This window comes from Collinsella sp. CLA-ER-H10, from assembly GCF_040092475.1.
In the GTDB taxonomy this organism is placed as follows: Bacteria; Actinomycetota; Coriobacteriia; order Coriobacteriales; family Coriobacteriaceae; genus Collinsella.
In genome coordinates this window covers 1-97,800 of the sequence record NZ_JBBNLM010000007.1, presented here as the reverse complement: position 1 = coordinate 97,800, position 97,800 = coordinate 1, and the positions used below count along the sequence as shown (strand labels likewise).

Sequence of the window (97,800 nt, the reverse complement as noted above, 5' to 3'; positions counted from 1 at the left end):
CGGCGTGACCGGCGACGAGGACTACGTCATCATCGACACCGCCGAGTACGCGATCCCGGGCCTGGACGACGACTTCCGCGTCATCGTGTCGCCGTGGATCCTGTCCGTGCTGACCACCGACCGCCTCTCGCGCAACTACGAGCTGGTCACCAAGCACAACCTCAAGTACCGCCGCTACTACCACCAGTTCGACTACTAAGAGCTGGCCGCAGGGCCGATATCTTGGCTGGTTGATATCTCGACCCTACACAAGGGCGTCCGCATTCGCGCGGGCGCCCTTTTTGCGTTGCCGTCGGCGCAGGGTGTCCTCGGCGGAAATCTCATCCCGGAATTTCGGCTCAGAGTGGGATGCGGTTTCCGGATGCGTCCCATTCTGAAGCCCCGAAACGGGACGCGCTTTCCGCTTGGGGTCCGATCCGGAAAGCTCATCCCGTTCCGAGCATCAAATCCGGGACATGCTTTCCGCGCTCCGCCCCTTGCAGAAAGCGCGTCTCCTTCCAAACACAAATCTTGCGGTACAGCTTCTGCAAAGACGCGAAGTGGCCGCTGACAGCAAAGAGGGGCTGCCGAGACAATGCCCGACGGCCCCTCCCCTCATAACTTGCTATCGATGCCAATCGCCACAAGGGCGCGGCTGCCTACTTGCTGATCGCGCCCGTCATATAGATAAACTGCACGCGATTTATATGTCCGCCCTGCTCGCCGTTGACAAAGTCCGTCGGCGTAAAGCCGGGGTTGAGCATTTCCTCGATCTTGTCCTTAACGGTGTCGATGACCTGAGTATCGAGATTGCTCGTTCGGTCGGTAAGCTCCTGCATGCCGTTGCCGAGCTCGGATGCGCCGCTGACAAGCGTACCTGCACCCGAGGAGAGAAGATTCATGCCGCTAGCAAGGCTAGCAGCACCTGTCTTGAGCTGCGCCGCACCGTTGTTGAGCTGTGATGCGCCGTTGGCAAGCGCGGGCGTGGCACCGTTGAGCTGCTGTGTGCCCGCAGCAAGCTGGTCGGTGCCCGCGGCAAGAGCCGCGGCGCCATCGCTCAGCTGACCCGCGCCCGTTGCTGCAGAGCCAACACCGGCGACAAGACCGGGGTTCACGGCCGTGGGGTTTGCCGGGTTGATCGCGCTGTTCATATAGGCGATGGCTCCGGCCAGACTCAGCTGTTGGCCATCCTGGACAGTGGTGTAGCCCTGAATGGCGCTATCGAGCGCGGTGACGGCACCCTGGGCGCCGCCCTGGGCGCCGGCCGCCTGGGCCAAAGTCGTAACCTGATCGGTAAGCGTGCCAAACATGGACTCGGCACCCTTAAGGCCCTGCGACACCTGCGTGTTAAGACCCTGCGCGCCCGCAACGGCATTGGATGCAGAATCGAGAAGCGCGGTAAGACCCGTCGCATCGGCGCTCGATGCCGCCGTGGCGGCGGCACCCGCGCTGGTAGCAGCACTGCCGGCACTTGCGGTGGCGGCATCCAGCTGTGCCGTAGCCTCGCTTAGCTTGGCTGCCGCAGCCTTGGCGGAGTCGAGATCGGCCGCGTTATCCAGCGCGTCCTGAGCATCGGCGACCGCCGCCTTGGCAGCGGCAATAGATGCAACGGTGCTCTCGGCGCCAGCCTTTGCGCTCTCGGCGTTAGCCTTTGCCGCATCGTTGCCCATGGCGCTCGCGGCCTGCTTTGCCCCGCCGAGCGCCTGCTGTGCACCGGCAAGGTACTGCCCCTCGCCGCTGAGCGCCGCCGTAAGACCCTGCGGCCCGTACAGCGCGCTGTAGGCGTTGCCCGACGTAGCGGTCACGGCGTCCTGGGCCGCCTTGGCCGCAGCCTGCGCCTTGGCAAGGTTTGCCTCCTGAGCCTGCTTGCCCAGCGTCAGCGCGTCGACGTACGTATCGGACCCAGCGGCAATTCCACTTATGCCGCCCGAGATCTGCTGTGCGCTCCCCTGCAGCTTGGAAAGGCCCGCCGAAAGATCGGACGCACCGCCCTTAAGCTGCACGGCACCGGCATTAACCCCCTCGGCACCGGCATTAAGGTTGCTCACGCCTTCGACCAGCGTGGGGACCTGCGCGTTGAGCTGACTCGTACCCGCCGCGAGCGCAGCGGCGCCACTGGACAGCGTGCCGGCACCGGTATTGGCCGTGGCAAGCGAGGCCGCGAGCGTCTTGACACCGTCGGCAACCTGGCCAGCACCGCTATTGGCCGTAGCAATACCGTTGGAGAGCTCCACGAGCTGGCTCGTATCCATGCTGCTCGAGTCCACATCGATGGCAAGATTCAGCGGCACGCCGACAATCTGCCAGCCATCAAACTCAAAATCCTCAACATCGGTCGTAATGGTGTAGTCTCCGGTGCTGCCGGGAATCACCATGTAGGTAAGCTGCGTGTTGGAGCCGTTGGCAGCAACCGTGGCGCCCTCAGCCTCAATATCGTGTGCCTCGGCATCCTTAAGCTGACCGGTAATCTGAACCAGGTAGTTATCGGCATAATCGCCACCGGTATAGTCGTCATTCTTTTCGACCTTGAGCTTCATGGTGAGCTTGCCGCTCTTGCCCGCCAAATCCTTGGCGTCGATATCGCGGCCATCGAGCTGGTATGCCACGGTGACGTTCCACGGCATCTGAGTGTTCTTGTCCAGATCGCCCTGGTAGACAAAGTCCTGCACTCCCTGGCCCGTAACGGCAACCGACCCGCTGTCGTCCGTTAGTTTTTGAGTCGTCGATAGGTTGGTCACTTTGTTATAGGTGCCGGCATCGTCGATCTTGACGCCCTTATTGGCCTCGAAGCTATTGACCACGTAAACACCCGTGCGATTGCCGTCGGCATCGGTTTTGACGTATACGACCTGGTTTTTCTTATATCCCGGCGTGCTGTTATCGGAGTCCGTCGCCATCTGTTCACTCGTAGCCGAGGCAGCGCTCGTCGACCCTACGCCGTCGGCGAACACAACGGCACCGGGAACGGTAAGGGCCACGGTCAGACCGGCGGCAAGAGCGAGCGCAGCGATGCGCTTATGGGGACGACGTACAAGATCGCGTTGGGCTTTGAGCTCTTTCGAAGCGGTATCAGTGGTATGGGTATGCATTGCGGTATTCCTTCCAACTGCTTTGTAAAACGTTACTGAGCGGAGCCGTCCGCAGCCGATGCCTCGGTGGTATCCGAAACCGGATCCTGGGCATCCTTGGGCAAAAAATGAGCTTTGAGCGTGGTCTTGCCGATGAGGCCATCGAGCACATACAGGAAACCCGGCAGCGCAAAGAGTACGGCGACTAGGGAGATGCTCACGCCGACGCCCAGGAACCAGCCGATCTGCTTGAGCACGCCGTGGCTCGAGATCGCATGGATCAGGAAGCCACTGATTAGCAGAACCGATCCAGAGGTCAAAACAGGAATCGTGCAAGCTTCCATGGTCTCGAGTAGCGCTTCGCGCTTATGCATGGTCACGCGGTCCTCACGATAGCGGTCAGCAATCAGGATGCCGTAGTCGACGGCAACGCCCAGCTGGATGGAGCTCACAATTAAGTAGGCGAGGAAGAACTCGTGCATACCGGTGTAGAGCGGTGCAGCAAAGTTGACCCAGATCGAGGTCTCAATCACGAGCACCAAGATGATCGGCAGGCTCAGCGACTTGGTGGCCAGCAGCAAGACCGCGAACACGGCCACGACGGCGATGAGGTCGACCTTGCCCTTATCGACGGTGATGGTGTCCTTAAGGTCGGTGGTGCTCACGCCCTCGCCGGCGAGCATTGCCTTACCCGGATAATGTTTGTCCGCGATACAACGAATCTTCTTGACCAGCTTAAATGTACTCGGACCCTCGTAGGGCGCGGTAACCGTGAGCACCAAACGGCTGTAGTGCTCTCCCTCCACCAGATCGAGCGTGTCCTTTTCGGCCATGCCCGTGGGGATATAGGGACTCGCAACGTCAACATAGCTCTGGATGGACTTGACCTCGGGGAGCGCCTTGAGCTCATTGGAGAGTGCCTGCTCCTCGCTCACCTCTCCACGGGGAACGAGCACAACGTAGGTATCGGAGTTGCCAAAGACCTCCTTGACCTTGTCCATATCCTGACCAAGCCGCGTATCCGAACCAAAAATGTGCGAAGTGCCGTAGTAGTACGTGATATCGCTGGAGGTCGATGCCACACGCGCAGGGTAAACCACGGCGAGGATCACGACGGCAGCGGGGATACAGACCTTGAGCACCAGACGGGCGAACTTACCCAGCGGCGGGACAAAGGGCCTGTGCTGCGATTTTTGCACAAAGCCATCGAACTGAACGAACATCGAAGGAACAAAGGTAAAGACCGATACCAGGCTGATGGCGATACCCTTTGCAAGGGCAAGACCAAGGTCGGGGCCGATCTTAAACTGCATGGCGGCAAGCGCGATAAAGCCGATGCAGACCGTGCAACCGCTCGAAAACACGGCGACCGAGGACAGGCAGCACGACTGCACCATGTCTTCGGCAACGCTGCCGTGGCGGCCACGCTCCTCGTTAAAGCGGTGCAGCAAAAAGACCGAGAAGTCCAGCGCGATGGCAACCTGCAAAATGGAGCCCGCAGAGTTGGTGACAAAGCTAATCTCGCCAAAGATGAGGTTGGTGCCCCAGTTGATAAACACCGAGACGCCCAGGCCCAGCAGCACCAGGATGGGTTCGGCCCAGCTGGTAGTCGTGATGACCAGAATCACGAAGATAATCGCTATGACAGCGACCGTGATAATGCTGATCTGCTGCTCGGTCGATGTGGTGGCGAGCGCGTTAGACATGGCCGAGCCCGTAATGGCGCCCTCGTCGCCCACGATATCTCGAATAGCGTCGGTTGCCTCGATCTCCTTTTCGGAATTAACCGTCACCGTAAACAGGGCGTTGTTCTTTTTGTAATAGGTCTCAACGGTGTCTTTGTCTTGCGTGGCAAGCGGCTGATCGATATCTGCCGCGTCGTCAAGCCATAGGACCTCCTCGACGCCGTCGACCTTTTTGATTTTGTCCTTGTATTTGAGCGCCTGAGCGATCGAGACATTGGGCACCATAACGCGACAGTTGGGAATGTCACCCTCAAACTCATCACCCATGGTATTCAGAGCGACGGTCGACGCCGCTTCGTCGGGCAGATAGCTCGTAATGTCGTAGTTAACGCCTACAAACTGGCGCAGGAACAGGCATACCAGTGCTGCCACCGCATAGAACGCGATGATGGGTTTGCGGTGCTTCACGACCCATCGAAATAGCTTCTCTTTCAACCTCAATCCTCCATAACGCTCAGCCTATGTTTTGCTCTTTGTTATATTCCACATTTGGTAGTTATACAACATGTGTAGGATAAAGGCGCCATAAAGATATGCGATTGACGCGGTCCCGGAGCCAAAACAGCCGCTGCAGAAGCAGTTCGGAAAAGGTCCTCAGCGGAAACTGCATCCCAGTTTTTAGACGAAAAACGGGATATGGTTTCTGGTTGGCCTAGATAATCGTCAGATTTAGCTGAGCGTCTGCCCCTATGTTTCCAAATGAATACGGTGTGAGCTGCGGACAAGGATTTTCCCCGCAAGCACTCTAGTATGCTAAAGTACCCAAAAGACCGGCGGAGCTATGCCGGTCGTTTGTTCTGTATGCAACACAGCATGAGGAGGCTCACCAGATGACGGCCACACCGTGGGGATTCCGGGACATATTGCCCGAGGAGGCTCAGGCGCGCGAGGAGATCGCGCTGACGGTGAAGGGCTGCTTTAGGGAGCATCATTATCTGCCGGTTGAGACGCCGCTGCTCGAGGACAAGGGCTCGCTCGAGGAGGGCGGCCGTATCGCGGACACGCCGTTTAAGCTTTTTGACGATGACGGCCGCTTGTTGGTGGTTCGTCCCGACAATACGTTGCCGATCGTGCGTTTGGTCTCGACCCGCATGCGCGCGGCCGACTTGCCGCTGCGCCTGCGCTATGAGGCGCCGGTGGTTCGCGAATGCCAGCGCAATGCCGGCGGTTCGCGTCAATTTACCCAGCTGGGTTTTGAGCTCATCGGCGCGGGCGATACCGCGGGCGATGTCGAGATCGTCTCGCTGGTGGCCGAGGCCGTTCGCAAGTTGGCGCTGCCCGATGCGCGCATTATCGCAGGTAGCGTGCGCCCGTTTAAGGAGCTGCTCGCGGCGTGCGAGGATCGCGAGCTGGCTGCCGAGGCTCTGCGCTGCGTGCACGCCAACGACTTTGTGGGCCTCGATGCCCGCGTGGCGGCAAGCGCCGAGACCGATGCCGTTAAGGCCGCCGTCAGCGAACTGCCGCGCCTGCATGGTGGGGCCGAAGTGCTCGATCGCGTGGATGCGCTGCTGGCGGCTGCCGGTATTGTCGCGCCGCTGACGCGCGAACTCCGTGCCCTGGTTGATGGTCTGGCTCCCGAGGACGCCCAGGTGCTGTCGTTCGACTTCTCCATCATGAACTCTTTCGATTACTACACGGGCCTGGTCTTTAAGGCCTATGCCGGTGGCCTGCCCGATCCGGTGGGCTCGGGCGGTCGCTACGACTCTATCTTTACCGGCGCGTTCGGCGACGGCATCGAGGTGCCGGCGGCGGGCTTCGCCTTTTCGCTCGAGCGTCTGGAGGCCGCGTGCACCTCTGCCGAGGACGCCGCCTCCGATGGTGACCACGCCGTGGGCCGCGGCGCCGAAGGCCCGCTACGCATCGCCGTGCCCAAGGGCTCGCTTAAGGCCGACACGCTCGACGTGCTCGAGGCCGCGGGCCTGGACGTCTCTGAGCTGCGCGACCCCGGCCGTCACCTGATTGTGCGCGGTCGCGACACGCGTGCCGGCGAGGGCACGGTCGGCGATATCGAGTTTGTCATCGTGCGTCCCAGCGACGCGCCCGCTTTTGTGGGCTGTGGTGGTGCCGATTGCGGCATCTGTGGCTGGGACTCGCTCATCGAGGCAGACCTCAACTTGCTGCAGCTGGTCGATCTGGGCTACGGCCTGTGCACGTTTATCGAGGCAGAGCCCGCGTGGCGCGCCGGCCAGGCCGAGCGCAACTATGCCCGCCGCGGGTCGCTTCGCGTGGCCACCAAGTATCCGCGCATCGCGAGTGCCTGGTATGCCGAGCGCGGCGTGAACGCCGATATCGTCTCACTGCACGGCAACATCGAGCTGGGCCCCATCGTCGGCATGACCGATCGCATCGTGGATATTGCCGCCACGGGCGCCACGCTGCGCGATAACGACCTGGTCATCACCGGCCGCATCATGGACTGCACGGCCCGCTTCTTTGTCAATCCGGGCGCCGCACGTCTGGATCCGCGCGTACGCAATCTGGCAGATCGCTTGGCGGCTGCCGTGAAGGACAAGCATTTTGAGCCCGTCGCGGGCTCGGCACAATAGCGCGAGCGCGCACGGGCGCCCCAACGTACGGGCTGCGGGCCGACTGGTGCCGCTGCCCAGTCGCTCGTTTTTCGAACACAACCTCGACCGATAGGGGATACCGATATGAAGACCATCAAGCTTGCTCCCGGTGAGCGCCTCGTTACCAACCAGCTCAACCGCAAGGGCGTGCTGCCGCAAAACATCGTCGACGCCGCCCGCGATATCGTGGCCAACGTGCGTGCCAACGGCGATGCCGCGGTGCGCGATTACTGCCAGCGTTTTGACGGTGTCGAGCTGCAGAGCTTCCGTCTGCCGCAAGAGCAGATCGATGCCGCGCTCGAAGGCCTCGATCCCGCTTTTGCCGCGGCGCTCGAAAAGGCTGCACGCCAGATTCGTGAGTTCCACCAGCGCGAGGTCGAGCAGAGCTGGTTTACCACGCGTGCGGACGGCACGATGCTCGGCGTTAAGGTGACCCCGCTCGCGGCGGCCGGCATCTACGTGCCGGGCGGTCGCGCGCAGTATCCCTCCACGGTGCTCATGAATGCCATTCCCGCCAAGGTTGCCGGCGTCAAGCGCGTGGTCATGGTGACCCCGCCGCAGAAAGATGGCCTGATCAGCCCGTATACGCTCGCCGCGGCAAAGCTCGGCGGCGTGGACGAGATCTATATGGTGGGTGGCGCTCAGGCCGTGGCCGCGCTGGCGTACGGCACCGAGACTATTCCGCGCGTCGACAAGATCACCGGCCCGGGCAACGCCTTTGTCGCTGCGGCCAAGCAGATTGTCTCGGGCGACGTGGGTATCGACATGGTCGCTGGCCCCTCCGAAGTCTGCGTGCTGGCCGATGCCACGGCCAAGCCCATGGTGGTCGCGGCCGACCTGATGGCCCAGGCCGAGCACGATCCGCTGGCAGCCTGCTATCTGGTGACCTGCGACGAGCAGTTTGCGCGCGAGGTCGAGGCAGGCATCGATATCCTGGTGGCGCAGTCGCCGCGTGCCGAGATCACGCGTGCTTCGCTCGACAATGAGGGCACCATCGTGGTGGCCGCCGACATGGCTGCCGCCGTCGAGGCGGTGAATACCGTGGCGCCCGAGCACTTGGAGCTGCACTGCAAGGACGCGATGGGCCTGCTCGGCGGCATTCGCAACGCCGGCGCCATCTTTGTGGGCGCTTGGAGCTCCGAGCCGCTCGGCGATTATGTTGCCGGTCCCAACCACACGCTGCCAACCGGCGGCACGGCCATGTTCTCCAACCCGCTTTCGGTCGAAGAGTTCGTTAAGCGCTCGAGCGTCATTTGCTATACGCCCGAGGGCCTGCTCTCTGACGCTCCCGCCACACAGCGTCTAGCCGAGGCCGAGGGCCTGTGGGCGCACGCGCTTTCTGCTGCCCTGCGTCGTCGCGTGCTGGAGCAGGGCGAGGATGCCGTGAGTGCCGAGTCACTGGCTGCGGCCGACCTGACCAAGGTCGCCTGGCCGGGCGACGCCGTGGCGACGGTTGCTGAGGGCGTGGACCTGGCGGCGGCTGCGGGCGGTGCCGCTGGCGCGACCGGCGAGGAGGCCTAATATGGCCGAGCTGACGCCCCGCATGAAGGAGCTCGTCCAGCCCTACTTGACCGGCATCGAGCCCTACGATCCCAACTTTACGCCCACGCGCATCAATCTTTCGGCCAACGAGAACACCTATCCCGTGCCGGCCGGCGTGCGCGAGGCGGTTGATGCGGCCTTGGCTGCCGCACCGCTCAACCGCTATCCCGATCCCATGTCTAACGACCTGCGCGACGAGCTTGCTGCCTGGCATGGCGTGACGCGCGAGAACATCTGCGTGGGCAACGGCGGCGACGAGCTGCTCTATAACTATCTGCTGGCGTTTGGCGGTGCGGGGCGGACCCTGCTCAACTGCCCGCCGTGCTTTAGCGAGTACGCGTTCTTTGCGTCGCTCTGCCAGACCGAGGTGCGCGACGTGTGGCGCGACCCCGCGACCTTTGAGCTCGATCAGACAGCCGTGCTTGCGGCGGCGCCCGAGTGCAACCTGGCAATCGTGACCTCGCCCAACAATCCCACGGGCGACGTGGCGCCGCTCGACTTTGTCGCGGCGCTTTGCGATGCGTGCCCCGGCATGGTAATGGTCGACGAGGCCTACGTTGAGTTCGCCGACGATTCGTTTGGCGCGGCCACCACGGCGCAAGGCCTTATCGCCGAGCATCCCAACCTGGTGATTCTGCATACGCTGTCCAAGGCGTTTGGCGCTGCCGGTACGCGTCTGGGTTACGTGATCGCGGCGCCGGAAGTCATCGACGTGTTCGCGGCGATTCGCCAGATCTATTCGGTCAATGTGCTGAGCCAGGCCGCCGCGCTTGCCTGCGTGCGTGCCCGCGATGCGTACGCGCCCGTGGTGGCGCAGGTCGCAACCGAGCGCGAGCGCGAGCTGTGCGCCCTGCGCTCGATGGCTGCCGAAGGCCTGCCCGTGGAGGTATGGCCGAGCGCGGCGAACTTTGTGCTCGTACGCACGCCGCATGCCACGCGCGTGCGTGAGCGCCTGCGCGACGAGTATTCGATTTTGGTGCGCGACTTTAGCTATGCACCGGGGCTCGCGGACTGCCTGCGCATCACCGTGGGTACCCCACAGGAAAACGACGAGGTGCTGGCTGCGTTTGCCGCGCTGGTGAAGGAGGAGATGTAGATGGGCCGTTATGCCGAGGTGACCCGCAAGACGGGGGAGACCGACATTGTCGTCAAGCTCGACCTGGACGGATGCGGCGTGTGCGATATCTCGACCGGCGTACCGTTTTTCGACCACATGCTCAATGCTTTTGGCCGCCATGGCCTGTTTGATCTGACGGTGCATGCGGTGGGCGATGTGGAGGTCGACGCACACCACACCGTCGAGGACACGGGCATTGTGCTGGGCGAGGCGTTTTGCCAGGCGCTGGGCGACAAGGCGGGCATCACGCGCTTTTCCGATGCGGCGATCGCCATGGACGAGACGCTCGTGATGGCTGCCGTGGACATCTCGGGCCGTGGCCAGGCTTATTGCGAGCTGCCCGTGCCGACCGAGCGCGTGGGCACGTTCGATACCGAGCTGGCCGTCGAGTTCTTTTATGCCTTTGCACGCGATGCCAAGCTCACACTGCACGTGCGCGAACTGGCGGGCGGCAACTCGCATCACATTATCGAGGCCGCCTTTAAGGCCGTGGGCCGCACGATGCGCCAAGCCTGTGAGCTGGACCCTCGCGTGCAGGGCATCCCCAGCACCAAGGGTTCACTGTAACCGCCACAAGGGTAAAAACCACCACGAAGGTGCCTGTCCCCTTTGTGGTGGTTTTGGATGATGGGAAAAGGGAGGGTCGCGTGGGCGAACCGAAGATCGTGGTGGTCGACTACCACAAGGGCAACTTGTCGAGCGTCGTGCGCGGGCTTGCGCGCGCCGGTGCCGCCGCCTGCACATCGGACGACCCGGAGCAGATTCGCAACGCCGACGGCCTGGTCATCCCGGGCGTGGGCGCGTTCTATGACGCGATCGCCTTTATGCGCCAGAGCGGCGAGGAGGCGGCCGTGCTCGACGCCGTTGCCGCTGGAACTCCGCTGCTCGGCATCTGCCTGGGCCTTCAATTATTTTTTGAGCGCGGCAACGAGGGCGTGCCTGCGGACGAGGGCGCAGTTGCCGACGGCAACACCCCCGAGCAGGCCGGTGGCCCCTGGGTCGATGGCCTGGGTATTATGCGCGGTTCGTGCGCGCGTCTGGAGTCGAGCCGCCTGAAGGTGCCGCACGTGGGGTGGGACCAGGTGCACATGACGCCTGCCGGTGCGGCCGATCCGCTGCTCGCCGGTTTTGCCGAGGGCGCCAATATGTACTTCACCCACAGCTATGCGGTGGCCGACGATGCCGATGCCGCCGATGTTCTGGCACGCACGCACTACACGCGGAGCTTCCCGTGCATCGTGCGCCACGGCAACGTGTGGGGCTGCCAGTTCCATCCCGAGAAATCCTCTGCGCTGGGTCAGCGCATTCTTAAGAACTTCGTGAGCATCGTCGAGGGGGCCGGCCGATGATTCTGTTTCCCGCAATCGATTTGATCGGCGGCAAGGTCGTGCGCCTGGAGCGCGGCGACCGGAGCCGCTGCAAGGTATATTCCGACGACCCCGTGGCCGTTGCCGGCTCCTTTGCCGAGCAGGGTGCGAGCTGGGTGCACGTCGTCGACCTGTCCGCTGCCTTTGGCGAGGACGAGGACGCGTGCGCTGCCAACTCGGCAGCGATTAAGGCCATCTGCAGCGTCGACGGTCTGTCCGTGGACGTGGGCGGCGGCGTCCGCTCGCTCGCGCGGATCGACGAGCTGGCCGGCTACGGCGCGCGTCGCATCGCACTCGGCACGGTGCTCGTGACCGAGCCGGGATTTGCCGAGGTGGTGGCTCGCGGCTTTAGCGAGCTGTTGGTGGCAGACATCGCCGCGCGCGACGGTCAGGTCAAGGTGAACGGCTGGCGTGACGGCGCGGGCGTGGCACTCGACGACGCCGTGGCGCAGCTCACCGAGCTGGGCTTTAAACACTTGGTCTATACCGATATCGCGCGCGATGGCATGCAGACGGGCATCGACGTGGCGGCATATCGCCATGTGGCCGAGGTCGCGGGCTTTCCCGTTGTGGCTTCGGGCGGTATCTCGACACTCGACGATATCCGCGCGCTTGCCGCGGTGGGCGAGGATGCCATCGAGGGCGCCATTACCGGTCGTGCGCTCTACGAGGGCAACTTTACGCTGGCCCAGGCGCTGGCCGCCGCCCGAGGGGAGGAGTAGCCCATGCTTACCAAACGCGTAATTCCCTGTCTGGATGTTAAGGACGGCCGCGTGGTCAAGGGCGTCAACTTTGTGAGCTTGCGCGATGCGGGCGACCCGGTGGAGCTAGCGCGTGCCTACGATCGCGAGGGTGCGGACGAGGTCGTCTTCCTGGATATTACCGCCACGAGTGACAACCGCGCGACGACTATCGAGATGGCGGCGCATGCGGCCGAGGAGCTGGCTATTCCCTATACCGTGGGCGGCGGCTTTCGCGATCTTGCGGGCATGCGCACCATGGTTGCCGCCGGTGCCGACAAGGTGTCGCTCAACTCGGCGGCCGTGCGCGACCCGTCGCTGATTAGCCAGGCTGCCGCGGCGTTTGGCAGCCAGGCCGTGGTCGTGGCGATCGATGCCAAGCGCGTGGGGCTGCCCGGGGAGCCGGGCGCCGATAAGTGGGAGGTCTTTACGGCGGGCGGCCGCAACGCTACGGGTATCGACGCGGTGGCGTGGGCCGAGGAAGCGGCTCGTCGCGGCGCCGGCGAGATCCTGCTGACCAGCATGGATCGCGACGGCACCAAGGCCGGCTTTGACCTGGCACTCACCCGTGCCGTGGCGCGCGCGGTGCCAATCCCCGTCATCGCGAGTGGTGGCGTGGGCACGCTCGAGCATTTTGCCGAGGGTGTGATCGAGGGCGAAGCCGACGCCGTGCTGGCGGCGAGCGTCTTTCACTTTGGAACCTTCAGCATTCGCCAGGTGAAGGAGTATATGGCCAGTCAAGGCATCCCCGTGAGATTGGATTTTTAAATGGAGCAAGTGACAACTGCGTCCGAGCTCAAATACGACGCCTGCGGGCTGATTCCTTGTGTGGTTCAGCAGTATGACACCAGCGAGGTGCTTATGGTTGCTTGGATGAACGAGGAGTCGGTGGGGCTGACGCTCAAGACCGGTACCACATGGTTTTGGAGTCGCAGCCGCCAGGAGCTCTGGAACAAGGGCGCGACGAGCGGCAATATGCAGGAGGTCAAGGAACTCTGGGCCGACTGCGATAGCGATACGCTGCTGGTCAAGGTTGACTCGCCGGGCCCGGCTTGCCACACCGGCAACCGTACCTGCTTCTTTAAGAAACTCGCCTAAGGCGGGCGTCCTGTTGGGCGCTCGGTAAAACGGAAAGGATTGAACTATGGGTGTGCGCACCGCAAATGTTCAGGATGGAAATATCGGCGAGACGCTGACGGGGCTGGCCGAGGTGATTCACGGTCGTCGCGATGCGTCGCCACAGGAGAGCTACACCGCTCGTCTGTTGACCGACGTCGAGGACGAGCTGCTCAAGAAGCTTGCCGAGGAGGCGAGCGAGGTGATCATGGCCTGCAAGGATAACGATCACGACCACATCCGCTACGAGGCCGGCGACCTGGTCTACCACCTGCTCGTAACGCTCGAACGCTACGGCATCACCCTCGACGAACTGGCCGGCGAACTCAACGCTCGCCGCCACTAGTTTTAGGCGAGGGGCGTGGACTCCCATTCTCCGGTAGCGTGGGGGATGTCGAAGGTTCGATAACCGCAGTCGTAGGCGTGGTCCTGGACCTCGCGGATATTCCAGCAGATATCGCAGGCGCGGTGCGCGTCCGAGCCAAAGGTGATGGGTACCTCGGCATGGGCAAAGCAGCGCAAGAGGCCGGTCGCGGGGTAGTAGTCGTCGAGTCCCTTGCGCGGCGCGGCAGTCGAGACCTCAACGCGCCGATTCGTGTCGTGTGCGCATTCTGCCATCTGCCCCCAGAACGGCGCGGGGTCAAAGTCGGGCGCAAACCCTTCCTTCGAAAAGCGCATGACCAGGTCGGGGTGGGCCATCACATCAAAGTTGAGTGAACTTTCGCAAGCACGGCACCAGTCGTCGACGTAGCGCTCCCACACGCCGCGCACGCCCAGGTTTTCCCAAACGTGCAGGTTGGTGTCATCGTCGATCCAACCGCAGCACGAATCGGGCGTATCGGGACGAGCGACGTCTTCTGTCCCCGTCGTGCCCGCAGCGCCTGCCGCAATATCGCCGGGGTCGCCAATCCAGTGCACGCTGCCCAAGCGTACCACGGCGCCCTGGGACCAGCGCTCTACCAAGGGCTCGCAGCCCTTGTACCAATCGCATTCAAAACCGTAGATAAAGGTGAGCTCCGGCGCGATCTGCGCGGCAAGCTTGCGGGCGTCCTCAAAAGCCAGACGATGTGCCGGCAGGTCGCCCTCGACAACCTGCACCTCGCAATTGGAATCCATGCTGGCAGGCAGGGTAAGGTGGTCGGTTGAGACCATGACACGGCAGCCTGCCGCAGCAGCGGCGCGGACGTTGTCCTCAAACGAGGCGTGCCCGTCCGAGAACGAGGTGTGGGTATGGCAATCGACCAGCGGGCATGCGGGCATGGCGACTCCTTTGCATTTGGCGAATCCGCTCCATTGTAATGGCGCAGCCTCGGCGCGTCGTGCGCGCGGGGTGCCGAAATCGACTGGAAAGGGTGCGCGGTGCGACCTCGCTTGCTCTCAAAACATGTACGTCAGCCTCCAAAACCGACAAAAAATGACATGTTTGGAGGCTGATGTACACGTTTGGTTAGGAGCGAGGGCGGCGACGGACGAAAGTCACGCCTGTGCCACGTCCGATGTGCTAGCGTTTGGATGAACAAAACGAGCCCGTGCGGAAAGGAGCCGGACCGTATGCCATGCGATAGCAAATCTCCGCTGTCCCGCGAGACCGATGCGCCCGAGACCATCGTCAAGCTGGAGTGCGACATCGACGACGCGTCGCCTGAGGTGCTCGCCTACGCCGCCGACCGCCTGCGCGAGGCCGGTGCGCGCGAGGTGCATTGGCTGCCCCTCTATTGCAAGAAAGGCCGCCCCGGCTGGCAGCTGCAGGTAATCTGTACCCACGAGGATATCGAGCGCCTGCAGACGATTATCTTTTTGGAAACCACGACCAATGGCATCCGCCGTCAAGTTATGGAGCGCGTTTGCCTGCCACGCCGCTTTGAGCGCGTAACAACGCCTTGGGGCGAGGTATCCGTTAAGGTGGCGACTCTGCCCGACGGCAGCGAGCGTGCAGCGCCCGAGTACGAGGACTGCGCCCGTCTCGCCCGCGAGCATAACGTACCGCTCCAGCGCGTGATGCATACGGCACAAGCCGCGGCGCTGCGATTTGAGTAACGCGGCCGGTGGCACGCCACGCCCAGCCCCATCAGCCCCACCCCGAAAGGATCCCTCATGAAATACCTCATCGCCTCCGACATCCACGGCTCGGCATACTGGGCCGAGCGCCTCTGCGCCGCCATCGAGTCCGAGCAGCCCGATCGCATTGTGCTGCTGGGCGACCTGCTCTACCACGGCCCGCGTAACGACCTGCCGCGCGACTACGCTCCCAAGCGCGTGATTCCGCTGCTCAACGCCCTGGCCGACCGCATCATCGCGGTGCGCGGCAACTGCGACGCCGAGGTCGACCAGATGGTGCTCGACTTCCCCGTCATGGCCGACTACGCCACGCTGTTCGACGAGACCGGCCGCGAGCTGTTCCTGACGCACGGCCATGTCTTTGGCGCCGGCATGCACAACAGCGTCGACCACGCGCCCGCGTTGCCCGGGGGCTCCGCGCTCGTCTACGGCCATACGCACATCAAGGTCAACGAGGAAAGCGCCGCGCACCCGGGCCTGTGGCTCTTCAACCCCGGTAGCGTGAGCATCCCCAAGGACGGCTCGCACAGCTACGGCATCTACGAGGGCGGCGCGTTCCGCCACGTGGTCATGGAGGAGGAGTAGCCATGGCGCAGCACATGGCTCAGCAAAATGCCGAGGGCTCGCGCGATCTGTCCACGCTGGTCGACGCGTCGGCCGAGCTGCAGCATCTGGTGCAGACCGTCTGGCGTCTGCGTCAGCCCGATGGCTGCCCGTGGGACCGTGAGCAGACGCACCGCAGCATTGGCAAGAACATGATCGAGGAGGCCTACGAAGCGCTCGACTGCATCGAGGCGGACGACGCGGTTCACCTACGCGAGGAGCTGGGCGACGTGCTCATGCAGGTCGTGCTGCATGCGCAGATTGCTGCCGACGCCGGCGAGTTTACGCTGGCCGACGTGGCGCGCGATATCGACGCCAAGCTCATTCGCCGTCATCCGCACGTGTTTGGCGATGTGGATGCCGATAACTCCGACGAGGTGCTCAAGATTTGGGACGAGGTCAAGCTTGCCGAGAAGGCTGCCAAGGACAAGGCCGTGGCGGCAGGCGAGGCTGCGCCCGAGGGCCTGCTTGACGGCGTGCCCACACATCTGCCGGCGCTGATGCAGGCCCAGAAGGTGTCGCGCAAGGCGGCTGCCGTGGGCTTTGAGTGGGAGACAGTCCAGGATGTGTGGGACGAGGTTGCCGAGGAGCGTGCCGAGTTTGAGGCCGAGGCTCCCGGCTCGCCCGAGCGCGAGATGGAGTTTGGCGACCTGCTCTTTGCCCTGGTCAACGTTGCGCGCAAGGAGGGAATCGACGCCGAGAGCGCTCTGCGCGCGAGTACGGCCAAGTTCCGCCGTCGCTGGGCCGCGATGGAGCAGATGGCGGCCAACGCCCATGTGGATCTGGCTGAGCTTTCGACCCACGGTCTCAATGACCTGTGGGATGCCGCAAAGGCGGAGGAGTAAGACTGCGGGGACGACGGGCTGACAGGCCTCATCGTTCCCGCTAAATTTTTCGAAAAACAAGTGTATCCCTCGGCTAACTTAGGGCATAATGCAAAAAGTGCGACATGGCTAACTTACGGAGGCACACCGACGGTGCACGGTCGGCCGGTCGCCAAGCATTCAACCCGTTTCCAAGTGAGAGGGAGACAACATGAGCGATATTTTGGACGTCTACGGTCGCGAGGTGCTCGACAGCCGCGGCAACCCCACCGTCGAGGTCGAGGTCGTGCTCGAGGACGGCAGCTTCGGTCGCGCGATGGTGCCTTCGGGCGCTTCGACCGGCGCCTTTGAGGCCTGCGAGCTGCGCGATGGCGACAAAGGCCGCTACCTGGGCAAGGGCGTCTCTCAGGCCGTCGAGCATGTCAACAACGAGTGCGCTAACGCCGTCGTGGGCCTCGATGCCTTCGATCAGCGTGCCATTGACGCCGCACTGATTGCCACCGATGGTACGCCCAATAAGACCAAGCTCGGCGCCAACGCTATTCTGGGCGTATCGCTGGCCGTTGCCCGCGCCGCTGCCGAGTCGGCGGGCCTGTCGCTGTACCAGTACCTGGGCGGCGTCAACGCCCACCTGCTGCCCACGCCCATGATGAACATCCTCAACGGCGGCGTGCATGCCGACAACAACGTCGACTTCCAGGAGTTCATGATTATGCCCGTGGGCGCCCCGAGCTTTGCCGAGGGCCTGCGCTGGTGCGCCGAGGTCTATCACACTCTCAAGGGCGTGCTGCACGAGGCCGGCCTGGGCGGCGGCGTGGGCGACGAGGGCGGCTTTGCGCCCAACCTCAAGACCAATGCCGAGCCGTTCGAGTACATTACCAAGGCCGTCGAGAAGGCTGGCTTTAAGCCCGGCGTCGACTTCATGTACGCCATGGACCCGGCGTCCACCGAGTTCTACAACGCCGAGACCGGTATGTACGAGCTCAAGGGCGAGGGCGTGGAGTACACGAGCGCCCAGATGGTTGATTACTGGGAGAAGCTCGTCGACGCCTATCCCATCATCTCCATCGAGGATGGCATGGCCGAGGAGGATTGGGACGGCTGGGTTGAGCTCACCCGTCGCATCGGCAACAAGGTGCAGCTGGTGGGCGACGACCTGTTCGTCACCAACACCGAGCGCCTCAAGAAGGGTATCGAGCTGGGCGCAGCCAACGCGATCCTGGTCAAGGTCAACCAGATTGGCACGCTCACCGAGTCGCTCGAGGCCATCGAAACCGCCAAGGAGGCCGGCTACGCTTGCATCGTGAGCCACCGTTCTGGCGAGACCGAGGACTCCACGATCGCCGACCTGGTCGTGGGCGTCAACGCCGGCCAGATTAAGTCGGGCGCCCCGTGCCGCAGCGACCGTATCGCCAAGTACAACCAGCTCATCCGTATCGAGGACGAGCTCGAGGGCAGCGCGCGCTACGCCGGCAAGGCCGCGTTCTACAACATTCGCTAAACAAGTGGTGCTCGGGGGGCGGGGTTGACTCGGATTTGCCTCGTCCCCGCCGGGTACTGTTGAGCACCATTGGGCGCTGGGCCATACGGCTCAGCGCCTTTTTTATGTCGAGTAAAGGCTGACGAAGGTGGTGCGGGCGCTCGTGCTATAACTAAAGGACTTAGCGCAAACAAACCTCAACCGCACAAGGCGCACATGGATCAGATTTACGACAACAGGTACTATTCCGCCGGTTCGCGCGAACCGTCACCTCGCCGTGCGCATTCGGTGCAGCTTGGCGGGTCTGGTTATGCTGGCGCTGATCGCTCCAGGTATAGTTCGCCGGCGACTTCGCATCCCAATGCTCAGCCAAATAGTTCCTCGGATAGTCCGGTGCGCCCATCGCGTTCCAAGCATGCGTCGTGCCCTTCGACCCAGGCGTCCGACAAGCCGCGCCGTCCCTCAAGTCGTCTTTCCGGCTCGGACTTTATGCACTACGCCAACGACAACGCAGCGGTCAAGGCGATTTACGACTTTACCCACGGTCCTCAGCGGGGGCTATTCATCGGCATTGTCGTTGCCCTGGTGCTCGTGAGCCTGTATTTCCCCGTGCGCGATCTGTACGTGGCAAAGCGCTCGAGCGATATCTTGGCCAAGCAGGTCGAGATTCGTCAGCAATACAATGATGAGCTGCAAAAAAGCGTCGACAAGCTGCTCTCGGAGGAGGGTATCAAGGACGCGGCATCCGAGGACTTGGGCCTGGTGATGCCCGGCGAGAAGAGAATTGAAGTGCAGGGCCTGGACGACGATTCGGATTCGTCTTCGAGCAAGAAGTCGTCGAACGCCAAGAAGGCCAGCGAAGTTGCCAAGGAAATCGAAGACGTCGGTAAGGACGCCCCGTGGTACATCCAGGCGCTCGACATGCTGTTTGGGTTTAACGGTGTCGAGGGCCAGACGGTCGTGTCCAACGGCAAATAGCGCCCGGAGGGGAACCCGCAATGGCAGATTGCAAACGATATAAGGTGGCAGCGATCGACCTGGGAACGGTGTCGTCGCGACTGGTGCTGGCGCAGGTCGAGGGCGGGGCGATCGTGGAATCGTCCAAGCATACCGAGATTACAGACCTGGGCGAGGGCGTGGACGCGACGGGCCGCTTTTGCGAGGCGGCGGTCGAGCGCGTGCTCGCTGCGTGTCGCATGTTTGTGGATGAGGCGCGTGCCTTTGGGGCCGCGTGCATCTGCACCACGTGCACGAGCGCCGCGCGCGATGCGTCCAATGCCGCGCTGCTGCTGGACGGCCTGCGCGATCTGGGGCTTGAGCCACAGGTGATTCCGGGCGAGGTCGAGGCACGCCTGACGTTTTTTGGCGTGGCGCACGACTTTGCCGGCGAGCGCATCATTGTTGCCGATTCGGGTGGCGGATCCACGGAGCTCGCGACGGGCGTCTATGCGCCGGAGCGCGGCGTCTTTGCACTGGAGGGAACGCGCTCGCTGGACATCGGTTGTCGCCGCGTGACCGAGCGGTTTTTCTCGGCGCTGCCGCCTGCGGACGGCGAGCTTGCTGCCGCTGCCAACTGGGCGGGCGAGCAGTTCGAGGCTTACTTTGAGAGCCTGCCGAGCGATTTTGAGCGCGCCGAGCGCTTGGTCGCGGTGGGCGGTACCGTCACCACACTCGTGGCGCTGGTCCACGAGCTGGAGCCGTACGACTCGAGCTTTGTGCACCTGCGCGAGCTTTCGATGGAACAGATTTCTGCCGCTATCGAGCGCATGTTCACGCTGGACGTGGAGAGCATTGCCGCGTTGCCAGGCGTGCAACCCAAGCGCGCGGGCGTGATCCTGGCAGGTGCCGTGGTGATTCGCGAGCTCATGCGCGCCGGTGGCTACGATGCGCTCACCGTAAGCGAGAACAGCCTACTCGCTGGCATGGTCGCCACCATCAACGAGGTTCTCGACGGCGCGACTCCCACCATCGCCTGGACCCCCAGCCTCAGCGCCCTCTAAATAAGTTGCGGTGAAATACGGACTACAATCGCCCTTTCGGGCACCAAACAGTCCCTATTCCACCGCAACTCAACAGCCGGCACCTGGGGACAGTCCTTGCGGGGCGTCCCCACAGCGCCTATGCCAGCTTGTCGATCTGCCCAATCTCCCAAAGCGGAATATTGATGAGCATGCCCTCGTCTCTATATGCCGCCAGGGAGCTCCTCACGCAACGCTCGAGTTTGAATTTTTCGCAGGCTATTTTCAGACTCTTCGCTTTAAGGTTCTCTGCCGCCTTGACCTCAAGCGGAAGCACGGTTCCCGCATGGTCGATGGCAAAGTCGGTTTCGGCATTGCCGGAGGTAGAGGACCAATACGCGGGAGTTTTGTCCTGGAGCAAAAGCTCCTGCGCGACGTATTGTTCGGTCAGCGAACCTTTGAACTCGGTAAAAACAGCGGATCCGTTAAGAACGATGGCCGGAGAGAGACCGGAGAGCGCTCCGAGGATGCCGGTGTCGATGCAGAACAGTTTGAAGCCCGAGAGGTCTTCATAGCTCGAGAGCGGCGCCTTTAGAGCGGAGACACGTGGCACCTTATGAACGATTCCGTAGTCCGTGAGCCACTGGAGGCTTTCCTCGAAATCGCGTGCGCGCGCTCCGGGACGAAGGGCGCCATAGACAAACTTCTTGTTCTCCTTTGCAAGCTGGCCGGGAAGGGATTTCCAAACCAACCTCATGCGCTCGACGATGCGGGCGGGTGCATGTTTGCCAAAATCGGATTCGTAAGCCTCGATGATTTGCTGTTGAAGCCTTCGGGCTTCGATGAAGTCGCGTGTCTCGGCGAAAGTGGAGGCAACTTCGGGCATACCGCCGACAACAAGGTATTCCTTGAGCAAGTGCTCGAGCTTTTCGGTAACGTTTGCTAGAAGGTTCATGTCTGCGGCAAGGATGGCGTCGGCGAGCGGGTTGCCGTCGACGGCACGAACGAACTCAGCAAACCCCATGGGACGCATGGTGAGCTGGTCGATTTTGCCGACGGGAAATGACTCGTTTTCGCGTCGGAGCGCGAGGCCCATATAGGAACCGGCTGCTACGATGTGGTATTCGGGCGCAAGCTCGTTGAAGTACTTGAGCGAGGTGATCCCGCGTGGCGCTTCTTGGATCTCGTCGAAGATGATGAGCGTGTCTTCCGGCGTTACGGTTTGGCCACGTAGGAGTTCTATCTGGGAGATGATGCGCTTGGGGTCGAGGTTCCCATCGAACAGCGAGCGTGTGCTCGGCTCGAGCATAAAGTCAAAACGAATGACGTTTCGATACTGCTGGCTTGCGAATTCGTTAAGAAGCCAAGTCTTTCCTGTCTGGCGGGCTCCCTTAAGCAAGAGAGGTTTGCGATTCGCCCTTGATTTCCAAGCGATAAGTTCACTCATAAGCTGTCGCTGCATATTGCCTCCCAACCCTCTCGGTTAGTATAAGGCCATTTGGGTGTTTCCATCGGAAAATGTGCGAGACAACCACGTTTTCCCATCGGAAAATGTGCGAGACAACCACGTTTTTCCATCGGAAAATGTGGTAGGAAACTCATTGGGTGGGCGGAAAAAGTAGTCAAAAAAGCCCCGTCCCAAATGAGCTGCTCTGCAGTTGACGGCGTCCAAAAGAAACGAGCCCGCATCCCTGGGGAACACGGGCTCGCAAGCAATCATATGGTAGGGGCGGTGGGACTCGAACCCACAATCCTTGCGGCGAGAGATTTTAAGTCTCCTGCGTATGCCAATTCCGCCACGCCCCCGTGAGACTAGAAGTCTAGCACAAGCCGTCCGTTACGCGTTGACGGCCATCGAGTGTTGGCCCGACTTCTCCAGGAACTCCTGGAACTTGGCTTCGTCGCCCTTGTTTTGGTACTGCAGGGCCAGCAGGTATTCCAGGCGGCAGCTCTTGACCTTGTCGTCACCGGCCTCCTTGAGCATGCGCTCCAGCTCGGGAATGTCGTTGTGGCGCTTCAAGATCATCGTGTCGTACATCAGCTGGCATTCGTGTGCGACTGCCTCGGCCTGACCGCCCTCAAAGCCCTTGATCTCGTGCAGGAGCTCCTTGGATTTTTTGCGGTCCTCCTGGCCAACGTAGTAGTTAAAGGCCTTAATCACCAGGTCGACGCGCTGCATCTTGGGCAGATTGAGTCCCAGCAGCAAATCGAACATCTCGTCGGCGCGCTTGTGGTCCTCGCGCAGCAGATAGGAGTTCAGGCGCAGGTAGTCGCGGTTGTAGCGCGGGTACAGCATGCTGGTGAGTTTGCCATCGAGCAAACGATCGAACTCGTCCCACTGCTTGGCAGCCATAAGCTGTTGCAGGCGCTTAAACGTGGTGCGTTTTTTTACGCTAAAGAACACCGATATGGCGATACAAATAATGACGACGGCGGTCCAGAGGGTGCGGGAATCGGGCATATTAGGGTCCTTAGTCGCTCATAAAGCGAGCGGTATGACAACACGTACTAGATGTATTATACGCAGCGCGCAAGCAAACTGGCATAAAAGCTCATCGAGGCTGAGTGCCATCGCTCGCTGCGGTACACTTACCTAAAGTAAACCACGAAGGGAGACATTACCTATGAAGAAGATCGTTTTGGCTTGCGGTGCTGGCGCTGCTACTTCCACGCTCGTTGCCCAGAAGGTCGCTACCCTGCTCGACGCCAACGGTTACGCCGACAAGTACGAGATCGTGCAGTGCGCCATCTCCGAGGCCAAGGACGTTTGCGACGAGGGCGCCGACCTGCTGATCGCCACCACCGTTGCCCCCGAGGGCCTCACCTGCCCGTACGTGAGCGGTGTGCCCTTCATGACCGGCATGAACCGCGTCGCCGCCGAGAAGGCCGTCCTCGACGTCATGGCTCAGTAGGCGCTGACTGTATGAGTGAGCAGAACGCCAATCCGGTCGAGCTCTTTGGTATGCGCGTTGCCCATGTGGGCATTAACGCCGCCAACCCGGCAGACGCCTTGGAGATCGCGGAGCTGTTCTCGACGATGATGGGTCTGCCCGTTATCGAGACCCCGGTTTCGTACTTTAACGATTCGCTGGTCGAGGTCATGAAGCAGAATGGTCGTGGCACCAAGGGCCACATCGGCTTTGCCGTCAACGACATTGATGCGGCCGAGAAGTGGTTTGCCGAGCGCGGGCTCGAGGTCAACGAAGAGTCGCGCGCGCTGCTGCCCGACGGTAGCACCAAGCTCGTGTACTTTAAGCGCGAGTTCGCCGGCTTCGCCGTGCATCTGTGCCGCGAGTAGCGTACAAGCTGCTTTAGTTAGCAAAAAATGGGGTAAGGCGCGTGGCCTTGCCCCATTTTTAATACCGAGAGGGTGACTGACGGGCTGCCGTAAATCGAAGGTGAATGGCTTTCCGCGAAGTGAACGAGTGAAATCGAACCCCTAGAGCATCGACGCTTTGGAGACGCCGTTTCCTGCGGTTTTGTCAGGTTTTTCTTGCGGTTTTGGCGCCAAAAAGTGCGGATGCTTCGGGGGTCCAAAATAGGTCGTTCACTTCGCGGAAAAGCATTCACCTTCGATTCGTGAGAGGCGCCCCTACCGCGGCAGGCGAATCGAAAAGCGGCTGCCGACCCCTTCGACCGAGGTCACACCGATGACGCCGCCGTGGCTGTCGACGATCCACTTGGCGATAGCGAGCCCCAGGCCCGAACCCTGTGCGCCGGCATCGCGCGCGTTGTCAGCGCGGTAGAACCGTTCAAACGCGTGAGCTGCGGATTCCTGGTTCATGCCGATACCCTCGTCCTCAACACTTATGTCGATCGTGCCCATGCCCGCATCGGGTGTTATGCCAAATGTGACGGTCGTTCCCGCACTCGAGTACTTGGCGGCGTTTTGCACGATCACGCGCAGAGCCTGCTTCACGAGCGCGACATCGACGGATGCGTCGCAGCGCGGGTCACTGGCAAACGCAGTATCAAAAGCCAGTCGATACGCGTGCGCGGCATCAATCATCTGCGATTCTTCGCATACCTCGCCGACCAGTGCAGCCAGGTTGGTATTCACGCGCCGCAGCACGGTGCGGCCGGCATCTCCGCGTGCCAAAAACAGCAGTTGTTCCACGAGCTCCTGCATATGCTCGCTTTCGGCCTTGAGCGAGGCGATGGACTCTGCCAGCACGTCTGGGTCGTCTTTGCCCCAGCGGTCGAGCATGTTTACGTAGCCCTGAATCACCGCGATGGGCGTGCGCAGTTCGTGACTCGCGTCGTTGACAAAGCGCATCTGCTGCAGCTTGGCCTCTTGCATCTGGCGCAGCAGGCGGTTGAGCGCGACCTCGATGCTCGCCAGGTCGGCGTCGCCGGTGGTGACGCTCGGCGAGTCGACGCTTGCGCGCTCGATGGCCTGCTCCAGCGTTTCCATCTTGCCGCCGGAGAGCTGCATACGGCCGAGCTCGTCCACGCGTAAGGCCAGGTCGTTGAGTGGTGCCATGGTACGGCGCACGCGGCGGGCGCCGCCGAGCATGTTGAGCACGCTGATGACCTGCCAACCCACAACGACAAGGTAGAGAGGCCATAGCGCGACGAGGTCCTGCGCGAGCGGGAAGGTCTTGCTGGTGTGCGCAAGCTCGACGGTATAGGCGAGCGTTGCCAGGTCCCAGCCGCGCGCGGGCGTCAGCGACATGCCGTGAACGGTGGCGCCGGGAATCCAGCCTGCGGTAAACGCGCCTTCGGGCAGCGTTTGGTTGTAGCCATAGACGAGGATCGCCGCCGCAATCACCACCAGTAGCAGGTCGAGCCAGACATAGCTCAACAGGCGGCGCCACATATAGCTCCAGTTGATGGCGCGGGCGATGGAGGTGACGCGCTTGGCCTCGGCGTTACGCACGGCAGACATAGCCCACCCCGCGCACGGTCTGGATGATGCGGGCACCGCCGGCGTCCTCGATTTTGGCACGCAGGTGCGCGATGTGTACGTCGACGTTGTTGGTGTCGCCCACGTATTCGTAGCCCAGCGCTTCGTGCGCGATGCGCTCGCGCGTGAGCACAGTCTCGGCATGCGCCATAAGCAGGGCGAGGACGTCGAACTCGCGGGCCGTGAGTGCGATGGGCGAGCCGCCGACCGTGACTTCGCGGCGGTCGAGATCGAGCGCGACCGAGCCCACGGCGAGCGTGGCGGGGGAGGGAGAGGCAGAAGCCTGGGTCGAGTCGCTGACCGGGGGTATCGCAGCGGCGCTCCCGGTCGCGCCGCCCGCCATGCCCGTCCCGGCACCGACGCCGCCAATGCCCGAAGCCGCCCGCACGGCCTCCGAGCGCTTCAGCGCCACGCGGATCCGTGCGAACAGCTCCTCAATCGCAAACGGCTTGGTCAGGTAATCGTCAGCACCGGCGTCGAGCCCGGCCACCTTGTCCATCACGGCATCGCGCGCGGTGACCATAATCACCGGCACATCCTTGTGCTTGCGGACGCGTCGCAGCACCTCCATGCCGTTGAGTTGCGGCAACAGTACATCGAGCAGAATCAGATCGTAGTCGCGCTCCATCGCCAGGTCAACGGCGGTGCGGCCATCGGCGGCGTGCTCCACCTGGTAGCCCTCGTGCTCAAGCTCGAGCGTCACAAAGCGGGCGATTTTCTCCTCGTCCTCTACGATCAGGATCCGTGCCATGCGTGCCCCCGTCTGCGATTACTTGTCGTCGTTCAGATTTTGCTTGATGCCGTCCGCGGCGTCGGCGGCGTGATCCATCAGGTTGTTGATGCTGCCGGGCACGTCGCCGTCGCTATCGATGCGATAGCGCATGCCAAAGAACAGGCCAAGCAGCATCAGCCATATCGTGGCGCCCCAGGCAAACAGGGCGACGATGGGGATCAGGATGGGGATGTTGAGGATGATGGCGTCGCGGCGTGTGGCAATAAACTTGGTGTCCAGGCTCAGACGGAAGAGCTTTTTAAGGTACTCCCACACGCTGTCCATCTTCTTGGAGAAGTCAGTTTTTTCGCTCGACTTCTCGTAGGCGGCCTGCGCGGCGACCATCTCGGCCGAGGGTTCGTCGACCGGCGCGGACTCGGTGGCGGCGTGCGCCGACGTGGTCTGGGTCTTGCCCTGCGACTCGAGCCAAATGATGGCATCCAGAACGTTGCCGTCGGCGGCGTCGAGCGCTGCCTTGGCATCGGTGTAGCTCACGTTGCACTTGGTGCGGATGGTTTCAACTTTTTCGAGGTCGTCCATGACCTGTCCTTTCGTTCGATGGGCGCGACGCCAGGCGATCTGCCCGGGCGCGAGCGTTGCGTTCGGCGGCCTGCGTTGCGCGGCGCCGCCCCGCCCTTGGTCGAACTCTATAGTGCAGGTTATAGATTAAGTGATTCTTGAGCCAAGATTAATGGTGGATGAGTTTTTGGGTGGCGAAGCGCGTGACGCGGGGCGCGCAGGCAAGGGGAAGGCCGGTTTTGCGCGGCGTGGGGAAGGGGAGGACAGGTCTTTGGGGCGGCCGACAGCGAGGTTTAATACTTTTCCGAGAAGTGAACGAGTGAAAGCGGACACCCGAAGCATCGACACTTGAGAGGTGCCGTTTCCTGCGGTTTTGCTGCCGGAATCCTGCGAGTTTGCCGTTGAAAAATGCGGATGCTCCAGGGGTCCAAAAACAGCCGTTCACTTCGCGGAAAAGTATTAGACCTCGATAACGGGGATGGGGCGCCGGTGCAAAACGGCGTCAAGGGTTGGTCGAGCAGGCGGTTTCTCCATTGATGTCCGCACGACATGTGACACTTTCCCTGCCGCCCTGCTCTGCCGCGGCGGCATGCATCTGAACGACGACCCTCTAAGGAGTTCGATATTGATGAGTGACAACACCAAGCATCTCGCAAAGAAGTGCGTCAGGGACGCAGGGCCGTGCCTCGCGCTGTGCCTTGTCGGCGCAGCGGTTGCGCTGCTGGCTGTTCTGGGGCCATTCGACGTGCTCCGAAGTGCCAGCTCTCTGCACGTTTGCATGGCCCTTGCCGGCGCCATGATGACCGGCGGCGTGCTCGATCTGGTTTTTTGGGTGCTTGACCCGTTTGGATGGAAGAACGAAGGGTAAGCCCTAAGGGGTGGAAGGGCTGGAACGGTTGGCTTAGTGATCGTGCAGAATGCGGTCTAGCGACTTACAGGGAAGTGGTGATCCGATGACGGTCTATGTGACGGGCGACGTCCATGGCGGCCTCGACATGCAAAAGCTGCGCGATTGGGACCTTGGGGATAGCCTGACGAGCGACGACTATCTGATTGTCGCGGGCGACTTTGGCTTTCCGTGGGATTTCTCTGCCGAGGAATGCGCCGATATCGCTTGGCTGGAGTCGCGCCCCTATACCGTGCTGTTCGTCGACGGCAACCACGAGCGTTTCGATCACTGGGCGGAGCGTCCCATGGAGCTGTGGCACGGCGGGCTGACGCAGCGCCTGTCGGACACCTCTCCCATACGGCGCCTGACGCGCGGCGAGGTTTTTGAACTCGACGGCTCAATGATCTTTACCATGGGTGGCGCCACGAGCGTGGACAAGGAATACCGCATTCCGTATTCCAGCTGGTGGCCGCAGGAGCTGCCGGACGAGCGCAACTTTGAGGAGACGCGGGCAAAGCTCGACAGCGCGGGCTGGAAGGTCGACTACGTGGTCACCCACACCTGCTCAACGCGTATGCTTTCGCCCGCGCTTTATCCGGCACCCGGCTGGAATTACCCCGCCGTTGATCGGCTTACGGCATTTTTCGATGAGCTGGAAGACCGCTTGGATTACAAGCGCTGGTACTACGGACATTTTCATCGGGATGCCAATCCGGCCGAGCGCCACACCGTGCTCTACGACTGCATCGTTCGCCTAGGCGACGAACTCCAGCCCTGGGATGTTGCGTAGAGGCGCGGTGGCTGGCTACTCGACCGTTACAGTGATGTTTTCCCGATGCTCCCGGATGACGTTCCAGCTAAAGTGCTCGACCAGCTGCTCGGCAGAGCGCGGCGTGGTGTCTGGCGCGATGCCTGTTTGCCCGGCGAGCCAGCCCAGTAGTGCCTCGGGCGTGCCAAAGCGGGCGCGTAGTTCGCCCAGGTCCAGATCGCGGTCGCGCTTGGAAAGGCGGCGGCCGTCCGGTGACATGAGCAGCGGAATGTGCGCGTAGTGCGGCGTGGGCAGTCCCAGTAGATGCTGCAGGTAGATTTGGCGCGGCGTGGAGCCCAGCAGGTCGCATCCGCGCACGACCTCGGTGACGCCCATGGCGGCGTCGTCGACCACCACGGCTAGCTGATAGGCAAAAACACCATCGCTGCGGCGCACCAAAAAGTCGCCGCACTCGGTGGCGAGTGCCTCGCATTGGGCGCCGTACGTGCGGTCCACAAATTCGATCACATCGTCTGCGAGGTCGTCGACGGCGGGCACGCGCAGGCGCGTGGCCGGGGCGCGCAGGGCACTGCGGCGGGCGACCTCTTCGGCCGAAAGCCCTCGGCAGGCGCCGCGATAGATGGGCGTGCCGTCGCTGGCGTGCGGTGCGCTTGCGGCGTGGAGCTCGGCACGTGTGCAAAAGCAGGGGTAGGTGAGGCCGGCGTCTTGCAGCTGGTGCAGGGCGTCCTCGTACAAGTCCAGGCGATCGTGCTGGTAGTAGGGGCCTTCGTCCCACTCAAGCCCCAGCCAGGCCAGGTCGTCAATCAGTTGAGCGGCAAGTTCCGGGCGCTTGCAGCGATCGTCCAGGTCCTCGATGCGCAGTACGATGCGGCCGCCCTGGCTGCGGGCCGAAAGCCACGCGCACAGGCAACTGAACACGTTGCCCAGGTGCATGCGGCCCGAGGGCGACGGGGCAAAACGGCCCACGACGGGCGCGGGGGCAGAGGCGGGCGGCGTCGTTGGCGCGTCCGCGGCGGGCGTTGCTATGTTGCGTGCTTTGATATCCATGCGGACGAGTATAGCGCGGGGCGCGATGGGGAGACGTCACTGTGGTCCGCAAGTTGTCGAAGCCCCGCATTGCGTATGGCGGGCCGCAGACTCGGCGCTTTGATTCCTGTCCATCAATTCGGCGCCTTAGACGACAGAAACCCCGGCAGCTCTTCGCAACTGCCGGGGTTTCCGCGGAAAAGGGGGACATGATCCTCGAGCGAACGGCAAAGGGGCAAACCGTTTTCGCTCAACTGCTTTATGCCCCTCGGCTGGCGGCTCAATCAGCGCATGCCGCGCCCACACAAAGCCACTACACCTGTGACGGAGCTGTGAAATGGTATCTATCGTTGGTGCATGCCATGCCAAAGAGTGTCCCTAACGGCTAGTCATTTAAGAACGTCCCCAATGACTAGCTGCTGGCGGCGGGCGTGACTTTTGTCCCATTTGGCGCTCCGGTCGCCTAGATATTCGTCATGTGCGCCCGTAAACGTGGGACAATGACGCTGTTGGTATCACAGACAAAGGATGTGCCTATGAACGCCCCCGTTGCCAAGACCTGTCGGCAGCGCCGCCTATTCGCGCGATTCGCTTCCGTCTGCGCACTCGTCGCGCTTGCGTTGTTGCTGCTGCCTGCCGCCGCACACGCCGACGGCTACTCCATGAGCCAAACCTACATCGGCGCCACGGTTGAGGCCGATGGATCGTTGACCGTTGTCGAGGGACGCCAGTTCGATTTCGACGACGACATCAACGGCGTGTTTTGGGAGATCAATACGGGCACCAACCAGCAGGGCGGCACGGCGGGCGTCGACGTGCTGAGTGTCGAGGAAGAGGACACCGCGTTTAACAAAGTCGATAGCGCGAACAAGGGCGACTCTGGCGTCTACACGGTCGAGCAGACCGGTGACGGCGTAAGGATTAAGGTGTTCAGCCCCCACGAGAGCGGCGATAGCGCGATCTATTACGTGAGCTACATCATGACCGGTGCGGTCATGAACTGGGCCGATACCGCCGAGCTCTACTGGAAGTTCGTGGGTGACGGCTGGTCCGCGGATTCCGACGATGTCGAGATGGAAGTGTACTTCGCAAATGCCGCTGCCGGGACGGCGGCCGTCAAGGGCGATAACTTCCGCGCATGGGGTCACGGTCCGCTGACGGGCGACGTGTCACTCGATGCGGATGAACCCATGGTCACCTATACCATTCCCTGCGTGCATCAGGGCGAATTCGCCGAGGCGCGCATCGCCTTCCCCAGCGACTGGGTGCCATGGCTTTCCGCTTCAAGTGAGGAGCGCATGCCGACAATCCTGAGCGAGGAGAAGGCGTGGGCCGACGAAGCTAACGCCCGCCGCGCTCACGCTCGCATGATTGCCAATGCACTTGCCGCGCTAAGTGTTGTCGCGGCGGTGGCATTTACCGGCACAATCGTTGTGCTCAAGCTGCGCCGCCGCAAGCCCAAGCCGCTTTTCCAGGACGAATATTTCCGCGATGTGCCTTCGGCCGACCATCCCGCCGTACTTTCGGCCCTCATGAGCTGGAACGAGGTGCCCGATCAGGCATATATCGCTACGCTCATGAAGCTCACTGACGACCGTGTGATCAAGCTGGAGCAGGCGACCGTGACCAAGGCCAAGAAGGGTCTGCTGAAGCGCGAAAAAGAAGAGCAGACGTATCGCGTGATGGTGAGTGATGCGGGCTGGAAATCGGCCAAGGGCATTGACCACATGGTGCTCAAGGTTTTCTTTGCCGGTGCTAAGCCCGACGAGAACGGCGATCGCTCGCGCACGTTTGACGAGCTGCAGCACTACGTTAAACAGCACGCTACGCCCGTGGGGGACAAGCTCGAGGACTATCAGAACACCGTTAAGGGCAAGCTGGCCGATAGCGAGTACGTTGCCTCGGACGGCATCGTTGCAATGGTGTTTTGCCTGGTTCTTGGTATTCTGATCGCCTTTGTTCCCGTGGGATCCATTTTCTTTACTGACGGCGCGCAGGTGAACATTATCGCCGCGGTTATCTCGGTGCCGATTGTGCTGGTGGGTATTGGCGTGGGCCTTACGTTCCGCCGCTTTACGCCGGAGGGCGCCGAGGTTGCGGCTCGCTGCAAGGCGCTTAAGCATTGGCTCGAGGATTTCACGCGCCTAAAGGAAGCCGTCCCCGGCGATCTGGTACTGTGGAACAAGCTGCTGGTGATGGGTGCGGCGCTGGGCGTTTCGAAGGAAGTCCTGCGTCAGCTTGCCGAGGCTGTTCCTCCCGAGGTGCGCGAGGCCGACGGTTTCTACGACAATTACCCTTGCTACTGGTGGTACTACCATCATTACGGTATCGATTCGCCGCTCGATTCATTTAACGATGTGTATCACGAGAGCATCCGTGAGCTGGCTTCGAGCTCCGACAGCTCGGGCGGCGGCGGTGGCGGCGGCTTCTCGGGCGGCGGCGGAGGCGGCGTCGGCGGTGGCGGCGGCGGAACGTTCTAGCGAGCGCTTGCTTTGGGGTGGACCTTTCTGGGCGGTTGCCAGGGAAGATCCATCCCATTTTTGTGCATCGAAACGGGCCATACTTTCCGCTGCGGACCTTCGCGCAAGGGGCAGTGGGCAAAAAATGCCAAATATGAGTACTGTTGCCTAGATTGTCACATTTGCTTGTACTAAAAAATGGACTCCTAACGAGATTGTTTCTCGTTAGAAATCCATTTTATTGTACATTTGGGGAGATACGTTAGTTCATCCAACGCGTCGAGAGGTCTAAGAGACCCGAAAAAGCCGAATTTCGCTGCCACTAAAAAGGTAACAGTACTCATATTTGATGTTTTTTGACCACAGCTATATGTGAACCCCTATATAGCGACCTCAAGAAGGGCTTCGTCGGTCGTTTTGATCAAGACTGTCCCCAACGACTAGTCATTTAAGAACGTCCCCAACGACTAGGTGCGGCTGCTGCCAAGGAGTGTCCCGGGGTGCCGGCACAAGAGGAACGTCCCTAACTGCCGGGTTTTAGACTGTTAGGTCCAGTTCGTAGAGGAAGCTTTCGCGCGGCATGGCGTGGCGGCGCTCTTCGCGGTTGGCGCGGTGCGTGGCCGTGCGCTTAAAGCCGTGCAGCTCGTAGAACTTCCACGAGCAGTTGGAGTCGGTGTACAGGTGCGCCCTCGTCGCTCCAAGCGAAGACAGGTGCGAGACCGCGGCGTCGAGCAGAACCGTGCCAACGCCCAGGCCATGGACATCGCGATCCACGGCAAGTAGCGTGACCTCGTTGTCGTGTGGCAACGGGCTGCTCTCGAGCAGGCGGTTGTTGGTTCGAATGGTGGTGCGCACAAACGAGAGATACTCGGCGCACGACTCGGGTTCTAGCTCGCGCATCTGCGACAGCAGTGCACGCTCAGTATCCATCCAATGTTCGTTGACGCTAGCGCCGGAGCTCTGTCCTGCGCGTGCAAGTGCAATGCCGCGCGCCTGACCGTCGATTACGGCAACCTGTGAAAACGTCGACGACGAAAGGCAATAGGCGAGGTCGCACGCGGCCTCAAGGCGGTTGTACTCATCGTTATCCGAATTGTTATGCCAAAGCTGCTGCAGAATCAGCGCGATGGCGTCGAAGTCTTCGGTATCAAACGGTCGGTAGAGAACCCGCGAGACCATGGTGCCTCTTTCTTTTGCGGATGCATATCGAGTACAGTTCTACCACGCCATTGGCATCTAATTATGGTGCCCCGGTGTTCCATGAACTCACCGTGCCCGGTGCCATGCCCATCCCCTCCGCTCGCAAACTTTTTCTGCACATGCGCCCGTTGCGGGGTGCATCGATGCGCTCGATGCGCTACATTAAATCAGTATTTTCAATGCCGCTGCGCGAGCGCTGCAGATCGACGTATCACCGACTCACAGAGCACGGCGGCGTACCAGACAGGAGGACTGCATGGGATCTGATGTGAAGATCGCACGCGCGTTGATCTCGGTTACCGATAAGACGGGCGTCGTCGATTTCGCACGGACGCTGGTTGACGACTTTGGCGTCGAGATCATCTCTACGGGCGGCACGGCTCGTGCCATCGAGGACGCGGGCGTTCCCGTAACCCCCATCGAGGAGTTCACGGGCTATCCCGAGATGATGGACGGCCGCGTTAAGACCCTGCACCCCAAGGTTCATGGCGCGCTGCTGGCCCGCCGCGATTCCGAGCAGCACATGCAGGAGGCGGCTCAGCACGGCATTAAGCTGATCGACCTGGTCGTCGTCAACCTGTACGAGTTCGAGAAGACCGTCGCCAACCCCGAGGTCACCTTCGCGGACGCCATCGAGCACATCGACATCGGTGGCCCCTCCATGCTGCGCTCTGCCGCCAAGAACGCCACGAGCGTTACCGTCATTTCCGATCCGGCCGACTATGATGCCGTCCTGGCCGAGATGCACGAGACCGGTGGCTGCACCACGCTTTCCACCCGTCGTCGCCTGCAGGTGAAGGTCTACCAGACCACCGCCGCCTACGACACGGCCATCTCCCGCTGGCTCGCCGCCCAGGCAAGCGACGTGGCGGACACCTCTGCCAAGCTCGAGATTTCGCTGGAGAAGGTCGACGACCTGCGCTATGGCGAGAACCCGCAGCAGAAAGCCACAGTCTATCGCTTTGCCGAGGGCTGCGAGAACACCGCGAGCTCGCAGTTCCCGCTCGTGGGCTCCAAGCAGATCCAGGGCAAGCCGCTCAGCTACAACAACTATCTGGATGCCGACGCCGCCTGGAACCTGGTCCGCGAGTTCGACGAGCCGGCCTGCGTAATCCTCAAGCACCAGAACCCCTGCGGTTCCGCCGTTGCCGAGGACATCACGGCTGCCTACGACCGCGCTTTTGCCTGCGATCCCAAGAGCGCCTTCGGCGGCATCATCGCCTGCAACCGCGAGGTTCCCTTTGATCTGGTTGAGCACTTTGCCGATCAGAACAAGCAGTTCGTCGAGGTCATCATCGCCCCGAGCTACACCGCCGAGGCGCTCGAGCGCATGGCCAAGCGCCCCAACCTGCGCGTGTTGGCGACCGGCGGCGTGGACCACGGCGCTCAGGTGGAGCTGCGCTCCGTCGACGGCGGCATGCTGGTGCAGGAGGTCGACCACGTGATCGAGGATCCCGCGACCTTTACGTTCCCCACCGACCGCAAGCCCACCGACGCCGAGATGGCCGAGCTCGAGTTTGCCTGGAAGGTCTGCAAGGGCGTTAAGTCCAACGCCATCCTGGTCTCCAAGGGTAAGGCCGGCATTGGCATGGGCCCGGGTCAGCCTAACCGCGTTGACTCTGCGCTACTTGCCTGCGAGCGCGCCGAGGACTTCTGCGAGCGCGAGGGCGTGGAGAAGGGCGGCTTTGCCTGTGCAAGCGATGCGTTCTTCCCGTTCCGCGACAACGTCGACGTGCTTGCTGCACACGGCGTGACCTGCATCATCCAGCCCGGCGGCTCCAAGCGCGACGACGAAAGCATCCAGGCCTGCAACGAGCACAATATTGCTATGGTCTTTACCGGCGCCCGCCACTTCCGCCACTAAGTTCCGCCTTGGGACAAAATAATCTCCGCAAAAGACGGCTGCTCCGTTTGGAGGGCCGTCTTTTTGGTATAAGAGGACGGAATGACTAACACGAAAGGTATGACCATGCCCCAGATTGATGATGCCGAGCTGTTTGGCAATGCCGAGGATCAGCGTGCGTACGAGGACTTTTGCGCCAATCAGGAGGCGGTCGAGAAGTTCACGCTCGACAAGCCCGCGCTTGTCTGCCGTTGGCGCATGTCCAACAAAAAGGTGCCCATGCTCAACCGCCACATTCGCGCACTGTCCGAGCGCCTGGTGCAGGGCGAGCCGCTTACCCATAACATGCTCAGCTGGGCTAAACAGCACGTTGAGTGGTCGCTTGCCGAGGGCGATTACACTGCGCACGACGGCGTACTCATGCTGGTGATCGACGTCAATGGCAACGCCGCCATGACGGTGGGCGAGTACGAGCCGCTGGCCGATACGTCGGCCAAGGCGCTGCGTGCCCGTTCCGCCGAGGCCCGCTCCGAGGCCGACGAGACCGGCGTGGCGCCCGAGCTGCTCGCCGCCGTCAACAACGGCGAGCTCGCCTTTGTGGCGCCGGCGGACGAGTTCCTGTGTGGCACGGCGACGCTCATCGAGCAGTTGGCCCAGACCAAGGGCATCCCGGTCACGCGCGTAGACATTCCCGCGCAGCTTAAGGGCGCGCTGTTCCTAGTGAGCGACGAGCACGGCGTGGTCCCCGCAACCGAGACGGACGCCACCGAGGCCGACGCCGCTACGGTTGCCTTCTTCGCCGAAGGCTACGAAAAGCTCCGCGCCCGCCGCTAAATGATTATTCTGGGACGGGGATTTAATAATCATTTTGGTCCCCGTCACCGCTGCGAGTGCGAGGCGAGCCAAACGCCCCCCGTTCGCGAACAGTTCTGTCACCTTGGCGCCGCGCGCGGTGCACACCTGCAGTTTCGCAGCCATAATGGTGGCAAGACAACCGAGAGGGGAGCGGAATCCATGGCGCTGATCTATATCGTTGAGGACGACGAGCCCATTCGTCGTGAGCTTGTCGACATCCTTGCCCGCGCCGGTTTTGAGGTTGAGACATGCGAATCGTTTGAGCATGTCTCGCGCGATATTCTCGCCGCCGCGCCCGACCTAGTGCTGCTCGACCTCACGCTTCCCGTCAAGGACGGCCAGCATATCTGCCATGAGGTCCGTCGCGAATCCGAGGTTCCCATCATCGTCCTCACGTCGCGCACGACCGAGATTGACGAGGTCATGGCCATGACGCTCGGCGCGGACGACTTTGTTCCCAAGCCCTACAGCGCCCGTGTGCTCGTGGCGCGCATCAACGCACTGCTGCGTCGCACCGCGGCGGCAGGTGAGCGCAGCGCACTTGTCCACAAGGGGCTGGAGCTCGACCTCGCCCGCTCAATGGTCACCAACACGCAAACCGGCACTAGCACCGAGCTCACCAAAAACGAACTGCGTATCCTCTCACTGCTTCTGAGCCGCGCGGGCAAGATTGTTTCGCGCTCGGCCATCATGCAGGACCTGTGGGACTCCGACGCCTTCGTGGACGACAATACGCTTACCGTCAACATCAACCGCCTGCGCACCACGCTCGAAAAAATCGGCATCAAGGGGTATTTGACGACGCACCGCGGCCAAGGCTATTCGGTCTAGGGGCCGGCTATGTCGTTTGCCAAGTTCTTTAAAGACGCGCTGCTTCCCGTCGCCGTGTGGACGTGCGGCGTGCTGCTGAGCTGCTTTGTGCTGACGGTCGCCGGTGCACCCGTTTCTATCGTGGTCGTGGCGGTTGGCGTGTCCTTTATCTTTGGTATGCTCGGCATCGTGATCGAGTACGCGCGCCGTCGTCGTTTTCTGCGCCAGCTGGAGCGTGCGGCAGAGGAGCTCGAGAGTCCCGCATGGGTGCAGGAGATGGTGCAATGTCCGACCTATGCCGAGGGCGAGCTCGAGTACGAGGTCTTGCGCCGGGTGGGCAAGGCGGCATGCGATGAGGTGGCGGAAGGCCGGCACCAGACCGATGACTACCGCGACTATATCGAGAGCTGGGTCCACGAGGCCAAGCTGCCCCTGGCGGCGGCTCACCTGATTTTGGAAAACCTGGACAGCAGCGAAGACGACCTGTCGCGCGTGGACGATCTGGCACGCGAGCTTGCCCGCGTGGAGCGCTATATCGACCAAGCTCTGTACTATGCGCGCTCGGAAGTCGTGGAGCGCGACTACCTGATTCGCCGCTGGGATCTCAAGACCTTGGTGACGGGCGCGATTAAAGCCAACGCGCGCGAGCTTATCGCGGCGCACGTGGCTCCGGTGTGCGAGAACCTCGACTTTGAGGTCTTTACCGACGAGAAGTGGCTCGAGTTTATTCTGGGCCAGCTCATTCAGAACAGCATTAAATATGCGCGTGAGGATGGTGCGAAGATCACGTTTTCGGGCGCGTTGCTGGACGAGGGCCTGGCAAGTGAGCGCATCGAGCTTACCGTCGCGGACAACGGCTGTGGTGTGAGCGCGGCCGACCTGCCCCGCGTGTTCGAGAAGGGCTTTACCGGCGACAACGGTCGCACCACCAAGCGCGCAACGGGCATCGGCCTCTACCTGGTGGCACGTCTGTGCTCCAAGATGGGCATCGACGTCACCGCGGCATCCGAGCCCGGCGAAGGCTTCGTCGTCACGTTTGCCTTCTCAACCAACAAGTTCCAATACTTTGAGTAACGCACGCGGCAGACGTCCGCCCAAACAAAAACGTGCCGCCCCAAACGGGGCGGCACGCCATTCCTCTATTCAGACAACTCGCTGAAGTAAGGCTGCGAAGGCCGCGGGGCCGGGAGGGGTTTCCTAAGGGCACATCCCGCAGCCGCAACGCGGCGAGGACGTGCCCGTGGAAACCCCGCAGGCCCCGCGGCCGGTGGGAGCAACGCTACTTCACGACCAGAATGTCGCAGTCCGTATTGCGCAGCAGGAACGTCGAAATCGAGCCCAGTAGCGCGTACTTAATTGAGGACAGGCCGCGTGCGCCGCAGAGCACCAGATCGGGCTTGACCACGTCGAGCATCTCATCCTTGAGCGTCTCACGAATGCGGCCGGTGCGAATCATGACCTCGACCTCGGGAATGTCGGGATTGGCCTTGGCCTCCTCGAGTTGCTTGGCGATGGAGTTGTTAAAGGCCTCCTCCAAGCCGTTGACCAGGTCGACCGGATAGGAACCGGCGCTCTCGAGCGCGGTGGAGTCGATAACGTGGCCGATGATCAGCTTAGCGCCGTTGTTCGCGGCGACCTTGATGGCGCGTGCGAGCACAAAATCCTGCTGCTCAGTACCGTCGAGTGAAACAAATACCTTGGTATAGCCCTCGTTCATGGTTTCCTCCTTGGTCTATCGCACGGGCGCGGGGCTCGTGCGTCGGGCGGGCGCGGGCGCGTTGGCCGCCGGACACTTTATCTTGTTGCAGTTATACCCAAGGATTTCGGTTTGACCGCTCGCAATTCTGTGAACGGGCGAGTTTTTTGGTAAGGGTAGGCACAGGCGTGCCGCCAACGGTTGATAATGGGACATCGCCCGCACCGTCCGCAGAACATCTACCGGCGGGTGTCTAATGAGGGGGTCCCTTTGGATATCATCGAGCTTCTAAAATCTGCCTTCATGGGCCTGGTCGAGGGCATCACCGAATGGCTGCCTGTTTCGTCGACCGGTCACATGATCTTGGTGGACGAGTTCGTCAAGATGAACGTGAGCGAGACGTTCTGGAATATGTTCCTGGTTGTGATTCAGCTTGGTGCCATTTTGGCCGTCTGCGTCCTGTTCTTCCATGAGCTCAACCCGTTCTCGCCCAGCAAGGGCAAGGAGGGCCGTCGCGACACCTGGGTGCTGTGGGGCAAGATTGTGCTCGGCTGCATTCCCGCCGCGGCGATCGGTCTGCCGCTCAACGACTGGATGGAGGAGCATTTCTACAATGCTCCCGTCGTGGCGCTGGCGCTCATTGTGTACGGCGTACTGTTTATCGTGATTGAGAACTGGCGCGCGAGCAAGCGCGAGGAAATGGCCGTTGCCGGTTCGTTTGGTTCGCGTGCTGTGGTGGCGGGCGGACGTCCCGCCGGTGCGCACTTTGCGGCGCCCGCCGCGGCTACCGCTGAGGATGAGGACGATGACGAGAATTTGGACTTTGGCTCCATCGCCACGCTCGAGGACCTGAGTTGGAAGACTGCGCTGGGTATCGGCTGCTTCCAGGTGCTTTCGCTGGTGCCTGGTACGTCTCGTTCCGGTTCTACCATCATCGGTGGCCTGCTTTTGGGCTGCACGCGTTCGGTGGCGTCCAAGTTTACGTTCTTCCTGGCCATCCCTGTCATGTTTGGCGCGAGTGCGCTCAAACTGGTCAAGTACTTCATCAAGGGCGGTACGTTCGGCGCCAACGAGGTCGCAATCTTGGGCGTGGGCTGTGTTGTGGCCTTTGTGGTTTCGCTTATCGCCATCAAGTGGCTCATGGGCTTCGTCCGCCGTCACGACTTCAAGTGCTTCGGCGTCTACCGCATCATCCTGGGCATCGTAGTGCTCGCATACTTCTTCGTTCTGGAGCCTATGCTCGGCCTCTAACTTGGTTGACGCTGCGCGACGGCCAGAGCGACAACTTGTCATTCAAAGGGGGCGGCATGGCCAAAAGGTCTATGCCGCCCTTTTTCATGCCAATTTGTTCGCTCTGGCCGCCGCTCGCTGCCGTTGCCATGACATCGGTGGCTCCCTGATTGGTGCATTGGGGTCAGGTTACTTTGCAGCAACATGGTGCAAAGCAACCTGACCCCAATGCACCAAATCGGCCGGGGCGGGCCTGACGGCGGCGCACGGAGTCGTGGTGTGATTTGCGTCGGTGTCCGCACGGCTCGGTATACTGGTACGGCTCAAACTATGGCGCTGCCCGCAGGCGCGCCGTCCGTCAGATGAGGAGTCGCCCATGACCCAGCCCCTGCCCTGGGAAAAGAACACTGCGGTACCCGTGCCGCCCGCGCCGGAACCCGTGCCGCTCGATGCGTACACCGCCCCCGCCGCGCCGGAACCCGAGCTCGTTCCGCTCGACATCTACGACGCCCCGGCTCCGGCACCCAAACCTGCCAAGCCGCTCGTCGATATCGATAGCCTGAACCCCGCCCAGCGCGAGGCGGTCCTGACCACCGAGGGCCCGCTGCTGGTTCTTGCCGGCGCCGGCTCGGGCAAGACCCGCGTCCTGACCTTCCGCATCGCGCACATGCTTGGCGACCTGGGCGTTAAGCCTTGGCAGGTTCTTGCCATCACGTTTACCAACAAGGCCGCGGCCGAGATGCGCGAGCGTCTGGCAGCGCTCATCCCCAGTGGCACTCGCGGCATGTGGGTGTGCACCTTCCACGCCATGTGCGTGCGCATGCTGCGCGAGGACGCCGACCTGCTGGGCTACACCGGGCAGTTCACCATCTACGACGATGACGACTCAAAGCGCATGGTGCGCGACATTATGCAGACGCTCGGCATTGAGCAAAAGCAGTTCCCCATCAACATGATCCGCAGCAAGATCAGCTCGGCTAAAAACGCCATGATCGGGCCCGAGGACATGCTCAAATCCGCCGACAGCCCTAATGACAAAAAGGCTGCGCAGGTCTATCTGGAGCTGGAGCGCCGCCTGCGCGCCGCCAACGCGATGGACTTCGACGACCTGCTCGTGCGCACGCTCGAGCTGCTGCGCACCCGCCCCGAGGTGCTCGACAAGTACCAGGAGCGCTTCCGCTACATTAGCGTCGACGAGTATCAGGACACCAACCACGTCCAGTACGAGATCGCCAACCTGCTGGCCGCCAAGTACCAAAACCTCATGGTTGTGGGCGACGACGACCAGTCCATTTATAGCTGGCGTGGTGCCGACATCACCAATATCCTGGACTTTGAGAAGGACTTTAAAGACTGCAAGACCGTCAAGCTGGAGCAGAACTACCGCTCCACGGGTCATATCCTGAGCGCCGCCAACGCCGTGGTGCGCCACAACTCGCAGCGCAAGGACAAACGCCTGTTTACGGCCGAGGGCGACGGCGAGAAGATCCAGGCCTTCCAGGCGAGCGATGAGCGCGATGAGGGCCGCTGGATTGCCGGCGAGATCGAAAAGCTGCACTCCAAGGGCACAAGCTACGACGACATCGCCGTGTTCTACCGCACCAACGCCCAGTCGCGTATTCTCGAAGATATGTTCCTGCGCGCGGGCGTACCCTACAAGATCGTGGGCGGCACGCGATTCTTCGACCGCGCCGAGATCCGCGACGTCATGGCCTACCTCAAGATGATTGTGAACCCGGCAGATGAGATGAGCGTCAAGCGTGTCATCAATACGCCGCGACGCGGTATCGGCTCCACCTCGATCCAAAAGATTGAGCAGCTGGCGCGCGATAACCGCTGCTCGTTCTTCCAGGCCTGCGAGATCGCGACGGCCGAGACGGGCATGTTTAGCGCCAAGGTGCGTAACGGCCTGTCGAGTTTTGTGGCGCTGGTGCGCGAGGGCCGTCGCATGGACGGCGAGCTCAAGGACGTCGTCGAGATGATTGTCGACAAAACGGGCCTGCTGCAGGCGTTCCGCGCCGAGGGCACCATGGAGTCTGAGAGCCGCGCCGAGAACATTCAGGAATTCTTGGGCGTTGCTGCCGAATTTGAAGAGACGCACGAGGATATCGAGGGTACGCTCGAGAGCTTGGAAGAGCTGCGCGCGGCTGGCGTTGCCGATGTACCGGCCGGCGCCGAGTCCGAGCCCGTCGTGGTGAGCGCGCCTGCGCCTGAACCGGGGCCGTCTGCCCCGGCATCCTCGTTTGAGGCGCTCGTTGGCGCGCGTGATGCCGCGGGTTCCAATCCGCTCGATAGCCTGGCGGCCCCGGCGCTTTCTCCGCAGGATGCTCTGGCTGCCGCCATCGCGGGCAATGCCTATGCCGCGCCGACGGAGCTGCCCGCGGGTGCCGTGCATGCCGACGAGATTGAGCGCACCTATGGCCCGCTTACCTGCAAGGCGCTGCCCGCCCTCATGGAGTGGCTGGCCCTGCGTTCCGACCTGGATTCTCTTGCCGGCGAGACGCATGCCATTACCATGATGACTATCCACTCCGCCAAGGGCCTGGAGTTCCCTGCGGTCTTCGTTGCCGGCATGGAGGAGGGCATCTTCCCGCACGTGCACGACTTTGGCGGCAGCGACGATCCGGGCAAGCTCGAGGAAGAGCGTCGCCTGGCCTACGTTGCCATCACGCGTGCCCGTAAGCGACTGTTCTTGACCTATGCGGCCACACGTCGCACCTACGGTTCGACCTCTGCCAACCCGCGCTCGCGCTTCCTCAACGAGATTCCGTTTGAGGATATCGAGTTTAGCGGTATCGGCTCTGCCGGTTTTGAGGGCACGGGCTGGGAGAAGCGCGGCGACCGTCACGGCACCTTTGGCTCGGGCATGGGCTCGGACATGTATGGCGGCAAGGTGTTTGGCTCGCATACGCGCTCGACCGGCGGTTCCGGTTCGCGCGGCGGATCGAGCTTTGACGATTTCTTTGGCGGCAGCAGCTACGGGACCGAGCGCCATCGTGGGGTTTCGCCCGATGCCGGCCGTGTTGCCTCGACCTTTGGCTCGGGCGCGCCGCGAGCCAAAAAGCCCTCGTCCAAGGTGTCCCCGACGGTGGAGCGCAAGGTCGATCGCGCCAGCGCATCGCAGGACTTTGCCGCGGGCGATACCGTGAGCCACAAGACCTTTGGCACGGGTACCGTGATCTCGGTCGCTGGAGACATGATCGAGGTCCAATTCGAAAAGACCGGCCAGACCAAAAAGCTTATGAAGGGCTTCGCACCTATAGTGAAACTGACCTAGGCGGCTTTCCCAGGCACGGCACCTCGGCCTTCAATCGTCGGGCATGACCTCAAGGTCTATGCCCTCCTCTTTCAGGCCGATCTGCCGCACCTGGAAAACCCGTACATCCAGCTAGGCGGGCGTATGGGGCAACATCGCCTGCTTGGGCAGTCCTGCGCAAGACGGAGAGCACATTAAGTGCTCTCCTTTGCGTGCGGAACTCGCGATCGATGTTGCCCTATACGCCCGCCCAGGTCCTTGGGTAACGTTGCTGGACGAACGTCGCTTTGCTCGTTCGCTTTTTGGTCTGGAGAGCCGGGTGGGCTGATAGATTAATAGATATGAGTAGGGGCTCCCCCGTTGAAGAACGGGGGAGCCCCTTGTTGCGTTTGGGTTGTTGGTGCGACCTAGAGGTGGCTGATGATCAGTTCCATCTTGCCTTCGAGGTCGATGGAACTGACGGTGCTGGGTGCCAGCAGGTGGCTTCCCTTGTGGACGGGGTCGCCGCAGACGGTGCCTTCGCCGTCGATGACCGATAGGCACATGAAGGGCCAACGCTGGTCGAGGGTCTTGCTGCCGTCGACGCGCACGCGATCGACGGTGTAGCAGGAGTTAGACTCGAGCTCGGTCACGCCGTCCACCTCGGGCGCGGTCACCGTGCCGTCGATCGGTGCCTGAACGTCAAAATCGATGCAATCGAGGCTCTGCTCAATGTGCAGGGGGCGCAGCTTGCCGTCGGTGCCGGGACGGTCGTAGTCGTACAGGCGATACGTCACGTCGCTCGACTGCTGCGTCTCCAAAATGAGCGTGCCGGTCTTGATGGCGTGCACGGTACCGGAATCAATCTGGAAAAAGTCGCCCTTGTGGATCGGCAGTACGTTGAGCATGTCGTCCCAGCGGCCGTCCTCGATCATCTGCGCGGCCTCGGCGCGGTCATGCGCGCGCTGGCCGACGATGATTGTGGCGCCGGGCTCGCAATCCAGCACATACCAGCACTCGGTTTTGCCCAGACTGCCGTTCTCGTGCTTGGCGGCGTACTCGTCGTTGGGATGAATCTGGATCGAAAGGTCGTCCTTGGCGTCCAGAATCTTAATGAGCAGCGGGAACTCCTTACCCTCGCAGTTGCCAAAGAGCTCGCGGTGCTCGGCCCACAGCCACGACAGCGTGTGGCCTGCATACGGGCCCTCCGCAATCTGGCAGTCACCGTTGGGGTGGGCCGAGATGGCCCAACACTCACCGATGGGACCCTCGGGAATGTCGTAACCAAATACGGTTTCGAGTTGACGGCCGCCCCAGATCTTCTCGTGGAAGATCGGCGTCAGTTTAATCAAATCGGACATGTTCATACTCCCATTGTGCTGCGTGGGCGCCGCGTAAAACTGCTCAAAACGAGCGCCCGCATGACTACAAAAACCTATGCCAACGTTACGTTGTACAACTCAAAGCGGTCGCCAACGTTGCGCGAGACCGAATACTCAAAGGCGGCGCCGCTATCCAAGAAGCCAATCTGGGTGAGCTCGAGCAAGGGAGAGCCGGGTTTGGTATCCAGGCGCTCAGCTTCTTCCTCGGTTGCTGCCACGGCGCGAATGGTACGGTGAAAGCTCGAAATCTTCAGCCCACATTGCTCGCGGATGAAGCGGTAGAGCGATCCGTACAGGTCCTTCTTTTTAAGGCCTGGAATCAGCTCGAGGGGCATGTAGGTGTACTCGATAACGATGGGCTTCTCATCGGCCTGACGCACGCGCACGACGTGATAGGCAAAGTCATCCTCGGCAATTCCCAGCTGGGCTGCGATGTCCGCTGGTGGATTAACGATCGAGAAATCGTAGACCACCGAGGTCACCTTCTCCCCGCGGTGCTCATACGAAAAACCCTGGGCACGGTCGTTTTTGCCCTGAAAAAACGCCTGGCCGGGAAGCCCCGCCGTGTCCTTAACGTAGGTACCCGATCCACGACGGCTGGTAATAAGACCTTCCTCGGTGATTCGCTCGATAGCTCGTTTGACGGTGATTTTGGAAACGCTATAGAGCTCGCAGAACTCAACGACGGTGGGAAGCTTATCGCCCGGTTTAAGAGCGCCATCCTCGATACTTCGACGAATATCTGCAGCTATCGCCTCGTATTTGGGAGTCAAGGAACCTCCTTTCCAACTTGATTGAGAATAAAAGAAAGTATAGTCAACGCCTAAGTATCTCTATTGAGTTATTGAAAAGTTCGAGAAAGATAAAATCAAAAGACGCCCCGCTTGTAAAATCAGAGCGTTTTAAATGATAAACATCTGAGTAGTGTCGTGTTGAGGAATGATCGGTCCGAGGACAGGACCGAACCGATATAGCGGCCAGCGAACCGAATCTCGTGCTCTGCGTTTCCCCAGATATAACCTGCCAAAACAAACCTGTCCCTTTTTGGTAGGTTTTTGCCTTGGGAGCGGTACCATACAGGCAATGTTTAAACGAGAAAGGTGGGCTCCCATGGAACCTAAGCAGTACTACATCGGCATTGACGTCGGCGGCACTTCGGTTAAGGAGGGCCTGTTCGACGAGGACGGCAACCTGCTTGCCAAGGCCAGCGTGCCCACGCCTCCTATCGTTGACGCTGCGGGCTTTGCCGCGGTGACCGAGGCTATCGACCAGGTGGTCGCCAAGGCACAGATTCCGCGTGCCTTTGTGGCGGGCATTGGCCTGGCCGTTCCGTGTCCCATCCCGGCATCGGGCGATGCCAAGGTCAAGGCCAACATTGCCATTAACCTGCCCGAGCTGAGGATCGCCATTCAAAAGCACTGCCCCGACGCGGTCGTTAAGTACGAGAACGACGCCAACGCCGCTGCCATGGGCGAGGCCTGGCTCGGTTCTGCCAAGGGCGTGCAGAACGTGGTGATGGTCACCATCGGTACCGGCGTGGGCGGCGGCGTTATCGTCAACGGCGACGTAGTGTCGGGCGTTGTGGGTGCTGGCGGTGAGATTGGCCACATGTGCCTGAACCCGGCTGAGGAGCGCACCTGCGGCTGTGGCGGCCATGGCCATCTGGAGCAGTATTCCAGCGCCACCGGTGTGGTGAGCAACTACCTTGCTGAGTGCAAGAAAGCGGGCGTCGAGCCCATCGAGCTCACCGGGCCTTCTGATTCCAAGGACGTGTTCCAGGCCTGCCGCGAGGGTGACAAGCTTGCGCTGGCAGCTGCCGATACCATGGCCGACTACCTCGGCCGTGCCCTGGCGCTTATTGCCAACGTGGTTGACCCCGAGATGTTCCTGATCGGTGGCGGCGCGTCCGCTTCGGCCGATGTCTACCTCGACAAGGTCCGCGAGCACTTCCAGCGCTACGCGCTTTCCGCCTCACGCGAGACGCCCATTAAGGTCGCTTCGCTCGGCAACGATGCCGGCATCATCGGTGCCGCCTACGTAGCCCTGCGCGCCGCCGGTAAATAGCTGGTGCAAGGGGGTCAGGTTACTTTGCACCAACATGGTGTAAAAGGGACAGCCTTGGCCCCCGTGCCTACCCCAAAATATGCCGTGGCCCTTCCGTCTGCGAAGGCTCGGCATCGGCGTGCTACCATAGCTACGTCCAAGTACACATATCAAGTGGAGGATATCCATGGCAAACGTTCTTGTCTTTGGTCACCAGAACCCCGATAACGACGCCATCATGAGCGCCGTCGTCCTGTCCCAGCTGCTCAACCAGGTTGAGTATGCCGGCAACACCTACGAGGCCTGCGCCCTTGGTCAGCTTCCGGCAGAGTCCGCCAAGCTGCTCGCCGACGCCGGCATCGCCGAGCCCCGCGTGATCGAGTCCGTCGAGGCCGGTCAGCTCGTCGTCCTCACCGACCACAACGAGTCCGCCCAGTCCGTCGCCGGCCTTAAGGACGCCACGGTCTTTGGTGTCGTCGACCATCACCGCATCGGCGACTTCGAGACCGCCGGCCCGCTGCACTACATCTGCCTGCCCTGGGGCTCCAGCTGCACCATCGTCACCAAGCTCGCCGACGTGCTCGGCGTTGAGCTTTCCGACGTCCAGGCCAAGCTGCTGCTCTCGGCCATGATGACCGACACGCTCATGCTCAAGAGCCCCACCACCACCGCTGTCGACCGCACCGTCGCCGCCAAGCTCGGCGAGCAGGTGGGCGTCGACCCGGTCAAGTTTGGCATGGAGGTCTTCCTCACCCGTCCGTCCGGCTCCTTCACCGCAGCCGAGATGGTCGGCAACGACATCAAGATGTTCGAGCCCGCCGGCAAGAAGCTGCTCATCGGCCAGTACGAGACCGTCGACAAGAGCCGCGCGCTCGGCATGATCGACGAGATTCGCGAGGCCATGCGCGCCTACGCCGCCGAGAAGGGTGCTGACGGCATTGTCCTGTGCATCACCGACATCATGGAGGAGGGCTCGCAGGTCCTGCTCGAGGGCGAGACCGAGGCCGCTCAGAAGGGCCTGGGCATTGCCGACGAGCACGACGGCGTCTGGATGCCGGGTGTCCTCTCCCGTAAGAAGCAGGTCGCTGCCCCCATCATGGCCGCCTGCTAGGTTTAGTTGACCAAACGCCACGACCGGATCGCGGACGCCCCGCGCTCCGGTCGTTTTTTTGTGCACGGCGCCGCATCGTCTCTTGGACAGGCGTGCCCGTGCCGTTGAGCAAATAATGTTCAACCTGTGGTTCCGCTTTTCGGCCGCGCCTGCGCGCTTGTCGTGCAGGGTAGGCTAGATGCAAGCGTAATACGTTAGAGCGCGGCGCCGCCACTTGGGCGGGCCGTGCTTTTTTAAGACGGGAGCCATCCCGTGAAAGGAGCCGCCCATGGCAGCAACCGAGCAGCTGTTCAACGTTCGTGAGCGCAAGCGCTTTGAGCGTCACGATATCTGGGAGCGCATCGCCGAGAACGGCACGATTTCCGCCGCCGTCATGGTGATCGCTGCCATCGCCGCCGTTATCTGTGCCAACACCGATGCCTACGAGGCCATCCATCACTTTTTGGAGACCCCGCTGTATGTGGGGCTGGGCAACCTTACGGCCGGCCTCACCGTCGAGCTTTTCGTCAATGACTTCCTCATGGCGATTTTCTTTTTGTTGGTGGGTATTGAGCTTAAGTACGAGATGACGGTCGGCGAGCTCAAGAATCCGCGTCAGGCCATGCTCCCCATGCTGGCGGCCGTGGGCGGCGTCGTCGTTCCCGCCTGCATCTACCTAATCTTTAACCATGCCGGCGCCCACAACGGTTGGGCCATCCCCATGGCAACCGATATTGCCTTTGCGCTGGGCGTGCTGTCGCTTTTGGGCAACCGCGTGCCCAACGGCGTGCGCGTGTTCTTCTCGACGCTCGCCATTGCCGACGACCTGATCTCCATCGCCGCCATCGCCATCTTCTACGGTCAGAGCCCCAATCCGTTTTGGTTGGGCGCCGCCGCGCTTGTGACCTGCGCGCTCGTGTGGCTCAACAAGACGCAGCACTACCGTCTTGCGCCGTATACGTTGCTGGGTCTGCTGCTGTGGTTCTGCATGTTCAAGAGCGGCGTACATGCCACGCTTGCCGGCGTCATCCTGGCCTTTACTATCCCGGCCAAGTGCGGCGTTAAGCTCGATAGCCTTACCGAGTGGCTGGGTGAGTGCCTGCCGTTGCTCGACGACCGCTACGACGACGAGACACACATCTTGGGCCAGCACGACTTTACCGTCTCGACCACCAGGGTCGAGCGCGTCATGCACCGCGTGACCCCGCCGCTCATGCGCATGGAGCGTCTGATCTCCACGCCGGTCAACTTTGTGATCCTGCCCATCTTTGCGTTTGTGAACGCGCAGGTTCGCCTGGTGGGCGTGGACATGAGCACGCTGCTGACCGATCCGGTGACGCTCGGCGTGTACTTTGGCATGCTGCTGGGCAAGCCCATCGGTATCTTTGGCATGACGTTTGCCCTGGTTAAGCTCAAGATCTCCGAGCTGCCGCACAACGTTAACTGGCACATGATCGCCGGCGTGGGCATTCTGGGCGGCATTGGCTTTACCATGTCGATTCTCATCAGCGGCCTTGCCTTCCCGACGGCCCAGTTCGAGGTTCTGGCTGCCAAGGCCGCCATCCTTGCCGGTTCGGTCACCGCTGCCGTGCTCGGCATGATCTACATGAGCGTGGTCTGCAAACACCCCGCGCCCAAGGGCGAGTAAAAGCACATACAAGTTTGAAAACGCCGCCTGTGAACACCATCACAAGCGGCGTTTTAGTCAATGGGGACGTTCTTAAATGACTAGGTTTATTCCACCGTTCCGTAGACGGCGCCCCAGCCGTGGGCGGCCAAGGCGGAGTTGAGCTGGTCGCAAAGTGACTGGCGGTTGTAATAGCCGGGCGGTAGCAGGTTGACGATTTCCATGAGGTCGGGTGCCAGGTCTAAGATTTCGGCCTGCACGATCAGATCCAGGCGGTCGATGGCGTGGCGGTCGTAAAACAGTCCGTCGACCAGGCGCTGCAGGTCGCCGAATTCCTCGGCCTGGAACGATCCGTACTCCATAGTGCCTCCTTGGGCGCCCCACGCCGGCATGCGCGGCGATTCGTAATTTATTGCGATGGACTTAATCTATCACGGCTTCATAACGTTGTGGCGGTGGCGGTCTATACTTAGACGAACTGCAACGTACCGCTCCGCGAAAGGTCGCACCCCATGCAGACGATCTACCAGAAGATGGAAACCACCGAACTCGATGCCGCCATCGAGGCGCTCAAAGCCGAGGTCGCCGAGGTCAAGGCCAAGGGCCTGGCGCTCGACATGGCCCGCGGCAAGCCGTCGCCCTCCCAGGTGGACATCTCTCGACCCATGCTCGATATCCTCAATGCCGATGCCGATCTGCACGACGGCAACGTCGACTGCTCAAACTACGGTTGCTTTGAGGGCATTCCCTCGGCACGCAAGCTGGCGGGGGAGTTCCTGGGTTGCCCTGCCGAGCAGACGCTCGTACTGGGTTCGTCGAGCCTTCTGATCGAGCACGATATCGCCGGCATGTTTTGGCGCTGCGGTTCGTGCGGCAGCGAGCCTTGGGAGGCTTACGAGGCCGCGCACGACGGCAAGAAAGTCAAGTTCCTGTGCCCTGTTCCCGGCTACGACCGTCACTTTGGCATCACCGCCGACCTGGGTATCGAGAATGTCCCCGTCGCGATGACCGACAACGGCCCCGACATGGACGAGGTCGAGCGTCTGGTTGCCGCCGACGACTCCATCAAGGGCATCTGGTGCGTGCCCAAGTATTCCAACCCCACGGGCATCACCTTTAGCGAGGACACCGTGCGTCGCCTGGTCGAGATGCCCACGGCCGCGCCCGATTTCCGCATCTTCTGGGACAACGCCTACTGCGTGCACGACCTGTACGACGAGACCGACGAGCTCGCCAATATCTTCGACCTCGCTCGCGCGGCGGGCACCGAGGACCGCGTGGTGGCTTTTGCCTCGACGTCCAAGATTACCTTCCCGGGCGCCGGCATCGGCTTCATCGGTGCGAGCCCCGCGGTCATCGCCGAGTTCTCCAAGCGCCTGAAGGCCGGCCTCATCAGCGCCGACAAGCTCAACCAGCTGCGCCACGTGCGCTTCCTTCCCACCATCGAGGCGGTCAAGGAGCACATGAAAAAGCATGCCGAGTTCCTGCGTCCGCGCTTTGAGGCCGTTGAGCGCAAGCTCACCGAGGGCCTGGGCGATACGGGCTGTGCCACCTGGACGCACCCCCGCGGCGGCTACTTTGTAAGCTTCGATGGTCCCGAGGGCTCGGCCCAGAAGGTCGCCGCGCTTTGCGCCGACCTGGGCGTCAAGCTCACGCCGGCCGGTGCCACCTGGCCCTATGGCAAGGATCCGCGCGATACCAACATCCGTATTGCGCCGAGCTATCCCACGGTCGAGGACCTGGAGGCCGCGCTCGACGTGCTGGTGCTGGCCGTTAAGCTTGTCGCTGCCGAGCTTGCTCGTGCCGAGCGCGCCTAACGCCTAGGGCCCCGCAAGTCCGCGCCCAGTACTATCCGCACTTTCGATACGTAAAGGAGCGTATACATGGATTTGGGTATTTCCACCAACCCCACGCCGGAGATCTACACCATTAAGGTAACCGGCGAGATCGATATCTCTAACGCCGATAGCCTGCGCAATGCTATCGACCTGGCGCTCGAGCAGCCCACTGAGGCCGTTGAGCTCGATTTTGCCCAGGTGAGCTACATCGATTCGACGGGCATTGGCGTGCTCGTGGGCGCCGCGCACCACGCGGTCGACCACGGCAAGCGCTTTAGCTGCACCAATGTGCAGCCCCAGGTGATGCGCGTGGTTCAGCTGTTGGGTGTCGACCAGGAGATTTCGATCACCGCAGCATAATCTTTGCCCCCAAAAGGGCGTGCCGTTTGGCATATGTTTGTGATGCGCTCGGACGTTTTGGCGTCCGGGCGCTATACTTGACCGAATGAATAGACGAGTTCCGGCCGAATGGCGCGGTGCGGGCTCGACTCACATCGAGCCTTGGAGGTATGTGTGTTTGGTATTGGAGAGGGTGAGCTCGCGATCATCGTGGTCTTCGGCTTTTTGCTGTTTGGCCCGGATAAGCTCCCGCAGATGGGCCGCACAATCGGCCGTGCCATCCGTCAGTTCCGCGAGACGCAGGAAAAGATGACGGCCGTTGTTCAGTCCGAGATTATCGATCCGGTAAGCGAGGCCGCGTCGGCCCCGGTCAAGCCCAAGAAGGCTGCCGTCGATGACGATTCCGATGCGGACGAGGGTGCCGTCGAGACGGCTGCGCCCGCAAAGAAGGAGACTTTTGCCGAGCGCCGTGCCCGCCTTGCCGCCGAGAAGGCTGCGAGCGAGGGTGCTGCTGAGGGCGAGGGCGCCGAGCCTGCCGCTGCTGCCGATACCGCCGTCGAGCCCGAGCCCGAGCCTGCTGCAGAGCCCGAGCCGGAGCCGGCAGAGCCCACGACGGCTGATCTCTATGCCCGTCGCCCCCGCAAGCGCAAGGCCGTCGTCGACCAGCTCGCCCGCGAGCTCGAGGCCGAGGACGACGCCGCTGCCGCCGCTGCCCCGAAGGGAGGCGATGAGTAATGCCTATCGGACCTGCGCGTATGCCGCTCTTCGATCACCTGGGAGAGCTCCGTCGCCGCCTGACCATCGTGGTCGTCTCGGTGTTTGCCGCAGCTATCGTGTTGTATTTCGCCACGCCCGTGGTGCTCGACATCCTGGAAGACCCCATCCGCTCCTTTGTGCCGGATGGCAAGTTCTACATCACCACCACACTCGGCGGCTTTGGCTTGCGCTTCTCGCTGGCCATCAAGATGGCCGTGGTCATGTGCACGCCCATGATTATCTGGCAGATTCTGGCGTTTTTCCTGCCGGCGCTTCGCCCCAACGAGCGCAAGTGGGTCGTGCCCACGGTGCTCGCCTCGACGGTGCTGTTCTTCCTGGGCGCAATCTTTTGCTACTTCATCATCATTCCCGCGGGCTTTGAGTGGCTCATCGGCGAGACCTCGGCCGTCGCTACGGCGCTGCCCGACCTGGAGAACTACGTCAACATGGAGCTGCTCTTTATGATCGGCTTTGGTGTGGCGTTTGAGCTGCCGCTCATCATCTTCTACCTGTCCGTTTTCCACATCGTGTCCTACGCGGCCTTCCGCAGCGCCTGGCGCTACGTGTACGTAGGCCTGCTCGTGGGTTCGGCTGTGATCACGCCCGACGGCTCGCCCGTCACCCTGGGCCTTATGTACGGCGCCCTGCTCTCGCTCTACGAGATTTCGCTTGCCATTGCCCGTGTGGTCATTACCGCGCGCGAGGGCAAGGAGGGCCTGTTTGTGAGCCGTCTGGACCTGTTCTCGGACGATGAGGACGACGAGGAGTAAATCGGTATGCACGAGGTTGGCATTGTCAACGGCATACTCGATACAGTGATTCGCGCGGCGCGTGGGGCGGGGGCCTCGCGCGCCGTTTTGGTAACGCTGCGTATCGGGGATATGACCGAAGTCGTGCGCGAGGCGCTCGACTTTGCGTGGGAGACGTTTCGCGACGAGGATCCGCTCACGCAAGGCTGCGAGCTTGCCGTGAAGGAAGTCCATCCGCAAAGCGAGTGCCTGGATTGCGGCGAGGTTTTCGAGCATGATCGCTTTCATTGTCGTTGTCCCCAGTGTGGCGGCGCCAACGTGCGCCTGCTGCACGGTCGCGAGCTCGACATCGCAAGTATCGAAATCGAAACCCCCGACGATTAGCCCGCTAGCCATCTGGTGATGGGGTATAAAGGGGCCAAAGTAAGGAGTGCCGAGTATGGCCGAGAAAACGATTGATATCGCGTCGCCGATTCTGTCGCGCAATGAGCGTCTGGCAGATCAGCTGCGTCAGCGATTTAAAGAGACAAACACCTATGTGATCAATGTGCTGTCGAGCCCCGGCTCGGGTAAGACCACCACGATTTTGGGCACCAACGAGCGCCTACGCGACAAGGCCGGCCTGCGTTGCGCCGTCATCGAGGGCGATATCGCCTCGGACGTCGACGCCATCACCATGAAGGAAGCCGGCATGCCCGCCATCCAGATCAATACGGGCGGCCTGTGCCATCTCGAGGGCAACATGATCATGGAGGCCGTCGACGCGTTCGACCAGGCGGTGGGCCTTCAAAACATCGACGTCATCTTTATCGAAAACGTGGGTAACCTGGTCTGCCCAGTCGACTTTGACCTGGGCGAGAACCTGTCCATCATGATTCTTTCGGTGCCCGAGGGCGACGACAAGCCTATCAAGTACCCGGGCATCTTCCAACACGCCGGCGCGCAGCTGCTCAACAAGGTCGACGTGGCTCCGGCTTTCGATTTTGACATGGATAGGTATACTAAGACACTCGATGACCTCAATCCGCAGGCGCCGCGGTTTGCCGTGAGCGCGCGCAAGGGCGAGGGCATGGATGCCTGGTGTGATTGGCTCATCGGGCAGATTGAGCAAGCAAGGGCGTAAGTCGGCCGCCATACGGGCGGGCGTAGCCGCAGAGATACGAGATAGGAGCCTCTTTTGAAGCTCATCATCGCCGAGAAAAACGACGCCGCGCGTCAGATCGCCGAGCGGCTGTCCACGGGCAAGCCCAAAAAGGACAAGGTGTACAACACCGCCATCTACCGTTTTGAGTGGAAGGGCGAGGAGTGCGTGACGATCGGTCTTGCCGGTCACATCCTTGCGCCCGATTTTTGCGACAGCGTGCTGTTCGATAAAAAGCTGGGCTGGTATTCGGTCACCGAGGACGGCGAGATGCTGCCGGCCGACATACCCGATGGCCTGGCGCGTCCGCCCTACGACACCAAGCGCAAGCCGTTTCTTGCCGATGGCATCTCAATCAAGGGCTGGAAACTCGAGAGCCTGCCTTACCTCACCTGGGCGCCCGTCATTAAGCTACCGGCCGAGAAGGAGCTCATTCGCTCGCTCAAGAACCTTGCCAAGAAGTCTGACAGCGTCATCATCGCCACGGACTTCGACCGCGAGGGCGAGCTGATTGGCTCGGATGCTCTCAACAAGGTGCGCGAGGTTGCGCCGGACTTGCCGGTCGCCCGCGCCCAGTACTCTTCGTTTACCAAGGCCGAGATCACGCAGGCCTTCGATAACCTCGTCACGCTCGACCAGAATCTGGCCGACGCCGGCGAGAGCCGTCAGCACATCGACCTCATCTGGGGCGCGGTGCTCACGCGCTATCTGACGCTCGCCAAGTTCGGTGGCTTTGGTAACGTGCGCTCTGCCGGCCGCGTGCAGACGCCGACGCTCGCCCTGGTGGTTGAGCGCGAGCGCGAGCGCATGGCGTTTGTGCCCGAGGACTATTGGCAGATTCGCGGCATGGGTGCCGCGCAGGGCGCTGCCGAGGACGACCGCTTTAAGATCGCGCACAAGACGGCGCGTTTTACCGACAAGGATGCTGCCGAGACGGCGTACGGCCATGTCGACGGCGTCGCGACGGCGACCGTTGCCGCGGTGACCAAGCGCTCGCGCAAGCAACAGCCGCCCACGCCGTTTGCGACCACCTCGCTGCAGGCTGCCGCCGCGGCCGAGGGTATCTCGCCTGCGCGTACGATGCGCATCGCCGAGTCCCTCTACATGGCCGGTCTCATCAGCTACCCGCGTGTCGACAATACCGTGTACCCTGCGACGCTCGATCTGGGCGCCGTGGTGAGCGACCTGGCAAAGATCAACCCGGCGCTGGCGCCCGTGTGCAAAAAGGTGCTCGCCGGTCCCATGAAGCCCACGCGCGGCAAGGTCGAGACCACCGACCACCCGCCTATCTATCCCACGGGCGAGGGCGATCCGTCCACGCTCGATGGCGGTCAGCGCAAGCTCTACGATCTCATCGCCCGTCGCTTCCTGGCAACGCTTATGGGTCCCGCGACCATCGAGAACACCAAGCTCGAGCTCGACGTCAACGGCGAGCCGTTCGTGGCCTCGGGCGACGTGCTCGTGACCCCTGGCTTCCGCGAGGCCTATCCGTACGGCCTTAAGCGCGACGAGCAGATGCCGCCGCTGGAGCAGGGCGATACGGTCGACGTGTTCGACATTAAGCTCGAGGCCAAGCAGACCGAGCCGCCCGCGCGCTATAGCCAGGGCAAGCTCGTTCAGGAGATGGAAAAGCGCGGCCTGGGTACCAAGTCCACGCGCGCGAGCATCATCGAGCGTCTGTACGCCGTGCGCTATCTCAAAAATGATCCCGTTGAGCCGAGCCAGCTAGGCATCGCCATCATCGACGCGCTGACGCAGTTTGCCCCGCGCATCACGAGCCCCGATATGACCAGCGAGCTCGATGGCGATATGACCCGTGTGGAGCGCGGCGAGGATACCGAAGAGCATGTCGTGACGCACTCGCGCGCGCTGCTGGCTGGCGTGCTCGACGAGCTGCTCAAGCACACACAGGAGCTGGGCGACGCCATCAGCGACGCCGTCACGGCCGATGCGCGCGTGGGCGCCTGCCCCAAGTGCGGCAAGGACCTGGTTATGAAGACGAGCGCCAAGACCCGCGGCAGCTTTATCGGCTGCATGGGCTGGCCCGACTGCGACGTGACCTATCCGGTGCCGAGCGGCGTCAAGGTCAGCCCGCTCGAGGGTGAGGCGGCCGTGTGCCCCGAGTGCGGCGCGCCGCGCATTAAGTGCCAGCCGTTCCGCCAGAAGGCCTTCGAGATTTGCGTGAACCCCACGTGCCCCACCAACTACGAGCCCGACCTTAAGGTGGGCGAGTGCAAGGTGTGCGCCGAGGCGGGACGCCATGGCGACCTAATCGCGCACAAGAGCGAAAAGAGCGGCAAGCGCTTTATCCGCTGCACCAACTACGACGACTGCGGCGTGAGCTATCCACTGCCGGCGCGCGGTAAGCTCGAGGCGACGGGCGAGACCTGCCCCGAGTGCGGCGCCCCCATCGTGGTGGTCAACACGGCGCGCGGCCCGTGGCGCATCTGCGTCAACATGGACTGCCCGACCAAGGAGAAGAGGCCCGCCCGCGGCCGTAAGACTGCGACCAAGGCGAGCACGGCGAAGAAGACGACGGCGGGAAAGAAGACGACGGTGGCAAAGAAGGCCACGGCGGCCAAGAAGACGGCCGCCAAAAAGACGACGGCCAAGAAGTCGACTACCAAAAAGACTGCTGCCGACAAGTAACCGAGCACATATAGACACGGCGGGGCCGGGCGCGCAAATGCAAATGCGCGCCCGGCCCCACTTCTAAGTTGCGGTGAAATAGGGACTGTTTTTGCTGGCAAAAGGCCTAATCAATCCCTATTTCACCGCAAGTTTTGATCAGTTGTTGGGATTATTTCACCTCGACGGGTGCGGCGCCGGGGTAGCGGTCCTCAAAGTCCAGACGGTATTTGTTGTCGTTGGTGCCCGCTACGTTGTCGCGCGCCAGCGGCGCCACGATCTCGTCCTTGTGGTTGGCGGGGCTGGAGTATTCAAGGCTGATCTCCCAGGCATCGCAAATGACGTCAATGCGATTCTCCAAGTCGTCGTAGAGCGTGATGATATCTTTCCACGAGCTGTAGTTCTGCGAGTCGATGGGAACATCCAGGTCCTCGACCTCGTCCTTGAGGTCGCCGATCTGATCCTCGAGCGCCTCGGCGGCATCGCTGGCCGACTGACGCGAGCTTCGGTCATCCTTGAGATAGTACGTGTTAAACGTGGTGGCGCAGTCGCGAACCTGCTGATCAAGATCGGAGAGCCTGCTGTAGTAGGAGCTCAGCTGGTCGTAGACGTTCTGCTCGCTGATGGTGGCGGCATCGTGGACGTCATCGTCATCATCATTGTCAAGCTTGTTGGGGTCGCCCTTGACGGACGCATCGTCATTATCGTGGTCGATCTTGACCTTCTCGATCGTCGTGCCCTCGGTATCATCGGCGCCCTTGTCGAAAGGCTTGATCATAAAGAACACGACGAGCGCGATAATCACGACGATTAGCGCGGCGATGATGCCGATGAGCAGGGCGTTGTTGTTTTTGGGCGCGGCGGGAGCACCGGCCTGCGGAGCGGCGGTCGGTATGGGCTGCTGCGGCGCGGAGCCGGCTGGTGTCGCCCATTGCTGCGTCGCGCCAACTTCCGGCTGGGGAGCGGGCGCTGGCTGATGAGCGGACTGCACGGTCATGTCCGCCTGCTGGGGCTGAGTCGCCGTGGGCTGCTGCGCAGGCTGAACCGTGGTCGCGGCGGTGTCGAAGGCGGCATCGGACGCAGCGGCATGTTCGGCTGCCTGCGCATCCTCTTGCGACTGAGAGGCCTGGCCATCATCGGTTGCCGGCGTTCCGCAGTTGGTGCAGAAGCGCTCGTCGTCTTTCAGAAGCTTGCCACAATGGGTGCAAAACCGGGGCATGATGGTTCCTTCCATTCGATGTGTTGGCTAGATTATAAGGTGGTTCAGGTGCGGTTGGGCCGCTCCGGCCCAACTGGTTATGCGAGGATGATCGTGCCGCGCAAGCCCTGTCGCATGCGTCACAATGAGTGCGGCGTGCTGGGTGTCCGGCGCGGCCGTTTATCGACGGCTCGGTAGAATGCGATGGTGGGGAGTGAGTCTGTGTACTGCGGCGAGCAAGGTCGGGGTGGCGGCGATAACGTGGAGGCGTTCCAGTTCCCGCCGGGGGATGCGCCCCTCGCTGCGCGCGATTGCTCGCGTCGGGTGTTTTGTGCCGGGATGTTGACCGGAGCGCTTGCCTCGGTGATGAGTCTCGGCGGTTGTGCCGCGCGCCGCAACGAGGCTGAGGGCTCCGCTGTCCCTGTCAAACAAAAAGCGAATCATGCGTCCGCTCAAAAGACGGAAGCTGTCGCCTGGGCTTCTTGGATTGCCGGCCTTCAGCAAGATGTCGAAGCCCTTGTCGAGCCGTATGGTGGGTCTGCCTCGGTCTATGCTGTGGCGCTTGATTCTCAAACGTTCGCGTCGCTCGATGGTGAAGTCGCTGTGGCGCCGGACGCGCGACGTGCGGCGGCAAGCATCATCAAGCTTCCCATTCTCGCTTGTGCGCTCGAGGCCGTGACGGCGGGCGAGCTGTCCCTCGACGAGCAGATAACGGTAACGCAACAGGATATCGTGGGTGGCAGCGGTAACATTCAGTCGCGCGGCGCGGGTGTGTCGTACAGTATTGACGAGCTGCTGTGCGCCATGATCGCCCAGAGCGATAACGTGGCAGCGAACCTTGTTATCGGCAGGCTTGGCATGGATACGGTCAACGAAACGTGTGCCGCATTGGGGCTGACCCAGACCGTGCTCGCTCGTTTGATGATGGACGCCGAGGCCCAGGCACAAGGTCGCGAGAACTATACGAGCGCCCGTGATGCTGCGGCCGTGTTGCAGCGGCTGGCGGCGGGGACAATCGCGACGCCCGGGCTGTGCGATCGAGCGCGCGGATATCTGCTGGCGCAGGAGGACACGCGCGGTATTGTCGAGGGCGTTCCCGGCGGCGTTTTGGTCGCGCACAAAACGGGCAGCCTGACGAATGCTCAGCACGATGTCGCAATCGTCTACGCCGAGCGCCCTTACGTGCTGGCAATCCTCACCCAAGACCTCGAACGCGAACAGGCCCTAGCCCTCGAGCGCGACATTTCCTTCGCCATCTACGCTCGCGCCCACTCCTAACTTGCGGTGAAATAGGGATTGTATTTGCTGCTAGAAGGCGTATTTAGTCCCTATTTCACCGCAACTTAGAGGGTTGACAGTTAGGGACGTTCCTTTTCGGCCGGCACTTTAGGAACGTCCCTAACTGTCGCCTAGTCATTTAAGAACGTCCCCAATGACTAGGTGGGATTTGGGGTGCGCCGGACGCTGGGGTATCATGGCTTGGTTGCTATAACTTGCACTTTCGCGCCTTGTGGGAAGGGGATGCGCCCATGGCTTTTGAGCCCGCTCAACATAGCTTTATCACGCTCGAGGGCGTCGACGGCGCCGGCAAGTCCACGCAGGCGCGCCTGCTTGTCCGTGCGCTCGAGCTCGCTGGCTACCAGGTTGTGAGCCTGCGCGAGCCGGGCGGCACCGCCATCAGCGAAAAGATCCGCGCCCTGCTGCTCGACCCCGCCAATACGGCGATGGGCGACACCTGCGAGTTGCTGCTCTACGAGGCCGCGCGTGCCCAGCTGGTGCACGAAGTCATCGCGCCTGCCCTCGCTGCCGGCAAGGTAGTCCTGTGCGACCGTTTCTACGATTCCACGACCTGCTATCAGGCGTTTGCCGATGGCCTCGACCGTCAGATGGTGCGCGATGCCAACAACCTGGCTGTCGCCGGTACGCATCCGGCGCTCACGCTCGTCTATCACATCACGCCCGAGCAGGCGGCGCTGCGCATGGCCGCCCGTGGTGCGGCAGACCGCATGGAGGCCAAGGGCATGGCCTTCCAGGAGCGTGTCTACCAGGGATTTTGCGCAATTGCTGCCGAGGAGCCAGACCGCGTAAAGCTCATCGACGCCACTGCGTCGATCGCAGACGTCTTCACGCAAACGGTCGAGCTGGTTCGCGCGTACGGTCTCGACATTCCCCAAGATGCCGTCGCCGCCGCGCTTGCCCAGGAGGCTGAGTAACATGGCCCCCGCGCAGACAAGCCTGCTGGCCAAGCTCGACACCCAACAGCGCGTGCGCGACTTTTTGACCAACGCCATCGCAAGCGGCCGCGCATCGCACGCCTACCTGTTCTTGGGCGCGCCCGGCGCCGGTAAGCTTGACGCCGCATGGGCGCTTGCCCAGGCATTCCTGTGCGAGCGGGACGGCTGTGGCTCGTGCGACAGCTGCGTGCGCGTCGCCCGCCATACGCATCCCGACGTGCACTATTACACGCCCGAAAGTGCTACGGGCTACCTCATCGCGCAGACCCGCGAGCTGCTCGACGACGTGCCCCTGGCGCCCATCCGCGCCAAGGCAAAGGTCTACATCATCGACCGTGCCGAGCAGCTGCGCGCCAACACCGCCAACGCGCTGCTCAAAACGCTCGAGGAGCCGCCCGAGGGCGTCATGTTCATCCTGTTGGGTACCTCGGCCGACGTGATGCTGCCCACCATTGTGAGCCGCTGCCAGTGCGTGCCGTTTCGGCTGGTGTTGCCCACTGTGGCCGCGCAGGCCGTGAGCCGCGCGACGGGCCAGGATATCGCGCGTTGTCGCATGGCCGTCGCCGTGGCGGGAAGCCCTACGCGTGGTATCGAGTTCCTCAAGAGCGCCGAGCGCCAGGACGCCCGTCGCCAGATGGTCCGTGCCATCGACTCGCTCATCGCCGCCGACGAGGCCGATGTGCTCAGTCGCGCCAAGTCGCTCATCGTCGCCGTCAAGGCGCCGCTCGCCGAGGTCAAGTCCACGCAGGAAAAGGTGCTCGAGCAAAATGCCGACTACCTGTCGCGTGGAGCATTGAAGCAGCTTGAGGACCGCAACAAGCGCGAACTCAACGCGCGCGAGCGTTCGGGTATCATGGAAGCGCTGGCGAGCGCGCGGACGCTCATGCGCGACGTGCTGCTGACGCTTCAGGATGAGGCGGCAGACGTTGTGAACGAGGACGTGCGCGACACGATCGGGCGGCTTGCCGCGGCGACGAATGTTGCGGGTGCCACCCAGGCGCTCGAGGCGGTTGCCACCGCTGAGCGCAACATCGCCAGAAACGTTACTCCCCAGCTGGCCATCGAGGTCATGCTGTTCGATATCAGGAAGGCACTGAAATGCCGTTAGTCGTACCCGTTAAGTTTACCTACGCCTCGCGCGACCTGTGGTTCGACCCACAGGATCTGGATATCCTCGAGGCCGATTATGCCATCTGCTCCACCGAGCGCGGAACCGAGATCGGCCTGGTCACGGCCGACCCCTTCGAGGTGCCGCTCGACGAAATCGGTCAGCCGCTCAAGCCCGTGTTGCGCGTGGCGAGCGACATCGACCTGCAGCTTGCCGACGACCTGGCCATCCAGGGCGATGAGGCCATGGTCGACTTCCGCCGCCTGGTCAAGGAGCTCGACCTCGAGATGAAGCCGGTGGGCGTCGAGTACCTGTTCGGCGGCGAGAAGGCTGTGTTCTACTTTGCCGCCGAGGAGCGCGTCGATTTCCGTCAGCTCGTCAAGGACCTGTCCTCGACGCTGCACATTCGCGTCGACATGCGCCAGATCGGCGTGCGTGACGAGACCCGCCTGGTGGGTGGCTATGCCCAGTGCGGTCAGGAGCTCTGCTGCACGCGCTTTGGCGGACAGTTTGAGCCGGTTTCGATCCGCATGGCAAAAGAGCAGGACCTGCCGCTCAATTCGTCCAAAATTAGCGGCGTCTGCGGCCGCCTGATGTGCTGCCTGCGCTACGAGTTTGAGGCGTACAAGGACTTTAAGAGCCGCGCGCCCAAAAAGAAGACGCTTATCGACACGCCGCTTGGCAAGGCGCGCATCCAGGAATATGACACGCCGCGTGAGCAGCTGGTGTTGCGCCTGGAGAACGGCAAAGTCTTTAAGGTCAACCTGGCCGACATGACCTGCTCTGAGGGCTGCAAAAAGAAGGCCGCCGAGCAGGGCTGCAACTGCCGTCCCGACTGTGTGACGCGCGATGTGCTCGAGCGTATCGAGTCGCCCGAGATGCGCTTGGCGCTTATGGAGCTCGACCGCGAGAACGGCGTCGACGTGGGCGATGGCCTGTCGAGCGCCGACCGTCTGGCGGGGACGACGATGCCCAAGCGCCGTCGCCGCGATGCGGACGCCGATACCCGTGCCGGTCAGAGCCAAGGCGAGGGTCGCGGCCGCGGTAAGGGTCGCGGCAAGGCCGAGGCACCCGAGGCCGAGGAGGCTGCCGGTGGACGTCGCCGCCGCAAGCGCTCGGGTTCGGGCGATGCCGGCGAGGCCGCTCCTGCAGGCAAGAACTCCCCCCGCGAGCGCGAGGCCCAGCAGCCTCAGCAGCAAAATCGCGGCGGTGGCATGAATCCCACGCGCCGTCGCCGTCGCCATTTGTCGAGCGAGGAGCGCGAGGACGCCTTCCGCGCCGCAGCCGCTCGCGAAGCCGGTGCCGCCCCCAAGGGTGGTTCGGGTTCCGATGCGCCTGCCGACAAGGGTGGCAAGCAGCGCAACGATGACGAGCGCACCCCGCGTCCGCGTCGTCGCCATTCCTCGGGCACGCAGCAAAAGCCCTCGGTGCCCTCCGTGGCCGATCAGGTCTCGGATGGCGAGGTCAAGGTCACACGTCGTCGCCCCGGAGATGGCGGAGGGGCGGCCGCCAAGGCCGCGCGCGGCGCTGCTCGCGACGAACGCGATTCGCGCGAAGATCGTGGTGGCGAGGGTTCGGCCGACCAGGGCCAGAAGCGCCGTCGCCGTCGCCGTTCCCGCAAGCCGCGTCAAGATGGTGGCGAGGGCTCGCCCCAAAACTCGTCCGCACCGCAACCGCCCACCGGCGAATAGCGCCCGCAAACGGATTTAACCTGCCTGACCCCAAACGCGTCGGGGTACCATAGCGCTGAATCAACAACCCTCCCTGCGATCGAGCGTAGGGAGGGTTGTGTCGTGAAGAGACATTTGAATGCGTTGGGATGCCTGCAAGGTGCCGGCATCCTACCGTTTGCGGACGAATTGCTACCGTTTGCCGAGCGGGTGGCGCACGAGGGGCTTGAGGCGTTGTCGCCCACGCGATGCGCCGGCTGCGAGCGCTCCGGCGCGCTTATTTGCCAAGACTGCTTGGCGGCGCTTGCACTCATCGACCCGCGGCATAGCTGCACTCGATGCGGCGCCCCGTTTGGAGACTTGCTGTGCACCGAGTGCTCGGTCGAGGGTACGTCCTCGGCGATGGCCGAAGCTCTCGACCGGTGCCTGGCATGTGCCGTTTACACGCATCCGCTGCCGCGGATCATTAAAGCGTACAAAGACGCAGGCGAGCGACGCCTGGCGCCGTATCTGGCAGAGCTGCTATACGACACCGCCTTGCATGCCCAGGTCGCGGCGCCCGAACGCTTAGGCGGTGTGTTGTCCGGCGCCGATGCAGTGGTGTTTGTGCCCGCGACGGCGGCGGCGTTTCGGCGGCGCGGCTTCGATCATATGGAAGCCATCGCGCGCCCATTTTGCGAGCTGTCGGGTGTTCCTCTGCTCGACGCCCTCGTTAAGTACGGCCATGGCGACCAGCGTGAACTCGGTCGTGAAGAACGCCGTGAACGTGCCCGAGGCATGTACGAGACCGTTGAGGATGTGCGGGGCAAGCACCTGCTGCTTATCGACGACGTTATCACCACGGGTGCGACGATGGCAGCGGCTTCGGCGGAACTCAAACGCGCCGGTGCCGCGGCCGTTGATGGCCTCGCTATCGCACGCGTTTGGTAGGGGTGATTCGTGTGGCGGTAACAATCAGGCAGTGCAACAAACCGACAAAAGAGCAGCTAGCGGCTTCTGTAATCCTGGCGGGCGCCTCGGCGCTACGCATGATGCGCGCCGAGCGCCGGCAGATGGGCTACATCGGCTGGAAGGACCTTGAGCCCGAGGAGGAGCGCCGCGTGCTGTGTGCGTCATCGCCTTCGACCGAGGATATCTATCTTTCCGACCTGGTGCGAATTGGAGCCAAAAGCGGCGAGGTGCAAGAAGATCTGTGCTTGCTGGTGGGATCTGCGGCGCAGCGCCGCCGCATGCCTGGCGTGGGCTGGTCCGTGTGTTCCGGGTTGCCTGCCGGCTCGATTCTAGAGGTGGAACCGGGGGTGTACAGCCTATCTCCCGAGGCCCTTTGTGTTGCCGTCGCCCGCGAGGTCGGCTGTATCCAGGCGTTTGCCCTGGCCCAGGAACTGTGTTCCAAGATTTCGCTGAGCGATCGCGGACGGTATCTGCCTCCCTACAGCTCACCTGTTGCGAATAGACTTGCAAAGGACAAGGACCAACCGGCAGACGTGGGCTACTTTGAAGTCGAGCCGGTGCTGACGCCCGATCGCCTGGCAGATTACCTCGCGGCATGCAAGGGGAATGTGGCCAAACAGCTGCTGCGCCTGTGTCCCTATCTGTCGGAAAACCTGCGCTCACCCATGGAGTGCATCATGCTTGCCATGTTTTCGCTTCCGTTTTCCTATGGCGGATTTGCCTGCGGTCCCTTTAAGACCGACTACAAGATCGAGTTCGATGACCGCGCGCAGGCAATCTCGGGGATGCCGCATGCAGTTTGCGATGCGTATCAGGAAGCAGCCCGGTTTGACCTGGAATACAACGGTGAGCTGGGCCATTCCTCCCGGAGGGGACGTATCCATGATGAAAAGCGCAACACGGGCTTGATTACTATGGGAATCGAGGTCGCGACGGTCAACAACGAAATGCTCTGTGACATGGAAGCGATGGAAGCGCTCGCATGGCGCATCTACCAACGCATGGGCAAGCGCTATCAGAATCGCGTAGAGGCTCGTCGAAAGAAGCAGGATGCGCTGCTGAACACGCTTCGAGCGTGTTTTGGGCTTAAGCCAGCATAAATCTATGGCTTTATAGGGGGCTTGTTATAGGCTCCGTGCAAAAAATGGCAAATATGAGTACTGTTACTAGATTAGTGACAGCGAAAACGAAGAAATCCGATCCTGAAATTGGTATTCATTGAAAAGATAATAAACAAATGTGGAGTATCTTGGCATCAAGCGGGCTATAAAGAGCTCGAAACCGGCGCGTGCGGAGGGAAAACGCTGCTACTAAATTGGTAACAGTACTCATATTTGCCGTTTTTTGCACACGCCACCCTAAGACGGGTGCCCCGGAGCTCCCCGTAGGGGAGCGACGGGGTCGATCAAAGCGCGTGCGGCCCGTCCCGACCTGCGAAATCTGTACTCGCGATGCGAATGACGCCCCTAACCTTAAACTTTAGCTTGAACTTAGCTATAATGCGCTTCGTTCCTACCAGGCTGTGGTTGCGGACGGACGAAATGCCCGTCCTAGTCCAAGACAGACGCGGTCAAAGGGATCCACGTAAGCGACCGCGTGCGCGCGGCGCGATCATGGCGCGTCCTAGATGTAAGCCGCACCGTCCGTTCTACTTTCTTTGGGGCAATACCGCCTCGCGGGCGAGCGGGTCAGTCGTGAAGGTGGCTGCGGCCTCCCGAGCAAACACCCCGGTGCGCAAGTGTGGGGTCAAATACCAGGTCAGCTGGTGGGAACAACCTGATATTCCGCGCAACGCACGGATTGTATACGACACAGAAGGCAGGGTAGTGGACATGGTGAGGGGCAGCTTGATGCACGCGGCTCGGTTAGGTGCTGGGACCGCAGCGGTCATTGCCGTTTTGGGCCTGAGCGGATGCGCGTTCAACCCGCTGTCTACGTTCACGACTCCCACGATCGACCAGATCGAGTACGAGACCGTCACGCCGGCGGTGTCGGACGATGCCCTGGTCACTCCCGGAACCCTGACGGTCGCCCTCGATACTTCCGATGCGCCGCAGGCCATGCAAGGCGCCGACGGCGAGCTCACGGGATATGCGGTTGACGCCGCCCGCGCCCTCGCAAGCCGCATGGGCCTTAAGGTCGCCTTTGTCGATGCGTCCTCGGCAGGTTCCGCGCTCGGCGACAAAAAGGCCGATATCTTTATCGGCAAGATCAACTCCACGGACGGGGACGTTAGCTCGCTCGGCACCTGCCTGTACGATGCCGCTTCTGTGTTCGGTAAAACCAGCGATGGTGGGTCGTTAAGCGTTTCCACCGATACCCTTAACACGTCTACTCTGGGTGTCCAGATGTCCTCGGCCTCGCAGGAGGCGCTTGCTAAGCAGAGCATCACCGCCAACCAAAAGACCTACTCCAACATCAACGAGTGCTTTGAGGCGCTCGAGTCCGGCGAGGTCGACTATGTGATCTGCGACTCCACAGCCGGCGGCTATCTTGCACGCCTGATGAGCGAGGTCTCCTATGTCGGTGCGCTCGAGGCGCCCTCGACGCTTGGTGTTGCGGGCCTCTCGTCCAATGACAAACTGTGCCGCGCCGTGAGCGATGCCCTCGACGGTATTACGGCCGACGGTACGCTCGAAGCAGTCCACTGCGTCTGGTATGGAAGGATGCCCTACGACCTCACCACTAAGACGGTTTCGGGCGCTAACGTGCAGCCGGGCGACTCTGAGTCCAGTGAGACCACGTCCTCCAGCGAGTCCTCCGATTCCAACAATGAGACCACATCCTCCGAGGACAAATCGTCCAGCCAGGAAGGCACCATCACCGACGACGACATTAACAAACTCAATAGCTAGTTATTGCTAGGGGTGGTGTCTCCTATACGTTGGAAAGGACACCTCTTCACGGTTTCAACACGCACTGCCGGGCTTCCCCAATAGGGGAGCCCGGCTTTTTCATCCCAATAAAATCAGCAGGTCAAAGCCAATTTTCGGGACCAAATACAAAGCCGCCGGCCCCCTCCTATAGCGCACTTTGCCACAGAAAAGTGCGAGACTTCGGTATGCGGTATCAAGCAATCGTTATTCGGGTCTTTGGGAATCCGCGTGATTAAATGCACGGCAATGGGTACATAGCCAGTACAGTAAGTCCCCGAGGCAGATTGGAGCCACGTATGGATATCAAGGTTTCTGGACGCAAGACGACGGTAACCGATGCTCTGCGTGCGCATGTGGATGAGAAGATCGGCGAGGCGCTCAAGGTTTTCGATATCGAGCCCATGACGGTCGACGTTGTACTTCGCTATGAGAAGAACCCCTCGAACCCCAACCCGGCAATCGTCGAGGTTACGGTTCGTGTCCGCGGTTCGGTGATTCGCGTTGCCGAGCACGGTGCAGATATGTACGCCGCCATCGACCTCTCCGCCGATAAGGTCACTCGCCAGCTGCGCAAGTTCAAGACCAAGGTCGTGGACAACCGCCAGGGCGGTGCCAGCGCAGCGGATGTCGCACCGGTCGAGCGCGTCGAGGATCTGGCCGACCTGCTGCTGCCCGAGGAGGAGGACGACCTGCTCGTCCGCGAGAAGGTCATCGATGTCACCCCGATGACTGAGGAGCAGGCGCTGGTGCAGACCGATCTGCTCGGCCACGACTTCTACGTGTTCGAGAACGCGACGACTGGCCTCATCAATGTGGTGTATCACCGTAAGAATGGTGGATATGGCATCATCAAGCCCCGCATCGAAACACTTGACGAGTAAAATACGTTAACTTGCATGAGTTAACGGCTGGCGGCCATCCCATGCGGGTGGCCGCCTTTTTACGTAAGGAGTCGCTTTGATGGACAAGGCTGCATCTACCGGCCATTCTGACCGCTGCCGCATCGTCGTCGATACCTGCTGCGACTTTAGCCCCGAGGTCGCCGCGAACCTCGATGTCGATATCTTGGGCTTCCCCTTTATCATCGATGGCGAGGAGCGCACGGACGATATCTGGTCGAGCATGAGCCCTAAGGAGTTCTACGACCGCATGCGCGCCGGTGCCCGCGTGTCTACCTCCGCCGTGTCGCTCGGTCGCTATATCGAGTTCTTTACCGAGTGCGCCAAAGAGGGCACACCCACGGTCTACCTGTGCTTTACCTCGGCGCTGTCGTCGAGCTACAACTCCGCGTGCCAGGCGGCAGATGCCGTGCGCGCCGAGTATCCCAACTTCGAGCTCTACGTGGTCGACAACGCTCTGCCCTGCGCGACCGGCGCGCTCTTGGCGCTCGAGGCCGTGCGCCAGCGTTCGGCGGGACTGACCGCCAAGCAGCTGGTCGATTGGGCAAACGAGGCAAAGACCTACGTCCACGGCTACTTTACGCTCGAGAGCTTCGACGCGCTGGCTGCCGGCGGCCGCATTCCGCCCGCGGCGGCGCAGCTCACGGCAAAGCTCGATGTCAAGCCCGAGCTCTCCTACGACCTGGCCGGCTCGCTGTCGCTGATCGGCGTCAACCGCGGCCGCAAGAAGGCGCTCAAGTCCATCCTCAAGTCGTTCCGTGAGAACTACGTGCCCGATCGCACCATGCCCATCGCCATTATGACTGCCGATGCCGAAAAGGATGGTGACTGGCTCGAAGCCGCCATCCGCAAGGAGGAGGGTTGCGCCGACGTCACGATCATTCGCGGCTCCGTGGGTCCCACCATCGGCTCGCACGTGGGCCCCGGCATGGTGGGCTGCGCGTTTTGGGGTAAGAACCGCGCCGACAAGGCGTCGCTTTCCGACCGTATCGCCCGCCGCGTGCGCAGTCAGTAGGCAAGTAACGCGGCCGTAATCGATCCCAGCTCACTGCCCAAACGCTGGCATCGAGTATTCAACCTGGTAACAACACCCAACCCAAAAGGAAAGGTTTCATGGCAAACAAGCTCTCCGTCGCATTTATCGGCACCGGAATCATGGGTGCCCCCATCGCCGGTCACATCCTGGATGCCGGCTATCCCGTCACGGTCAACAACCGCACCAAGTCCAAGGCTGCCGCGCTTATCGAGCGCGGTGCCGCTTGGGCCGATACGCCGGCAGATGCCGCGGCGAACGCCGACGTCGTCTTTACCATGGTGGGTTATCCCTCCGAGGTCGAGGAGCTCTACCTGGCGGGTGACGGTCTGCTCGCGTGCACTAAGCCCGGTGCGGTCCTGATCGACCTTACCACGAGCTCGCCCGAGCTGGCGCGCGATATTGCCGAGGCCGCCCAGGTCTCCGGTCGCATGGCGTTTGACTGCCCCGTCACCGGCGGCGAGTCGGGTGCCATCGCCGGCACGCTCACGGCTATCGTGGGCGCCACCGAGAACGACATCGCGCCGGTCCGCGACATCCTTTCCACCTTTGCGGCAACCATCTGCTGCTTCGATGGCGCCGGCAAGGGCCAGGCTGCCAAGCTCGCCAACCAGGTGTCGCTGGGCGCCTGCATGGTCGGCATGGCAGACGCGCTGGCGTTTGCCGAGCTGAGCGGCCTTGATCTTGAGAAGACCCGTCAGATGATCCTGGGCGGCACCGGTAAGTCCGGTGCTATGGAGAGCCTGGCCCCCAAGGCGCTCGACGGCGACTACAAGCCCGGCTTTATGGTCGAGCACTTCATTAAGGACCTGCGCTTGGCGCTCGCCTATGCCGACGACCGCGAGCTTGCGCTGCCCGGCGCCGACGTGGCCTTTACGCTCTACGACATGCTCGACGCCATCGGTGGCGCCAAGCTGGGCACCCAGGCCATCACGGTCCTCTACAAGGAGGAGGCCGACGCCATCGCCGCCGGTCTGGACTGGTCGCAGTATCGTCCCGAGGAGCATGGCGCTCACGAGGACGGCTGCGGTTGCGGCGAGCACGGCGGCGACCATGAGTGCGGTTGCGGCCACCATCACGGCGAGGACCACGAGTGCTGCGGCGGCCACGGCCATGATGACGGCCACGAGTGCTGCTGCGGCCACCATCACGAGGAGTAACGCCCATGAGCTGGACGTTCGTGGTGCTTGCGCTGGTGCTCTTTCTCTTTGCGATCTACATTGGCTTTTTGTGCGGCCAGTGGGCCTGCGAAAAGCGTGTCATCACCAAACGCGACTACTGGATTGCCAACTTTGCGGGAGCGGCGGCAGTCGTCCTGCTGACCTGGGTGTTCTCGCTGTTCCCGCTGGTGCAGTTTGCGCCGATTGGCTGGCTCGGCGGCTTTATCGCCGGCCTTAAGATGAGCTTTGGCGAGTCCGTCGGCCCGTGGCGCAAGCACGACGAGGTCTTTAACGTCAACAAGGCCCATCGCGCCGCCGCCGATGCGGGCGACGCCGAGGATCGCCGTCGCGCACGCCGCAATGGCGCTGCCGACCGACAGCTCATCTCGGTCACCGATGACAGCAAGGGTGCTGGCAAGCACGCTAAGAAATAGTAAGAAGAGGTAACTATGGCAGAAAACAAAGACGAACAGCTCACCGACGAGGAGCTGGCACAGCTTCAGCTGGCAGAGGAGAACGAGAACGCCGTCGACCGTCTGGTCAAGGAGCTCGGCTGCCCCACGCGCCGCATCCGCCAGTTTGCCGCCCGCGTGCTGCACCTGCTTGCCGAGCGCGATCCGCAGCGCGTCGTGCCCTGCGTGCCCGCGCTGATCGAGGCGCTCGACCGCCCCGAGGCTCAGACCCGCTGGGAGGCCCTCGATGCCCTGACGGCGCTCGCCGCCACCTGCCCCGAGCAGCTGGGCGATGCCTTTGAGGGCGCCGAGACCGCACTGTTCGACGAGATCTCCTCCACGCTGCGCTATGCCGCCTTCCGCCTGCTGTGCGTGTGGGGTGCCACGAGCGTCGAGCGTTCGCGCGAGGCTTGGCCCATCCTGGACGAGGCCATCCAGTGCTACCATGGCGACCTCGAGTATCGCGACATGCTCGGTTGCCTGTACGAGTTTTGCCAGGGCGAGATCGACGCCGAGGTTGCCGAGAAGCTTGCGCTGCGCCTTAAGTTCGATGCCGAGAACGGTAAGGGCAGCTATCTCAAGGCCCGTTCGAGCGAGATTTGCGAAATGCTTGTTAAACGTTTTGGCCTGGATCTCTCCAAAAAGAAGAAGCGTGCTAGCGTTAAAAAATCTGACGACGCCGAAGACGAGGAGTAACAGATTATGGCGCACGATGTAGTCCTGATTCCCGGTGACGGTATCGGTCCCGAGATTACGCAGGCCATGCGCCGCGTGGTCGAGGCCACCGGTGTCCAGATCAACTGGAACGTCCAGGAGGCCGGTGCCGGCGTCATGGACGAGTTTGGCACGCCGCTGCCCCAGCACGTGCTCGATGCGGTCGCCGAGACCAAGGTCGCCATCAAGGGTCCCATCACCACGCCGGTCGGCACGGGTTTCCGCAGCGTCAACGTGGCCCTGCGCAAGCACTTCGACCTGTACGCCTGCGTGCGCCCCTGCCTGTCGCAGCCGGGCGACGGCTCGCGCTTCCGCGACGTCGACCTGGTCATCGTGCGCGAGAACACTGAAGACCTCTACGCCGGCATCGAGTTCGATGAGGGCGCTGCCGAGGTCGAGGAACTCTCGCAGCTCGTCGAGCGTTCGGGCCAAAAGACCTTCGCCGCCGATTCCGCGATCTCGATTAAGCCCATCTCCATTGCCAAGAGCCGCCGCATTGTGGAGTATGCCTTTGAGTATGCCCGTCGCTGCGGCCGCAAAAAGGTGACGGCCGTGCACAAGGCCAACATCATGAAGGCGACTGACGGCCTGTTCCTGCGCGTGGCGCGCGAGGTGGCCGCCAACTATCCCGATATCGAGTTCAACGACAAGATCGTCGACGCCACCTGCATGGGCCTGGTCCAGAACCCCAACGACTTCGATGTCCTGGTGCTGCCCAACCTGTACGGCGACATCGTGAGTGACCTGTGCGCCGGCCTGGTGGGCGGTCTGGGTATGGCCCCTGGCTCCAACATCGGTGCCGACTGCGCAATCTTTGAGGCGACGCACGGCTCCGCGCCCGATATCGCTGGCCAGGATATCGCCAACCCCACAGCCGAGATCCTCTCTGCTGCGATGATGCTCGATCACCTGGGCGAGAACGACGCGGCCAATCGCATTCGCGCCGCCGTTTCTGCCACGCTCGACGAGGGCGAGCAGGTTACCGGTGACGTGCGTCGTGCCCAGACCGGCTCCGTCGAGGGCGCGGTGGGCACGCAGACCTTTGCCGATGCCGTTATTGCGCACCTGGCCTAAGGTATGCACACTGCAAACGCCTAAATAGTACTTAAGTGTTTGCGTATAACCTAAGAATCAATACGCCCGGCGCTCTGTCGGGCGTATTCTATTGAGGACTATGTTTCCTAACAAGGAGTAACTGATATGGGTCTGATTCAAAAGAAGGACGAGAAGGACGAGAAGGACGAGATCGACGGCATCCAGATCATCGAGCGCGGCGAAGGCCCCGACGGTGACGAGAACGAGAAGATCGATCTAGTCGCCGGTACGTCTGCCGAGCACATTGCCGCCGGTACGACGGCCAAGGAGGAGGACGCCCGACTGGAGGCTCAGATTGCCGCGGATGCCGCTGACGAGAATCTGATGCCCGAGGAGCGGGGCGAGGACGACTCCGATGAAGACGACCATGCATCCAAGCACAAGAAGACGATGATTGCCGCCTTCGTGGTTGCAGTCGTGATCGCTGCTGTGGTCGGCTTCTTTATCGGCAACGGTGGTTTTGGCGGCAAGGGCGTCGGCTCGGCGACCCTGTCCGAGGACCAGCTCGATTCGACCGTGGCGAGCTATAGCTACAACGGCAAGAAGAGCGACATCACCGCGCGCGAGGCCATCGAGAGCCAGTACAGCCTTGACACCGTCAAGGACGACGACGGCAACTACACCGCTCCGTCTGCCGACGTTATCCTGTCCTACGTGCGCAACCAGATTCTGCTGGACGCTGCCGAGGACGAGGGCATTACCGTCTCTTCCAAGGAAATGAAGCAGTATGCCGAGGATTCCATCGGCACCTCCGACTACAAGACCATGGCCACGCAGTACGGCGTGTCCAAGGACCAGGCCAAGCAGATCGTCCGCCAGTCCGCGACGCTGCAGAAGCTCTACAAGAAGAAGGTGGGCGATAGCTCCGCAAGCATGCCGACCGCCCCGACCGAGCCTGCTGACGGCAACGAGGAGACCGCGAGCAAGGACTACGCCGATTACATCATCAACCTTGCCGGTGACGAGTGGGATAGCGAGAAGGGCACCTGGAAGGATGCCGACAGCACCTATGCCAAGGCCTTCGCTGACGATGCCTTTACGGCCGATAGCGCTACCTATAAGCAAGCCATGACCGCCTATTACACCGCCTACCAGCAGTATTCCTCGCAGGCTTCGAGCGCCAGCTCCAAGTGGACCGAGTACGCCAACGGCCTCTACGCCAAGGCCAACATCAGCATCTACGGCCTGTTTGCGTAAAGAACGCCTGAGCCTTCGAGTACGAAGCCGAAATATCTGATGAAGCCCACTAGAACGGACATCGTTCTAGGGGGCTTTTTGCGTTGTAGGGAAGGGCGGGGAAGAGGATGGTAGGGGAGAGGTTATATACAAATTCTTGGAGACTTTATTCATGTAAAGTGAAAACGATTTCGGCCAAACTGGTAGTAACAATGTGGTACCACTGTTCATCTGGTAGTAACCACTTTTGAGATGAAATCGAATGGAAATTGCTAAGAATTAGTTTGGTAATGAAAGAAACGCAGCACATCTACCTGCGCAAATTACCGTTTACGGGCCAAAAATAACCGTTTGGCAACGATATAGTAATTTGAACGAAATGTGGTGGACGTTTGAATTGAGTGTGTGCTACCGTACATACCAGCAACCCGAGAAAAGGGACTGGGTTGTCTAAGTTTGCGCACCAATGCCGGCAAGCGGAGAAGCCGGTATGCACAAGGCGCGGACATGGAACTCGTTGGTGAACAACGAAAGAAAGGTTGGAGGAGATACCATATGATGAAGTACCTCCAGAAGCTCGGCAAAGCGCTGATGCTTCCCGTCGCGGCGCTTCCCGTCGCAGGTATTCTTATGGGTGTGGGCTACCTGCTCGCTCCCGCAGTCATGGGTGCTGCCGGTGACACTACCGGTTTTGCCTATACCGCCGGTTTCCTGCTCATCAAGGCAGGCGGCGCTCTTATCGATAACATGGCCTGGCTGTTCGCAGTCGGCGCCGCTGTCGGCCTTGCCGACGATCACGATGGCACCGCTGGCCTCGCTGGCCTCGTCGCCTTCCTGATGATCCAGCAGCTCCTGAGCCCCGCTGTTGTTGGTACCATTCGTGGTATGGACGCCGATGCTCAGACCGCTTGGCTTGCCACGACCGAGGGCATCGCGTTCTCCAAGATCGCTGGTAACTCCTTCATCGGCATCCTGTCCGCCGTCATCGGTGGCACTTGCTACAACAAGTTCAAGGACACCCGTCTTCCCGACTGGCTGGCCTTCTTCTCCGGCAAGCGTTGCGTCGCCATCATGACCGCCGTCATCTGCATCGTCGTCTCCGTCGTCCTGCTCTTTGCTTGGCCCCTCATCTTCGGTGCGCTCGTCGCTCTGGGCGAGGGTATCGCTGCTATGGGTGGCATCGGCGCTGGCATCTACGCCTTCCTCAACCGCCTGCTCATCCCGACCGGTCTGCACCACGCACTCAACAACGTGTTCTGGTTCGACACCATCGGCCTTGGCGACCTGACCCACTTCTGGGCTGGCGAGACCTCCGCTGACGTCAAGTGGAGCCTCGGTATGTACATGTCCGGCTTCTTCCCCTGCATGATGTTCGGTATCCCGGGCGCTGCCCTGGCTATGGTTCAGACCGCTAAGAACAAGAAGGCTGCTATCGGCCTGGTTGTCTCCGCTGCCATCTGCGCCTTCGTCTGCGGCGTCACCGAGCCCTTCGAGTTCGGCTTCATGTTCCTGTGCTTCCCGCTCTACGTCGTGTACGCTGCCCTGTACGGCGTCTTCACCGTCATCACCTACTTTGTTGGTTTCCGTGCCGGCTTCTGCTTCTCCGCTGGTGCTACCGACCTCCTGTTCTCCGCTAGCCTCCCGGCTGCTGCCAACACCTGGATGATCATCCCGCTGGGCATCGCTGCCTTCCTGGTCTTCTACCTCGTGTTCCGCTTCGCCATCACCAAGTTCAACCTCATGACCCCTGGTCGCGAGGATGAGGATGTCGAGGAGACCTCCACTTCCGCCGCTGCTGGCGATGACAAGTTCGCCGCTCTGGCCGCCGCTGTTCTCGCTGCCGTCGGTGGCAAGGAGAACGTCAAGACCGTTGACTGCTGCGCTACTCGCCTGCGCTTCGAGCTCGGCGATTCCGATCTGGTCGACGAGGCTGCCTGCAAGAAGGCTGGCGCTCTGGGTGTCATGAAGATGGACAAGGGTGCTACCCAGGTCATCATCGGCACGCAGGTCCAGGCTGTTGCCGAGGAGCTCAAGAAGCTTCTCTAAGCCTTAAAGACGTATCTGTCTTGCAAAGGGTCGTCCCGCTCCGCGGGGGCGGCCCTTTTTGCTACCTCAATACTTGATGCAGCGATGTAATTGGTATTACAGTACACAGGCAATCAACTGGCAAACATTATTGAAATATGCTTGTTGACCTGCTGTTATTCCATTAAAACTGCTATAGTACGTGGTGTCTGGTTACAACCAATTTCGAGTCATTTATCCGGCAGGTATCATTATGGCAATGGGAGCGCGCAAACAACCTTTGTACGATCAGCTCGTCGATTTGCTGACCGATAAAATCGATCACGAGCTTCGACCCGGCGACTATTTGCCGTCCGAGCGTGACTTGTCGGAGCGCTACGGGCTCTCGCGTACGACGGTTCGCCTTGCCCTGCAGGAGCTTGAGCGCCTAGGCTTGGTGGTTCGTCAGCGCGGCCGTGGAACCATGGTGTGCGACCGCTCTCTGCAAACGGCAAACCTCTCGCAAATCTATAGCTTTACCGAGCAGATGAAGGCGATCGGCCGTGTGCCCAAGACGACGATTCTTGAGTTTACGGAGGTCGAGGCTGACAAGAATATTGCCATAGAGATGAACGCGCGTCTTGGCGAGCGTCTGTACAAGATCAAGCGCCTGCGTATGGCCGATGGCGTGCCGCTGATGATTGAGTGTACATATCTGCCGAGTCGCAAGTTCTTTGCGCTTAAACGCCCCATGATCGAGAACAAATCGCTGTACGACATGATCGAGCAGGACTTTCACGAGAAAGTTCGCGTGGCAGAGGAGGAATTCTACGCGAGTATTGCCCGCCATTCCGACGCCCGTCTGCTCGAGATTGCCGAAGGCGCACCGGTCCTGGATTTGATTCGTACCACATATGACATGAACAACGAGGTTATCGAGTATACGCGTTCGGTTGCGCGCGCCGACCAGTTTAAATACAAGGTCTACCACAACCGCGCAGTCTAGAGTTATTGGGTATAAACGGCTTGGCATGTTTTGCGGCGGGTGCAAAATGTGCCAAGCGGTAGAAGGCAACGAACAATCGCTCGAATTAACAATGCAGTGGTTTTTGATCCGCCCTAAAACACACTGCGGGTACGGGAGCATAGATGAGCACGTATGCTATCAAGGCCGACAAGTTCTTTTTGCCGGCGGGGCCGCAGCTGGGCGGCTACCTCATGGTCGAAGACGGCGTCTTTGGCGCTTGGCAGGCCGATGAGCCCGCTTGTGAGATCAAAGATTATTCGGGTACATGGATTGCACCGGGTATGGTGGACACCCATATCCATGGTTTCTATAACCATGCCACGACCGATAACGATGCTGAGGGTATCAACATCAGCTCGACCGAGCTTGCTCGTCGTGGTACCACCAGCTGGCTTCCTACGACCTTTACCGACGGCGTGGAGCAGATTAAGGACGCCTGCGCTGCCATTGCGCAGGCGGACGAAGAGCGTGGACCTGAGTTCTGCGGTGCTCGTATTCAGGGCATCTACCTGGAGGGTCCGTTCTTTACCATGAAGCACGTGGGTGCCCAGAACCCCGCCTTTTTGATTGACCCGTCCGAGGAAATTTTTGACGAGTGGCAGGGGGCTGCCGGTGGTCGTATCGTCAAGAGCGCCATGGCGGCCGAGCGTGACGGAGCCGCTGCTTACGCCGCGGCTCTGAGCGCAAAGGGCGTCGTAACCTGTATTGGCCACTCCGATGCCACCTATGATGAGTGCGCCGCCGCCATTAATGCTGGCGCCAGCTGCTTTACGCATACCTATAACGGCCAGCGTGGCCTCCATCACCGTGAGCCCGGTGTTGTTGGCGCCGCTATGACCACGCCCAACACCTATGCCGAGATCATCTGCGATGGCAAACATGTGAACCCTGCTGCTATCAAGGCCCTGCTGCAGGCCAAGGGCTGGCAGCACACGGTGCTGATCACCGACTGCCTGGGTTGCGGCGGCATGCCCGAGGGCAAGTACACCAGTGGTGGCATGGATGTCATTATGAAGGACAACCTTTGCTGGCTCGCCGATGGCTCTGCTATCGCCGGCTCGGTGCTCACGCTCGCACAGGGCGTCAAGAACATCGTCGACTGGGGTCTTGCGAGCGCCGATATCGCAATTCACATGGCGACCGAGGTGCCCGCGCGTTCTGCTCACGTCGAGGATAAATGTGGCAGCATTATGCCGGGCCGCGATGCCGATTTTGTCGTGTTCAATCCCGACCTTACCCTGGTCGAGACGTATGTGGGTGGCAACAGCGTCGGTAACGCGTTTACCGAGTAGCCGCCAAAGAAACGATCCGAAAGGGGATTTAGATGATTTACGGTGCATTAGGCGATATCGAGGAGTATCGCGGAATGCTCAAGGGCCTCGACGTGCTGATTGACTGGCTCGAGGAGAACGACCCGGCGGAGCTCGAGGTCGGCAGCCATCCGATTCTGGGCGACAAGGTCTTTGCGAACATCATGGCTCCCACGACGCGTCCCGAGGCTGAGGCTCATTACGAGACGCATCAGCGCTATCACGACCTACAGATCGACGTCGAGGGTCGCGAGGCCTTTAAGGTCGCCACGGGCAGCCTGACGCTGGTCCAGGAGTTTGACGAGAAGGACGACTACGATCTGGTCGATTCCGACGCCTCGATCGCCGGCGATCTTGCTGACGATAAGTTCGCGCTGTTCGTTGCCGGCGAGCCTCACATGCCCACGCTCGAGTTCCCGGGTGATGGCGCACAGCCGGTCAAGAAGATCTGCTTTAAGCTGCTTGCAGACGCTTACTGGGAGGAGTAGCGAACTGCTCGGCTGAGTTGTTCGCCTGATGGCGTGATTCCCCTAGGGAAATCACGCTACGACCCCGCCAAGCGTGTTTTCCCTAGGGGAATCACGTTTGGCGGGGTTTTATGTTTATGAATAGGGGAACTGAAGCCGTGACGATGCTTGGGTTGGCGCACGCGCACTCAAATCGGCAACAACAAAGTAGATAAGCATTTGAAGAAATGCGATTGAAGCATAATGTAACTAGTATGAAATAGTGGATAGCTGGTACATACCACCTTTCAAATATAGAATCGCTAGAAATCTATAGTAAAAAAGTAATTTACCAGCGGGTTTATATTTTGTTCATTAAAGCCGTTCGTCGTCATTTGGCTACCGTTTACGGACCACTTCAGATTCTGACTACATAATTGCGTCAATGCGTCCATAATAGGCAAGGCGTTTAGCTGAGGGCCGAGGAACCGGCATCCGCGTCGTAGAGCACGAAGATCGGGAGTAGCATGCATTCGTTTAAAATCACCAATCAATTCCTACTCGATGATGAGCCGTTCACCATCTTGTCGGGGGCGATTCACTATATGCGTGTTCATCCGAGCGACTGGCATCACTCGCTCTATAACCTTAAGGCTCTTGGGTTTAATACGGTCGAAACGTATGTACCGTGGAATCTTCATGAGCCAAAGCCTGGCGTCTTTGATTTTTCTGGTTCAATTGATTTGGCGGCATTTCTTGATGAGGCGGCGTCGCTCGGTCTGTATGCAATTGTTCGGCCTTCTCCGTTTATTTGCGCAGAATGGGAATTTGGCGGCATGCCAGCATGGCTGCTGCGCCAACATGATATGAGACCGCGTAGCAGCGACCCCAAGTTTCTTGCTCACGTTGCGCATTACTACGACCATCTCATGCCGATACTCGTCCCGCGTCAGATTGACAAGGGCGGAAACATCATCATGATGCAGGTTGAAAACGAGTATGGATCATATTGCGAGGATAAGGACTATCTTCGTGCGATTCGTCGCCTTATGGTCGAGCGAGGGGTTTCCGTGCCCCTTTGTACTTCCGATGGCCCGTGGCGTGGGTGCCTTCGTGCCGGTACGCTCATTGACGATGATGTGTTGTGCACCGGCAACTTTGGTTCTCATGCAAAGGAGAACTTTGAGGCTCTTTCTGCTTTTCACAAGGAGCATGGAAAACAATGGCCTCTTATGTGCATGGAGTTGTGGGACGGCTGGTTCAATCGCTATGGGGAGAACGTCATCAGACGCGATCCCGAAGATCTTGCCTCTTGCGTTCGCGAGGTGCTCGAGCTTGGAGGATCTTTAAACCTCTACATGTTTCATGGAGGCACCAACTTTGGATTTATGAACGGATGTTCTGCACGCCATACGCATGACCTGCACCAGGTGACATCATATGACTACGATGCTCCATTGGACGAACAGGGCAACCCGACCGAGAAATACTTCGCAATTCAAAGGACAGTTCACGAGCTGTATCCCGATATCGCGCAAAGCAAGCCGTTAACAAAAAAGGCGTTTTCCATGCCCGATATTTCGGTGAGTGAGCGCGTAAGTCTCTTTAATGTGCTCGATATTCTTTCGGAGCCGATTGAAGCCCAATATCCTATGCCCATGGAAGAGATGGGTCAGTCGTATGGATATACGTTATATACCACGACTGTCGAGCGTGACCGTGCAGATGAAGAGCGTATTCGGGTTATTGACGCCCGCGACCGCGCTCAGGTGTTTGTGAACGGTGACAAGGTGGCGACGCAGTATCAGGAGCACATCGGGGAAGATATTCACTGCGTTCTTCCCTGTGAACACAACCGCCTGGATGTTCTGACCGAGGATATGGGTCGCGTCAATTATGGTCACAAATTGCTCGCTGATACGCAGCATAAGGGCATTAGGACAGGAGTTTGCGTTGATCTTCACTTTGTTACCGGTTGGGAGATGCGTTGTCTGCCACTCGATAACATCGATAATCTTGATTATTCCGCCGGCTGGGTAGAGGGGCAACCTTCCTTTTATCGCGCAAAGTTTGATATATCTGAGCCGGCTGATACCTTTATCGACACTACGGGTTTTGGAAAGGGTGTGGCATTCGTAAACGGAACGAATGTCGGACGTTTTTGGGATAAGGGTCCCATCATGACGCTCTATGTTCCGCACGGTTTATTACACCCTGGTACCAATGAACTCGTTATGTTCGAAACAGAGGGCGTGTATGATGCGAAAATCTCCCTTCGCTCTGAGCCCGTTATCCGTACACTTGAACAAGAAGGAGTTGAGTAGAAATGATTGTAGGCGCACGAATCGACTTTCGCTTGATTCACGGACAGGTGGCAAACCTCTGGTCTAACGCCCGTCAGGTAAGCCGCTTCATGGTAGTTGACGACGAGGTATCGCAAGATGCTACCCAAAAGCAGGTTCTTCGCATGGCTTGCCCGGCAACTGTGAAGTTGTCCGTGCTTCCTGTCGACAAGGCCGCTGCCAACATCACTGCTGGCAAATATGATGCGCAACGTCTCTTCATTGTTGCGAAAAAGCCTGAGGTCTACGTTCGACTTTTGGAACAAGGTGTTAAGCTTGAGCAGCTCATCGTCGGTAATATGACGACAATGGAGCCGGTCAAGAAGCTGAATCGCAACATTAGTTGCGACCAGGGGGACCTTGACGCATTTGCCAAACTCAAGGCCGATAATCTTCCTATTGTCATTCAGCTGACGCCGCAGGATAACCCAGAGGCTCTCACGCTCTAGTCGAATTAACGCTAGGCCGTGAAGGGGGATGCACGGTTTATATAAGCGTATTGGTATTGTAGAAACTGTTACACCTTAAATAAGGAGTTTACCATGATTGCTTGGTGGCAGATTCTTCTGTTAACCCTGTATGCGGGTTATCAGATTATGGATGAGCTGAACTGGTACACCTGTGCCGGCTCAGCCGTCTTCTCCGGTATGATTACCGGTTTGATTATGGGCGACCTGCAGACTGGCCTGTTTATCGGCGGCAGCATGCAGCTCACCGTCCTGGGCGTTGGTACCTTTGGCGGCGCCTCTCGTATCGATGCCAACTCCGGCACTCTGGTCGCCACTGCCTTTGCCGTGGGTGCGGGCATGAATCCCGAGACGGCTCTTGCCGCCATCGGCGTACCTGTCGCTGCCATTCTCGTTTACACCGATATCGCCGGCCGTTTCGCCAACACGTTCTTCGGTCACATGTGCGATGCCGATATCGAGAAGATGAACTGGGGCGCCTACAACGTACACTACTTGCTCGGTGCCGTTTCCTGGATGTTGTCCCGCATGATTCCGGTCTTCCTGGCTCTCGCATTTGGCCAGGGCGTGGTCGAGGGCATCACCACCGCCCTTAACGGCGACTGGAAGTGGCTGGGTGACGGTCTGTCTGTTGCTGGCGGTGCCTTGCCCGCCGTTGGCTTCGCCATTCTGCTCCGTTACCTGCCGGTCAAAAAGCACGTCGCCTACCTGCTGCTCGGCTTTGTAGTCGCCGCCCTGTTTGGTACGGCCTTCACGAGCATCATGAACCTCAACGCCAACATCGTCGCTGTGAACGGTGCGCTTGGTAAGGGCGCCGTGGATATGGTCGGTATGTTCAATAACATGTCGATGCTGGCGATCGCTATTATTGGCTTTGCTCTGTCTTTGCTGTACTACAAGAACAACCAGCGTCCCGTCGCTGCTGCTGGCGCTGCGGAGGGAGACGACGACGATGAGCTCTAATGAGAAACTCGCCAATGGCACCACTGGCTACAAGATTACCAAGGACGACCTTGCGCAGATCAACCGTCGTAACCTGCTTGGTTTCCAGGATGGTTGGAACTACGAGCGCATGCAGCACTCTGGTTATCTCTGGATTATCCTGCCCACGCTGCGCAAGCTGTACGGTGACGGCACGCCGGAGCTAAAGGAAGCCTGCCGCGCCCAGTGCGCACCGTTCTTCAACACCTCAAACTTCCTCAACACGATCATCACCGGTATCGATTTGGCGATCGAGGAAGAGGAGGGCATTGAGGGCCTCGAGGCTGTTGCCGGTCTCAAGACTGGTCTCATGGGACCGCTGGCTTCCATCGGCGATTCCATCTTCGGTTCGCTGCTCCCGACCATTTTCGGCGCTCTGGCTGCCAATATGGCCATGAACGGCAACCCCTTGGGTATCTTCATCTGGGTCGTCGTGAACATCCTTGTTGACTGGTTCCGCTGCAAGCAGACCCACATGGCCTATGAGCAGGGTATGAAGCTCGTCACCACCATGAGCGATCGCCTGAATGCGTTGACCGACGCGGCCTCCGTAATGGGTGTCTTTATGGTCGGTGCTCTGGTCGCAACCAATGTCGGTATCGTTATTGCGGCGAAGCCTGTTATCGGCGGCGTTACCGTTGACTTGCAGAACATCTGCAATATGATTTGCCCCAAGCTGGTTCCTGCCGCACTCGTCGGCTTCGTATACTGGCTCCTCGGTAAGAAGGGCATGACCTCGACGAAGGCCATCTTTATCGTCTTGGTTCTGTCCATTGCGTTGGGTGCATTCGGTATCATTTGCAAGGGCTAAATACCCCATATTGTCACGGCATTTGAGCCTCAATTGAGACGTGGCGCACACCTCCAAGGCGACTTTATCGCCATATCCCCTGGAGTGTGCGCCTCTTTTGTTTTGTCGGACACCGCTGTTCATAGGCGGTTATGCAGTCATCGTGTTCGATTAATTCCTTAAGGCTGCCTTGAAGGGAATATAGTGCAATGCCATTTTGGATCGTCCTGTTTATTTGTGTTGTCGTGGCTTATTTCGCTGTGACCGAAGGAGCGAAAAAATACTTCGATATGAAATTGCAGGTATTGTTTAACTTGGGCTTATACCAAGATTGCATAGACCTGCTCGATCGCAAACTTGCGCGCATAGTAATGTCTACGTATAAGCAGTATTACCTGCGTTTCACGATCTATGAAGCTGCTGATATGGACGCATATGCAGATCGAATGCTTGACCACTTGCTGGAGATGCCGTGCAGCGACAAACAACGTCGACAGCTTGCGGTTCGCGCCTTTAATTTCTATATCAAGACGGGTGACCGGAAGCGGGCGGCGTCCATGTTGGAAGAGATGCGCCCCATCGTGTCGAAGGGCATTTTGGCGGACAGTCAATTAACCTACGACATAGTCTTTTGCCGTCGGCATGATAAGATCGATGAGATGGAAGCTATGCTGGATACGAGCGACCTTGGGTTACGCGGAAAGCTCTATCTGCTGCTTTCATATCAATATGAGAGCAGCGGGAACAAGGGCGAAGCACTTAGATATCGCAACCTTGAAAAGCAGCTTAGAGACGCTCACAGACCTCCCACGATAAAACAAAATACTCACTAAACTTTAATGATGCAGTGGTCGTAAGAGCCCTTTTGAGGGGTTCTATGGCTAGAGAAAGCGAACGGTAGAAAGGTAGATAGAATGATTGGATTTGTACTAACTGGTCACGGTCAGTTTGCACCTGGTTTGAAAAGCGCTGTGGATATGGTCGCCGGCGAACAACCTAATTTTGAGGTAGTTCCTTTTGCGGGCTCGGAGGCGGTTACTTTTGGTGATGATTTGCGAACCTGCATTGCCAAGATGCGTCAAGCTTGTGATGGCGTATTGGTGTTTGTTGATTTGCTTGGCGGTACTCCGTTCAATCAAGCTATCCCAATGACGACTGAGCTCGATAACGTGACCGTTGTCACCGGAACAAATCTACCTATGCTGGTGGAGCTCGTTATGACGCGTGCGTTTGGAGACCCAACGCTTGATGAACTTGCCGAACGCGCACGGGTCGTTGGTCGTGAGGGAGTCGATCTCAAGAAACTCGAGAGTGCTGACATTGATGAAGACGATGAGATGTAGTGTCGCTATTAGCCCATTTATGGGACATGTTGGTGCGTTACCTGAAGGCTGAAGTATTGGTCAATTGCTCATTACGTGGAGAATATCATGACGTGCACGAGGCACAGACAACCGCTATATGACCAGCTCGTAGATATTCTGATCGAAAAAATTGATCATGAATATCAGCCAGGTGATTTGATTCCGTCCGAACGTGAGCTTGCCGAACGTTTCGGGCTCTCGCGGTCGACTGTCCGGCTTGCAATTCAGGAACTTGAGTATCTTGGTCGGATTGTGCGAAAACAAGGTCGCGGTACGTTTGTTGCCGATCGACTAGCTCAAGCAACAAATCTTACCCAATCGTACAGTTTTACTGAACAGATGAAAGCGATGGGCCGGCTGCCAGAAACAACCATCTTAGAGTTCTGTGAAATGGAAGCAGATAAAACGCTCTCGATGCAAATGGGGATTCATTTGGGTGAAAAGGTATTAAAACTCAAACGTTTACGAATGGCAGATGGTATACCTATGATGGTTGAGCGTAGCTATCTTCCAGCAAGGCTCTTTATTTCACTCAAGCGTCCTCTACTCGAACAAAAGCCCCTTTACGATGTTATTGAGCAGGATTATCAGCAGAAAATTCGAGTAGCGGATGAGGAGTTCTCTGCGGGTATAGCACGTCCATGTGACGCTCGGCTTCTAGGTATTGGTGAGGGTGCGCCAGTTCTGGACATAGTCCGAACTACTCACAACACCCAAAATGATGTTGTCGAGTTCACGCTTTCGGTGGCTCGTGCGGACAAGTTCAAGTACAGAATCTCTCACTATCGAGATACTGTGTGATCGGATACGAGTGCTAACGAAAGAAAAACAGTCTATGACTACTACTCGATTTGACTTTTCAGGTTGAGTCTTCGTATATCAGAAAATTTAGTAAAGAAAGAGGTATTAGAAATGTTCGAGAAGAGTGTCGAGGAGCTCACCGAGCTCGGCGCCCAGATCACCACGGCCGAGATTGCTCAGCAGCCCGAGCTTTGGCGTGATACGCTCAACATCTATCGCGAGAACAAGGAGGCCATCGAGGCCTTCCTGGCCGAGGCTCGCGCTATGGGTGAGGGTCGTCTGTCCGTTGTCTTCACCGGTGCCGGTACGTCCGACTACGTTGGCGATACCTGCGCCCCGTACCTGCGTCACGCTGGCAACACTGATCTCTACGACTTTAAGCCCATCGCCACGACCGACATCGTGAGCGCCCCGCGCGACTTCCTGCGCGCCGAGGATCCCATGCTCGTGGTTTCCTTTGCCCGCTCTGGCAACAGCCCCGAGAGCCTTGCCGCCGTTGCCGTTGCCAAGGAGCTCGTCCACAACGTCAAGTTCCTCAACATCACCTGCGCTCCCGAGGGCAAGCTCGCCGTCGAGTCTGCCGATGATCCCAACGCGCTGACGCTGCTTATTCCGCGCGCCAACGACAAGGGCTTCGCCATGACCGGTTCTTATTCCTGCATGACCCTGCTCTCCACCCTTATTTTCGACACTGCCTCTGACGAGCAGAAGGCCGAGTGGGTCGAGACCATCGCCAAGATGGGCGAGGAGGTTATCGCTCGCGAGTCCGAGGTCGCCGATTACCTGGCTGGCGACTTCAACCGCGTGACCTACCTGGGTTCTGGCTCCTTCGGTGGTCTTGCCCAGGAGAGCCAGCTCAAGATCCTCGAGCTCGCTCACGGTCTGGTCGCTACTTCCTACGACACCTCTATGGGCTATCGTCACGGACCCAAGTCCTTCGTCGACGATAAGACGCTCGTCTTCGTGTTCGTCAATAACGACGCCTATACCCGTCAGTACGATATCGACATCCTCAACGAGATCGGCGGCGACGAGATCGCTCAGCACACCGTTGCCGTTCAGCAGGATGGCGCTACCGTCTACGAGGGCGAGTCCTTCACTTTTAAGGGCTACGAGGCGCTTCCCGAGGGCTACCTTGCCCTGCCGTTCGTGATGTTTGCCCAGGCTATCAGCCTGCTCAACTCCGTGCGCGTGGGCAACACGCCCGATACGCCGAGCCCCACCGGCACGGTCAACCGCGTGGTTAAGGGCGTGACGATTCACCCCTTCACCGCTTAATCGCGTCCCCCTGTAAGGGCGCCCGTCCGCTCATAACGGCGGGCGGGCGCTTTTTGTTTTTACATGGACCGGGTATAAGCATTACCACAGTCAACTGCTTTAGAAGCAAGGAGTGCATATGAGCACGTACGCAATTAAGGCTGACAAGTTCTTCTTGCCGGCAGGCCCGCAACTGGGCGGCTATCTTATGGTCGAGGATGGCGTTTTTGGCGCCTGGCAGGCCGACGAGCCCTCTTGCGAGATTAAGGACTACACGGGATCGTGGATCGCACCGGGTATGGTCGATACCCACATCCATGGCTTCTATAACCACTCGACTACCGATAACGATCCCGAGGGCATTGATATCAGCTCGACCGAGCTCGCCCGTCGCGGTACCACCAGCTGGCTGCCCACGACGTTCACCGATGGCGTCGAGCAGATCAAGGATGCCTGCGCCGCCATCGCCCAGGCTGACGAGGGTCGCGGTCCCGACTTCTGCGGTGCTCGCATTCAGGGCATCTATCTGGAGGGCCCCTTCTTTACCATGAAGCACGTGGGCGCGCAGAACCCCGCTTATCTTATCGATCCCTCCGAGGAGGTCTTCGATCAGTGGCAGGAGGCTGCGGGCGGTCGCATCGTCAAGAGCGCCATGGCGGCCGAGCGCGACGGTGCCGCTGCTTATGCGGCTGCTCTGAATGCCAAGGGTGTGGTGACCAGCATCGGTCACTCCGACGCCACCTACGATGAGTGCATCGCCGCCATCAACGCCGGTGCCAGCTGCTTTACGCATACCTATAACGGTCAGCGCGGGCTGCATCACCGTGAGCCCGGTGTCGTGGGCGCTGCCATGTCCACGCCCGAGACCTACGCCGAGATCATCTGTGACGGCAAGCACGTTAACCCTGCCGCCATCAAGGCGCTGCTGCAGGCAAAGGGCTGGCAACACACGGTGCTCATCACTGACTGCCTGGGCTGCGGCGGCATGCCCGAGGGCAGCTACACCAGTGGTGGCATGGACGTCATCATGAAGGACAACCTGTGCTGGCTCGCCGACGGCAAGAGCATTGCCGGCTCGGTGCTCACGCTTGCCCAGGGCGTCAAGAACATCGTTGACTGGGGCATCGCCAGCGCCGATATCGCCATTCGCATGGCAACCGAGGTGCCGGCACGCTCCGCGCACATCGAGGATAAGTGCGGCAGCATCATGCCGGGTCGCGACGCCGACTTTGTCGTGTTCGACCATGAGCTTACCCTCGTCGAGACGTATGTTGGCGGCCAGAGCGTCGGCAACGCCTTTACCGAGTAACGATAGAAAAAGACGGCGGGCCCGAATCTGCTCGGACCCGCCGTATGGGTTAAACGCTCAAAAGCACCTTCACAGTTACAGCTTGTTAGCGATCTTCTTTGCCGTGCGCTTAACGCCGGCCACCAGGCCTCCTGCAGGATGCTCCTTCTCGTATGCTAGACGCTTCTCACGTTTGGCGTACTCTTCGACGATGATATCGCCGTACTCATCTTCGATCTTGTCGAAGAAGTCGACGGCGCCCTTAATTTCCTCAGCGGTCGGGTGTCCCTTTTGGACACCGCCGGCGAGTTTGAACGGCCCCCACGTATCAAAGCCGGGGCAGCCGTAGACACCCATAAAGATGGCCTGCCTCATGCGGCAGATGCCATCGATATCCTTGCCGTACCACTTGTTTTTGCCACCGTAGGTCATAAGGCCAAACACCTTGTCCTGCGGCTGCAGCACGTTGGTCAGTACACGTGCCATATCCTTGTCGATCTCGGAGTAATAGATGCCCGTGGCGACGCCGATTAGATGATATTCGTGCAGGTTGGGGTACTCGTTTTTGCCGAGTGACTTCACGTCGAGGGTATCGATTTCGGGGTGCGCCTCGACGATGGCGTCCACGAGCTTTTTCGTATTGCCGTGATGGCGCGAGGCGTAGAGGATGATGGTTCGCATAAGAAGGCCTTTCAGCTGTAATTGCATCAATGTCTGTATGGTACCCCGTTACATGGCTGGGATACCGGACGCATCGATGAACGTGCGGGTTTGTCCTTTGGTCAGGGCCGAGACGGGTACTTGCGAGCAAAAAGCAGTTGTTCGAAAGGATGGGCAATGGAATACGCTCTCTCCAACGATTCGATTTCTATTAAGGTGTCCACGGCTGGTGGTTCGTTTACCTCGATCGAGGCCGGAGGTCGCGAGTATCTGTGGCAGGGCGATCCCGCCGTGTGGTCCGGCCAGGCACCGATTTGCTTCCCGATTTGCGGAGGCTTGCGCGATAACAACGCCATGACGTTTGCCGGGCATCATGTAAAGCTCGCTCGCCATGGGTTTGCGCGCAAACAGGAGTGGAAGCTGCTGAGCCAGAGCGAGAACGAGCTGGCGATGTGCCTGGCTTCGGAGGATAACGCCGCGCTGCTGAGCGATTATCCGTATCCGTTTAAGCTTGTCGCCCGCTATACGCTCGAGGACGCTGCCGTGCGCGTTTCCTATGAGGTCACCAACGAGGGCACCGAGGACATGCCGTTCTTTATTGGCGGTCATCCCGGCTTTAGGTGTCCGCTCGATGAGGGCGAGGCCTATACGGACTACGAGTTGCGCTTTGAGAAGGACGAGGCTGCGGAGCTCTGCACCGCCGTCCCCTCGACTGGCTTGATTGACGTGACCAATCGCTCCAAGAACCCCATGGTGGGAAAGACGCTGCCTCTGTCACATGAGCTCTTCGATTTTGCGGAGACCATCTTTGACGTGCTCGAGAGCCGTCAGGTCACGCTTTCCAAAAAGGGCGAGGACAAGGGCGTCCGCCTGAGCTTTGAGGACTTCCCATATCTCATTGTGTGGAGCAAGCCCGAGGGCGATTTTGTGGCGGTTGAGCCCTGGGGCGGCCTTTCGACCTGCTCCGATGAGGACGACGTGCTTGAGCATAAGCGCGGCTGCCTTGTCGCCAAGCCCAAGGAGACCGTCGTTCGCTCGTTCACGATTGAGATTCTGTAATTCCGTTTTGTCGACTCGTATCGCGAGGCATAAGGAGCCTGCGAGATAAGGAGCTAAAAATGATCCTCACCGTTACGATGAACCCGTCTGTCGATACGCGCTATCAGCTCGATGAGCTCATTATCGACGACGTCAACCGTGTGACGCCCGAAAAGACCGCCGGCGGCAAGGGCCTCAACGTGGCCCGTGTACTGGGTCAGCTGGGCGACGACGTTGTGGCAACCGGTCTGCTCGGCGGCCACATGGGCGCCTACATGGCCGAGCTCATGGACGCCAACGGTATTAACAACGACTTTGTGCCCATCAAGGGCGAGACCCGTATTTGCCTCAACATCCTCCACGCCGGCAACCAGACCGAGCTGCTCGAGAGCGGCCCGACAATTGCCCCCGAGGAGCTCGATGCCTTTACCGCCAAGTTTACCGAGCTTGCGAGCAAGGCCGATGTCGTTACCATCTCGGGTTCGCTGCCCCGCGGCGTCGAGGCGGACTACTATGCCAAGATCACGGGCATTGCCGAGAACGCCGGCGCCAAGGTGCTGCTCGATACCTCGGGTGCTTCGCTCGAGGCCGCCCTTAAGTCCGAAATTAAGCCCGAGCTGGTCAAGCCTAACTTGACCGAGATCAACGGCCTTCTGGGCACGAGCTTTACCACCGACGATGTGGACGAGCTCCGCGCCGCGCTTGCCTCTGATGCCCGCTTCTCCGATATCCCCTGGGTCGTCGTGTCCATGGGCGCTGCCGGCTCCGTTGGCTTTCACAATGGCCGTGCGTTCCGCGCAAAGACGCCCGATATCCCTGCCGTTAACGCCACGGGCTCTGGTGACTCCACTATCGCAGGCTTCGCACATGCCATCGCTGCTGGCGCAGACGACGAGACGGTGCTGCGTACCGCCAACACCTGCGGCAAGCTCAACGCCATGGATCCCATGACTGGCCACTTGGTTATGGATCGTTGGGACGAGGTCTACAACGGCGTTGTCGTGACCGAGCTGTAAGGGCTTGGGCGTCGGCCCCGGCATCGATTGCTAGCTCATGTCGACGACAAGTGCGATAGCATTATGTCGGGGCGCGACGCCGACGTTGTCGTGTTCAATCCCGACCTTACCCTGGTCGAGACGTATGTGGGTGGCAACAGCGTCGGTAACGCGTTTGCCGAGTAGCCGCCAAAGAAGCGATCCGAGAGGGGATTTAGATGATTTACGGTGCATTGGGCGATATCGAGGAGTACCGCGGAATGCTCAAGGGCCTCGACGTGTTGATCGACTGGCTCGAGGAGAACGACCCGGCGCAGCTCGAGGTCGGCAGCCATCCGATTCTGGGCGACAAGGTCTTTGCGAACGTCATGGCTCCCACGACGCGTCCCGAGGCAGAGGCTCACTACGAGACGCATCAGCGCTATCACGACCTGCAGATCGACATTGAGGGTCGCGAGGCCTTTAAGGTTGCCACGGGCAGCCTGACGCTGGTCCAGGAGTTTGACGAGAAGGACGACTACGACCTGGTCGATTCAGACGCCTCGATTGCCGGCGATCTTGCCGACGACAAGTTCGCGCTGTTCGTTGCCGGCGAGCCTCACATGCCCACGCTCGAGTTCCCGGGCGATGGCGCACAGCCGGTCAAGAAGATCTGCTTTAAGCTACTTGCAGATGCTTACTGGGAGGAGTAACGCGCTGCTCGGCTGAGCTGTTCGTGTTGTGAGCGTTTTCCTTTGGAGGAGCGCGCTTAGGTCCCGCTGATCGCGGTTCCTTTGGGGATTGCGGCTGGCGGGGCTTTTTGTTGAGTAGGGGAGTTGCCGGCGGCGTTGTGCTTGGATTGGCATTGTGCGATAAATCGGCAACAAAAAAGCCGCCCGAAGGCGGCTATCTTGTGCAATGGAGCCAGCGACCGGGCTCGAACCGGTGACCCCCGCTTTACGAGAGCGGTGCTCTACCAACTGAGCTACGCTGGCGGCCATGTGATGACGCAACTGAGGCGTCAACGGCTGTCTATGATACGGGACATCGCAAATCCGCGCAAGTGTTCTGACGGCTTTTCTCACTTTAAATGCACTAATATTGGAGACGTGATGTCTTGCTCTTACGGGTCTCAAACAGAATGGGGTGGCGATGGCTCAACCCAAGATTCTTCTCACACGCATCGATGACCGGTTTATTTACGGGCAAGACGTTGAGCTGTGGAACGAAGTCGTGGGTTCCAACCTTGTTTTAATTGTCAACGATGAGATTGCGGCTGATTCGCGCAAGTGGGCCCCTATGAGGGTGGCGACACCCGAGGGTGTCTGGACGCGGTTTTTCTCGGTGCAAAGGACTGTCGACATCATTCATACCGCAACGCCGCGCCAAAGGATTCTCATCATGGTGGCGTCGCCCACGGATGCACTCGCGCTGGTTAAGGGTGGTGTGCCGATCACCAAGATCATCATTGGCCATATGCAGGCGGGGGAGGGCAAGCACCCCATAACGCCCGCAGTCGCCGTAGATGACGCAGATGTCGCAGCCCTCAAAGAGCTGCAGGCGCTCGGCATAGAGCTAGAAATCCGCTATCTCCCCAGCTCCAATCCCGACCCCATCCAACTAGTCATTTAAGAACGTCCCCAATGACTAGGTAGAAAAACGCCCGTCGGCAGTGGTGCCGGCGGGCGCTGCTGTGCGATATGTTGCGTTGTGGGCTTAGTGCCTCATAAAGTGGTATTCGATCACATTGCTGTAGGGGTGACCCGGGCCCACAATGCCCTGCGGGAACAGCGGCTGGTGCGGTGTGTCGGGGTACATCTCTGCCTCGAGGGCAAAGCCAGCGCCCCAGCCATAGTTGGCATCGTCCTTGGCGTGCTCGTCGCCCAGCCAGTTGCCGGTGTAGAGCTGCACGCCCGGGGCGGTGGTGTAGTAATCCAACTCACGACCGGTCCACATCTCCTCGACGTGCATCGCGCGGCGCAGATTACGGCCGTACTGATAGCCATCGATGCACAGGCAGTGGTCGTAGCCACGGGCCTGCTTAATCTGCGGGTCGTCGGCTTCCATGCCGGGCGCGACGGGGCGCAGCTCACGGAAGTCAAACGGCGTGCCCTCGACCGGAGCGATTTCACCGGTGGGGATGTTCTGCTCGTTGATGGGCAGGTAGTGGGCAGCGTTGGCAACAAAGAAGTGCTCGCAGTCCATGCCGGCGTTATGGCCGGCAAGGTTAAAGTACGTGTGGTTGGTCATGGACACGTAGGTGACGCGGTCGCTCGCGCAGCCGTATTCGATACGGAAGCGGCCGGTGCGTGTCACGGTAAACACGGCCGTAAAGGTGCGGTTGCCGGGCAGGCCCAGCTCACCGTCCTCAAGCGAGGTGGTCATGCGCACGGCGTTATGAACCTCGTCGAGCTCAACATCCCACACGCGCTTGTGCAGACCATGCTCAAGATCGCTGTGCAGGTTGTTGACGCCTTCGTTGGCTGGCATATGCCAGTCCGTGCCGGCGATGGTGATCGTGGCGCCCGCGGTGCGGTTTGCCACGGGGCCGATGGTCGCGCCAAAGCAGGCGGGGTTGTCAAAGTAATCCTCTAGCTTATCGAAGCCCAGCACCACATCGCGCACGTTGCCGGGAATGTCGGGCACGTCGATGCCCAGCACGGTGGCGCCATAGTCCATAATGCGAACGCAGATCTCGGGCCCGTTGAGGGTGTAGCGATGAACGGGGGTACCGCACGGCGCGGTGCCGAAAAGCTCGGAAGTGATCATTTGGTTCCTAACATCGAGGTATTTCGGACAAACTGTAGCGCGAACAGGCGAGATTATCACTACACCCCACTAAAGCAGGGGGTATTTTTCTCAAAAAAGTGATGATTGGAGCTGTGCGGGCGTTCATTTCTGACGCGCGCGAGTCTGATACAATTTGTTCGTTATTGTTTGAATTGACGTGAGCGTGGAACAGCGAGGACTCATCGTGATTAAAGCGGAGCGACAGGATAAGGTTCGGCAGCTGCTCGAGGAACAGGGAACGGTCTCGGTCAAGGAGATTTCGGATGCGTTAGGTGTCTCGGATATGACGATCCGCCGTGATCTTGAGGAGCTTGCGAGCCTGGGCGAGATCGAGCGCGTGCACGGCGGAGCCCGCAGTGCGCAGGGCCGTCCACACGCTATGCTGCGCCATGAGTATTCGCACAGCGAAAAGCGCACGAAGCATGCCGAGGAAAAGTTGCAGATTGCGCGCCGTTCTGTGGAGCTTATCGAGGAAGGCTCGACCATCTTTTTGGGCACGGGCACCACGGTTGAGCAGATGGCCTCGATGCTGCCGGCGTTTCGCCTGCGCATTGTGACCAATTCGCTTTCGGTGTTTAACCTGCTCGAGGCGCGCGAAGACTGCGAACTGTGCCTGGTGGGCGGCGTGTACCGCCGCCGCACCGCCGCCTTTGTGGGCCCTACGGCCGAGGACACCTTGCGCGCACTGGGGATCGACGCAGCCTTTATCGGCGCAAACGGCATTCTGGACGGCGACGTGTCCACATCCAACATGGAAGAGGGCCGCATCCAGCAGCTCGCCTTTAGCAAGGCCGACTCGCGCTATCTGATCGCCGACTCCAGCAAGATCGGCAAGCGCGACTTCTACACCTTCTGCCGCTTGGACAGCCTGGACGCCGTGGTGTGCGAGCCGGGCATCGCCGCCGAAGATCGTGCCGCCATCGAGGAGCATACGCAGGTCATTTGCTAGCTAAAGCTACGGGATTGCCAACAGGCGATGCGGGAGGACTTTTACCTCCTGTCATTGTGGAAACCAGCGCGTCAGAGCTACGCGATATGACGCGCAAATGAGGACTCCACTATCAAATCGTCTCAACCTGTGATATCTAGGCGGCCAAAAGCGAGTCAAATGTTACAGATCGAGATTTTTGGCTCGGCCTATTCCGTTTGTCTCGATCTGTAACAGCTAGGACCGAAAAATTCAGCTAGTTGTTACAGATTGAGATTGAGAGGATTGACCTGTGCATTCATCTCAATCTGTAACATCTAGACGTCCAAAACCGGTCTTAGTGTTACAGATTGAGACAATTCGGCGGGGTCTACCTTGTTTGTCTCGATCTGTAACGGTTAGGACTTAAAAACTCGGCTACGTGTTACAGATCGAGACAAAAGAAAAAGAACATTAGGACTTGAAAATAAAGTTTTGATAAGGGACCCGCCCAGTTAAGACGGTGCGGCAGACAATTGAGATTAGTTTGCCTCCGGAGTCGTAAGCATAATGAGTCAGTTCGATGACCGGAAGTTTTGCAACACCATAATTACTGGCTTCGGAATCGCTAAGCTGACGTGCTCTATAGCTTTCCCTAACAGATTGGATAGACTTGGACAAGTCGTCCATGATTCTGCTAAATGCCTGAAAATCTAACTGGTTATTCGGAACGCGCGACTTTGAAATGAAGAACGTATCAGCGCCTATGAAGCTGCCTTCAAGTTCGTAGGTCAATTCAAGACGCTGAATTTCATCGCGACTTTGACATCCAAATTGTTGGAGCATCATTACGGAAATTGGACGACCTGATGTGAGGCCGCCGAAATGTTTGGTGATGGCATCCGGATCAACGCCATCGCAATGGCTTGCAAAGTCAAAGTCTAAAAGTGAATTGAGCTCGCTAACGCGTTTCGGTGCAACAAACGATCCCTTACCTTGGATTCGATAGATACTTCCACGACGCTCCAGCTCACTCATGGCAAGTCGGACGGTTGTTCTGCTTACGGCGTATTCGTCGCAGAGTTCCATTTCTGTTGGAAGTTTATCGTCTGCTTGATATTCATCGACGATCTGCTTGAGCAGCGCGTCGGTGAGCTGTAAATAGAGTGGCCGTTTTTCGTGTGTATCGAGCATTAGAGCCTCAGTTTGCATGTTGGTTATACCTGATGATTGCCTCAGTCGGGATGTAACGTGGGCAAGGTAACCTTAACGTATCACAGAGCGGCTCAGCATGACGATCTGATGCCTGTATCCACGAAGGGCTTGTCCGAGCGTGAAGATATTCTGGGGCAGGCAAATACCGTTCATGGAGTCCCCGATATGTTGGAGGTCAGCGCCGGCTGCTTTTGCTGCAAGGCCTATTTTCTTAATGGTCTCGCTGTCGCAGGAGTCTTGACTCGTCCCGTTCGCCGCCATGACGAGAACCTTCTCTTCAATTGACTTGCCTACGTTGTGGGATCGTACAAAGTCTACGATGGCGCGCAGGTCTGCTTCTTGGAAGCAAGGGACGGTGTAGGGGGCTGGCACGAGAAGGATATCGACGCCGAGGTCAACAAACTTGCGCGCAATTTCGAGCGTCATGACAGGTTCCGCAACGCCCGCTCCATGCATTTTTCCGGCTATGACCAGGCCATTGAAATGCTCTTTGGAGAGTTTAATCGAATGGGCGATTGCATCGTTGGAGACGCCGGTTCCAGGGTTGCCCGTCAGGCAGATAAAATCAAATCCGAGTTCGTTAGCCTTTTCTAAGGTCTTGGGAGAGACGCGACGACCCATGGGGATTTCCGTTCGGGTTTCAGACATCTCTGCCTCGTTATCAACTGGCTCCAGATTGACGCCAATGGGCCTTCCGCATGCTCGCTTCACCCAAGTGACCGGGTTTTCATTGAGATCATCTGGAATACCGGCAATAACTGGATCGAACACATCGAGCGCGTTAAACAGAAGCAGGTCGGCACCTGCGGCACGTTCGATTTCTGCATTAGTAACGCCGCCGAGAAATTGGGAAGAGGGTACGTTTTCCGCCATGATGGTACGTCCCTCAGAAGCCAGAATTGCCTGTTTCAGATCCATGGGTGACGTGGCGGCAAAATCGGATGCGGACATGTTCAGTAATCGTTTGGGCATTGTTACTTCCTTTGACTAGAACGACAGGCTTGTGACATTGTCTCTAATATTGTTACAACAATATATTCAATATGTTATATCCAATCGGTGAACGGTTGCAAACTTATAGTACTGCTCAGGGAAAATACTCTTTAGCTGGGAAAACCTTATAGTAATCAGCTACCGTTCACCGAATAAGTATTTGAATTCTTGACATATCGACAAAGCGGAAAAAGAATTGGTTATGACAAATCGCGCAAATGATATTACATTTCGCACAAGAACGTATTCACTTACATAAGTGGATACAAACGGGGACGACGACGGTTGAGTCCGGATAAATCGTTACGTGCCCGGGAATCATGAAAGGATGTGTTATGGACGCTATCGTCAAATTCCTTGAAAAACACCAGCCCCTCTTCGACAAAATCTCGAGGAACATTTATCTGGTGGCGATCAAGGATGGCTTTCTCTCGAATATGCCAATTGTGCTGTTCTCGAGCCTGTTCCTTCTTCTTTCGACGCTCCCTGCCTATGTAGGCATCACGCTTCCGCCTGAGGTGCTGGATTTCTTCAATAAAATCTATGCATATACCATGGGACTTCTTGGCATTATGGTGGCCGGCACCACGGCGAGCTCACTTGCCATGTCGATGAACCGTCGCATGCCTTCGGGTAAATCTCTCAACCCCACCTCGTGCATGGTTTGTGCCATGTGCGGCATGCTCTTACTATCGGTGACGAACGATGTTGTCTCGATTGGCGGAGCAGATACATCTGTTTTTGAAACCGGCTATATGGGAACCAAGGGTTTTCTCGCTGCGTTCGTAGCCGCATTCTTGACCGTTAATATCTATAAGGTGTGCATTAGCCATAATGTGACGATCAAGCTCCCCAAAGAGGTCCCTGGCTCTATTGCGCAGAGTTTTCGCGATATCTTTGCATTTGGGTTTTCGATCCTTGCGTGCGCTTTTATCGATCTTGCGAGCCGCAAGCTGCTTGCTGTGCCGTTCGCCAATTTGGTATCCGCTCTCATCTCGCCGCTGTTCTCCGCGGTCGACACCTATCCTGGCATGGCGCTTATCGAAGGCGCCGTCGCACTTTTCCAATTTATGGGTATCCACGGTGCTTCGGTTGTCATGAGTCCGATCAATGCTGCGCTCTATGGCAATACCGTTACCAATCTTGAGGTTTTCCAAGCAGGTGGACACCCGTCAATTGCTCTCACGCAGGACTTTACAAGCTTCATCGGCGGTCTGGGCGGTTCTGGCTGCACGTTCATCGTTCCTATTATCCTGATCATGTTTATGCGCTCCAAGCAGCTAAAAGCCATGGGCAAGGCATCGATTATCCCGGTGATTTTTGGAGTTAACGAGCCCGTTATCTTCGGTATGCCGATTGTTCTCAATCCCTATATGTTCGTGCCCTTCCTAGTGGCTCCTATGGTCAACGCCATTATCGGTAAATTTTTCATTGACGTCATTGGAATGAACGCCCCCATGTATACCATGCCGTGGGCGCTTCCCGGCCCAATCGGTGCATTCCTCACCACGGGTCTCGATCTGCGTTCTCTTGTATTGATGGCAGTGCTGTTGGTCGTTGACTTTGTGATTTACTATCCGTTCTGCAAGGCGTATGACCATCAGCTTTGTTTGGAAGAGTCTGCAAAGGAGACTGCAGGAAACTCGGATGCAGATGCTATTGCCGCACAGGAAAATGTCGCAAAAGCTCTCGAGGCGGTAAAGGACAAGGCGGAGCAGATCCGCGTGCTTGTGCTTTGCCAGGGTGCCGGCACTTCGACTCTCTTGGCAAATGCTCTTCGCGAAGGTGCCGCTGCTAAGGGTATCGATCTGGTTTCTCAGTCCGGTGCGTACGGAAGCCACTATGAGACGATGGGTCAGTACAACGTGATTGTTCTGGCACCCCAGGCACGCATGTACTATGACGCTATGAAGGCCGATACCGATCGCCTTGGAATTAAACTGCTCACCACAAGGGGCAAGGAGTATATCGACCTTACCAACGATCCCGAAGGTGCAATTGACTGGATCGTTCAGGAGCTGGCCAAATAGTGGATGCACTTCGTCGTTGATTCGTCGGTGTATGGTACGGCCCCGCAGCTTATTGAGCTGCGGGGCCGTATTTCGTTGAGTATCTAATTGAGACAATGAGCGCAACCGTCGTGAGATCGCATTGGCGCTCTCCGAGTCACCGACAAACTGCCTTCCATCTATGTGACCAATTCGCTTTCGGCCTTTAGCCTGCTCGAGGCGCGCGAGGATTGCGAGCTGTGCCTGGTGGGCGGCATGTACCGTCGCCGCACCGCCGCCTTTATGGGCCCCATGGCCGAGGATACCCTGCGCGCACTAGGGATTGACACGGCGTTTATCGGTGCCAACGGCATTCTGGATGGCGACGTGTCCACGTCCAACATGGACGAGGGCCGCATCCAGCAGCTCGCCTTTAGCAAGGCCGATGCGCGCTATCTGATTGCCGACTCCAGCAGGATCGGCAGACGATACTTCTGCCCCATTACAGTCGAAATTGTCAGCCCGGGACCGTCTCGGGCTACGATTGAGGCGCGCCCAGAACGGGCCGCCGACCGGGCGCCCGCGCACGGCCGAACGTCCCTGCCCCCGAGAGGGCCTGTTGGGTG

General features: G+C 60.1%; 88 protein-coding genes, 2 tRNA genes and 2 pseudogenes. 71 read left to right on the top strand and 21 right to left on the bottom strand.

The genetic code is table 11. The features are described from left to right. Nucleotides 1-199: pseudogene (locus AAAX36_RS05115) on the top strand (SIS domain-containing protein); the annotation flags it as partial. Nucleotides 200-638: 439 nt separating this feature from the next. On the opposite strand, the gene AAAX36_RS05110 reads toward AAAX36_RS05115, so the two are convergent. Next, nucleotides 639-3,068: a hypothetical protein gene (locus AAAX36_RS05110; RefSeq protein WP_349074398.1), complete on the bottom strand. Its 2,430-nt coding sequence runs from the start codon at nt 3,066-3,068 to the stop codon at nt 639-641. 32 nt (nt 3,069-3,100) lie between these two features. Next, nucleotides 3,101-5,227 carry an MMPL family transporter gene (locus AAAX36_RS05105; protein WP_148332611.1) on the bottom strand — a complete coding sequence of 709 codons (2,127 nt, stop codon included), beginning with the start codon at nt 5,225-5,227 and terminating at the stop codon, nt 3,101-3,103. Nucleotides 5,228-5,622: 395 nt separating this feature from the next. Here AAAX36_RS05105 and hisG point away from each other — a divergent pair, with 395 nt between their 5' ends. The 9 genes from hisG to hisE all read left to right on the top strand — a co-directional run bounded on the left by hisG (nt 5,623) and on the right by hisE (nt 13,587). Then, complete coding sequence (gene hisG, locus AAAX36_RS05100; RefSeq protein WP_148332613.1) at nt 5,623-7,338, top strand: ATP phosphoribosyltransferase; 1,716 nt, start codon at nt 5,623-5,625, stop codon at nt 7,336-7,338. Between the two features lie 105 nt (nt 7,339-7,443). Then, a complete protein-coding gene (gene hisD / locus AAAX36_RS05095; protein ID WP_148332615.1) occupies nt 7,444-8,880 on the top strand; it encodes a histidinol dehydrogenase in 1,437 nt (478 codons plus the stop codon). Nucleotide 8,881: 1 nt separating this feature from the next. Then, nucleotides 8,882-9,997 carry a histidinol-phosphate transaminase gene (gene hisC, locus AAAX36_RS05090; protein ID WP_349074395.1) on the top strand — a complete coding sequence of 372 codons (1,116 nt, stop codon included), beginning with the start codon at nt 8,882-8,884 and terminating at the stop codon, nt 9,995-9,997. Then, nucleotides 9,998-10,585 carry an imidazoleglycerol-phosphate dehydratase HisB gene (gene hisB / locus AAAX36_RS05085; RefSeq protein ID WP_349074393.1) on the top strand — a complete coding sequence of 196 codons (588 nt, stop codon included), beginning with the start codon at nt 9,998-10,000 and terminating at the stop codon, nt 10,583-10,585. It begins immediately after the preceding gene. An 80-nt stretch (nt 10,586-10,665) separates the two neighbouring features. Beyond that, complete coding sequence (locus AAAX36_RS05080) at nt 10,666-11,367, top strand: imidazole glycerol phosphate synthase subunit HisH (RefSeq protein ID WP_138113411.1); 702 nt, start codon at nt 10,666-10,668, stop codon at nt 11,365-11,367. Further along, on the top strand, nt 11,364-12,107 hold the full coding sequence (locus tag AAAX36_RS05075) for a HisA/HisF-related TIM barrel protein (protein WP_138113409.1): 744 nt from the start codon (nt 11,364-11,366) through the stop codon (nt 12,105-12,107). Before AAAX36_RS05080 ends, AAAX36_RS05075 begins: the two co-directional genes overlap by 4 nt. Before the next feature lie 3 nt (nt 12,108-12,110). Beyond that, nucleotides 12,111-12,893 carry an imidazole glycerol phosphate synthase subunit HisF gene (gene hisF, locus AAAX36_RS05070; protein ID WP_117654877.1) on the top strand — a complete coding sequence of 261 codons (783 nt, stop codon included), beginning with the start codon at nt 12,111-12,113 and terminating at the stop codon, nt 12,891-12,893. Further along, nucleotides 12,894-13,223, top strand: a complete 330-nt coding sequence (gene hisI / locus AAAX36_RS05065) for a phosphoribosyl-AMP cyclohydrolase (protein WP_138113407.1) — start codon at nt 12,894-12,896, stop codon at nt 13,221-13,223. 46 nt (nt 13,224-13,269) lie between these two features. Further along, entirely contained in the window at nt 13,270-13,587 is a 318-nt protein-coding gene (hisE, locus tag AAAX36_RS05060; protein ID WP_006235893.1) for a phosphoribosyl-ATP diphosphatase, read from the top strand. A 2-nt stretch (nt 13,588-13,589) separates the two neighbouring features. Here the strand turns inward: hisE and AAAX36_RS05055 are convergent, their stop codons facing one another. Next, nucleotides 13,590-14,501 carry a PHP domain-containing protein gene (locus AAAX36_RS05055; RefSeq protein ID WP_349074389.1) on the bottom strand — a complete coding sequence of 304 codons (912 nt, stop codon included), beginning with the start codon at nt 14,499-14,501 and terminating at the stop codon, nt 13,590-13,592. A gap of 291 nt (nt 14,502-14,792) precedes the next feature. Here AAAX36_RS05055 and larC point away from each other — a divergent pair, with 291 nt between their 5' ends. The 6 genes from larC (at nt 14,793) to AAAX36_RS05025 (ending at nt 20,206) form a co-directional block, all read left to right on the top strand. Beyond that, complete coding sequence (larC, locus tag AAAX36_RS05050; RefSeq protein WP_349074388.1) at nt 14,793-15,278, top strand: nickel insertion protein; 486 nt, start codon at nt 14,793-14,795, stop codon at nt 15,276-15,278. Nucleotides 15,279-15,335: 57 nt separating this feature from the next. Further along, on the top strand, nt 15,336-15,884 hold the full coding sequence (gene yfcE, locus AAAX36_RS05045) for a phosphodiesterase (protein ID WP_195361820.1): 549 nt from the start codon (nt 15,336-15,338) through the stop codon (nt 15,882-15,884). A gap of 2 nt (nt 15,885-15,886) precedes the next feature. Further along, on the top strand, nt 15,887-16,747 hold the full coding sequence (mazG, locus tag AAAX36_RS05040) for a nucleoside triphosphate pyrophosphohydrolase (protein WP_349074387.1): 861 nt from the start codon (nt 15,887-15,889) through the stop codon (nt 16,745-16,747). A 190-nt stretch (nt 16,748-16,937) separates the two neighbouring features. Next, nucleotides 16,938-18,227, top strand: a complete 1,290-nt coding sequence (eno, locus tag AAAX36_RS05035; protein WP_349074386.1) for a phosphopyruvate hydratase — start codon at nt 16,938-16,940, stop codon at nt 18,225-18,227. Between the two features lie 372 nt (nt 18,228-18,599). Then, nucleotides 18,600-19,184 carry a hypothetical protein gene (locus AAAX36_RS05030; RefSeq protein WP_349074385.1) on the top strand — a complete coding sequence of 195 codons (585 nt, stop codon included), beginning with the start codon at nt 18,600-18,602 and terminating at the stop codon, nt 19,182-19,184. A 20-nt stretch (nt 19,185-19,204) separates the two neighbouring features. Next, complete coding sequence (locus AAAX36_RS05025; RefSeq protein WP_349074382.1) at nt 19,205-20,206, top strand: hypothetical protein; 1,002 nt, start codon at nt 19,205-19,207, stop codon at nt 20,204-20,206. Between the two features lie 118 nt (nt 20,207-20,324). On the opposite strand, the gene AAAX36_RS05020 is transcribed toward AAAX36_RS05025, so the two are convergent. The 3 genes from AAAX36_RS05020 to AAAX36_RS05010 form a co-directional block, all read right to left on the bottom strand. Then, nucleotides 20,325-21,626: an AAA family ATPase gene (locus AAAX36_RS05020; protein WP_349074380.1), complete on the bottom strand. Its 1,302-nt coding sequence runs from the start codon at nt 21,624-21,626 to the stop codon at nt 20,325-20,327. Nucleotides 21,627-21,885: 259 nt separating this feature from the next. Further along, nucleotides 21,886-21,970, bottom strand: a tRNA-Leu gene (locus tag AAAX36_RS05015). A gap of 31 nt (nt 21,971-22,001) precedes the next feature. Continuing rightward, complete coding sequence (locus AAAX36_RS05010) at nt 22,002-22,625, bottom strand: hypothetical protein (RefSeq protein ID WP_349074377.1); 624 nt, start codon at nt 22,623-22,625, stop codon at nt 22,002-22,004. 163 nt (nt 22,626-22,788) lie between these two features. Between AAAX36_RS05010 and AAAX36_RS05005 the strand changes: the two genes are divergently transcribed. Beyond that, a complete protein-coding gene (locus AAAX36_RS05005; protein ID WP_271738213.1) occupies nt 22,789-23,076 on the top strand; it encodes a PTS sugar transporter subunit IIB in 288 nt (95 codons plus the stop codon). 11 nt (nt 23,077-23,087) lie between these two features. After that, nucleotides 23,088-23,462, top strand: a complete 375-nt coding sequence (locus tag AAAX36_RS05000) for a VOC family protein (protein ID WP_343007422.1) — start codon at nt 23,088-23,090, stop codon at nt 23,460-23,462. 294 nt (nt 23,463-23,756) lie between these two features. On the opposite strand, the gene AAAX36_RS04995 is transcribed toward AAAX36_RS05000, so the two are convergent. Genes AAAX36_RS04995 through AAAX36_RS04985 form a run of 3 tightly spaced genes read right to left on the bottom strand, consistent with a single transcriptional unit; the run spans nt 23,757 to nt 26,382 of the window. Next, nucleotides 23,757-25,052 carry a HAMP domain-containing sensor histidine kinase gene (locus tag AAAX36_RS04995; protein WP_349074375.1) on the bottom strand — a complete coding sequence of 432 codons (1,296 nt, stop codon included), beginning with the start codon at nt 25,050-25,052 and terminating at the stop codon, nt 23,757-23,759. After that, nucleotides 25,036-25,821: a response regulator transcription factor gene (locus tag AAAX36_RS04990; protein ID WP_349074373.1), complete on the bottom strand. Its 786-nt coding sequence runs from the start codon at nt 25,819-25,821 to the stop codon at nt 25,036-25,038. The genes AAAX36_RS04995 and AAAX36_RS04990 overlap by 17 nt, the downstream gene beginning before the upstream one ends. An 18-nt stretch (nt 25,822-25,839) precedes the next feature. Beyond that, nucleotides 25,840-26,382: a DUF4342 domain-containing protein gene (locus AAAX36_RS04985; protein ID WP_349074372.1), complete on the bottom strand. Its 543-nt coding sequence runs from the start codon at nt 26,380-26,382 to the stop codon at nt 25,840-25,842. 607 nt (nt 26,383-26,989) lie between these two features. Here AAAX36_RS04985 and AAAX36_RS04980 point away from each other — a divergent pair. Continuing rightward, nucleotides 26,990-27,229: a hypothetical protein gene (locus AAAX36_RS04980; protein WP_349074370.1), complete on the top strand. Its 240-nt coding sequence runs from the start codon at nt 26,990-26,992 to the stop codon at nt 27,227-27,229. Nucleotides 27,230-27,314: 85 nt separating this feature from the next. Next, the gene (locus AAAX36_RS04975; RefSeq protein ID WP_349074368.1) at nt 27,315-28,040 is read left to right on the top strand and encodes a metallophosphoesterase; all 726 of its coding nucleotides are present in this window, start codon (nt 27,315-27,317) and stop codon (nt 28,038-28,040) included. Nucleotides 28,041-28,055: 15 nt separating this feature from the next. Here the strand turns inward: AAAX36_RS04975 and gluQRS are convergent, their stop codons facing one another. Next, the gene (gluQRS, locus tag AAAX36_RS04970) at nt 28,056-29,066 is read right to left on the bottom strand and encodes a tRNA glutamyl-Q(34) synthetase GluQRS (protein ID WP_349074366.1); all 1,011 of its coding nucleotides are present in this window, start codon (nt 29,064-29,066) and stop codon (nt 28,056-28,058) included. Nucleotides 29,067-29,581: 515 nt separating this feature from the next. On the opposite strand from gluQRS, the gene AAAX36_RS04965 reads away from it, so the two are divergent. Next, entirely contained in the window at nt 29,582-31,525 is a 1,944-nt protein-coding gene (locus AAAX36_RS04965; RefSeq protein ID WP_349074364.1) for a DUF2207 domain-containing protein, read from the top strand. 516 nt (nt 31,526-32,041) lie between these two features. Here AAAX36_RS04965 and AAAX36_RS04960 read toward each other — a convergent pair. Continuing rightward, a complete protein-coding gene (locus AAAX36_RS04960; RefSeq protein WP_349074363.1) occupies nt 32,042-32,683 on the bottom strand; it encodes a GNAT family N-acetyltransferase in 642 nt (213 codons plus the stop codon). A gap of 277 nt (nt 32,684-32,960) precedes the next feature. On the opposite strand from AAAX36_RS04960, the gene purH reads away from it, so the two are divergent. From purH to AAAX36_RS04940, 4 genes are all read left to right on the top strand, one after another. Continuing rightward, complete coding sequence (gene purH, locus AAAX36_RS04955; protein ID WP_349074360.1) at nt 32,961-34,568, top strand: bifunctional phosphoribosylaminoimidazolecarboxamide formyltransferase/IMP cyclohydrolase; 1,608 nt, start codon at nt 32,961-32,963, stop codon at nt 34,566-34,568. 81 nt (nt 34,569-34,649) lie between these two features. Continuing rightward, nucleotides 34,650-35,381 (top strand): hypothetical protein, encoded by a 732-nt coding sequence (locus AAAX36_RS04950; RefSeq protein WP_349074359.1) that lies wholly within the window; start codon nt 34,650-34,652, stop codon nt 35,379-35,381. 180 nt (nt 35,382-35,561) lie between these two features. Then, nucleotides 35,562-36,233, top strand: coding sequence for a response regulator transcription factor (locus AAAX36_RS04945; protein ID WP_349074356.1), 672 nt, complete (start codon nt 35,562-35,564; stop codon nt 36,231-36,233). A gap of 9 nt (nt 36,234-36,242) precedes the next feature. Beyond that, nucleotides 36,243-37,286: a sensor histidine kinase gene (locus AAAX36_RS04940; protein ID WP_349074353.1), complete on the top strand. Its 1,044-nt coding sequence runs from the start codon at nt 36,243-36,245 to the stop codon at nt 37,284-37,286. Between the two features lie 205 nt (nt 37,287-37,491). Here the strand turns inward: AAAX36_RS04940 and AAAX36_RS04935 are convergent, their stop codons facing one another. Beyond that, a complete protein-coding gene (locus AAAX36_RS04935) occupies nt 37,492-37,929 on the bottom strand; it encodes a universal stress protein (RefSeq protein WP_055285548.1) in 438 nt (145 codons plus the stop codon). 249 nt (nt 37,930-38,178) lie between these two features. On the opposite strand from AAAX36_RS04935, the gene AAAX36_RS04930 reads away from it, so the two are divergent. Then, nucleotides 38,179-39,159, top strand: a complete 981-nt coding sequence (locus AAAX36_RS04930) for an undecaprenyl-diphosphate phosphatase (RefSeq protein ID WP_349070464.1) — start codon at nt 38,179-38,181, stop codon at nt 39,157-39,159. A gap of 355 nt (nt 39,160-39,514) precedes the next feature. Next, nucleotides 39,515-42,415 (top strand): UvrD-helicase domain-containing protein, encoded by a 2,901-nt coding sequence (locus AAAX36_RS04925; RefSeq protein ID WP_349074352.1) that lies wholly within the window; start codon nt 39,515-39,517, stop codon nt 42,413-42,415. 386 nt (nt 42,416-42,801) lie between these two features. Here AAAX36_RS04925 and AAAX36_RS04920 read toward each other — a convergent pair whose 3' ends face one another. Both AAAX36_RS04920 and AAAX36_RS04915 read right to left on the bottom strand, forming a co-directional pair. Continuing rightward, a complete protein-coding gene (locus AAAX36_RS04920) occupies nt 42,802-43,740 on the bottom strand; it encodes a type I phosphomannose isomerase catalytic subunit (RefSeq protein WP_349074349.1) in 939 nt (312 codons plus the stop codon). A 68-nt stretch (nt 43,741-43,808) separates the two neighbouring features. Continuing rightward, a complete protein-coding gene (locus AAAX36_RS04915) occupies nt 43,809-44,528 on the bottom strand; it encodes a GntR family transcriptional regulator (protein WP_349074347.1) in 720 nt (239 codons plus the stop codon). Between the two features lie 337 nt (nt 44,529-44,865). Between AAAX36_RS04915 and AAAX36_RS04910 the strand changes: the two genes are divergently transcribed. The 3 genes from AAAX36_RS04910 (at nt 44,866) to nhaA (ending at nt 48,536) form a co-directional block, all read left to right on the top strand. Further along, nucleotides 44,866-45,819: an ROK family protein gene (locus AAAX36_RS04910; protein WP_230320274.1), complete on the top strand. Its 954-nt coding sequence runs from the start codon at nt 44,866-44,868 to the stop codon at nt 45,817-45,819. A gap of 166 nt (nt 45,820-45,985) precedes the next feature. Beyond that, nucleotides 45,986-46,909 (top strand): manganese-dependent inorganic pyrophosphatase, encoded by a 924-nt coding sequence (locus AAAX36_RS04905; protein WP_349074345.1) that lies wholly within the window; start codon nt 45,986-45,988, stop codon nt 46,907-46,909. 268 nt (nt 46,910-47,177) lie between these two features. After that, a complete protein-coding gene (gene nhaA / locus AAAX36_RS04900) occupies nt 47,178-48,536 on the top strand; it encodes a Na+/H+ antiporter NhaA (protein ID WP_349074344.1) in 1,359 nt (452 codons plus the stop codon). A gap of 86 nt (nt 48,537-48,622) precedes the next feature. Here nhaA and AAAX36_RS04895 read toward each other — a convergent pair whose 3' ends face one another. Next, a complete protein-coding gene (locus tag AAAX36_RS04895) occupies nt 48,623-48,877 on the bottom strand; it encodes a hypothetical protein (RefSeq protein ID WP_349074341.1) in 255 nt (84 codons plus the stop codon). A gap of 150 nt (nt 48,878-49,027) precedes the next feature. Here AAAX36_RS04895 and AAAX36_RS04890 point away from each other — a divergent pair, with 150 nt between their 5' ends. The 7 genes from AAAX36_RS04890 to AAAX36_RS04860 all read left to right on the top strand — a co-directional run bounded on the left by AAAX36_RS04890 (nt 49,028) and on the right by AAAX36_RS04860 (nt 55,987). Then, nucleotides 49,028-50,332, top strand: a complete 1,305-nt coding sequence (locus tag AAAX36_RS04890) for an aminotransferase class I/II-fold pyridoxal phosphate-dependent enzyme (protein ID WP_022093863.1) — start codon at nt 49,028-49,030, stop codon at nt 50,330-50,332. A gap of 66 nt (nt 50,333-50,398) precedes the next feature. Beyond that, nucleotides 50,399-50,713 (top strand): STAS domain-containing protein, encoded by a 315-nt coding sequence (locus tag AAAX36_RS04885; protein ID WP_117769921.1) that lies wholly within the window; start codon nt 50,399-50,401, stop codon nt 50,711-50,713. A 153-nt stretch (nt 50,714-50,866) separates the two neighbouring features. Beyond that, entirely contained in the window at nt 50,867-51,427 is a 561-nt protein-coding gene (locus tag AAAX36_RS04880) for a twin-arginine translocase TatA/TatE family subunit (protein WP_349074339.1), read from the top strand. Further along, nucleotides 51,427-52,218, top strand: coding sequence for a twin-arginine translocase subunit TatC (gene tatC / locus AAAX36_RS04875; protein WP_055285525.1), 792 nt, complete (start codon nt 51,427-51,429; stop codon nt 52,216-52,218). The genes AAAX36_RS04880 and tatC overlap by 1 nt, the downstream gene beginning before the upstream one ends. A 6-nt stretch (nt 52,219-52,224) precedes the next feature. Beyond that, nucleotides 52,225-52,581 carry a hydrogenase maturation nickel metallochaperone HypA gene (gene hypA / locus AAAX36_RS04870; RefSeq protein WP_055310412.1) on the top strand — a complete coding sequence of 119 codons (357 nt, stop codon included), beginning with the start codon at nt 52,225-52,227 and terminating at the stop codon, nt 52,579-52,581. Nucleotides 52,582-52,636: 55 nt separating this feature from the next. Further along, a complete protein-coding gene (gene hypB, locus AAAX36_RS04865) occupies nt 52,637-53,320 on the top strand; it encodes a hydrogenase nickel incorporation protein HypB (RefSeq protein ID WP_055310413.1) in 684 nt (227 codons plus the stop codon). Nucleotides 53,321-53,374: 54 nt separating this feature from the next. After that, complete coding sequence (locus AAAX36_RS04860; RefSeq protein WP_349074336.1) at nt 53,375-55,987, top strand: DNA topoisomerase I; 2,613 nt, start codon at nt 53,375-53,377, stop codon at nt 55,985-55,987. Between the two features lie 151 nt (nt 55,988-56,138). Here AAAX36_RS04860 and AAAX36_RS04855 read toward each other — a convergent pair whose 3' ends face one another. Continuing rightward, nucleotides 56,139-57,185 (bottom strand): zinc ribbon domain-containing protein, encoded by a 1,047-nt coding sequence (locus tag AAAX36_RS04855; RefSeq protein ID WP_349074333.1) that lies wholly within the window; start codon nt 57,183-57,185, stop codon nt 56,139-56,141. 201 nt (nt 57,186-57,386) lie between these two features. Between AAAX36_RS04855 and AAAX36_RS04850 the strand changes: the two genes are divergently transcribed. From AAAX36_RS04850 to nagA (AAAX36_RS04720), 27 genes are all read left to right on the top strand, one after another. Beyond that, nucleotides 57,387-58,442, top strand: a complete 1,056-nt coding sequence (locus tag AAAX36_RS04850; RefSeq protein WP_349074332.1) for a serine hydrolase — start codon at nt 57,387-57,389, stop codon at nt 58,440-58,442. Nucleotides 58,443-58,693: 251 nt separating this feature from the next. Further along, nucleotides 58,694-59,377: a dTMP kinase gene (gene tmk / locus AAAX36_RS04845; protein WP_349074329.1), complete on the top strand. Its 684-nt coding sequence runs from the start codon at nt 58,694-58,696 to the stop codon at nt 59,375-59,377. A gap of 1 nt (nt 59,378) precedes the next feature. Then, the gene (locus AAAX36_RS04840) at nt 59,379-60,506 is read left to right on the top strand and encodes a DNA polymerase III subunit (protein ID WP_349074328.1); all 1,128 of its coding nucleotides are present in this window, start codon (nt 59,379-59,381) and stop codon (nt 60,504-60,506) included. After that, nucleotides 60,497-62,197, top strand: coding sequence for a regulatory iron-sulfur-containing complex subunit RicT (gene ricT / locus AAAX36_RS04835; protein ID WP_349074327.1), 1,701 nt, complete (start codon nt 60,497-60,499; stop codon nt 62,195-62,197). The genes AAAX36_RS04840 and ricT overlap by 10 nt, the downstream gene beginning before the upstream one ends. 102 nt (nt 62,198-62,299) lie before the next feature. Further along, a complete protein-coding gene (locus AAAX36_RS04830; RefSeq protein ID WP_349074325.1) occupies nt 62,300-63,106 on the top strand; it encodes a double zinc ribbon domain-containing protein in 807 nt (268 codons plus the stop codon). Nucleotides 63,107-63,117: 11 nt separating this feature from the next. After that, nucleotides 63,118-64,227 carry a hypothetical protein gene (locus AAAX36_RS04825; protein WP_349074323.1) on the top strand — a complete coding sequence of 370 codons (1,110 nt, stop codon included), beginning with the start codon at nt 63,118-63,120 and terminating at the stop codon, nt 64,225-64,227. A gap of 732 nt (nt 64,228-64,959) precedes the next feature. Next, nucleotides 64,960-65,982, top strand: coding sequence for a transporter substrate-binding domain-containing protein (locus tag AAAX36_RS04820; RefSeq protein WP_349074400.1), 1,023 nt, complete (start codon nt 64,960-64,962; stop codon nt 65,980-65,982). 317 nt (nt 65,983-66,299) lie between these two features. Further along, on the top strand, nt 66,300-66,884 hold the full coding sequence (raiA, locus tag AAAX36_RS04815) for a ribosome-associated translation inhibitor RaiA (protein WP_055310422.1): 585 nt from the start codon (nt 66,300-66,302) through the stop codon (nt 66,882-66,884). A gap of 79 nt (nt 66,885-66,963) precedes the next feature. Then, nucleotides 66,964-67,917 (top strand): DegV family protein, encoded by a 954-nt coding sequence (locus AAAX36_RS04810; protein ID WP_349074321.1) that lies wholly within the window; start codon nt 66,964-66,966, stop codon nt 67,915-67,917. 98 nt (nt 67,918-68,015) lie between these two features. Further along, the gene (locus AAAX36_RS04805) at nt 68,016-69,095 is read left to right on the top strand and encodes an NAD(P)-binding domain-containing protein (RefSeq protein WP_349074319.1); all 1,080 of its coding nucleotides are present in this window, start codon (nt 68,016-68,018) and stop codon (nt 69,093-69,095) included. A 5-nt stretch (nt 69,096-69,100) separates the two neighbouring features. Continuing rightward, the gene (locus AAAX36_RS04800) at nt 69,101-69,529 is read left to right on the top strand and encodes a hypothetical protein (protein ID WP_349074316.1); all 429 of its coding nucleotides are present in this window, start codon (nt 69,101-69,103) and stop codon (nt 69,527-69,529) included. Between the two features lie 15 nt (nt 69,530-69,544). Continuing rightward, nucleotides 69,545-70,243 carry a hypothetical protein gene (locus AAAX36_RS04795; RefSeq protein ID WP_349074313.1) on the top strand — a complete coding sequence of 233 codons (699 nt, stop codon included), beginning with the start codon at nt 69,545-69,547 and terminating at the stop codon, nt 70,241-70,243. 6 nt (nt 70,244-70,249) lie between these two features. Next, the gene (locus tag AAAX36_RS04790) at nt 70,250-71,335 is read left to right on the top strand and encodes an isocitrate/isopropylmalate family dehydrogenase (RefSeq protein WP_117840118.1); all 1,086 of its coding nucleotides are present in this window, start codon (nt 70,250-70,252) and stop codon (nt 71,333-71,335) included. Between the two features lie 126 nt (nt 71,336-71,461). After that, nucleotides 71,462-72,553, top strand: coding sequence for a hypothetical protein (locus tag AAAX36_RS04785; RefSeq protein ID WP_349074310.1), 1,092 nt, complete (start codon nt 71,462-71,464; stop codon nt 72,551-72,553). 534 nt (nt 72,554-73,087) lie between these two features. Next, the gene (locus AAAX36_RS04780) at nt 73,088-74,578 is read left to right on the top strand and encodes a PTS transporter subunit EIIC (protein ID WP_349074307.1); all 1,491 of its coding nucleotides are present in this window, start codon (nt 73,088-73,090) and stop codon (nt 74,576-74,578) included. Between the two features lie 232 nt (nt 74,579-74,810). Beyond that, nucleotides 74,811-75,542, top strand: a complete 732-nt coding sequence (locus AAAX36_RS04775) for a GntR family transcriptional regulator (RefSeq protein WP_349074305.1) — start codon at nt 74,811-74,813, stop codon at nt 75,540-75,542. A 143-nt stretch (nt 75,543-75,685) separates the two neighbouring features. Continuing rightward, nucleotides 75,686-76,855 carry an N-acetylglucosamine-6-phosphate deacetylase gene (gene nagA, locus AAAX36_RS04770; protein ID WP_349074302.1) on the top strand — a complete coding sequence of 390 codons (1,170 nt, stop codon included), beginning with the start codon at nt 75,686-75,688 and terminating at the stop codon, nt 76,853-76,855. A gap of 32 nt (nt 76,856-76,887) precedes the next feature. Next, nucleotides 76,888-77,361: a YhcH/YjgK/YiaL family protein gene (locus AAAX36_RS04765; protein WP_349074299.1), complete on the top strand. Its 474-nt coding sequence runs from the start codon at nt 76,888-76,890 to the stop codon at nt 77,359-77,361. A gap of 485 nt (nt 77,362-77,846) precedes the next feature. Continuing rightward, nucleotides 77,847-79,643, top strand: a complete 1,797-nt coding sequence (locus AAAX36_RS04760; RefSeq protein ID WP_349074297.1) for a beta-galactosidase — start codon at nt 77,847-77,849, stop codon at nt 79,641-79,643. A gap of 2 nt (nt 79,644-79,645) precedes the next feature. After that, complete coding sequence (locus AAAX36_RS04755) at nt 79,646-80,110, top strand: PTS sugar transporter subunit IIB (RefSeq protein WP_006236263.1); 465 nt, start codon at nt 79,646-79,648, stop codon at nt 80,108-80,110. 93 nt (nt 80,111-80,203) lie between these two features. After that, nucleotides 80,204-81,091 carry a PTS sugar transporter subunit IIC gene (locus tag AAAX36_RS04750; RefSeq protein WP_238022885.1) on the top strand — a complete coding sequence of 296 codons (888 nt, stop codon included), beginning with the start codon at nt 80,204-80,206 and terminating at the stop codon, nt 81,089-81,091. Beyond that, the gene (locus AAAX36_RS04745; protein ID WP_226802909.1) at nt 81,081-81,920 is read left to right on the top strand and encodes a PTS system mannose/fructose/sorbose family transporter subunit IID; all 840 of its coding nucleotides are present in this window, start codon (nt 81,081-81,083) and stop codon (nt 81,918-81,920) included. Before AAAX36_RS04750 ends, AAAX36_RS04745 begins: the two co-directional genes overlap by 11 nt. Nucleotides 81,921-82,108: 188 nt before the next feature. Then, nucleotides 82,109-82,732: a hypothetical protein gene (locus AAAX36_RS04740; RefSeq protein WP_099432211.1), complete on the top strand. Its 624-nt coding sequence runs from the start codon at nt 82,109-82,111 to the stop codon at nt 82,730-82,732. Nucleotides 82,733-82,813: 81 nt separating this feature from the next. After that, the gene (locus AAAX36_RS04735) at nt 82,814-83,242 is read left to right on the top strand and encodes a PTS sugar transporter subunit IIA (protein ID WP_040360084.1); all 429 of its coding nucleotides are present in this window, start codon (nt 82,814-82,816) and stop codon (nt 83,240-83,242) included. Nucleotides 83,243-83,329: 87 nt separating this feature from the next. Continuing rightward, nucleotides 83,330-84,064: a GntR family transcriptional regulator gene (locus AAAX36_RS04730; RefSeq protein WP_349074293.1), complete on the top strand. Its 735-nt coding sequence runs from the start codon at nt 83,330-83,332 to the stop codon at nt 84,062-84,064. A gap of 111 nt (nt 84,065-84,175) precedes the next feature. Further along, entirely contained in the window at nt 84,176-85,342 is a 1,167-nt protein-coding gene (agaS, locus tag AAAX36_RS04725) for a tagatose-6-phosphate ketose isomerase (protein WP_349074292.1), read from the top strand. Nucleotides 85,343-85,460: 118 nt separating this feature from the next. Then, on the top strand, nt 85,461-86,630 hold the full coding sequence (gene nagA / locus AAAX36_RS04720; protein WP_022094606.1) for an N-acetylglucosamine-6-phosphate deacetylase: 1,170 nt from the start codon (nt 85,461-85,463) through the stop codon (nt 86,628-86,630). 75 nt (nt 86,631-86,705) lie between these two features. On the opposite strand, the gene AAAX36_RS04715 is transcribed toward nagA (AAAX36_RS04720), so the two are convergent. Then, complete coding sequence (locus AAAX36_RS04715; RefSeq protein ID WP_195246910.1) at nt 86,706-87,290, bottom strand: flavodoxin domain-containing protein; 585 nt, start codon at nt 87,288-87,290, stop codon at nt 86,706-86,708. A gap of 156 nt (nt 87,291-87,446) precedes the next feature. On the opposite strand from AAAX36_RS04715, the gene AAAX36_RS04710 reads away from it, so the two are divergent. From AAAX36_RS04710 to AAAX36_RS04700, 3 genes are all read left to right on the top strand, one after another. Next, complete coding sequence (locus tag AAAX36_RS04710) at nt 87,447-88,328, top strand: aldose 1-epimerase family protein (protein ID WP_195361255.1); 882 nt, start codon at nt 87,447-87,449, stop codon at nt 88,326-88,328. Between the two features lie 59 nt (nt 88,329-88,387). Further along, nucleotides 88,388-89,323, top strand: a complete 936-nt coding sequence (locus AAAX36_RS04705; protein WP_117654926.1) for a hexose kinase — start codon at nt 88,388-88,390, stop codon at nt 89,321-89,323. Between the two features lie 197 nt (nt 89,324-89,520). Continuing rightward, complete coding sequence (locus tag AAAX36_RS04700) at nt 89,521-89,994, top strand: YhcH/YjgK/YiaL family protein (protein WP_117746073.1); 474 nt, start codon at nt 89,521-89,523, stop codon at nt 89,992-89,994. Nucleotides 89,995-90,200: 206 nt separating this feature from the next. Here the strand turns inward: AAAX36_RS04700 and AAAX36_RS04695 are convergent. After that, nucleotides 90,201-90,276: transfer RNA gene (locus AAAX36_RS04695), tRNA-Thr, on the bottom strand. A gap of 157 nt (nt 90,277-90,433) precedes the next feature. Here AAAX36_RS04695 and AAAX36_RS04690 point away from each other — a divergent pair. Continuing rightward, the gene (locus AAAX36_RS04690) at nt 90,434-90,913 is read left to right on the top strand and encodes a PTS sugar transporter subunit IIB (protein WP_349074289.1); all 480 of its coding nucleotides are present in this window, start codon (nt 90,434-90,436) and stop codon (nt 90,911-90,913) included. Between the two features lie 84 nt (nt 90,914-90,997). Here AAAX36_RS04690 and AAAX36_RS04685 read toward each other — a convergent pair whose 3' ends face one another. Then, a complete protein-coding gene (locus tag AAAX36_RS04685; RefSeq protein ID WP_349074287.1) occupies nt 90,998-92,050 on the bottom strand; it encodes an aldose epimerase family protein in 1,053 nt (350 codons plus the stop codon). Nucleotides 92,051-92,255: 205 nt separating this feature from the next. On the opposite strand from AAAX36_RS04685, the gene AAAX36_RS04680 reads away from it, so the two are divergent. Next, complete coding sequence (locus tag AAAX36_RS04680) at nt 92,256-93,020, top strand: DeoR/GlpR family DNA-binding transcription regulator (protein WP_250787244.1); 765 nt, start codon at nt 92,256-92,258, stop codon at nt 93,018-93,020. 432 nt (nt 93,021-93,452) lie between these two features. On the opposite strand, the gene AAAX36_RS04675 is transcribed toward AAAX36_RS04680, so the two are convergent. Further along, the gene (locus tag AAAX36_RS04675; protein WP_226802922.1) at nt 93,453-94,172 is read right to left on the bottom strand and encodes a GntR family transcriptional regulator; all 720 of its coding nucleotides are present in this window, start codon (nt 94,170-94,172) and stop codon (nt 93,453-93,455) included. A gap of 72 nt (nt 94,173-94,244) precedes the next feature. After that, nucleotides 94,245-95,144: a haloacid dehalogenase-like hydrolase gene (locus AAAX36_RS04670; RefSeq protein WP_349074284.1), complete on the bottom strand. Its 900-nt coding sequence runs from the start codon at nt 95,142-95,144 to the stop codon at nt 94,245-94,247. A gap of 377 nt (nt 95,145-95,521) precedes the next feature. Here AAAX36_RS04670 and AAAX36_RS04665 point away from each other — a divergent pair, with 377 nt between their 5' ends. Then, nucleotides 95,522-97,216, top strand: a complete 1,695-nt coding sequence (locus AAAX36_RS04665) for a PTS lactose transporter subunit IIBC (protein ID WP_349074282.1) — start codon at nt 95,522-95,524, stop codon at nt 97,214-97,216. Between the two features lie 162 nt (nt 97,217-97,378). Next, nucleotides 97,379-97,800 (top strand): annotated as a pseudogene (locus AAAX36_RS04660) (hypothetical protein); the annotation flags it as partial.

Excerpts from the sequence above, each read along its gene's own strand:
- AAAX36_RS05110 (WP_349074398.1), bottom strand. The coding sequence starts at position 3,068 with ATGCATACCCATACCACTGATACCGCTTCGAAAGAGCTCAAAGCCCAA.
- hisG (WP_148332613.1), top strand. The coding sequence starts at position 5,623 with ATGACGGCCACACCGTGGGGATTCCGGGACATATTGCCCGAGGAGGCT.
- hisD (WP_148332615.1), top strand. The coding sequence starts at position 7,444 with ATGAAGACCATCAAGCTTGCTCCCGGTGAGCGCCTCGTTACCAACCAG.
- hisC (WP_349074395.1), top strand. The coding sequence starts at position 8,882 with ATGGCCGAGCTGACGCCCCGCATGAAGGAGCTCGTCCAGCCCTACTTG.
- hisB (WP_349074393.1), top strand. The coding sequence starts at position 9,998 with ATGGGCCGTTATGCCGAGGTGACCCGCAAGACGGGGGAGACCGACATT.
- AAAX36_RS05075 (WP_138113409.1), top strand. The coding sequence starts at position 11,364 with ATGATTCTGTTTCCCGCAATCGATTTGATCGGCGGCAAGGTCGTGCGC.
- hisF (WP_117654877.1), top strand. The coding sequence starts at position 12,111 with ATGCTTACCAAACGCGTAATTCCCTGTCTGGATGTTAAGGACGGCCGC.
- hisI (WP_138113407.1), top strand. The coding sequence starts at position 12,894 with ATGGAGCAAGTGACAACTGCGTCCGAGCTCAAATACGACGCCTGCGGG.
- hisE (WP_006235893.1), top strand. The coding sequence starts at position 13,270 with ATGGGTGTGCGCACCGCAAATGTTCAGGATGGAAATATCGGCGAGACG.
- AAAX36_RS05055 (WP_349074389.1), bottom strand. The coding sequence starts at position 14,501 with ATGCCCGCATGCCCGCTGGTCGATTGCCATACCCACACCTCGTTCTCG.
- larC (WP_349074388.1), top strand. The coding sequence starts at position 14,793 with ATGCCATGCGATAGCAAATCTCCGCTGTCCCGCGAGACCGATGCGCCC.
- yfcE (WP_195361820.1), top strand. The coding sequence starts at position 15,336 with ATGAAATACCTCATCGCCTCCGACATCCACGGCTCGGCATACTGGGCC.
- mazG (WP_349074387.1), top strand. The coding sequence starts at position 15,887 with ATGGCGCAGCACATGGCTCAGCAAAATGCCGAGGGCTCGCGCGATCTG.
- eno (WP_349074386.1), top strand. The coding sequence starts at position 16,938 with ATGAGCGATATTTTGGACGTCTACGGTCGCGAGGTGCTCGACAGCCGC.
- AAAX36_RS05025 (WP_349074382.1), top strand. The coding sequence starts at position 19,205 with ATGGCAGATTGCAAACGATATAAGGTGGCAGCGATCGACCTGGGAACG.
- AAAX36_RS05020 (WP_349074380.1), bottom strand. The coding sequence starts at position 21,626 with ATGCAGCGACAGCTTATGAGTGAACTTATCGCTTGGAAATCAAGGGCG.
- AAAX36_RS05010 (WP_349074377.1), bottom strand. The coding sequence starts at position 22,625 with ATGCCCGATTCCCGCACCCTCTGGACCGCCGTCGTCATTATTTGTATC.
- AAAX36_RS05005 (WP_271738213.1), top strand. The coding sequence starts at position 22,789 with ATGAAGAAGATCGTTTTGGCTTGCGGTGCTGGCGCTGCTACTTCCACG.
- AAAX36_RS05000 (WP_343007422.1), top strand. The coding sequence starts at position 23,088 with ATGAGTGAGCAGAACGCCAATCCGGTCGAGCTCTTTGGTATGCGCGTT.
- AAAX36_RS04995 (WP_349074375.1), bottom strand. The coding sequence starts at position 25,052 with ATGTCTGCCGTGCGTAACGCCGAGGCCAAGCGCGTCACCTCCATCGCC.
- AAAX36_RS04990 (WP_349074373.1), bottom strand. The coding sequence starts at position 25,821 with ATGGCACGGATCCTGATCGTAGAGGACGAGGAGAAAATCGCCCGCTTT.
- AAAX36_RS04985 (WP_349074372.1), bottom strand. The coding sequence starts at position 26,382 with ATGGACGACCTCGAAAAAGTTGAAACCATCCGCACCAAGTGCAACGTG.
- AAAX36_RS04980 (WP_349074370.1), top strand. The coding sequence starts at position 26,990 with ATGAGTGACAACACCAAGCATCTCGCAAAGAAGTGCGTCAGGGACGCA.
- AAAX36_RS04975 (WP_349074368.1), top strand. The coding sequence starts at position 27,315 with ATGACGGTCTATGTGACGGGCGACGTCCATGGCGGCCTCGACATGCAA.
- gluQRS (WP_349074366.1), bottom strand. The coding sequence starts at position 29,066 with ATGGATATCAAAGCACGCAACATAGCAACGCCCGCCGCGGACGCGCCA.
- AAAX36_RS04965 (WP_349074364.1), top strand. The coding sequence starts at position 29,582 with ATGAACGCCCCCGTTGCCAAGACCTGTCGGCAGCGCCGCCTATTCGCG.
- AAAX36_RS04960 (WP_349074363.1), bottom strand. The coding sequence starts at position 32,683 with ATGGTCTCGCGGGTTCTCTACCGACCGTTTGATACCGAAGACTTCGAC.
- purH (WP_349074360.1), top strand. The coding sequence starts at position 32,961 with ATGGGATCTGATGTGAAGATCGCACGCGCGTTGATCTCGGTTACCGAT.
- AAAX36_RS04950 (WP_349074359.1), top strand. The coding sequence starts at position 34,650 with ATGACTAACACGAAAGGTATGACCATGCCCCAGATTGATGATGCCGAG.
- AAAX36_RS04945 (WP_349074356.1), top strand. The coding sequence starts at position 35,562 with ATGGCGCTGATCTATATCGTTGAGGACGACGAGCCCATTCGTCGTGAG.
- AAAX36_RS04940 (WP_349074353.1), top strand. The coding sequence starts at position 36,243 with ATGTCGTTTGCCAAGTTCTTTAAAGACGCGCTGCTTCCCGTCGCCGTG.
- AAAX36_RS04935 (WP_055285548.1), bottom strand. The coding sequence starts at position 37,929 with ATGAACGAGGGCTATACCAAGGTATTTGTTTCACTCGACGGTACTGAG.
- AAAX36_RS04925 (WP_349074352.1), top strand. The coding sequence starts at position 39,515 with ATGACCCAGCCCCTGCCCTGGGAAAAGAACACTGCGGTACCCGTGCCG.
- AAAX36_RS04920 (WP_349074349.1), bottom strand. The coding sequence starts at position 43,740 with ATGAACATGTCCGATTTGATTAAACTGACGCCGATCTTCCACGAGAAG.
- AAAX36_RS04910 (WP_230320274.1), top strand. The coding sequence starts at position 44,866 with ATGGAACCTAAGCAGTACTACATCGGCATTGACGTCGGCGGCACTTCG.
- AAAX36_RS04905 (WP_349074345.1), top strand. The coding sequence starts at position 45,986 with ATGGCAAACGTTCTTGTCTTTGGTCACCAGAACCCCGATAACGACGCC.
- nhaA (WP_349074344.1), top strand. The coding sequence starts at position 47,178 with ATGGCAGCAACCGAGCAGCTGTTCAACGTTCGTGAGCGCAAGCGCTTT.
- AAAX36_RS04895 (WP_349074341.1), bottom strand. The coding sequence starts at position 48,877 with ATGGAGTACGGATCGTTCCAGGCCGAGGAATTCGGCGACCTGCAGCGC.
- AAAX36_RS04890 (WP_022093863.1), top strand. The coding sequence starts at position 49,028 with ATGCAGACGATCTACCAGAAGATGGAAACCACCGAACTCGATGCCGCC.
- AAAX36_RS04885 (WP_117769921.1), top strand. The coding sequence starts at position 50,399 with ATGGATTTGGGTATTTCCACCAACCCCACGCCGGAGATCTACACCATT.
- tatC (WP_055285525.1), top strand. The coding sequence starts at position 51,427 with ATGCCTATCGGACCTGCGCGTATGCCGCTCTTCGATCACCTGGGAGAG.
- hypA (WP_055310412.1), top strand. The coding sequence starts at position 52,225 with ATGCACGAGGTTGGCATTGTCAACGGCATACTCGATACAGTGATTCGC.
- hypB (WP_055310413.1), top strand. The coding sequence starts at position 52,637 with ATGGCCGAGAAAACGATTGATATCGCGTCGCCGATTCTGTCGCGCAAT.
- AAAX36_RS04855 (WP_349074333.1), bottom strand. The coding sequence starts at position 57,185 with ATGCCCCGGTTTTGCACCCATTGTGGCAAGCTTCTGAAAGACGACGAG.
- tmk (WP_349074329.1), top strand. The coding sequence starts at position 58,694 with ATGGCTTTTGAGCCCGCTCAACATAGCTTTATCACGCTCGAGGGCGTC.
- AAAX36_RS04840 (WP_349074328.1), top strand. The coding sequence starts at position 59,379 with ATGGCCCCCGCGCAGACAAGCCTGCTGGCCAAGCTCGACACCCAACAG.
- ricT (WP_349074327.1), top strand. The coding sequence starts at position 60,497 with ATGCCGTTAGTCGTACCCGTTAAGTTTACCTACGCCTCGCGCGACCTG.
- AAAX36_RS04820 (WP_349074400.1), top strand. The coding sequence starts at position 64,960 with ATGGTGAGGGGCAGCTTGATGCACGCGGCTCGGTTAGGTGCTGGGACC.
- raiA (WP_055310422.1), top strand. The coding sequence starts at position 66,300 with ATGGATATCAAGGTTTCTGGACGCAAGACGACGGTAACCGATGCTCTG.
- AAAX36_RS04810 (WP_349074321.1), top strand. The coding sequence starts at position 66,964 with ATGGACAAGGCTGCATCTACCGGCCATTCTGACCGCTGCCGCATCGTC.
- AAAX36_RS04805 (WP_349074319.1), top strand. The coding sequence starts at position 68,016 with ATGGCAAACAAGCTCTCCGTCGCATTTATCGGCACCGGAATCATGGGT.
- AAAX36_RS04800 (WP_349074316.1), top strand. The coding sequence starts at position 69,101 with ATGAGCTGGACGTTCGTGGTGCTTGCGCTGGTGCTCTTTCTCTTTGCG.
- AAAX36_RS04795 (WP_349074313.1), top strand. The coding sequence starts at position 69,545 with ATGGCAGAAAACAAAGACGAACAGCTCACCGACGAGGAGCTGGCACAG.
- AAAX36_RS04790 (WP_117840118.1), top strand. The coding sequence starts at position 70,250 with ATGGCGCACGATGTAGTCCTGATTCCCGGTGACGGTATCGGTCCCGAG.
- AAAX36_RS04785 (WP_349074310.1), top strand. The coding sequence starts at position 71,462 with ATGGGTCTGATTCAAAAGAAGGACGAGAAGGACGAGAAGGACGAGATC.
- AAAX36_RS04780 (WP_349074307.1), top strand. The coding sequence starts at position 73,088 with ATGATGAAGTACCTCCAGAAGCTCGGCAAAGCGCTGATGCTTCCCGTC.
- AAAX36_RS04775 (WP_349074305.1), top strand. The coding sequence starts at position 74,811 with ATGGCAATGGGAGCGCGCAAACAACCTTTGTACGATCAGCTCGTCGAT.
- nagA (WP_349074302.1), top strand. The coding sequence starts at position 75,686 with ATGAGCACGTATGCTATCAAGGCCGACAAGTTCTTTTTGCCGGCGGGG.
- AAAX36_RS04765 (WP_349074299.1), top strand. The coding sequence starts at position 76,888 with ATGATTTACGGTGCATTAGGCGATATCGAGGAGTATCGCGGAATGCTC.
- AAAX36_RS04760 (WP_349074297.1), top strand. The coding sequence starts at position 77,847 with ATGCATTCGTTTAAAATCACCAATCAATTCCTACTCGATGATGAGCCG.
- AAAX36_RS04755 (WP_006236263.1), top strand. The coding sequence starts at position 79,646 with ATGATTGTAGGCGCACGAATCGACTTTCGCTTGATTCACGGACAGGTG.
- AAAX36_RS04750 (WP_238022885.1), top strand. The coding sequence starts at position 80,204 with ATGATTGCTTGGTGGCAGATTCTTCTGTTAACCCTGTATGCGGGTTAT.
- AAAX36_RS04745 (WP_226802909.1), top strand. The coding sequence starts at position 81,081 with ATGAGCTCTAATGAGAAACTCGCCAATGGCACCACTGGCTACAAGATT.
- AAAX36_RS04740 (WP_099432211.1), top strand. The coding sequence starts at position 82,109 with ATGCCATTTTGGATCGTCCTGTTTATTTGTGTTGTCGTGGCTTATTTC.
- AAAX36_RS04735 (WP_040360084.1), top strand. The coding sequence starts at position 82,814 with ATGATTGGATTTGTACTAACTGGTCACGGTCAGTTTGCACCTGGTTTG.
- AAAX36_RS04730 (WP_349074293.1), top strand. The coding sequence starts at position 83,330 with ATGACGTGCACGAGGCACAGACAACCGCTATATGACCAGCTCGTAGAT.
- agaS (WP_349074292.1), top strand. The coding sequence starts at position 84,176 with ATGTTCGAGAAGAGTGTCGAGGAGCTCACCGAGCTCGGCGCCCAGATC.
- nagA (WP_022094606.1), top strand. The coding sequence starts at position 85,461 with ATGAGCACGTACGCAATTAAGGCTGACAAGTTCTTCTTGCCGGCAGGC.
- AAAX36_RS04715 (WP_195246910.1), bottom strand. The coding sequence starts at position 87,290 with ATGCGAACCATCATCCTCTACGCCTCGCGCCATCACGGCAATACGAAA.
- AAAX36_RS04710 (WP_195361255.1), top strand. The coding sequence starts at position 87,447 with ATGGAATACGCTCTCTCCAACGATTCGATTTCTATTAAGGTGTCCACG.
- AAAX36_RS04705 (WP_117654926.1), top strand. The coding sequence starts at position 88,388 with ATGATCCTCACCGTTACGATGAACCCGTCTGTCGATACGCGCTATCAG.
- AAAX36_RS04700 (WP_117746073.1), top strand. The coding sequence starts at position 89,521 with ATGATTTACGGTGCATTGGGCGATATCGAGGAGTACCGCGGAATGCTC.
- AAAX36_RS04690 (WP_349074289.1), top strand. The coding sequence starts at position 90,434 with ATGGCTCAACCCAAGATTCTTCTCACACGCATCGATGACCGGTTTATT.
- AAAX36_RS04685 (WP_349074287.1), bottom strand. The coding sequence starts at position 92,050 with ATGATCACTTCCGAGCTTTTCGGCACCGCGCCGTGCGGTACCCCCGTT.
- AAAX36_RS04675 (WP_226802922.1), bottom strand. The coding sequence starts at position 94,172 with ATGCTCGATACACACGAAAAACGGCCACTCTATTTACAGCTCACCGAC.
- AAAX36_RS04670 (WP_349074284.1), bottom strand. The coding sequence starts at position 95,144 with ATGTCCGCATCCGATTTTGCCGCCACGTCACCCATGGATCTGAAACAG.
- AAAX36_RS04665 (WP_349074282.1), top strand. The coding sequence starts at position 95,522 with ATGGACGCTATCGTCAAATTCCTTGAAAAACACCAGCCCCTCTTCGAC.